This is a genomic window from Anaerotignum faecicola, from assembly GCF_003865035.1.
In the GTDB taxonomy this organism is placed as follows: domain Bacteria; phylum Bacillota; class Clostridia; order Lachnospirales; family Anaerotignaceae; genus Anaerotignum_A; species Anaerotignum_A faecicola.
The window spans coordinates 1-115,343 of record NZ_BHVZ01000014.1; the positions used below are offsets into that span (position 1 = coordinate 1).

The 115,343-nt window shown below is 48.6% G+C and carries 112 protein-coding genes, 5 tRNA genes, 3 rRNA genes, 3 pseudogenes and 2 other annotated features (1 of these 125 running past the window's edge); of the genes and pseudogenes, 83 read left to right on the forward strand and 40 right to left on the reverse strand.

The genetic code is table 11. The annotated features are described in order from the left end of the window. From EJE48_RS09960 to lepB, 12 genes are all read left to right on the forward strand, one after another. Positions 1–1,166: ribosomal RNA gene (locus tag EJE48_RS09960) — 16S ribosomal RNA — on the forward strand; the annotation flags it as partial. Positions 1,167–1,397: 231 nt separating this feature from the next. Then, positions 1,398–1,515 (forward strand): 5S ribosomal RNA (gene rrf / locus EJE48_RS09965). Between the two features lie 6 nt (positions 1,516–1,521). After that, a tRNA-Ile gene (locus tag EJE48_RS09970) sits at positions 1,522–1,595 on the forward strand. Between the two features lie 13 nt (positions 1,596–1,608). After that, positions 1,609–1,681, forward strand: a tRNA-Ala gene (locus EJE48_RS09975). 158 nt (positions 1,682–1,839) lie between these two features. Beyond that, positions 1,840–4,735, forward strand: a 23S ribosomal RNA gene (locus EJE48_RS09980). Between the two features lie 78 nt (positions 4,736–4,813). Then, positions 4,814–4,889, forward strand: a tRNA-Trp gene (locus EJE48_RS09985). 37 nt (positions 4,890–4,926) lie between these two features. Next, a tRNA-Asp gene (locus EJE48_RS09990) sits at positions 4,927–5,000 on the forward strand. A gap of 6 nt (positions 5,001–5,006) precedes the next feature. Continuing rightward, a tRNA-Val gene (locus tag EJE48_RS09995) sits at positions 5,007–5,079 on the forward strand. 101 nt (positions 5,080–5,180) lie between these two features. Further along, positions 5,181–5,360 carry a DUF6472 family protein gene (locus tag EJE48_RS10000; protein WP_016406614.1) on the forward strand — a complete coding sequence of 60 codons (180 nt, stop codon included), beginning with the start codon at positions 5,181–5,183 and terminating at the stop codon, positions 5,358–5,360. Positions 5,361–5,518: 158 nt separating this feature from the next. Next, positions 5,519–6,445 carry a 1-phosphofructokinase gene (gene pfkB, locus EJE48_RS10005; protein ID WP_016406613.1) on the forward strand — a complete coding sequence of 309 codons (927 nt, stop codon included), beginning with the start codon at positions 5,519–5,521 and terminating at the stop codon, positions 6,443–6,445. Positions 6,446–6,462: 17 nt separating this feature from the next. Further along, a complete protein-coding gene (locus EJE48_RS10010) occupies positions 6,463–8,343 on the forward strand; it encodes a PTS fructose transporter subunit IIABC (protein WP_118581194.1) in 1,881 nt (626 codons plus the stop codon). A gap of 165 nt (positions 8,344–8,508) precedes the next feature. Beyond that, positions 8,509–9,006 (forward strand): signal peptidase I, encoded by a 498-nt coding sequence (gene lepB / locus EJE48_RS10015; protein WP_118581191.1) that lies wholly within the window; start codon positions 8,509–8,511, stop codon positions 9,004–9,006. Between the two features lie 63 nt (positions 9,007–9,069). On the opposite strand, the gene EJE48_RS10020 is transcribed toward lepB, so the two are convergent. Beyond that, positions 9,070–9,930 (reverse strand): LysR family transcriptional regulator, encoded by an 861-nt coding sequence (locus tag EJE48_RS10020; RefSeq protein ID WP_118581188.1) that lies wholly within the window; start codon positions 9,928–9,930, stop codon positions 9,070–9,072. A gap of 122 nt (positions 9,931–10,052) precedes the next feature. On the opposite strand from EJE48_RS10020, the gene EJE48_RS10025 reads away from it, so the two are divergent. Then, a complete protein-coding gene (locus EJE48_RS10025) occupies positions 10,053–10,937 on the forward strand; it encodes a DMT family transporter (RefSeq protein ID WP_118581185.1) in 885 nt (294 codons plus the stop codon). A 61-nt stretch (positions 10,938–10,998) separates the two neighbouring features. Here EJE48_RS10025 and EJE48_RS10030 read toward each other — a convergent pair whose 3' ends face one another. The 5 genes from EJE48_RS10030 to EJE48_RS10050 all read right to left on the reverse strand — a co-directional run bounded on the left by EJE48_RS10030 (position 10,999) and on the right by EJE48_RS10050 (position 15,090). Next, positions 10,999–11,781, reverse strand: a complete 783-nt coding sequence (locus tag EJE48_RS10030) for a hypothetical protein (RefSeq protein ID WP_118581182.1) — start codon at positions 11,779–11,781, stop codon at positions 10,999–11,001. Further along, a complete protein-coding gene (locus EJE48_RS10035; protein WP_118581179.1) occupies positions 11,778–12,317 on the reverse strand; it encodes an RNA polymerase sigma factor in 540 nt (179 codons plus the stop codon). The genes EJE48_RS10030 and EJE48_RS10035 overlap by 4 nt, the downstream gene beginning before the upstream one ends. A 190-nt stretch (positions 12,318–12,507) precedes the next feature. Next, on the reverse strand, positions 12,508–14,067 hold the full coding sequence (locus EJE48_RS10040; RefSeq protein ID WP_118581176.1) for a DUF3794 and LysM peptidoglycan-binding domain-containing protein: 1,560 nt from the start codon (positions 14,065–14,067) through the stop codon (positions 12,508–12,510). A gap of 318 nt (positions 14,068–14,385) precedes the next feature. Next, positions 14,386–14,628: a helix-turn-helix domain-containing protein gene (locus EJE48_RS10045; RefSeq protein ID WP_118581173.1), complete on the reverse strand. Its 243-nt coding sequence runs from the start codon at positions 14,626–14,628 to the stop codon at positions 14,386–14,388. 162 nt (positions 14,629–14,790) lie between these two features. Continuing rightward, positions 14,791–15,090, reverse strand: coding sequence for a helix-turn-helix domain-containing protein (locus EJE48_RS10050; protein ID WP_016407014.1), 300 nt, complete (start codon positions 15,088–15,090; stop codon positions 14,791–14,793). Between the two features lie 100 nt (positions 15,091–15,190). On the opposite strand from EJE48_RS10050, the gene EJE48_RS10055 reads away from it, so the two are divergent. The 10 genes from EJE48_RS10055 (at position 15,191) to EJE48_RS10100 (ending at position 26,381) form a co-directional block, all read left to right on the forward strand. After that, positions 15,191–15,346 (forward strand): ribbon-helix-helix domain-containing protein, encoded by a 156-nt coding sequence (locus EJE48_RS10055; protein WP_016407015.1) that lies wholly within the window; start codon positions 15,191–15,193, stop codon positions 15,344–15,346. Positions 15,347–15,555: 209 nt separating this feature from the next. Then, positions 15,556–16,194, forward strand: coding sequence for a dTMP kinase (tmk, locus tag EJE48_RS10060; protein ID WP_124984596.1), 639 nt, complete (start codon positions 15,556–15,558; stop codon positions 16,192–16,194). A 12-nt stretch (positions 16,195–16,206) separates the two neighbouring features. Next, complete coding sequence (locus tag EJE48_RS10065) at positions 16,207–16,533, forward strand: cyclic-di-AMP receptor (protein WP_016407017.1); 327 nt, start codon at positions 16,207–16,209, stop codon at positions 16,531–16,533. A gap of 33 nt (positions 16,534–16,566) precedes the next feature. Further along, a complete protein-coding gene (locus EJE48_RS10070; protein ID WP_124984546.1) occupies positions 16,567–17,553 on the forward strand; it encodes a DNA polymerase III subunit in 987 nt (328 codons plus the stop codon). Next, positions 17,550–18,416 carry a PSP1 domain-containing protein gene (locus EJE48_RS10075; RefSeq protein ID WP_124984547.1) on the forward strand — a complete coding sequence of 289 codons (867 nt, stop codon included), beginning with the start codon at positions 17,550–17,552 and terminating at the stop codon, positions 18,414–18,416. The genes EJE48_RS10070 and EJE48_RS10075 overlap by 4 nt, the downstream gene beginning before the upstream one ends. Beyond that, positions 18,406–19,161: a tRNA1(Val) (adenine(37)-N6)-methyltransferase gene (locus EJE48_RS10080; protein WP_124984548.1), complete on the forward strand. Its 756-nt coding sequence runs from the start codon at positions 18,406–18,408 to the stop codon at positions 19,159–19,161. The genes EJE48_RS10075 and EJE48_RS10080 overlap by 11 nt, the downstream gene beginning before the upstream one ends. A 21-nt stretch (positions 19,162–19,182) precedes the next feature. Further along, the gene (gene rsmI, locus EJE48_RS10085; protein WP_118581158.1) at positions 19,183–20,025 is read left to right on the forward strand and encodes a 16S rRNA (cytidine(1402)-2'-O)-methyltransferase; all 843 of its coding nucleotides are present in this window, start codon (positions 19,183–19,185) and stop codon (positions 20,023–20,025) included. A gap of 45 nt (positions 20,026–20,070) precedes the next feature. Continuing rightward, positions 20,071–20,457 carry a hypothetical protein gene (locus tag EJE48_RS10090; protein WP_016407022.1) on the forward strand — a complete coding sequence of 129 codons (387 nt, stop codon included), beginning with the start codon at positions 20,071–20,073 and terminating at the stop codon, positions 20,455–20,457. Positions 20,458–21,421: 964 nt separating this feature from the next. Then, a complete protein-coding gene (locus EJE48_RS10095; RefSeq protein ID WP_016407024.1) occupies positions 21,422–22,081 on the forward strand; it encodes a TetR/AcrR family transcriptional regulator in 660 nt (219 codons plus the stop codon). A gap of 19 nt (positions 22,082–22,100) precedes the next feature. After that, complete coding sequence (locus EJE48_RS10100) at positions 22,101–26,381, forward strand: 2-hydroxyacyl-CoA dehydratase (RefSeq protein WP_118581253.1); 4,281 nt, start codon at positions 22,101–22,103, stop codon at positions 26,379–26,381. A 213-nt stretch (positions 26,382–26,594) separates the two neighbouring features. On the opposite strand, the gene EJE48_RS10105 is transcribed toward EJE48_RS10100, so the two are convergent. Together EJE48_RS10105 and EJE48_RS10110 are read right to left on the reverse strand one after the other, a co-directional pair. Further along, positions 26,595–27,005: an HIT family protein gene (locus tag EJE48_RS10105; RefSeq protein WP_016407026.1), complete on the reverse strand. Its 411-nt coding sequence runs from the start codon at positions 27,003–27,005 to the stop codon at positions 26,595–26,597. Between the two features lie 68 nt (positions 27,006–27,073). Continuing rightward, the gene (locus tag EJE48_RS10110; RefSeq protein WP_016407027.1) at positions 27,074–27,574 is read right to left on the reverse strand and encodes a hypothetical protein; all 501 of its coding nucleotides are present in this window, start codon (positions 27,572–27,574) and stop codon (positions 27,074–27,076) included. A 148-nt stretch (positions 27,575–27,722) separates the two neighbouring features. Here EJE48_RS10110 and EJE48_RS10115 point away from each other — a divergent pair, with 148 nt between their 5' ends. The 18 genes from EJE48_RS10115 (at position 27,723) to EJE48_RS10200 (ending at position 43,111) form a co-directional block, all read left to right on the forward strand. Then, a complete protein-coding gene (locus EJE48_RS10115) occupies positions 27,723–28,790 on the forward strand; it encodes an undecaprenyldiphospho-muramoylpentapeptide beta-N-acetylglucosaminyltransferase (protein WP_118581155.1) in 1,068 nt (355 codons plus the stop codon). Positions 28,791–28,904: 114 nt separating this feature from the next. Further along, positions 28,905–29,708, forward strand: a complete 804-nt coding sequence (locus EJE48_RS10120; RefSeq protein WP_016407029.1) for a peptidylprolyl isomerase — start codon at positions 28,905–28,907, stop codon at positions 29,706–29,708. A gap of 172 nt (positions 29,709–29,880) precedes the next feature. Next, a complete protein-coding gene (locus tag EJE48_RS10125) occupies positions 29,881–30,381 on the forward strand; it encodes an SEC-C metal-binding domain-containing protein (protein WP_016407030.1) in 501 nt (166 codons plus the stop codon). Between the two features lie 4 nt (positions 30,382–30,385). Further along, entirely contained in the window at positions 30,386–31,444 is a 1,059-nt protein-coding gene (locus tag EJE48_RS10130; RefSeq protein WP_118581152.1) for an L-threonylcarbamoyladenylate synthase, read from the forward strand. Between the two features lie 23 nt (positions 31,445–31,467). Next, positions 31,468–31,896 carry a ribose 5-phosphate isomerase B gene (gene rpiB, locus EJE48_RS10135; RefSeq protein WP_118581149.1) on the forward strand — a complete coding sequence of 143 codons (429 nt, stop codon included), beginning with the start codon at positions 31,468–31,470 and terminating at the stop codon, positions 31,894–31,896. A 12-nt stretch (positions 31,897–31,908) separates the two neighbouring features. Further along, entirely contained in the window at positions 31,909–32,538 is a 630-nt protein-coding gene (gene upp, locus EJE48_RS10140; RefSeq protein ID WP_016407033.1) for a uracil phosphoribosyltransferase, read from the forward strand. Positions 32,539–32,565: 27 nt separating this feature from the next. After that, positions 32,566–33,618: an MraY family glycosyltransferase gene (locus EJE48_RS10145; protein ID WP_016407034.1), complete on the forward strand. Its 1,053-nt coding sequence runs from the start codon at positions 32,566–32,568 to the stop codon at positions 33,616–33,618. A 135-nt stretch (positions 33,619–33,753) separates the two neighbouring features. Further along, on the forward strand, positions 33,754–34,692 hold the full coding sequence (locus tag EJE48_RS10150) for a DnaD domain protein (RefSeq protein ID WP_118581146.1): 939 nt from the start codon (positions 33,754–33,756) through the stop codon (positions 34,690–34,692). A 30-nt stretch (positions 34,693–34,722) separates the two neighbouring features. Next, positions 34,723–35,709 carry an ATP-binding protein gene (locus EJE48_RS10155; protein ID WP_016407036.1) on the forward strand — a complete coding sequence of 329 codons (987 nt, stop codon included), beginning with the start codon at positions 34,723–34,725 and terminating at the stop codon, positions 35,707–35,709. A gap of 269 nt (positions 35,710–35,978) precedes the next feature. Next, positions 35,979–37,892, forward strand: coding sequence for an ATP-dependent zinc metalloprotease FtsH (ftsH, locus tag EJE48_RS10160; protein ID WP_118581140.1), 1,914 nt, complete (start codon positions 35,979–35,981; stop codon positions 37,890–37,892). Positions 37,893–37,897: 5 nt separating this feature from the next. Further along, on the forward strand, positions 37,898–38,299 hold the full coding sequence (locus EJE48_RS10165) for a thioesterase family protein (protein ID WP_118581137.1): 402 nt from the start codon (positions 37,898–37,900) through the stop codon (positions 38,297–38,299). Between the two features lie 76 nt (positions 38,300–38,375). Next, positions 38,376–38,750, forward strand: coding sequence for a DUF6145 family protein (locus EJE48_RS10170; RefSeq protein WP_016407040.1), 375 nt, complete (start codon positions 38,376–38,378; stop codon positions 38,748–38,750). 217 nt (positions 38,751–38,967) lie between these two features. Continuing rightward, the gene (locus tag EJE48_RS10175) at positions 38,968–39,621 is read left to right on the forward strand and encodes an ECF transporter S component (RefSeq protein ID WP_243108021.1); all 654 of its coding nucleotides are present in this window, start codon (positions 38,968–38,970) and stop codon (positions 39,619–39,621) included. Between the two features lie 93 nt (positions 39,622–39,714). Further along, positions 39,715–40,494, forward strand: coding sequence for a type III pantothenate kinase (locus EJE48_RS10180; RefSeq protein ID WP_118581134.1), 780 nt, complete (start codon positions 39,715–39,717; stop codon positions 40,492–40,494). 45 nt (positions 40,495–40,539) lie between these two features. After that, a complete protein-coding gene (locus EJE48_RS10185; RefSeq protein WP_118581131.1) occupies positions 40,540–41,307 on the forward strand; it encodes a type III pantothenate kinase in 768 nt (255 codons plus the stop codon). A gap of 73 nt (positions 41,308–41,380) precedes the next feature. Next, positions 41,381–42,346 carry a tRNA dihydrouridine synthase DusB gene (dusB, locus tag EJE48_RS10190; RefSeq protein WP_118581128.1) on the forward strand — a complete coding sequence of 322 codons (966 nt, stop codon included), beginning with the start codon at positions 41,381–41,383 and terminating at the stop codon, positions 42,344–42,346. A gap of 142 nt (positions 42,347–42,488) precedes the next feature. Beyond that, positions 42,489–42,692: a helix-turn-helix transcriptional regulator gene (locus EJE48_RS10195; RefSeq protein ID WP_118581244.1), complete on the forward strand. Its 204-nt coding sequence runs from the start codon at positions 42,489–42,491 to the stop codon at positions 42,690–42,692. Continuing rightward, positions 42,689–43,111 carry a hypothetical protein gene (locus EJE48_RS10200; RefSeq protein WP_118581125.1) on the forward strand — a complete coding sequence of 141 codons (423 nt, stop codon included), beginning with the start codon at positions 42,689–42,691 and terminating at the stop codon, positions 43,109–43,111. Before EJE48_RS10195 ends, EJE48_RS10200 begins: the two co-directional genes overlap by 4 nt. An 89-nt stretch (positions 43,112–43,200) precedes the next feature. Here the strand turns inward: EJE48_RS10200 and EJE48_RS10205 are convergent, their stop codons facing one another. The 5 genes and pseudogenes from EJE48_RS10205 to metG form a co-directional block, all read right to left on the reverse strand. Beyond that, positions 43,201–45,750 (reverse strand): heavy metal translocating P-type ATPase, encoded by a 2,550-nt coding sequence (locus EJE48_RS10205; RefSeq protein WP_118581122.1) that lies wholly within the window; start codon positions 45,748–45,750, stop codon positions 43,201–43,203. 39 nt (positions 45,751–45,789) lie between these two features. Next, complete coding sequence (locus tag EJE48_RS10210) at positions 45,790–46,053, reverse strand: metal-sensing transcriptional repressor (RefSeq protein ID WP_016407048.1); 264 nt, start codon at positions 46,051–46,053, stop codon at positions 45,790–45,792. Between the two features lie 181 nt (positions 46,054–46,234). Then, a complete protein-coding gene (locus EJE48_RS10215) occupies positions 46,235–47,032 on the reverse strand; it encodes a G5 and 3D domain-containing protein (RefSeq protein WP_016407049.1) in 798 nt (265 codons plus the stop codon). Positions 47,033–47,452: 420 nt separating this feature from the next. Next, positions 47,453–48,217 (reverse strand): TatD family hydrolase, encoded by a 765-nt coding sequence (locus EJE48_RS10220; protein WP_118581119.1) that lies wholly within the window; start codon positions 48,215–48,217, stop codon positions 47,453–47,455. Between the two features lie 2 nt (positions 48,218–48,219). Further along, a pseudogene (gene metG / locus EJE48_RS10225) lies at positions 48,220–50,198 on the reverse strand (methionine--tRNA ligase). A gap of 91 nt (positions 50,199–50,289) precedes the next feature. Further along, positions 50,290–50,533 (reverse strand) — a binding site (T-box leader). Positions 50,534–50,753: 220 nt separating this feature from the next. On the opposite strand from metG, the gene EJE48_RS10230 reads away from it, so the two are divergent. Then, positions 50,754–51,065, forward strand: coding sequence for a barstar family protein (locus tag EJE48_RS10230; RefSeq protein ID WP_118581113.1), 312 nt, complete (start codon positions 50,754–50,756; stop codon positions 51,063–51,065). Between the two features lie 48 nt (positions 51,066–51,113). On the opposite strand, the gene EJE48_RS10235 is transcribed toward EJE48_RS10230, so the two are convergent. Then, a complete protein-coding gene (locus EJE48_RS10235) occupies positions 51,114–52,229 on the reverse strand; it encodes an aminopeptidase (RefSeq protein WP_016407053.1) in 1,116 nt (371 codons plus the stop codon). Positions 52,230–52,370: 141 nt separating this feature from the next. On the opposite strand from EJE48_RS10235, the gene EJE48_RS10240 reads away from it, so the two are divergent. From EJE48_RS10240 to EJE48_RS10260, 5 genes are all read left to right on the forward strand, one after another. After that, positions 52,371–52,715, forward strand: a complete 345-nt coding sequence (locus EJE48_RS10240; RefSeq protein WP_016407054.1) for a NifB/NifX family molybdenum-iron cluster-binding protein — start codon at positions 52,371–52,373, stop codon at positions 52,713–52,715. A gap of 3 nt (positions 52,716–52,718) precedes the next feature. Next, positions 52,719–53,228, forward strand: a complete 510-nt coding sequence (locus tag EJE48_RS10245; RefSeq protein WP_124984549.1) for a YqeG family HAD IIIA-type phosphatase — start codon at positions 52,719–52,721, stop codon at positions 53,226–53,228. 139 nt (positions 53,229–53,367) lie between these two features. Next, complete coding sequence (gene efp / locus EJE48_RS10250) at positions 53,368–53,931, forward strand: elongation factor P (protein WP_118581110.1); 564 nt, start codon at positions 53,368–53,370, stop codon at positions 53,929–53,931. 41 nt (positions 53,932–53,972) lie between these two features. Further along, the gene (locus EJE48_RS10255; protein WP_118581107.1) at positions 53,973–54,320 is read left to right on the forward strand and encodes a CD1247 N-terminal domain-containing protein; all 348 of its coding nucleotides are present in this window, start codon (positions 53,973–53,975) and stop codon (positions 54,318–54,320) included. Between the two features lie 108 nt (positions 54,321–54,428). Then, a complete protein-coding gene (locus tag EJE48_RS10260; protein WP_160117353.1) occupies positions 54,429–55,313 on the forward strand; it encodes a DMT family transporter in 885 nt (294 codons plus the stop codon). Between the two features lie 49 nt (positions 55,314–55,362). Here the strand turns inward: EJE48_RS10260 and asnB are convergent, their stop codons facing one another. Both asnB and malQ read right to left on the reverse strand, forming a co-directional pair. Then, positions 55,363–57,183, reverse strand: coding sequence for an asparagine synthase (glutamine-hydrolyzing) (gene asnB / locus EJE48_RS10265; RefSeq protein ID WP_124984551.1), 1,821 nt, complete (start codon positions 57,181–57,183; stop codon positions 55,363–55,365). 83 nt (positions 57,184–57,266) lie between these two features. Next, a complete protein-coding gene (gene malQ / locus EJE48_RS10270) occupies positions 57,267–58,895 on the reverse strand; it encodes a 4-alpha-glucanotransferase (RefSeq protein ID WP_118581101.1) in 1,629 nt (542 codons plus the stop codon). Positions 58,896–59,149: 254 nt separating this feature from the next. Between malQ and EJE48_RS10275 the strand changes: the two genes are divergently transcribed. From EJE48_RS10275 to spoIIR, 18 genes are all read left to right on the forward strand, one after another. After that, on the forward strand, positions 59,150–59,512 hold the full coding sequence (locus tag EJE48_RS10275; RefSeq protein ID WP_118581098.1) for a hypothetical protein: 363 nt from the start codon (positions 59,150–59,152) through the stop codon (positions 59,510–59,512). A gap of 126 nt (positions 59,513–59,638) precedes the next feature. Then, positions 59,639–59,998, forward strand: a complete 360-nt coding sequence (locus EJE48_RS10280) for a sulfite exporter TauE/SafE family protein (protein ID WP_118581095.1) — start codon at positions 59,639–59,641, stop codon at positions 59,996–59,998. After that, positions 59,995–60,375: a sulfite exporter TauE/SafE family protein gene (locus EJE48_RS10285; RefSeq protein WP_207667388.1), complete on the forward strand. Its 381-nt coding sequence runs from the start codon at positions 59,995–59,997 to the stop codon at positions 60,373–60,375. The genes EJE48_RS10280 and EJE48_RS10285 overlap by 4 nt, the downstream gene beginning before the upstream one ends. Continuing rightward, positions 60,362–60,538, forward strand: a complete 177-nt coding sequence (locus EJE48_RS12375; RefSeq protein WP_170158625.1) for a hypothetical protein — start codon at positions 60,362–60,364, stop codon at positions 60,536–60,538. Before EJE48_RS10285 ends, EJE48_RS12375 begins: the two co-directional genes overlap by 14 nt. Before the next feature lie 314 nt (positions 60,539–60,852). Further along, the gene (locus EJE48_RS10290; RefSeq protein ID WP_118581092.1) at positions 60,853–61,155 is read left to right on the forward strand and encodes a hypothetical protein; all 303 of its coding nucleotides are present in this window, start codon (positions 60,853–60,855) and stop codon (positions 61,153–61,155) included. Positions 61,156–61,158: 3 nt separating this feature from the next. Next, on the forward strand, positions 61,159–61,839 hold the full coding sequence (locus tag EJE48_RS10295) for a TIGR01906 family membrane protein (RefSeq protein ID WP_118581089.1): 681 nt from the start codon (positions 61,159–61,161) through the stop codon (positions 61,837–61,839). Between the two features lie 26 nt (positions 61,840–61,865). Further along, positions 61,866–62,855, forward strand: coding sequence for a hypothetical protein (locus EJE48_RS10300; RefSeq protein WP_118581086.1), 990 nt, complete (start codon positions 61,866–61,868; stop codon positions 62,853–62,855). Beyond that, positions 62,852–63,250: a GerW family sporulation protein gene (locus EJE48_RS10305; protein WP_118581083.1), complete on the forward strand. Its 399-nt coding sequence runs from the start codon at positions 62,852–62,854 to the stop codon at positions 63,248–63,250. Before EJE48_RS10300 ends, EJE48_RS10305 begins: the two co-directional genes overlap by 4 nt. Before the next feature lie 24 nt (positions 63,251–63,274). After that, on the forward strand, positions 63,275–64,474 hold the full coding sequence (locus EJE48_RS10310) for a Card1-like endonuclease domain-containing protein (protein WP_118581080.1): 1,200 nt from the start codon (positions 63,275–63,277) through the stop codon (positions 64,472–64,474). 58 nt (positions 64,475–64,532) lie between these two features. Then, positions 64,533–65,138, forward strand: coding sequence for a TetR/AcrR family transcriptional regulator (locus EJE48_RS10315; RefSeq protein WP_016407070.1), 606 nt, complete (start codon positions 64,533–64,535; stop codon positions 65,136–65,138). A gap of 213 nt (positions 65,139–65,351) precedes the next feature. Beyond that, the gene (locus tag EJE48_RS10320; protein WP_118581077.1) at positions 65,352–66,896 is read left to right on the forward strand and encodes a sodium/proline symporter; all 1,545 of its coding nucleotides are present in this window, start codon (positions 65,352–65,354) and stop codon (positions 66,894–66,896) included. Positions 66,897–67,057: 161 nt separating this feature from the next. Then, positions 67,058–67,807: an SDR family NAD(P)-dependent oxidoreductase gene (locus EJE48_RS10325; protein ID WP_118581074.1), complete on the forward strand. Its 750-nt coding sequence runs from the start codon at positions 67,058–67,060 to the stop codon at positions 67,805–67,807. A gap of 5 nt (positions 67,808–67,812) precedes the next feature. Continuing rightward, on the forward strand, positions 67,813–68,643 hold the full coding sequence (locus EJE48_RS10330) for a YihY/virulence factor BrkB family protein (RefSeq protein ID WP_160117354.1): 831 nt from the start codon (positions 67,813–67,815) through the stop codon (positions 68,641–68,643). A gap of 73 nt (positions 68,644–68,716) precedes the next feature. After that, positions 68,717–69,928 carry a TolC family protein gene (locus tag EJE48_RS10335; RefSeq protein ID WP_118581068.1) on the forward strand — a complete coding sequence of 404 codons (1,212 nt, stop codon included), beginning with the start codon at positions 68,717–68,719 and terminating at the stop codon, positions 69,926–69,928. A 112-nt stretch (positions 69,929–70,040) separates the two neighbouring features. After that, positions 70,041–71,513: a spore germination protein gene (locus EJE48_RS10340; RefSeq protein WP_118581065.1), complete on the forward strand. Its 1,473-nt coding sequence runs from the start codon at positions 70,041–70,043 to the stop codon at positions 71,511–71,513. Continuing rightward, positions 71,513–72,607, forward strand: coding sequence for a GerAB/ArcD/ProY family transporter (locus tag EJE48_RS10345; RefSeq protein WP_160117355.1), 1,095 nt, complete (start codon positions 71,513–71,515; stop codon positions 72,605–72,607). Before EJE48_RS10340 ends, EJE48_RS10345 begins: the two co-directional genes overlap by 1 nt. Next, positions 72,600–73,667 (forward strand): Ger(x)C family spore germination protein, encoded by a 1,068-nt coding sequence (locus EJE48_RS10350; RefSeq protein ID WP_118581059.1) that lies wholly within the window; start codon positions 72,600–72,602, stop codon positions 73,665–73,667. The genes EJE48_RS10345 and EJE48_RS10350 overlap by 8 nt, the downstream gene beginning before the upstream one ends. 60 nt (positions 73,668–73,727) lie before the next feature. Further along, positions 73,728–74,396, forward strand: a complete 669-nt coding sequence (gene spoIIR, locus EJE48_RS10355; protein ID WP_118581056.1) for a stage II sporulation protein R — start codon at positions 73,728–73,730, stop codon at positions 74,394–74,396. 41 nt (positions 74,397–74,437) lie between these two features. On the opposite strand, the gene EJE48_RS10360 is transcribed toward spoIIR, so the two are convergent. The 17 genes and pseudogenes from EJE48_RS10360 to rsxC form a co-directional block, all read right to left on the reverse strand. Continuing rightward, on the reverse strand, positions 74,438–74,746 hold the full coding sequence (locus EJE48_RS10360; RefSeq protein WP_016407079.1) for a DUF1294 domain-containing protein: 309 nt from the start codon (positions 74,744–74,746) through the stop codon (positions 74,438–74,440). 34 nt (positions 74,747–74,780) lie between these two features. Continuing rightward, complete coding sequence (locus EJE48_RS10365; RefSeq protein WP_016407080.1) at positions 74,781–75,176, reverse strand: methylglyoxal synthase; 396 nt, start codon at positions 75,174–75,176, stop codon at positions 74,781–74,783. Continuing rightward, the gene (rodA, locus tag EJE48_RS10370) at positions 75,173–76,321 is read right to left on the reverse strand and encodes a rod shape-determining protein RodA (RefSeq protein ID WP_118581053.1); all 1,149 of its coding nucleotides are present in this window, start codon (positions 76,319–76,321) and stop codon (positions 75,173–75,175) included. The genes EJE48_RS10365 and rodA overlap by 4 nt, the downstream gene beginning before the upstream one ends. A 148-nt stretch (positions 76,322–76,469) precedes the next feature. Continuing rightward, positions 76,470–76,760 (reverse strand): cell division topological specificity factor MinE, encoded by a 291-nt coding sequence (gene minE, locus EJE48_RS10375; RefSeq protein WP_016407082.1) that lies wholly within the window; start codon positions 76,758–76,760, stop codon positions 76,470–76,472. A gap of 27 nt (positions 76,761–76,787) precedes the next feature. Next, the gene (minD, locus tag EJE48_RS10380) at positions 76,788–77,585 is read right to left on the reverse strand and encodes a septum site-determining protein MinD (RefSeq protein WP_016407083.1); all 798 of its coding nucleotides are present in this window, start codon (positions 77,583–77,585) and stop codon (positions 76,788–76,790) included. A gap of 163 nt (positions 77,586–77,748) precedes the next feature. Further along, entirely contained in the window at positions 77,749–78,381 is a 633-nt protein-coding gene (minC, locus tag EJE48_RS10385) for a septum site-determining protein MinC (RefSeq protein WP_124984552.1), read from the reverse strand. A gap of 17 nt (positions 78,382–78,398) precedes the next feature. Then, positions 78,399–81,236 carry a penicillin-binding transpeptidase domain-containing protein gene (locus tag EJE48_RS10390; RefSeq protein WP_124984553.1) on the reverse strand — a complete coding sequence of 946 codons (2,838 nt, stop codon included), beginning with the start codon at positions 81,234–81,236 and terminating at the stop codon, positions 78,399–78,401. A gap of 33 nt (positions 81,237–81,269) precedes the next feature. After that, positions 81,270–81,782 (reverse strand): rod shape-determining protein MreD, encoded by a 513-nt coding sequence (mreD, locus tag EJE48_RS10395; RefSeq protein WP_118581044.1) that lies wholly within the window; start codon positions 81,780–81,782, stop codon positions 81,270–81,272. After that, on the reverse strand, positions 81,779–82,726 hold the full coding sequence (gene mreC / locus EJE48_RS10400; RefSeq protein ID WP_118581041.1) for a rod shape-determining protein MreC: 948 nt from the start codon (positions 82,724–82,726) through the stop codon (positions 81,779–81,781). Before mreC ends, mreD begins: the two co-directional genes overlap by 4 nt. Positions 82,727–82,756: 30 nt before the next feature. Next, positions 82,757–83,788, reverse strand: a complete 1,032-nt coding sequence (locus EJE48_RS10405) for a rod shape-determining protein (RefSeq protein ID WP_174707779.1) — start codon at positions 83,786–83,788, stop codon at positions 82,757–82,759. A gap of 198 nt (positions 83,789–83,986) precedes the next feature. Beyond that, positions 83,987–84,247, reverse strand: coding sequence for a DUF4321 domain-containing protein (locus EJE48_RS10410; RefSeq protein WP_016407089.1), 261 nt, complete (start codon positions 84,245–84,247; stop codon positions 83,987–83,989). A gap of 155 nt (positions 84,248–84,402) precedes the next feature. Beyond that, positions 84,403–85,317, reverse strand: a complete 915-nt coding sequence (gene rnfB / locus EJE48_RS10415; RefSeq protein WP_118581035.1) for an RnfABCDGE type electron transport complex subunit B — start codon at positions 85,315–85,317, stop codon at positions 84,403–84,405. A 19-nt stretch (positions 85,318–85,336) separates the two neighbouring features. Continuing rightward, entirely contained in the window at positions 85,337–85,915 is a 579-nt protein-coding gene (rsxA, locus tag EJE48_RS10420; protein ID WP_016407091.1) for an electron transport complex subunit RsxA, read from the reverse strand. Positions 85,916–85,935: 20 nt separating this feature from the next. Further along, positions 85,936–86,529 (reverse strand): annotated as a pseudogene (gene rsxE / locus EJE48_RS10425) (electron transport complex subunit RsxE); the annotation flags it as partial. Next, entirely contained in the window at positions 86,529–87,065 is a 537-nt protein-coding gene (locus EJE48_RS10430) for an RnfABCDGE type electron transport complex subunit G (protein WP_016407093.1), read from the reverse strand. The pseudogene rsxE and the gene EJE48_RS10430, both read right to left, overlap by 1 nt. Positions 87,066–87,067: 2 nt before the next feature. Then, complete coding sequence (locus tag EJE48_RS10435) at positions 87,068–88,021, reverse strand: RnfABCDGE type electron transport complex subunit D (RefSeq protein WP_118581029.1); 954 nt, start codon at positions 88,019–88,021, stop codon at positions 87,068–87,070. Positions 88,022–88,039: 18 nt separating this feature from the next. Then, positions 88,040–89,431 (reverse strand): electron transport complex subunit RsxC, encoded by a 1,392-nt coding sequence (rsxC, locus tag EJE48_RS10440; RefSeq protein WP_118581026.1) that lies wholly within the window; start codon positions 89,429–89,431, stop codon positions 88,040–88,042. A 459-nt stretch (positions 89,432–89,890) separates the two neighbouring features. Here rsxC and rpoN point away from each other — a divergent pair, with 459 nt between their 5' ends. The 12 genes from rpoN (at position 89,891) to EJE48_RS10505 (ending at position 104,092) form a co-directional block, all read left to right on the forward strand. After that, on the forward strand, positions 89,891–91,288 hold the full coding sequence (gene rpoN / locus EJE48_RS10445; RefSeq protein ID WP_160117356.1) for an RNA polymerase factor sigma-54: 1,398 nt from the start codon (positions 89,891–89,893) through the stop codon (positions 91,286–91,288). A 33-nt stretch (positions 91,289–91,321) separates the two neighbouring features. Further along, entirely contained in the window at positions 91,322–92,764 is a 1,443-nt protein-coding gene (gene pdxR, locus EJE48_RS10450; protein ID WP_160117357.1) for a MocR-like pyridoxine biosynthesis transcription factor PdxR, read from the forward strand. A gap of 47 nt (positions 92,765–92,811) precedes the next feature. Then, positions 92,812–93,052: a binding site (T-box leader), on the forward strand. Between the two features lie 86 nt (positions 93,053–93,138). Then, positions 93,139–95,781 (forward strand): alanine--tRNA ligase, encoded by a 2,643-nt coding sequence (alaS, locus tag EJE48_RS10460; protein WP_118581016.1) that lies wholly within the window; start codon positions 93,139–93,141, stop codon positions 95,779–95,781. A gap of 192 nt (positions 95,782–95,973) precedes the next feature. Next, positions 95,974–98,367 carry a stage II sporulation protein E gene (gene spoIIE, locus EJE48_RS10465; RefSeq protein ID WP_160117358.1) on the forward strand — a complete coding sequence of 798 codons (2,394 nt, stop codon included), beginning with the start codon at positions 95,974–95,976 and terminating at the stop codon, positions 98,365–98,367. A gap of 99 nt (positions 98,368–98,466) precedes the next feature. Beyond that, positions 98,467–99,825: a tRNA lysidine(34) synthetase TilS gene (gene tilS / locus EJE48_RS10470; protein WP_124984555.1), complete on the forward strand. Its 1,359-nt coding sequence runs from the start codon at positions 98,467–98,469 to the stop codon at positions 99,823–99,825. Then, positions 99,822–100,349 (forward strand): hypoxanthine phosphoribosyltransferase, encoded by a 528-nt coding sequence (gene hpt, locus EJE48_RS10475; RefSeq protein ID WP_124984556.1) that lies wholly within the window; start codon positions 99,822–99,824, stop codon positions 100,347–100,349. Before tilS ends, hpt begins: the two co-directional genes overlap by 4 nt. A gap of 97 nt (positions 100,350–100,446) precedes the next feature. Further along, on the forward strand, positions 100,447–100,686 hold the full coding sequence (locus EJE48_RS10480) for a hypothetical protein (RefSeq protein ID WP_124984557.1): 240 nt from the start codon (positions 100,447–100,449) through the stop codon (positions 100,684–100,686). Positions 100,687–101,084: 398 nt separating this feature from the next. Next, positions 101,085–101,687, forward strand: coding sequence for a Type 1 glutamine amidotransferase-like domain-containing protein (locus EJE48_RS10485; protein WP_007888235.1), 603 nt, complete (start codon positions 101,085–101,087; stop codon positions 101,685–101,687). Between the two features lie 32 nt (positions 101,688–101,719). Further along, positions 101,720–102,163, forward strand: a complete 444-nt coding sequence (locus tag EJE48_RS10490; RefSeq protein ID WP_118143222.1) for a GNAT family N-acetyltransferase — start codon at positions 101,720–101,722, stop codon at positions 102,161–102,163. 52 nt (positions 102,164–102,215) lie between these two features. Next, positions 102,216–102,827, forward strand: a complete 612-nt coding sequence (locus EJE48_RS10495) for a class I SAM-dependent methyltransferase (protein ID WP_124984558.1) — start codon at positions 102,216–102,218, stop codon at positions 102,825–102,827. Positions 102,828–102,855: 28 nt separating this feature from the next. Then, a complete protein-coding gene (locus EJE48_RS10500) occupies positions 102,856–103,251 on the forward strand; it encodes a hypothetical protein (RefSeq protein WP_124984559.1) in 396 nt (131 codons plus the stop codon). 43 nt (positions 103,252–103,294) lie between these two features. Further along, positions 103,295–104,092, forward strand: coding sequence for a carbon-nitrogen hydrolase family protein (locus tag EJE48_RS10505; RefSeq protein WP_118580995.1), 798 nt, complete (start codon positions 103,295–103,297; stop codon positions 104,090–104,092). A 56-nt stretch (positions 104,093–104,148) separates the two neighbouring features. Here the strand turns inward: EJE48_RS10505 and EJE48_RS10510 are convergent, their stop codons facing one another. From EJE48_RS10510 to brnQ, 3 genes are all read right to left on the reverse strand, one after another. Next, the gene (locus tag EJE48_RS10510; RefSeq protein ID WP_118580992.1) at positions 104,149–105,075 is read right to left on the reverse strand and encodes a DUF3298 and DUF4163 domain-containing protein; all 927 of its coding nucleotides are present in this window, start codon (positions 105,073–105,075) and stop codon (positions 104,149–104,151) included. Continuing rightward, positions 105,072–105,560: a sigma-70 family RNA polymerase sigma factor gene (locus EJE48_RS10515; protein ID WP_118580989.1), complete on the reverse strand. Its 489-nt coding sequence runs from the start codon at positions 105,558–105,560 to the stop codon at positions 105,072–105,074. Before EJE48_RS10515 ends, EJE48_RS10510 begins: the two co-directional genes overlap by 4 nt. A gap of 200 nt (positions 105,561–105,760) precedes the next feature. Further along, entirely contained in the window at positions 105,761–107,074 is a 1,314-nt protein-coding gene (gene brnQ, locus EJE48_RS10520) for a branched-chain amino acid transport system II carrier protein (protein WP_118580986.1), read from the reverse strand. A gap of 713 nt (positions 107,075–107,787) precedes the next feature. Here brnQ and EJE48_RS10525 point away from each other — a divergent pair. Further along, positions 107,788–108,507, forward strand: a complete 720-nt coding sequence (locus EJE48_RS10525) for a helix-turn-helix domain-containing protein (RefSeq protein ID WP_016408068.1) — start codon at positions 107,788–107,790, stop codon at positions 108,505–108,507. A gap of 55 nt (positions 108,508–108,562) precedes the next feature. On the opposite strand, the gene EJE48_RS10530 is transcribed toward EJE48_RS10525, so the two are convergent. Next, positions 108,563–108,733 carry a ribbon-helix-helix protein, CopG family gene (locus EJE48_RS10530; protein ID WP_016408069.1) on the reverse strand — a complete coding sequence of 57 codons (171 nt, stop codon included), beginning with the start codon at positions 108,731–108,733 and terminating at the stop codon, positions 108,563–108,565. Between the two features lie 202 nt (positions 108,734–108,935). On the opposite strand from EJE48_RS10530, the gene EJE48_RS10535 reads away from it, so the two are divergent. Continuing rightward, a complete protein-coding gene (locus tag EJE48_RS10535) occupies positions 108,936–109,490 on the forward strand; it encodes a DUF4064 domain-containing protein (protein WP_016408070.1) in 555 nt (184 codons plus the stop codon). A gap of 499 nt (positions 109,491–109,989) precedes the next feature. Here the strand turns inward: EJE48_RS10535 and EJE48_RS10545 are convergent, their stop codons facing one another. Together EJE48_RS10545 and EJE48_RS10550 are read right to left on the reverse strand one after the other, a co-directional pair. After that, positions 109,990–110,418, reverse strand: coding sequence for a hypothetical protein (locus EJE48_RS10545; RefSeq protein WP_016408072.1), 429 nt, complete (start codon positions 110,416–110,418; stop codon positions 109,990–109,992). Between the two features lie 18 nt (positions 110,419–110,436). After that, positions 110,437–111,123 (reverse strand): annotated as a pseudogene (locus EJE48_RS10550) (S8 family serine peptidase); the annotation flags it as partial. 129 nt (positions 111,124–111,252) lie between these two features. On the opposite strand from EJE48_RS10550, the gene EJE48_RS10555 reads away from it, so the two are divergent. The 3 genes from EJE48_RS10555 (at position 111,253) to EJE48_RS10565 (ending at position 113,152) form a co-directional block, all read left to right on the forward strand. After that, a complete protein-coding gene (locus EJE48_RS10555) occupies positions 111,253–111,522 on the forward strand; it encodes an FmdB family zinc ribbon protein (protein WP_016408074.1) in 270 nt (89 codons plus the stop codon). A gap of 92 nt (positions 111,523–111,614) precedes the next feature. Next, the gene (locus tag EJE48_RS10560) at positions 111,615–112,559 is read left to right on the forward strand and encodes a recombinase family protein (protein ID WP_016408075.1); all 945 of its coding nucleotides are present in this window, start codon (positions 111,615–111,617) and stop codon (positions 112,557–112,559) included. After that, on the forward strand, positions 112,556–113,152 hold the full coding sequence (locus EJE48_RS10565; protein WP_016408076.1) for a hypothetical protein: 597 nt from the start codon (positions 112,556–112,558) through the stop codon (positions 113,150–113,152). Before EJE48_RS10560 ends, EJE48_RS10565 begins: the two co-directional genes overlap by 4 nt. Positions 113,153–113,377: 225 nt before the next feature. On the opposite strand, the gene EJE48_RS10570 is transcribed toward EJE48_RS10565, so the two are convergent. Then, a complete protein-coding gene (locus EJE48_RS10570; RefSeq protein ID WP_016408077.1) occupies positions 113,378–114,094 on the reverse strand; it encodes a GntR family transcriptional regulator in 717 nt (238 codons plus the stop codon). A gap of 600 nt (positions 114,095–114,694) precedes the next feature. On the opposite strand from EJE48_RS10570, the gene EJE48_RS10575 reads away from it, so the two are divergent. Next, positions 114,695–115,343, forward strand: the 5' portion of a protein-coding gene (locus tag EJE48_RS10575; protein ID WP_124984560.1) for a TRAP transporter substrate-binding protein. 470 nt of this gene lie beyond the right edge of the window; only the first 649 of its 1,119 coding nucleotides appear in the window; it begins with the start codon at positions 114,695–114,697; the stop codon falls past the right edge of the window.

Here is a 115,343-nt window from a genome sequence, read left to right on the forward strand (position 1 = left end):
GGCAGTGGGGAATATTGCACAATGGGGGAAACCCTGATGCAGCAACGCCGCGTGAAGGATGAAGGTTTTCGGATCGTAAACTTCTATCAATAGGGACGAAGAAAGTGACGGTACCTAAATAAGAAGCCCCGGCTAACTACGTGCCAGCAGCCGCGGTAATACGTAGGGGGCAAGCGTTATCCGGAATTACTGGGTGTAAAGGGAGCGTAGGCGGCACGCCGAGCCAGATGTGAAAGCCCGAGGCTTAACCTCGTGGATTGCATTTGGAACTGGCGAGCTAGAGTACAGGAGAGGAAAGCGGAATTCCTAGTGTAGCGGTGAAATGCGTAGATATTAGGAAGAACACCAGTGGCGAAGGCGGCTTTCTGGACTGAAACTGACGCTGAGGCTCGAAAGCGTGGGGAGCAAACAGGATTAGATACCCTGGTAGTCCACGCCGTAAACGATGAGTGCTAGGTGTCGGGGAGGAATCCTCGGTGCCGCAGCTAACGCAATAAGCACTCCACCTGGGGAGTACGACCGCAAGGTTGAAACTCAAAGGAATTGACGGGGGCCCGCACAAGCGGTGGAGCATGTGGTTTAATTCGAAGCAACGCGAAGAACCTTACCAAGGCTTGACATCCCGATGACCGCTCTAGAGATAGAGCTTCTCTTCGGAGCATCGGTGACAGGTGGTGCATGGTTGTCGTCAGCTCGTGTCGTGAGATGTTGGGTTAAGTCCCGCAACGAGCGCAACCCTTATCCTTAGTAGCCATCATTGAGTTGGGCACTCTAGGGAGACTGCCGTGGATAACACGGAGGAAGGTGGGGATGACGTCAAATCATCATGCCCCTTATGTCTTGGGCTACACACGTGCTACAATGGCTGGTAACAGAGTGAAGCGAGACGGCGACGTTAAGCAAATCACAAAAACCCAGTCCCAGTTCGGATTGTAGTCTGCAACTCGACTACATGAAGCTGGAATCGCTAGTAATCGCGAATCAGAATGTCGCGGTGAATACGTTCCCGGGCCTTGTACACACCGCCCGTCACACCATGGGAGTTGGAAGCACCCGAAGTCGGTGACCTAACCGTAAGGAAGGAGCCGCCGAAGGTGAAGCCAGTGACTGGGGTGAAGTCGTAACAAGGTAGCCGTATCGGAAGGTGCGGCTGGATCACCTCCTTTCTATGGAGAAAAGCGGAGAAAAGCTGCATAAAAGCTTTTGTCAGAATGGATTGCTTGCAAGACAGGCTGACAAAGAGGTTTTAGGTAGGTTTGCGGAGCAAATACATGAGTAATGCGAAGCATTACGAATGGTTTTCGTAAACATTTTTCAACGCAAGGTTGTGAAAGATATTCATTGTTCGGTTTTGAAGGATCAAACCTTCAAACAAAATAGGAAACACACAAAACATCTTCGGTGATGATGCGCTTGGGGGACACACCCGTTCCCATTCCGAACACGACGGTTAAGACCCAAGCGGTCGATGGTACTTGGTGGGCAGCTGCCTGGGAGAGTAGATGGTCGCCGAAGTCCTATGGGCTCATAGCTCAGCTGGTTAGAGCGCACGCCTGATAAGCGTGAGGTCGGTGGTTCGAGTCCACTTGAGCCCATTTTGTGTGGTCTGGGGATATAGCTCAGCTGGGAGAGCACCTGCCTTGCAAGCAGGGGGTCACGAGTTCGAATCTCGTTATCTCCACTTACCGGCTTAAAGAAGTCGGGATGCACCTTGAAAACTGAATACAAGTAAAGCAAAAATAGAGTCAATCGAGAAAACAAAATTTTCTATTTTCAAATGTAACAAAAGTTGTATCGCTACAACGAAACATTCCAGAGAAATAGCTATTATATTAAACTGGTCAAGCAAGAAAGAGCACAAGGAGAATGCCTTGGCACTAGGAGCCGATGAAAGACGTGGTAAGCTGCGAAAAGCTTCGGGGAGGCGCAAACAGCCATCGATCCGGAGATATCTGAATGGGGAAACCTACTTGAGCAAACCTCAAGTATCCATGCGTGAATCCATAGCGTATGGAAGGGAACGCTGTGAACTGAAACATCTAAGTAGCAGTAGGAGGAGAAAGAAAACTCGATTTCCTAAGTAGCGGCGAGCGAACGGGAAAGAGGCCAAACCGAAGGACCTGGTTCTTCGGGGTTGCGGACTGCAATTAGCATTGCTGAGAGATAGACGAATGGTTTTGGGAAAGCCAGCCGTAGACGGTGAAAGCCCGGTAGACGAAATCTTGAAGCAGCGAGCAGGATCCAGAGTACCACGAGACACGAGAAACCTTGTGGGAAGCCGGGGGGACCACCCCCCAAGCCTAAATACTCCCTAGTGACCGATAGTGAAGCAGTACTGTGAAGGAAAGGTGAAAAGGACCCCGGGAGGGGAGTGAAAGAGAACCTGAAACCTTGTGCTTACAAACAGTCAAAGGACGCAAGTCTGATGGCGTACTTTTTGTAGAACGGTCCGGCGAGTTACTAATGCCAGCGAGGTTAAGTGGTCAGAAGCCACGGAGCCGAAGGGAAACCAAGTCTGAATAGGGCGTAGAGTTGGTATTAGTAGACCCGAAACCGGGTGACCTATCCATGTCCAGGTTGAAGGAACCGTAAAAGGTTTTGGAGGACCGAACACACATGTGTTGAAAAACGTGGTGATGAGGTGTGGATAGCGGAGAAATTCCAATCGAACTCGGAGATAGCTGGTTCTCCTCGAAATAGCTTTAGGGCTAGCCTCGAGCTGGAGTCTAACGGAGGTAAAGCACTGAACTGACGCGGGGCCCAAAAAGGTTACCAACTCATATCAAACTAAGAATGCCGTCAAGATACCCTCGGGAGTCAGTCTGCGTGAGATAAGTCGCGTGGACAAAAGGGAAAGAGCCCAGACCGACAGCTAAGGTCCCAAAGTACGTGTTAAGTGGAAAAGGATGTGGGATTTCATAGACAACTAGGATGTTGGCTTAGAAGCAGCCATACATTTAAAGAGTGCGTAATAGCTCACTAGTCGAGAAAACCTGCGCCGAAAATGTAACGGGGCTAAAACACGACACCGAAGCTACGGATTCCTTACAAAGTAAGGAGTGGTAGAGGAGCATCCTGCAAGGACGAAGCCAAAGTGAGAGCGATGGTGGACGAAACAGGAGAGAGAATGCCGGAATGAGTAGCGAGATACATGTGAGAAACATGTAGGCCGAATATCTAAGGATTCCTGGGTAAAGCTAATCTTCCCAGGGTTAGTCGGGGCCTAAGGCGAGGACGAAAGTCGTAGTCGATGGATAACAGGTTGATATTCCTGTACTACACATAATCAGAACTGTGGGGACGCAGGAGGATAGGGAAACCGGGGAATGGAAAGACCCGGTCAAGCGTAAAGCTGTGGGAGATAGGCAAATCCGTCTCCTGTAAGTGAAACGTGATGAGGACTGAAAAAAAGTAAGGAAGTTTCCGAATCCACACTGCCGAGAAAAGCCGCTATTGCGTTATGTGTACCCGTACCGTAAACCGACACAGGTAGATGAGGAGAAAATCCACAGGCCGACGGGAGAAGTGTTGTTAAGGAACTCGGCAAAATGACCCCGTAACTTCGGGATAAGGGGAGCCTCGCAAGAGGCCGCAGAAAAGAGGCACAAGCAACTGTTTAGCAAAAACATAGGTCTATGCGAAACCGTAAGGTGAAGTATATGGGCTGACGCCTGCCCGGTGCTGGAAGGTTAAAAGGAGAGGTCAGCGCAAGCGAAGCTTTGAATTCAAGCCCCAGTAAACGGCGGCCGTAACTATAACGGTCCTAAGGTAGCGAAATTCCTTGTCAGGTAAGTTCTGACCCGCACGAAAGGCGTAATGATTTGTGCACTGTCTCGACAACACGCCCGGTGAAATTGAAGAACCAGTGAAGATACTGGTTACCCGCAACAGGACGGAAAGACCCCATGGAGCTTTACTGCAGCCTGATACTGGGATTCGATGATATATGTACAGGATAGGTGGGAGGCTAAGAAGCGAGAACGCTAGTTTTCGTGGAGCCGCCGGTGGGATACCACTCTTATGTCATTGAATTTCTAACCTGCATCCGTAATCCGGGTGAGGGACAATGTCAGGCGGGCAGTTTGACTGGGGCGGTCGCCTCCTAAAAGGTAACGGAGGCGCTCGAAGGTCACCTCAGAATGATTGGAAACCATTCAAAGAGTGTAAAGGCAAAAGGTGGCTTGACTGCGAGAGCGACGGCTCGAGCAGGTACGAAAGTAGGACTTAGTGATCCGGTGGTAATAAGTGGGAATGCCATCGCTCAACGGATAAAAGCTACCCTGGGGATAACAGGCTTATCTCCCCCAAGAGTTCACATCGACGGGGAGGTTTGGCACCTCGATGTCGGCTCATCGCATCCTGGGGCTGAAGTAGGTCCCAAGGGTTGGGCTGTTCGCCCATTAAAGCGGTACGCGAGCTGGGTTCAGAACGTCGTGAGACAGTTCGGTCCCTATCCGTTGTGGGCGCAGGAAATTTGAGAGGAGCTGTCCTTAGTACGAGAGGACCGGGATGGACGTACCTCTGGTGTACCGGTTGCAGACCAACTGCACAGCCGGGTAGCTATGTATGGAACGGATAAACGCTGAAGGCATCTAAGCGTGAAGCCGCCCTCAAGATAAGATTTCCCATTCTTCGGAAGTAAGATCCCTTAAAGATAATGAGGTTGATAGGTTGGAGGTGTAAGCATGGTAACATGTTCAGCTGACCAATACTAATAGATCGAGGGCTTGACCAAAAAAAGATTACTCAAGGATTGCTAAGTTTGTATTCAGTTTTGAAGGTGTAATCCCACCCAAGTGGGAGGCCGTTATACAGGGGTATAGTTCAGCTGGTAGAGCGTTGGTCTCCAAAACCAAATGTCGAGGGTTCGAATCCTTCTGCCCCTGCCATTTTTTTAAAAGAAAAACGATTCGCTATTTTTAATATGGCTCAGTAGCTCAGTTGGTTAGAGCGCCGGCCTGTCACGCCGGAGGTCGTGGGTTCGAGCCCCATCTGAGTCGTTTTGTGGAAGTTTAGCTCAGCTGGGAGAGCATCTGCCTTACAAGCAGAGGGTCACAGGTTCGAGCCCTGTAACTTCCACTTTTTTTATGCAAAAAAGTATCCCTCCTGCGAAATGCGGTGAGGGTCTTTTTATTGCGAACAGCGAGGAAAAATACAGAAAGAGGAACGGGGGAAATTCTATGCAGTCAAATTGCGAAACCTGTATGTATTTTGGATATGACGAGGAATTTGAGGAATATTTCTGCGAAGTGAATCTGGATGAGGATGAAATGGAAAAATTTCTCACGGACAGCTTTCAAGGCGGCTGTCCCTATTACCGTTTGGAGGATGAATACCGGACGGTGCGTAAGCAGATGTAAAGAAAGGGTCGAAACAATCAAAATTGTTTCGACCCTTTTTCGGTATAACGTGAAAAAGTAGGGAAATGCAGCTACGAATCAGCGGATGGATTGATAATTCTGTAAAATCCGGATATACTAACAACAATTTACGAAGCTTACGAAACGGAGGGATGACTTTGATTTATACGGTAACGGTGAATCCTTCGGTGGATTATGTGGTGCAACTGGGCGAATTTCACCTAGGGATGGTAAACCGTGCGCTGAATGAGGCGGTTTTTTCGGGCGGCAAGGGTATCAACGTCGCTATGATTTTGCAGAATCTAGGTGTAAGTAATCGTGCGCTGGGATTTCTGGCAGGCTTTACGGGTGATTTTATTGAGAAGGATTTGCGACGGCGCGGCTGTCGGACGGATTTTGTCCGTTTGGAAAAGGGTTTCAGCCGTATCAATGTGAAGCTGAAGGGGCAGGAAGGCAGCGAAATCAACGGCAGTGGCCCTGCGGTAGATCAGGCGGCGGTGCAGGCGCTTTTTGAGAAGATAAGCACCCTGCAGAAAGGAGATATTCTGATTATTTCGGGCAGCGTACCGCTCTCGCTGCCACAGGATTTTTATGAAAGAATCCTGGATTTATTGAAGGGGCGTGAGATTGATACGGTTGTGGATGCGACGGGGGAGGCGCTGCTGAAAACTCTGCGGTATGAGCCGTTTCTTATTAAGCCGAACCTTCAGGAATTGGAGGAGCTGGCGGAAAGACGTTTATTCACGCGCGAGGAAATCATTGCACAGGGAAAACGCCTGCAGGAGATGGGGGCGAAAAATGTGCTGATTTCTCTGGCGGCGGAGGGGGCAATCCTTCTGACGGCGGAGGGGGAGATTTTATTCGGCGAAGCCCCGAGAGGAAAGCTAGTCAATGCTGTTGGAGCGGGGGACTCTATGGTGGGCGGCTTTGTGGCAGGATGGGTGAAAACGGGCAACTACTGTGAGGCGCTACAATGGGGTGTTGCGGCAGGCAGTGCGAGTGCATTCTGTGAAACCTTGGCAACGGGGGAAGAAATTCGGAGATTATATGACGAAACCATCAATATCATTCGTGAGGAATGTTAAGAAAGGATGTATTTTCGATGAGAATTTCGGAGTTGTTGCAAAAAGAAAGCATTGCTCTTGGCAGAAAGCCACAGGATAAGGCGGATGCCATCGGGCAGATGGTGGAGCTGCTGGCGAAAAGCGGCAGTTTAGAGGATAAAAAGAAATTCAAGCAGGCAATTTTAGAGAGAGAACGCCTTTCTACCACAGGCATCGGTGAGGGCATTGCCATTCCACATGGCAAAAGCAGTGCGGTGAAACGGGCGGCGTTGGCGGCGATGGTTGTGCCACAGGGCGTGGATTTCGCGAGTGCGGACGGTGCGCCGGTGCATTTATTATTTATGATTGCGGTGCCTGAGGAGGGGGCGGAGCTGCATCTGGAGGTATTGGAACGGCTTGCCGCCATGCTGATGGATGAGGATTTTCGCAAAAGGCTGACTGCGGCAAAGGATGCGGCAGAATTTCTGCATATTTTAAGCATAGAGGAGGAAAAACGCTTTGCGGAGACTGCGGAAAAGCAGGAATATGATTATGACGTTCTGGCGGTGACTGCCTGCCCGACGGGGATTGCGCATACCTTCATGGCGGCGGAAAGTCTGGAAAACAAGGCGCGCGAGATGGGCATTACCATTAAGGTGGAAACCAACGGGAGCGGCGGTGCGAAAAATGTGCTGACGGCGAAGGAAATCCGAGCGGCGAAGGGAATTATTGTTGCGGCGGATAAAAATGTGGAGATGCAGCGGTTTTATGGAAAAAGGGTCTTGCAGGTGCCTGTTGCGGACGGGATTCGCAAGCCGGAGGTGCTGCTTGGGAAGATTTTGCAGGGCGAAGCACCTGTTTACGGCGAGGGTAAGGATGTGGAAATGGCGGACGGCAGAGAGGAAGTCCGCGGCAGAGGGAAGAAGGTCTATCGTGATCTGATGAACGGCGTTTCGCACATGCTTCCGTTTGTCATCGGCGGCGGTATTCTGATTGCGGTTGCGTTCCTTTTGGATGATTACAGCCTGAATCCTGCCAATTTCGGCTCCAACCTGCCGCAGGCTGCCTTTTTCAAGGCAATCGGGGATGCGGCGTTTGGCTTTATGCTCCCGATTCTGGCAGGCTATATCGCGATGGGGATTGCAGACCGACCTGCGCTTGCACCCGGCTTTGTGGGCGGCTTTCTGGCGAAGGAGGGCGGCAGTGGCTTTCTGGGGGCGCTTCTGGCAGGCTTTGCGGCAGGGTATCTGATTCTGCTGCTGAAGAAGCTCTTTGATAAGCTGCCGCGTTCTCTGGAGGGAATCAAGTCCATTCTGCTCTACCCTGTTTTCGGGATTCTCCTGATGGGGTTATTGATTCAGCTGATTATCAATCCGCCTGTGGCATGGCTGAATGAAGCGCTTTACGGGCTTCTGGCGCGGCTTGGCACCGGTAGCCGTGTACTGCTTGGGGTTCTTCTGGGCGGCATGATGAGCGTGGATATGGGGGGCCCAATCAATAAGGCGGCGTATGTATTCGGTACGGCATCCCTTGCGAGTAATGAATTTCAGATTATGGCGGCGGTCATGGCAGGTGGTATGGTGCCGCCGTTGGCGTTGGCGCTGGCAGTATTCGCCTTCCGGGATAAATTCAGCGAAAAGGAACGGCAGTCCGGCGTGGCAAATCTGATTATGGGGGCGTGCTTTATTACGGAGGGGGCGATTCCCTTTGCGGCAGCTGACCCTCTGCGCGTTCTGCCTGCCTGCATTATCGGCTCTGCGGTGGCAGGGGGATTGAGCATGTTTTTTGGCTGCGGACTGCGCGCACCGCATGGCGGCATTTTCGTTCTGCCCGTCATCAGTCATCCCTTCGGCTTTCTGGCAGCGGTTATTCTGGGGGCGTTGGTCGGGATGCTCCTGCTTGGCGTTTTGAGAAAAAGAATTGAGCCGCGCGAGTCATAACCGTAATTTTCCATCGGAAAGTCCCTTGCGTCTTTCGGCTGAATCTTTTATACTAATATAGAGAATTTTGGCGAATTTGTTTCAATCTGGGGAAAGCCCCAATCGTTTCCCTGCCCTTGGGCAGGGGTTACATAAAACAGCTTCGCCGCCGAAGGTTGTGAAGGAATGAACGTGCATTTACAAGAATGGGGAAAAGCCATCCTGCAGGCGGCTGTGATTATTGTGATTCTGTTTTTCTTCTGCTGGCCTATGCGGATTTCGGGCAGCTCCATGGAATCGACCATGAAGGATGGGGAAATCGTGCTGATGAGCCGCTTTGCGACGATGCAGGAAAAATATGAAACGGGCGATATTGTGATGTTCCATTATTATGATGCGGACGGGGGAAAAACGGTGGTAAAACGCATCATTGCCACAGAGGGCGACCACATCCGGATTCTGGCGGATGGCGGTGTGGAGGTGAACGGAGCAAGATTGCAGGAGGAATATATCCACGGCAGAACGGACGGTCTGGTGGATATGACTGTGCCGAGGGGAACGGTATTTGTGATGGGGGATAACCGTGGGGAAAGCTTTGACAGCCGCAACATGGGTGCAATTCCCTGTGAGGACTTGAAGGGGAAGGTGTTTTTCCGCCTGTTCCCTTTGGGAAGGATTCGGTAAACATAACATAAAAAGCATTGTCGGAGAAATGCTCCGGCAATGCTTTTTTGCACAGAAAAATTTTTAGCGATGGGGGAGATATTCCAGAAACCGTCTGACGGCAAGCGGAGCAGTTTTTCTGTCGCGCAGGGCAAGGACGATATCCCGATGGAAGGAGGGAACGGTTTCCTTTGCCGCCACCTGATAGGGAATCCGCTTCAAAATCAGACGGGGCAAAAGGCTGACCCCAAGACCGCTTTCCACAATGGAGAGAATGGCGTAATCATCCCAAGTAGTAAAACGGACATTGGGCGAAAGACCTTCTCTGCGGAAAAAATCGGCAATTTCGGCATTTTTGTCCTTCTCCAGCATCAGAAACGGCTCTTTGCAGAGGGCATCAAGAAAGATGCACTCCGCCTGTGCTAAGGGGTGTGTTGCAGGGAGGATAGCAAGAAAATCATCCCGTTCCAGAAAAATCGTATCCAAATCGGGACGGACGGGCAGGCAGAGAAAGCCGCAGTCTACTCGCCCTTCCCGAATCCATGCTTCAATTTCGCGATAATCCCCCAGAAGAAATTCATATTCGATATTGGGATAATCCTTCTGAAATTCCCTGATGATACTGGGGAGCCAATGCGTTGCAACACTGGAAAAGGTTCCGATGCGAATCAGCCCTGCGGTAAGCTCCTTTACATCCCCTGCCTGCTGCAAAAGGGATTGATAGGCATTGCAGAGCGTTTTCATCTGCGGCAGAAGCTTCGTACCCTCTGCCGTCAGGCGCACACCGCCGCGTCCGCGCTCCAGCAGGGAAAGAGAAAGCTCCTTTTCCACCTCCTGAATCATGCGGCTGATGCCCGATTGCGAATAGCACAGTGCTTCGGCTGCCTTGGTGATACTGCCAAGCTCTATGGTTTTTAGAAATGCCTCGTATTTTTGAATATCCAAGAAAGCTTCCCTCCCTTCTTTCTGTGCGAATTTATCATGCAAATTATGAAAAACATGCGCTTTTTCGTTGCTTTTTCTTATAGTATACTGAAACAAAAGAGAATTGCAAGGGGGAATCAGTTGTGCCACAGGAAAGAAAATCTTATTGGAACTACATCGCAGGATTGTTGTTATTCGGTTCAAATGGTATTGTGGCAAGCGGCATTGCGCTGGACAGCTATAAAATTGTATATCTGCGCTGTATCATCGGCATTACAGTGTTGCTCCTGCTGTTTTTGCTGACAAGGCAGAAGCGAAACGTCAAGGGATACGAGAGAGATTTATGCTTTCTGGCAATTTCGGGGGCGGCAATGGGCGGCAACTGGCTGTTTTTATATGAAGCGTATCAGCAGATTGGCGTGAGGACGGCATCGCTTTTGTGCTACTGCGGCCCTGTCATTGTGATGGCTTTGGCACCGATACTGTTCCATGAGAAATTGACACTGCATAAATGTCTTGGCTTTTTGGTGGTGCTTGTCGGTGTATTCCTTATTAACGGGCAGGCGGCGCAGGAGGGAAAAACCCTCTGGGGACTGTTTTGTGGCGGTATGTCGGCAGTGATGTATGCGGTGCTTGTGATTGCGAATAAGAAGGTGACGCATATCGTCGGAATGGAAAATGTGCTGTATCAGCTGCTGTTCAGCACGGTGACGGTGGCGATTTTTCTGCTTTTCCGAGAGGGGCTGTTCTTCTCGATTCCGGCAGACGCTTGGCGATTCGTACTTCTGCTTGGCGTTGTGAATACAGGTCTTGGGTGCTATCTTTATTTTTCATCTATCGGGCGGCTGTCTGTGCAGAGTGTTGCGGTTTTGGGCTATCTGGAGCCGTTTTCGGCTGTGGTGCTTTCGGCAGTGCTGCTGCGGGAGGGTATGAGTCTCCTGCGGCTTCTGGGCGTGGGATGCATCTTAGGTGGCGCGATGCTTGCGGAGATGAGTGGGAAAAAGACAAGGTCCTCCTTTTCAGAATAAAAGAAGCGGTGAAACACTCCCTCGTTTCACCGCTTCTCTCTGTATAAGCCCCATTTTCGACTTAAGCGACAAGTTCCTCCGCCATTTTTACAAGTTCATCTCCGCTCAGTTTGCCGTTAATCTGCAATAGCTGATACTGCGTGCCATCCTTTACGAAGGTAGCACTTTGCACCTCGCTGATTTCTACCTCTGCCGCGCCATAGCTGAATACAAGGTCGCCGTTTGCCTCGGCTCTTTTGTCTGCGTCAGTCAGCGTATAATCAGCGGGAACGAACTTATTCGTGTAGCTGTAGTAGTAAATATCGGTATCCCCGACAGTTTTTGCGACACTGCCCTGCAATTCCGCCTGAGAATTGTATTTATCCTGCGAAAAAATAACGATATCATCGTCCTTTTCATAGTCGAAGGATACAGATTTGAATTTTTCGATGGAATTGTTGTTTTCATCCTTCAAATTGTTGTTGATGATATTCCCGTCTTTGAAGGTATAGCCATTTGCAAAGCTGTCAATCAGAATGGGGGTATAGCCGATGTCATTCTTTACCTGCTGTGCCGTCGGCAGGGTTTTATAATCCGCAATGGCAGAGGAGGAGCTGAACCAGTTGGAGACTATTCCGTTTGCGGCAAACGCCGTCACACTCAGTGCCAGAGTTGCGGCAAGGGCGATACATGCTGTTTTCTTTTTGGATTTCATAATGACAGTCTTCCTTTCTGTATATGCGGAATCGAGTGTCCGGTTGACGTTCCGTTTGATTGCCTGTATATCAACGGCAAACGGACTGCAAACATCCCTGTTCTTTGGATTGATATTTAATTCTTCAAACAAGTCATTTTTTTGCTTCATAACAGTCCCTCCGCATGTAATAAAATTTCTTTCAGTTTTCGTTTTCCTCTGGAAAGCTTGGTTTTTACGGTAGATGGGTTTACGCCGGTCGCCTTTGCGATTTCTCGGATTTTTTCACCGAATATATAATAACGCACAAAGATTTCATTATCCGGTTCCCCTAAGCTCATAACGGCATCCCAGACAACACTTTCCGCCGTGTTCTCCTCCGGAATTGGGGCTTCATCGGGAAGCTCAATTTCGTCAAGGCTGGTGTAGTCTCTCTGCTTATTTAATTTCTTTAATGCGAAGTTTCGGGCAACCGCGGCGAGGTAGGCACGCAGCGTGCCCTTTTCCAAATCAATGGTATCTGCGTTCCTCCAGAGCGTTACAAACACATCGGATAGGATTTCCTCGATATCCTCCTTCGGCAGTCGGTTCCCGAGCATATTATAAAGAACCGTGCTGAGATAGGGGGTATAGACCGCGATTGCTTCGTCGATTGCATTTCTTTTTCCATTTTTGAGCCGCATGAGCAGCTTTTCTTCCTCTGCCATTTCAAACCTACTTTCTTTTGTAAGTGTAAAAGGATTTGTAAAGCGCCTTACACTCTTATATATCCTAAAAAATTGAAAAAGGTTTCATTTTTGAAAAAATAGTTTTTTTATACCATAAAGTATAGCCTTGCAGAAATGCAAGAAAAAAGAGCCTGCTGTCTGTATTATATAGACAATAGGCTCTTTTCGGTCAATGCACCATTTTGATGATGAGCAGCTTCTGCCCGGGGTAAATGAGGTCGGGGTTTTCAATCTCATTGATGGAAAGAATATCCTCCACCGTTGTGCGGTAGCGCTTGGCAATTTTCCAAAGCGTATCCTGCGGCTGTACCATATAAATGATTGCGCCTGCCATGGGGGAGGGGGCTGCTTCCTCCTCCGGCGTGATATCCTTCACGATTTCCGCCGTTTCGTCTCGCAGGACAACGGCTTCCATGGTGACGGCAGCACGCAGCTCGCCCTCCTGCTCGGAAAGCATTTGAAAATCCAAATCATCCAGACGCAACTGCACCGCGGCGGCATCGCCCTCCTCCACACCACGCAGCTCCATCATTTGCCCGAAGGGAATCCCGCGTTCCAGCATACAGAGCGGTGTTTCGTCATTCTCGCAGTGATACAGCAGGCTGACGGTCAGAACGCCATCGGCTTCTACGGCATCTGTGGTGGTGCGTGCTTCGGAAAGGCGCACCTCGCCCCAAACCTCCTCTGCGCGGAGCAGAGGCTTTTCGCTTTCCGCTAAGTGAATCCGTTCCTTCAGAGAGAATTGGTTTTTCCCGCTGCCGACGGTGACGGGGTAGGTGATGGTTTCCTTTTCGAGTGTGACCGTACCTGTCGGGGCATAGGCATCCTGCAGGATTTCTCGTTCAACGGTTTCTCTGCCCTGCAAGGCGGCGCTGACAGCGACATCGACCGCAAGCTGCCTTGCCTCGCCGTCTTCATCTACGGTAGGGGTCAGCTTTGCATCCTCAATCTGTAAAGTGCCGGTCAATTCGGTTTTCGGCTCGATGCCTTCCCCTTCCAGATAGCCGCTAAAAGGGATTTTTTCGCAGAAGCTGCCGAGATTGCCCTCGGTATCGCAATACAGCATACAAATGCGCAGATTGCCGCGCACCATTACCTTACCATCCATGGCGCGAATATCCTGCTCTGTGAGGTCGATGGTCTGCCAGAGGACATCTGCAATTTCGGGCTTGGCGGAGGGAAGGGTGATTTCCTCCTTGACGGTGAAGCGGTCTTTTAGGGGAGCGGTGTTCTGCTCCATCCGCAGTATGCCTTGCAGACATTCAATGCCCTCACCGCTGATACCGCTCAAAATTTCTGTATGATTTTGACGTTCGCCTGTTGCGGTCACGCCAAGGACGGCCTTCACGCCGATTTTTCTATCATTGATAATCTGGCAGTCCAGATGCTCCGGGACAGCATCAAGGGAGGTTTCCATATCCTTTTCCAGACCGTCGATATGTAAAAAATCCTCAAGGGGCAGGCTTGCCTGCATGGCATACAGCGGACGCTCGCCGTTTTTTGCCCGATAGAGCACAGAGATTTCCAGATCGCCCGAAAAGGAAATGCGGTCATCGGTGACGCGTTTTTCTCTGATTTTCACGTTTCCCTGACAGCGCAGGATTTCCTGCAGATCCGGCTTACTGTCGGGGACGATCATATCTCCTTCCAGAAGAATTTGAGAGGAACCGCTTGCGGCAGCGTCCTTCCAGTTCATATCCATTGTTTCCTTTGCCAATGTCAACGGCATAAAAACCCTCCTATTCTGAATCAAGTATCCTTCTTTTGCAAAAATGCCAAACAAATCTACACTTTGTCTCTATGCAAATATATGAAGGGGAGGGAATTTTATGAATGATATTTGAGGGGAAGGGATAAAACGTCCGCTATTCTTGAGAAATCTTTTTCAAAAAAGGCAAACGCTACGCATTTTAAATATTTTGAAAAAGAATTCCCTGCGAGCGGGTGAAAGGTTTAAAACGTCCGCGACTTTTGGGAAATCTTCTCTGAAATAGGAAATGCGTTGCATTTAAAATATTTCATCGAAGAATTCCCTGTGGGCGGACGATTATTTAATTTCCTGTTCCAGTGTATTAAACTCTGGGGTATCGAAAAATTCTGCAAGGGTAATATCCAGACCATCGCAGAGCATTTTCAGTGTGAGGATTTTTGGGTTATTGCTATTTCCGTAGAGGATACTTTTCAGAGAAGAAGGGGAAACGGCAGAAATCGTTGCCAGTTTATTGATGGTAAGGTTACGTTCCTCGCAAAGCTGCAAGATGCGGTTTCTGATTGCGGTAATGGTATTCATGTGGGTATCCTCCTATTTGTTTTTTTTCAGAATACCCAGAATTTATGGGTCTGTCAACGTCCGCAACCTTCGGGAAATCTTCTCTGAAATAGGAAAATGCGTTGCATTTAAAATATTTCATCGAAGAATTCCCTGTGGGCGGACAAAAAAAGACCTTTTATCTTATGGAGACAGAAGGGCATCAACGAGGCACAACACGGTTTGTTTTTTACGGTTATCCAATTTTTTAAAAGCGGAAAGCAGATGCAGTTCATCTGATTTTTGTTTTATGCCGACCAATTCATCAATGGTTACATCTAAAGCTTCTGCCAATTTAATCAGAGAATCAATAGAAGGTTCGTTTCTGCCGGATTCATAATTTGCGATGGCAGTACAGCCATAGTGCAGAGTCTTTGCTAGTTTGCATTGTGATAAATTTTTCCGTTTTCGATATTTTTTCAAATTGAAAGAGAAATCCGACATAAAATCACCTCTGTTTTATTATACTACTTTATCCTACTTTAGGCGAATAGTCAATACTAAGGGCGAGGATGTAGTATTGTTTGGTTAGAGGTGAGGAAAGATGAGACCACTGAAACAGAAGGTCAGCGTTACGCTGGATGAAGACATTGTAAAAAGAGTGAAGGAATTATCGGAGGAGCAACAGCGTTCTTTTTCGCAATATATCAATTTAGTTTTAACAGAGCATTTGAAGCATTTAGAGCAAACGGAAAAATAGAATATCGTATTTTTTACAAGCCCTTCAACTTGATTGAAGGGCTGATTTTTCGTCGTAAATTTTGCCGCCGCAGCAGGAATTTCCATGCAATTTCTTTGCGTCCTTATGATGGATATGCTATAATATACAATTAGCAAGCGTATACCCATTTTTCGGGTTCGCGCCTGCGGCGGGCAAGGTTTTTTATGATTTTTACGCAGAGGTGTATGATGAAAGGCTATTTTATTTCCGTGGAGGGCGGCGATGGCAGCGGCAAATCCACACAGATGCAGAGAATAGAGGCATATCTGACAGAGATGGGGCAGGAAGTCCTTCTGACCAGAGAGCCGGGTGGTACGCCGATGGCAGAAAAAATCCGAGAGATGATTCTTGACCCTGCCAACAGGGACTTGACGGGGCGTGCGGAAATGCTGCTGTATGCGGCGGCGCGCGCACAGCACGTTGAGGAAAAAATTCTTCCTGCACTCAGGGCAGGAAAGACGGTGCTTTCTGACCGTTTCACCGATTCCAGCATTGCCTATCAGGGCTTCGGCAGAGGTCTTGGGGATATGGTGGCAGAGGTAAACCGTATTGCAACAGGCGGTCTGGAGCCGGATCTGACGATTTTTCTGAACATTACCCCTGCGGCGGGGATGGCGCGGAAAAACCGACAGGACGGGCATGTGCTTGACCGTTTGGAGCAGGAAAAGGCGGCATTTCATGAAGCGGTGTATGCAGGCTATTTGCAGCTTGCGAAGGAAAACAGCACAAGAATTGCGGATATTGATGCGGACAGACCTGCCGAGGCCGTCTTTGCGGATATCCGAAAAGCGTTAGACAGAGTATTTGGCTTTGTGCCACAAAAATAAGGAGGGGTTTTTATGAAACTCATCATTGCGATTATTCAGGACGAGGATGCGAGCGAAGTAATCTCTCATCTGAACGAAGCAAAATTTCAGGTAACGAGACTTTCCACAAAGGGTGGCTTCCTGCGCGCAGGCAACACCACCATTATGACAGGTGTGGAGGATGAAAAGGTAGAAGGCGCGCTGAAAATCATCGAGGAAAACAGCAAGGCGCGTACCCAGTATGCGACACTGCCCTCCTCCTGCGGTGCCATGCACGGCTTGATTCTGGCACCCATTGAGGTAAAGGTTGGCGGTGCAACGGTATTTGTACTGGATGTGGAGCAGTTCCACAAATATTGATTCCGGAAAAATCCAAGGAAAGGAGCGGCGGATTTGTATACATTTGAGGAAATCCGAGGGAATACCCCTTTGGTGGAGCAGCTTAGGCGTTCTGCCGCGAGCGGAAGAAGCTCCCATGCCTATCTTTTCCTGGGCGGCGCAGGGGCAGGCAAGCGGCTGATTGCAAATACCTTTGCGAAGGCACTGCAATGTGAAGGCGAAAAACGCCCCTGTGACAGCTGCAAAAGCTGCCATGCCTTCAATCATGGCAACCACCCCGACGTGATTTATTTTCAGCCGTTGAAAAACGGGAAAACCTACACGATTGAGGATGTGCGCGAGCAGCTTCTGGAAACGGTGGATTTAAAGCCGTTTCGGTATGAAAAGAAAATTTATATCATCGAAAAGGCGGATACCTTGAATATCCAGAGCCAGAATGCGCTTCTGAAAACGCTGGAGGAGCCGCCTGCGCATGCGGTATTTCTGCTTCTGGCGGAGCGTGCCGAGGCATTTCTGCCGACGATTCTTTCCCGTGTGGTGGTGATGAAAATTCGTCCGCTTTCGGCGGAAACGATTGCGGATTACCTCATGCAGGCAGGTCATTTGGCAGAGGAAAGCCACATCCTTTCGGCGTATGCCCAAGGGCGAATCGGGCAGGCGTTGGAGCTTGTCGAGGATGAAGGCTTTCGGAAAATGCGGCAGGATATTTTGGGCAAATTAGAAGCCCTGCCCTCCATGAGCGAGGGGGATGCCTATCTGCTTGCGAAGGATTTTGAGGTCTATAAAAATGACCTGCGTTTTTTGGATATTATGGAATTATGGTATCGCGACCTGCTGACGGCAAAAAGCCTGCGGGAGGAAGGATACCTCATACAAAGAGATAAAAAGGATGCCATCTTTCGGGCGGCGAAGGAGCCTGCGGCACTTCTGGCGAAGAAGGCAGCCGCAGTCAGAACCGCACGAATGCGTCTGGCACAGAATGCAAATTTTCGGCTGACGATGGAAGTCATGCTGATGGATTTAAAGGAGACTGGTAAATGATAGAAGTAGTTGGAATTCGGTTCAAGAAGGCAGGGAAGATGTATTATTTTGACCCTGCCGGCATCAAACTGGAAAAGGAAGACGGCGCTATCGTGGAAACGGCGAGAGGAATTGAATACGGCACAGTCATCAAGGGCAACAGCTTTGTGCCGGAGGAGGCCATTGTTCCGCCGCTGAAGCAGGTGATGCGCAGGGCAACAGAGGAGGATACAAAATCCGTAGAGCAAAACCATAAGAAGGAAACAGAGGCTTTTGGGATTTGTCTGGAGAAAATCTCCCGTTTGGGGTTGGATATGAAGCTGGTGGATGTGGAGATGACGTTTGACAGAAATAAGCTGATTTTCTATTTCACCTCTGACGGGCGTGTGGATTTCCGTGAGCTGGTAAAGGAGCTGGCGGCGGTGTTCCGCATGCGTATCGAGCTGCGCCAGATTGGCGTGAGGGATGAAGCAAAAATGCTCAACGGCATCGGCATTTGCGGCAGACCGCTTTGCTGTGCAACCTTTCTGGGCGATTTTCAGCCTGTATCCATTAAGATGGCGAAGGAGCAGAATCTTTCCCTCAATCCTACAAAAATCAGCGGTATCTGCGGCAGATTGATGTGTTGTCTGAAATATGAAGAGGATGTTTATGAGGAACTCAATAAAAAGCTGCCCCGCGTGGGGGATATTATTTCCACGCCCGACGGTACAGGTGAAATTCTCACCACAAATGTGCTGATGCAGCAGGTAAAGGCGGCAGTCAGAAAGGTGGAGAACGATCCCCCGACTATTGGGTTCTATCATGTGGATGAAATCAAGCTGATTCGCTCTAAGAAGAAGCGCAAGCAGAATTCGGAGGGCGAAAAGCATCATGAGGAATGATATTACCATCCATCCCCATGAGAGAGTGGATGATCTGCATCGGGACGGGCATCTGATTATTCAGGATCCAAAGCGCTTCTGCTTTGGCGTGGATGCAGTCATTCTCAGCGGCTTTGCGAAGATAAAAAAAGGCGAGAACGTATTGGATTTAGGCACAGGCACAGGCATTATCCCGATTCTTTTGGCGGCAAAAACAGAAGGAAAGCATTTCACCGGATTGGAAATCCAGACGGAGAGTGCGGAAATGGCAAACCGCAGTGTGCTTTTAAATGAGCTGGAGGAACGGGTTTCCATCCAAGAGGGGGATATCAAGGAAGCGGTGCAGCTGTTCGGGGCATCCTCGTTTGATGTGGTGACTTCCAATCCGCCCTATATGAACGAGGGCGGCGGTCTGGTGAACCCCTTTGCGGCAAAGGCAATCGCAAGGCATGAGATTTTATGCTCTCTGGAGGATGTGGTTGCGGCGGCGGCACGGCTGCTCCGACCCTTGGGGCGGTTTTATATGATTCACAGACCGCACCGCCTGACGGATATCATGGTGCTTCTGCGACAGTATAAGCTGGAGCCGAAGCGGATTCGTTTCGTGCAGCCCTACGCCGATAAGGAGCCGACCATGGTTCTGGTGGAGGCGGCAAGGGGCGGCAAGCCCATGGTGAAGGTGGATGCACCTCTGGTGATTTATCAGGCACCGCAGGAATATACCGAGGAAATTGTAGAGATTTATTACGGAAAGGGACAGGCGTAAGGCGTTTGTTTATGGCAGGCTATGGCAGGAACATTGTATCTTTGTGCCACGCCCATCGGCAATCTGGAGGATATTACCCTGCGGGTGCTCAAGCTGATGGAACGCGTGGATGTGATTGCGGCGGAGGATACGCGCAATACCTTAAAATTACTGAATCATTTCGAGATTAAAACACCCATGACAAGTTACCATGAGCATAATAAGGTCACAAAGGGGCCTGTTCTGGTGGAGCGGCTTCTGGCAGGGGAAAGCATCGCACTGGTGACGGATGCGGGCATGCCCGGCATTTCCGATCCGGGGGCGGATTTGGTCAAGCTTTGCTATGCGGCAGGTGTGCCTGTGACGGTTGCGCCCGGTGCATCGGCGGCTGTGGTGGCATTGGTGCTTTCCGGTCTGGATACCAGACGCTTTGTGTTCGAGGGCTTTTTGCCGCCTGATAAAAAGGAGCGGAGAGCCATTCTGAAAACGCTGGAGCGGGAGCATCGCACGATGATTTTCTATGAGGCACCGCATCGCCTGACGGATACACTTGCGGAATTGGCGGAGCTGTTCGGCGAAAGCAGAGAAGTGGCGGCTGTCCGAGAACTGACGAAGAAATTTGAGGAGGTACGCAGGGCAACGATTGGCGAGCATCTGCGGTATTTTTCCGAAAATCCTCCGAAGGGCGAATTCGTTCTGGTTTGTGAGGGCTTTTCTTTAGAGGCACAGCGGCAGGCGGAGCGGGAAGGCTGGGAAAGCATTTCTGTAGAAGAACATGTCGCAAAATACGTTGCCGAGGGCATGAGCGAGAAGGATGCCATGAAGCAGGCGGCGAAGGACAGAGGGGTGTCTAAACGAGAGATTTATCAGATTCTGAAAAAATAAACGATTGCTGCCGCTTTGGCGGACAACGGAAAGGAGGTTTTTCAGATGGAAAGATTGCTGGCAGGCTTTTCTGCTTTAGGCTGGAGAGAGTATTTATTTGCGGCAGGGATGGCATATGTCCTGACCTATATTTACCGCGTTTTTCAGCGCCGCAAGGAAAGCGGGAAAAACAAAGAAAAAACCTATGTGATTCAGACCTTTGATAAGCGCGCGATTGACCGTTGTAAGGAGCTGTTTCCGATCGATGTGCTTTCGTTCAAGGGCAAGGAATTCAAAAGAGGGATGCAGATTCGGATTACAACAATACAGCAGAATGTGATTGTTGGGGAATTTATCGGGCTGAATCGTGTGAATTTGGTTTGCATTAAGACAGGCAATAAGATTATCGCACATCAGCTGGAAAAAATCGCAGAGGTCACAAAAGCAGAATAAAGGAATAAAAAGAAAGGGTAGTTGCAGAGGATTCTGTGACTGCCCTTTTTGGGTTGGCGGCGATGGGGCGCAGCCGCGCCAAGATGTTAGCAGTGCTTTGCACTGAATGGGCTCATTCGAGCCAAGAATCCGTTTGGTGAAGATAAGAGGTTCACCCGTTTGGAACTCTTTTGGCGAAATAAAGAATTTCGTTCTTACTTTTTATGCTAAAAAGTAACAAAAAACCCGGGACCCCTCCTCAATGGGCCCCGGACCCCCACAGGAGGTCCAAGAGGAACAATGTTCCCCTTGGATATCCCCTCCCCACAAGTCCCTTCGGGCAGTATAAAGTGCCTTTTCGGCATGGCTTGCTGTTTCATCCTTCGGGCAGGCTATCTTGAATTTTTCCGAAAAACGCAATATAGTTGCATAAAATAGTTGCAGGCGCATCTGCGCCGCTTTTATCTATGTCGTTTCCGACCTACGGGGAAGGGTTTGGAAAGGGAAACCTTGTGTCCCTTTCCTCGGTTGCGGAGGTTTGGAACCCATTGCGAAACGGGTTCCAAGTTTTTGTTACTTTTTAGCATAAAAAGTAAGGGTGGAATGCTTTGTTTTGCCGAGAAGGTTCCAAACGGGCGAACCGCTAATGTTGGCGAACCATTCTATTTTTGCGCATCTGCGCCCAATCAGTGCGGAGCACTGTTGCTTTTTCTTGCCCGCACCTATGCCAACATTTTGCCTTGGCAAATCGGCATTTGTACTGCCGCATTTCCATTCCGCGAGTGTCTATTTTGCCTGTTTGTATACAACTTTAACGGGATTTTAACGGGCAAAAATATTGAATTTTTTGGGCAGAGTCATATAATAAAATAGTACAGACCGACTGGTCTGATTTTTTCGTGAAAGGAAGACGGCGGCAGTTTTTGTTAAGCCGCAGGCATAAAAATCTGAGAAAAAGAAAGAGAACAGAAAGGAGGAATCCTATTTGAAAACAGAAAATGAGATTTTGGAAATTGCTTTTTTGTTGTTTTTGGAAAAGGGTTTTTCCGAGGTCTCCACAAATGAGCTGATTCGTGCGGCAGGGCTGACGAAGGGCGGTTTTTACTATTCCTTCAAAAGCCGAGACGATCTGGATCAGCAGGTGGTGGAAAAATATATCAGACCCTTTTTCTCTCGTCAGACAGAGGAAATGCAGCAGGCATGGGAAAAAAGCAGAGCGGAAACGCCGACGGCGGAGCTGCTGTGGAAGGGGTTTTTCCTGCCCCAGCGCTTTGCGAATTATCAGAAAAAAATCGGCAAAAAGATTGCCTTTCGGAATTTCTATTTCCTGCTTTATGAAGGGATGAAGAAATTTCCGGAGGTGGAGGAATATTTTAAGGAATTCAACAAAAAGAAGAGCAGACTGCTCTATGGAATTCTGGAAAGAGGACAGAAAAGAGGAGAAATCCTCAAAAGCATAGATCTGGAAAACTATGTAACCATGATTTTAGCCATGCAGGATGGCATTTTAGCCCTCCGCGTGCTGGATGAAACGATTGATGAGGAAGAAAAATATACAAAAATTCAATATCAGATGTGGAAGGAAATTTCCACTGCAAAGATGCAGAATTATGAAGACGGAGGTGTGACAAGTGCAGTCTCATAAAAACGATACTACATATAAAATGGGAATCGATATCGGCTCTACGACCGTTAAAGTTGTACTTGCCGATGAGGAAAACAAAATTGCCTTCAGCAGATACAGAAGACATTTTTCGGAAATCAAAAAAACAGTAAAGGATATCCTGAAGGAAGCGAAGGAGGAAATCGGCAATGCCATTTTCTCTGCCATGATTACCGGCAGCGGTGGCGTTGCTCTGGCAAAGGCGATTGGTGTGGAATTCATTCAGGAGGTGGTTGCGACAGCAAATGCCGTAGAAGCAACTGCACCCCAGACGGATGTTGCCATTGAGCTTGGCGGCGAGGATGCCAAGATTATCTATTTTGAAGGCGGCAACATAGAGCAGAGAATGAACGGTGTTTGTGCCGGTGGTACAGGCTCCTTTATCGACCAGATGGCAAGTCTTTTGCAGACAGATGCAACAGGACTGAATGAGCTGGCAAAGGGATATAAGGTGATTTATCCTATTGCATCCCGTTGCGGTGTATTCGCAAAGACGGATATTCAGCCCTTGATTAACGAGGGTGCCAAAAAAGAGGATTTGGCGGCTTCTATTTTTCAGGCGGTTGTCAATCAGACTATCGCAGGGCTGGCATGCGGCAAGCCTATCCGCGGACATGTTGCCTTCCTAGGCGGCCCGCTGCATTTCCTTTCCGAGCTGCGCCTGCGTTTCATTGAAACACTGAAGCTGACGGATGAAACAACGATTATTCCTGAAAATTCCCATCTGTTCGCCGCTTACGGCACAGCCGTTTCCAATAAGGGCGAAGCAGAGCTGGATTTTGATACATTGCTGCATAAGCTGGATAACGGCGTGGAGCTGACGGCAGAGGTTTCACGTATGGAGCCGTTGTTTAAGGATGAAGCGGATTATGCCGCTTTCAAGGAACGTCATGACAGAGATAAGGTAAGACGCGTGCCCCTGTCGAATTATCATGGGGATGCCTTCCTTGGTGTGGATGCAGGCTCTACTACAACAAAGGTGGCTCTGGTTTCCAAGGATGGTGATTTGCTCTATTCCTTCTATGCAGGCAATGAGGGCAATCCGCTGAACGTGGTTATGAAGAGCCTGAATGAAATGTATGATATGATGCCTGAGGATGTTGTGATTCGCAATTCCTGCGTGACGGGCTATGGCGAAGGGCTGATTAAGGAAGCCCTGATGATTGACCTTGGCTATATTGAAACCGTTGCACATTATAAGGCGGCGCAGTTCTTCAAGCCAGATGTGGACTTTATTCTGGACATCGGCGGACAGGATATGAAATGTATCCGCATTAAGGATAATGTCATCGACAGCGTTCTGCTGAATGAGGCATGCTCCTCCGGCTGCGGCTCCTTCATCGAAACCTTCGCAAAATCTCTGAATTATACCGTTGTGGATTTCGCAAAGGCTGCGCTGTTCGCAAAGCAGCCCATCGACCTTGGCTCCAGATGTACGGTATTTATGAATTCCCGCGTGAAGCAGGCACAGAAGGAGGGCGCAGAGGTTGCGGATATCTCCGCAGGTCTGGCGTATTCCGTTATCAAAAACGCACTGCTTAAGGTAATCAAGATTTCCGACCCGAAGGCAATGGGGAAATCCATGGTTGTACAGGGCGGTACCTTCTACAATGATGCGGTGCTGAAAAGCTTTGAAATGATCAGCGGCAGAGAGGCAGTCCGTCCCGATATCGCAGGCATCATGGGGGCCTTCGGCGCAGGGCTGATTGCCAGAGATAAATACACCGCAGGCTATCAGACCACGCTCATCAGCCGCGATGAAATGAACGCATTGGAAGTACATTCCAATATGGCAAGATGTCAAGGCTGCACCAACCACTGCCTGCTGACGGTCAATCTGTTCAGCGGCGGCAGACGCTTCATCACAGGCAACCGCTGTGAAAGAGGTCTGGGCAAGGAAAAAATTGAGAACCCTGCACCTAACCTGTATGATTATAAACGCCATAGACTGTTCGATTATGAACCCTTGACGGCAGAACAGGCAACGAAGGGAACAGTCGGTATCCCTCGCGTGCTGAATATGTTTGAGGATTATCCCTTCTGGTATACCTTCTTTACCAAGCTGGGATACAGGGTGGTGCTTTCTCCCTTCTCCTCCAAGGCAGTGTTTGAGATGGGCATGGAATCCATCCCCAGTGAATCTGTCTGCTACCCTGCAAAGCTGGTGCATGGGCATATCATGTGGCTGATTAACGCAGGCGTTGATTTTATCTTCTATCCCGGTGTGGTTTACGAAAGACGGGACAGCGCCGCGGCGGATAATAACTATAACTGCCCTATTGTGGCATCCTATAATGAAAATATCAAAAACAACGTGGAGGATTTGCGAGAAAAGAATATCAAATTCATGAATCCCTTCCTTGCGCTGGATAAAATTGAAACCGTCATTAAGCGTATGCAGGAGGAATTTGTACCCATGGGCTGTGATGCCAAGGAGATTAAGGCGGCAGTGGAAGCCGGCTGGAAGGAATGGGGCAATTTCCGCAGAGATATGCGCAAAAAAGGCGAGGAAACGCTGAAATATATCCGTGAGAATAACATGACGGGTATTGTTCTGGCAGGCAGACCCTACCATGCAGACCCTGAAATCAACCACGGGATTCCCGAACTGATTGCAGGCTACCGCATTGCCGTTCTGACGGAGGACAGCGTGGCGCATCTGGGACATGTGGAACGTCCCACCGTTGTGCGTGACCAGTGGACGTATCATTCCAGATTGTATGAAGCGGCGGCATTTGTAAAGAAGCTGAAGGATATCGAATTTGTACAGCTGAACTCCTTTGGCTGCGGTCTGGATGCCGTAACAACCGATGAGGTGAAATCGATTCTGACAGCCGCCGGCAAGATTTATACTGCCTTGAAGATTGATGAGGTAAATAACCTTGGTGCGGCGCGTATTCGTATCCGCTCCCTGATTGCGGCGATTGAGGACAGAAAGGAAAAGCATGTGCAGATTAAGGAAGGGGATGCTTCCCTGCACCGCGTGCTTTTCACAAAGGAAATGAAGAAGGAATATACCATCATTTGTCCGCAGATGTCGCCCATTCATTTTGAGCTTCTGGAGCCTGCATTCCGTCAGGCAGGGTATAAAATCGAAGTAATGGCGGCAATGGATAAGCATGCCATTGAAACAGGGTTGAAATATGTCAATAATGATGCCTGCTATCCTGCACTCATTTCCATCGGGCAGCTGCTGAATGCACTGCTTTCCGGTAAATATGACCTGAACCGTACGGCGCTTCTCATCACCCAGACGGGCGGCGGCTGTCGTGCAACAAACTATATTGCCTTTATCCGTAAGGCACTGGAAAATATGGGTATGCCCAATATTCCCGTTATCTCCATCAACCCTGCGGGGCTGGAAAAGAACCCCGGCTTTAAATATGAGCCCGCCCTGTTGCATCGCGCATTGCAGGCGATTGTATACGGCGATTTGTTCATGCGTGTGCTGTACCGCACCAGACCCTATGAAAAGGTAAAGGGCTCTGCAAATGCCCTGCATGAAAAATGGGTAGAAAAGCTGAAAAAAGACCTGCTCAAGGCAGACAGAAGAACGTACTCTGAAAATATCCGCAACATTATCAGGGAATTTGAGGAGCTGCCTTTGTTGGATATCAAGAAGCCCAGAGTCGGCGTGGTTGGGGAAATTTTGGTAAAATTCCACCCTACTGCAAATAACGATCTGGTCAACCTTCTGGAACGCGAAGGCGCAGAAGCGGTTGTACCCGATTTGCTGACCTTTGCGCTGTATTGCTGTCATAATCAGGTGCAGAAGGAAAAATATCTGGGCGGCAGCAGAAAGGCGCGCATTGTCGGGAATCTGGTGGCGAAGGTTATCGAATGGTATCAGAAGCCTATGATGGATGCTCTGGAAAAGAGCAAACGCTTTGATAAGCCCGAAAACATCAGAAGCCTTGGCAAGGAGGCGGAAAAGATTGTTTCCCTCTGCAACCAGACGGGCGAGGGTTGGTTCCTGACAGCGGAAATGATTGAACTGATTCATAGCGGTGTGCCGAATATCGTCTGCACACAGCCCTTCGGTTGTCTGCCGAACCATGTTGTTGGCAAGGGTGTCATCAAGGAGCTGCGCAAGCAGTACCCCATGTCCAACGTGGTTGCGATTGACTATGATCCCGGTGCAAGTGAGGTCAACCAGCTGAACCGTATCAAGCTGATGTTGGCAAGCGCAAATAAAAATCTGGAAAAGGCAAATGAACATAATACAAAGAAGCTGAAAAAGCCCCATTCTGCGGAACGGGTTGCTTTCAAGATTGAAGATTAAAGCGCTGAGCGCTAAGTTGAAAACAGGTTTTCAACTTGTTTGGACAGAAGAATAAACTGATGCGTTCCATCGGTAAACCTTGAAACGCACAGTTTTCCTCGAGTGGGCAAAGCCCCCTCTGCGGATTCCGGTCGGGAAACGCTTCGTTTCCCAAACCCTTCCGTGCAAAGCAAAAGGACATCGGATTTTCCGATGTCCTTTTTGTTTGTCAGCTTAGATAAGATTTGTCAGCTTTGCCTGTACTGCCGCAATCTGTTCATCTGTCGGCTCTGTGGGTGTCCATGTCACATTGATGCCGTCGCCCTCGCGTCTGGGAATCAGGTGGATATGGAAATGGAACACTGTCTGTCCGGCAATGGGGCCGTTATTCTGCAGGATATTCATATCGGTGAAGCCAAGCACTTCCTTCATGGCTCTTGCCAGCTTTGCCGCCAATGCGTATGCTCTGCCTGCCTGTGCAGGGTCGATTTCAAAGACATTTGGCACATGGTTTTTGGGCAGAATCAGTGCATGCCCCTCGCCGGAAGGGAATCTGTCCAGAATTACCTTAAATTCATCATTTTCGTATATGGTTGCAGAAGGAATTTCTCCTGCAATGATTTTGCAAAAAATACAGTCGCTCATAGGTATCTTCCTTTCTTTGGTGTAATTTTCCTCTATCATAACACGAAAAAATGAGAATTTACAGGGGTTTAGCCAAAGTATTTTGCATACAGATGGGAAAGGGCGACGGTATGATTCTGCTTATCCGTCAGGATTTCAAAAAAGGCGTTCCGGAGGTCTGCTTCCGTCATGGCAAAGAGCAGAGCGCGATAGAATGAAATATCATCCATTTCAGCAAGCAGCAGTTCCTCCAGAAGGGCGCAGGTATCGGTGGCTTCTGTGGCTTCTTCTGTTTCGCAGGCTTCGTTTTCCTGTGGCGTTGTGCCGAAAATGAGAAAGCCGACCTCCTGCAAAAGCCGCAGATGCTTCTTTCCGTCCAGATACATGGTGCGGAGAATCTGTCCCGCCTCTGAAAGCTCTGCACGGTCAAGAAGGGTCTCAAATTTTCGGGTGGTTTCCGTTGCTTCTGTACGGGCGAGGGAAAGCAGTTCCTCTAGACGCTTATCCTGCGCAAGCAGCGAGGGCTTCTCTGCCTGCGTTTCCTTCGCACGGGAATGATATAGCTGTGTATTTCGGTTGTATGGATACATATTTGTCTCCTTTTGCTTTTTCTATCATCCTATGCAAAAGGGCTGTCCTTCTTGCCTTTTGGCAGGGAAATAAGGATGGTATGCGGCAGGGTTTTGTGTTAGAATGAGGAAAAGGAATTGAGAAACTCTGAAAAGGTGGGTATAAAAAATGAGCAAGAAAATCGTATTGACGGGCGGCGGCACAGCCGGGCATGTGACCCCGAATTTGGCATTGCTGCCATATCTGAAGCAGGAAGGCTATGAGGTTATTTATATCGGCTCTCAGAATGGCATTGAGCGCACGCTGATTGAGGCGGAGGGCATCCCTTATTATGGCATTTCCACAGGGAAGTTGCGCCGTTATCTTTCCAAGGAGAACCTCAAGGATGTATTCAAGGTGCTGAAGGGCATCAGCGAAGCAAAGCGTCTGTTAAAGAAATTAAAGCCGGATTTGGTATTTTCCAAGGGTGGCTTTGTGGCGGTTCCCGTTGTGCTGGGTGCAAAGAAGAACCACATTCCCGTTATTATCCATGAATCGGACATCACCCCCGGTCTGGCGAATAAGATTGCTATGCCCTCCGCAAGGGTGATTTGTGCCACCTTCCCTGAAACCCTGCAGTATGTGCCGAAGGGTAAGGGTGTGCATACGGGGACACCCATCCGTAAGGAATTATTCGAGGGGGAGAGAGAAAAAGGTCTGTCCGCCTGTGGCTTCAGCGGCGAAAAGCCTGTTCTGCTGATGATGGGCGGCTCTCTGGGGGCGGTCAAGCTGAATGACTGCCTGCGTGAAATCCTGCCTGAACTGACAAAGACGTTTGATATCATCCATCTTTGCGGCAAGGGAAATCTGGATGAAGCTCTGCAAAACAGAACAGACTATAAGCAGTTTGAATATGTTTCCGAGGGGCTGAATGATTTATTCGCGGCGGCGGATTTTGTGGTTTCCCGCGCAGGGAGCAACTCCATTTCGGAATTTCTGGCACTGAAAAAGCCGAGCCTGCTCATCCCTCTGAGCGCAAGGGCGAGCCGCGGCGATCAGATTCTCAATGCGGCCTCCTTTGAAAAGCAGGGCTTTGCGCGCGTGCTGGATGAGGATGAAATGACGGCAGAAACGATGAAAAAAGAGATTTTTGCTTTGTATGAAAATAAGGAAAAATATGTTGTGGCTATGGAAAAAAGCCCTGCGGGGGACGGCGTTGCAGCTGTGATGACGCAGATTAAAGCCTTGATGCGCTGATTTTGGCAAGAAACAGCGAAAATGTTAATGCAATCTTAAGAATTTCTGAATTGACACTCCAAAGACGGATGGACTAAAATGGACGTTAGGAAAAAGAAAACGGAGGAAATGAAAATGAAGAAAAGATACCTTGCGTTGGCGTTGGCGGCAGTTCTGGCAGTTTGTGCGGCAGGCTGCGGCAAAGAGGAAGCGAAGGACGATAGCAATAAAACGGCAGAAAAGGGAACGGTAGATACCACGGAAATTTTACAGGCGCAGATGCCTGAGGAGGGCGAGGAAATCGCCGTGATTACTACATCCAAGGGGGTTGTGAAGATGCGCTTTTTCCCCGAAGAAGCACCTAAGGCAGTGGAAAACTTCAAAACACTGGCAAAGAAGGGCTATTATAACGGGCTGCTTTTTCATCGTGTGATTGAGGACTTCATGGTGCAGACGGGCGACCCGAAGGGTGACGGCACAGGCGGCGAAAGCTGCTGGGGCGAAGCCTTCGAGGATGAAATTTCCCCGAAGCTGCATTATTACAGAGGTGCGGTTGCCATGGCAAATTCCGGTGCGAATACAAACGGCAGTCAGTTCTTTATCGTACAGGCAAAAGACGTTGTAGAGGAAGCGCTGACCGCACTGCGGGATGCCCGTGATAATAACGAAGGCGAGGAGCTGGGCGTAACCCTGACAGACGGGAAGTATTATACCTTCAGTCAGCTGTTCCCCGATTCTGTTCTGGAGCACTACAAAGAGGTCGGCGGCGCGGCACATCTGGAATATGTTTTCGGCAATCCCTATACCATTTTCGGGCAGGTCTTTGAGGGTCTGGATGTGGTGGATGCCATCGCGGCGGCAGAAACAAATGAAAACGATAAGCCTGTGGAGGATATTACCATCGAAAGCATTACCTTTGAAAATTATCATGCACAATAACAAAAACATAACAGAAAAATTCAGGGGCGTTTGGTTGTGCAAACGCCCTTCTGCATGGGAAAAACGCGGGCAAATCTGCATTTTCTGTTGCAAATAGGGGTAAATCATAGTATTATTTGAAAGAATGGAGTAATTTGTACAAAAATAAGAAGAACAAAAGGAGAGACAATAAATGAGCTTGTATGAAGATTGGATGAAGAAGGCATTTTCTCAGGAAGGCCGCAGCATTGAAGCGGTTTGGGAGGAATATCTGCCCAAGGAACAGAAAATCTATGAATATATCCTCGGCGAAAAGGTAACAAAGCTGGAAGGCACGATTGCAGAGCTGGCTGCACGTTTCGATATGACAGCAGAAATGATTGTTGCATTTATCGACGGTCTGAACGCATCTCTGGAAGAACCCTTTGATATGGAGACTCTGGCAGAGGACACAAAGGTTTGCATCAATATTGATTTTGAGAAGCTGTATAAGCTGATGATTGAATATAAGGCAGAGCATCTGTCCAACCTGCCCCAGTGGGACGGTATTTATGACGCAGAAACCAGAAAGCATTTTGCACTGGAACAGAAGAAATCCAAAACCATCGTAAAGGGCGAAAAAATCGGTCGTAACGATCCCTGCCCCTGCGGTTCCGGTAAAAAATATAAAAAATGCTGCGGCAGAAACGCGTAAGGCTATGAAGACGATTGTGGCAAAGGTTGACCTGCGCCAAGCGTCATCCGCAGAAGTCATTCAGACGGCTGCAAAAATTTTGCAGGAGGGCGGTCTGGTGGCTTTTCCTACAGAAACCGTTTACGGTCTGGGCGGAAATGGCTTGGACAGCGCAGCCTGTGAAAAAATATATCTTGCGAAGGGGCGGCCTTCGGACAACCCCTTAATCCTGCATATTTCCGAAATAGAAGAATTAGACCGCATTGTTGCGGAGGTTTCCCCGCAGGCAAGGGCGTTGATGGATGCCTTCTGGCCCGGTCCGCTGACGATGATTTTCAAGAAGAAGGATATTGTCCCTGCGAAGGCAACCGGCGGTCTGGATACCGTAGCGGTGCGTTTTCCGAATCACCCCGTTGCAAGGGCGATTATCCGCGCGGCAGGTCTGCCCATTGCGGCACCGAGCGCCAATTCCTCAGGCAAGCCAAGCCCCACCAGAGCCTCCCATGTGGAGTATGATCTGAATGGGAAGATAGACATGATTGTGGACGGCGGAGCGGCAGAATGGGGACTGGAATCCACGATTGTGGATGTTTCGGACGAAATCCCCATGATTCTGCGTCCCGGTGCGGTGACAAAGGAAATGATAGAGGCGGTTGTCGGGCAGGTAGAAATTGATCCGGCAATCCTGCACAAGCCCACGGCGGATTTTAAACCAAAAGCACCGGGGATGAAATATACGCATTATTCTCCCAAGGCAGAGGTTTTTCTGGTGAAGGGGGAACAGACAGCTGTTGCAGAAAGGATTAACGCGCTTGCGGCGGCGGAGCGTGCGGCAGGCAAAAAGGTCGGCGTGATGGCAACGGAGGAAACAAAGACGCTGTATCATGCGGATATCATTCTTTCTCTGGGCAGCAGAGCAAAACCCGAAGAAATCGGCGCAAACCTCTTCAAAACCCTGCGGAAATTTGATTTTCTGGGGGTGGATGTGGTTTATTCCGAGGTCTTTTCCGAAAAAGGCGAGGGGATGGCGATTATGAACCGTCTGAACAAGGCGGCGGGCTATCGGGTATTAGAAGCGGAATAAAGAAGAAAAAAGGAGTGTTTGATATGTTGGCATTGGGCTGTGATCATGGCGGTTACCCCCTGATGAAGGAAGTCATCAAATATCTGGAGGATAATAAAATTGCATTTAAGAACTTCGGCACCTACTCCGAAGCTTCTGTAGATTATCCCGAATATGCAAAAAAGGTTGCACACGCAGTCGCTGACGGCGAATGTGAAAAGGGCATCCTGATTTGCGGCACGGGCATCGGTATTTCCATTGCGGCAAATAAGGTAAAGGGCATCCGCTGTGCATTGTGCGGCGATGTGTTCTCCGCAAAGGCAACCAGAGAGCATAATGATGCAAATATTCTGGCAATGGGCGCACGAGTAACAGGACCGGGTCTGGCACTGGAGATTGTAAAGGCGTTCCTGGAAACACCGTTTTCCAATGACGAGCGTCACATCAGAAGAATTAAACAAATCGAAGATTGAGAGGGAAGAAGCATGAGTAAATTATTTGTATCCGAGCATCCTCTGATTCATACCAAAATGGCAATGCTCAGAGATGAACAGACCGGCACAAAGGAATTTCGTGAGATTATCGGCGAGGTAGCCTCTCTGCTTCTGTATGAAGCAACCAGAGATCTGCCCTTGAAGGAAGTACAGGTAAAAACACCCATCGCGACCGCAACCTGCAAAACCATTGATACCAAGCTTGCGATGGTTCCTATTCTGCGCGCAGGGCTTGGCATGACAGATGGGCTTTTGAACCTGCTGCCTGCGGCAAAAATCGGGCATATCGGTTTGTATCGTGATGAAACCACACTGGAGCCTGTGGAATATTACTGCAAGCTGCCTCTGGATATTGAAGAACGTACCGTATTTCTGACAGACCCTATGCTGGCAACGGGCGGTTCCGCAGATGCGGCAATCGGCTTTCTGAAGGCAAGAGGGGTAAAAAATATTATTTTCCTGTGTATTCTGGCAGCAACAGAGGGCGTGGAGCGTTTGCAGAAGAATCATCCCGATGTGGATATTTATGCAGCGGCGTATGATGACGGCAGTCTGAATGAGCATGGATATATCGTACCCGGTCTGGGGGACGCAGGCGACCGTATCTTCGGTACGAAGTAAAACCACTCCCGGGAGGAGAGATTGATTTTGGTAGAACATAACTGGTTATTATATATTGCTGCCTTTGCTTGTGCCTTCGCCATCACTCTGGTGACGACACCCTTCGCAAAATGGCTTTCCGTCAAATGCGGCGCAATCGATTATCCGAAGGACAGAGGTGTGCATAAAAAACCAATGCCCCGTATGGGCGGGGTAGCCATCGTGCTTGGCTTTACAATTACGGTGCTGATGGTGAATTATTTTGATAAAAGCATGGACAGCAGACAATTTGCAGGCTTTTTGGTTGGCGCACTGCTGATTGCAGGCTTGGGCGTAGTGGATGATATGAAAAATCTGCCGGCAAAGCTGAAATTCTGCGTGCAGATTCTGGCGGCGCTGATTGTCATTTTTTCCGGCACACGGATTCAGGTGGTGCTTTGGCCCGTAACGGCATATTTGCAGAAATTTAGTATCCCCATCACGCTTGTCTGGATTGTCGGCGTGACGAACGCGGTAAATCTGATTGACGGTTTGGATGGTCTGGCGGCAGGGGTTACCTCCATTGCGGCAATGAGCCTGATGGTGCTCTGCATTATGACAGGCAGCACAACGGCGGTTGGCTTAACGGCGGCACTGGCAGGGGCTTGTCTGGGCTTCCTTCCCAGAAACTTCAACCCTGCGGAAATCTTTATGGGCGATACAGGCTCTACGTTCCTTGGCTTTGTGCTTGCGGTAACGAGTATCCTCGGCGTATTCAAGGGCTATGCCTTGCTTGCGCTGATTGTGAGCGTGCTTTGTGTTGGACTGCCTGTGTTTGATACGATTTGTGCAATGCTGCGCCGTATGGCGAAAAATCAGCCCATCATGCAGGCGGACAGAGGACATCTGCATCATAAGCTGATTGACCATGGCTTCAGCCAGAGACAGGCGGTATTGATTATGTATACCATCAGCCTGCTGTTGGGGCTTCTGGCAATCTTTATCAGCTTTAAAGATTCCGGTACGATTGTGGTTATGGCGCTGACGGTGATTGTGCTGTGCTTCATCATTTATTATTTCAATGCCCATATCAGAAATAAGCAAGACCATGATGATAAATAATGGCTCAGACGATTTTCTCCCTGTTTCCAAAACAGGGAGATTTTTTCTGCCCGCGTATCTGTTTTTTTAAAAGGAAATATAGTATAATAAAGGTTCAGAAAATAACAGATTCCGATAGGAAAGGAGGAAAGCCGCATGGCGGAAGAAATTCGTTTAAGTAAAAGCTTCATAGAAACCGAGCTGCCGCAGGCACCTCCCTTATATGTGTCGGTTTATCTGATGACATTAGCCGTTGGGCAGGATGCGAAGAAGGTGGCTGAACGGCTGAAAGCCACAGAAACAGATGTCCTCTATGCCTGGGGCTATTGGAAGGGCAAGGGCTATTTGCAGGAGGAGAAAAAGCAGGAAACAGAAAGACCTGCATTGGTTTCCTCTGTACGCCCCGATTATTCTCCGAGAGAATTGGCACTTTACATAAAAATTGATAAGGTCAGAAAATTATTTGATTCCGCGCAGAAAAAGCTGGGAAAAATGCTTTCGCAGCAGGATATGAGCCTGCTGTTCAGCTTTTATGATTGGCTTGGTCTGCCGATGGAGGTCATCGAACTGCTGCTCTCCTATTGCACCGCAAGCGGGCATACCGGTATGCGCTATATCGAAAAGGTCGCTATCGGCTGGGCAGAGGAAGGCGTGAATACTGTGGAAAAGGCAGCGGAATATATTGAGCTGCGGAAAACCGGCTACCGCTCTATTTTGCAGGCGTTTGGGCAGAATCGTATGCCTGTGGCGGCAGAGGAAGCCTATATGAAAAAATGGCTGCAGGAATATAAGCTGCCGTTGGATGTGGTGAAGCTTGCCTGTGAAAGAACGGTCATGCAGACGGGAAAGGCATCCTTTGCATACGCCGACCGTATTCTGGAAAATTGGAAAAAGGCAGGCGTGTCCGCTGTCGCGGATGTGCAGGCGCAGGATGCCGCCTTTGCGGCGAAAAAGGCGCAGAATACACCGACCACACAGACCGCAGAAAAGCCGCAGCGCGCACAGAAGCAGAATCGTTTCATCAATTATACGCAGAGCGAATGGGATTTTGCGGAGCTGGAGAGACTGGAACGGGAACAGAGAGAAAAATGGTAAAAACAGATAAAATAGATTGGGGGGAGAAAATTGGCAACGAAAACACAGATTTACAAGGAAGTCCTGCGGGAATATGATGCCCTGCGGACGCGTAAGGCGGCGGAGCTGCGAGAACGGAAGGAAAGCCTGTATGCGCGCTTTCCGCGTCTGGCAGAAATAGAGGAGACGCTTTCCATGGTTGGTGTTTCTACGGCAAAGCTGGTGTTGCTGCATCCGGAGGAACGGGAAAAAGCAATGACGGAAATGAAACAGAAGCAGCAGGTCTTACAGGACGAGCGGATGGCACTTCTGGCGAAAAACTGCCTTTCTCCCTCTTTGCTGAAGCTGGAATACGCATGTGAGAAATGCAGGGATACAGGCTATATCGAAGGTACGCCCTGCACCTGCATGCGGCGCAGGCTGATGGACAGGCTGTATGACCAGTCCAATGTACGCGATGTGATTAAGCTGGAAAATTTCGATACCTTCGATTTGCGTCTCTTTGATACAGAGGTTGTGCCTGCGGAGGGCATTTCGCCCAAGGAAAATGCACAGCGCAATCTGAAAAAGGCGATGGAATTTGCGGAGCATCCGGAGGGGGAAAATCTCTTGCTTTACGGCGGCGCAGGCAGAGGGAAAACCTTCCTGTGCAACTGTATTGCGAAGGAGGTTCTGGAGCATGGGAAAACGGTGCTTTACCTCACGGCAGGGCAGCTTTTCAAGCAGCTGGAGGATATGCGCTTTCGCAACAAGGAGGAGGAAGAGCCCTTCGATTGGGACAGTGAAATTCTGGATGCGGATCTGCTGATTATCGATGACCTTGGGACGGAATTTGCAACGATGTTTACCGCCTCGGAGCTGTTCCGCATTGTCAATGACAGAAAGCTGAGAAAACGCCCTGTTGTGATTTCCACCAATCTGGATTATCGTGCGCTGATGGAGCAGTATTCCGATCGCGTGATGAGCCGTCTGATTGGGGAATATACCACACTGAAATTCTTCGGGGATGATATTCGGATGAAGAAAAAATACAGATAAGACAAAACAGAGTTTTGCTTTATATTCAGACAGAGGAATAAAAAGAGGAGCTTCGACGATGGCAAGTGCCTTGAAGCCCTCTGTTTTTCTTTTTCCCTGTAAATAGTAAGAACTTTTTTGCAAAAAAGACGATTTTTTTCAGCCTGTCCGTTGAAATCCTGCGTTGCGTTTCTCCGGAAAGTATGCTAGAATTATATCTTGATATGGTCTCTGTATTTGGAACAGAAAAACGGAGATGGAGAAAGAAACGAGAATAAGGAGGAACGCTCTTGAACAAATATCTTAAACCAATCGGAATTTATGTGCTGATTTTTGTGGTTATTTTAGCGGCACTGGCGTATACAGGCCCACAGATTCTTCCGCAGCGCAATGATGCGGCGCAGGAGGAATATGTCTACAGTGACCTGTTGAAGGAACTGGACGAAAATAACGTGGCTTCTGTGGAGGTTTCCAGAAGAACAGAGGTCGGAGACTACGGTACGGCGGAGGCAACGCTGAAGGACGGCAGTGTCATTCGTGTGGATGTGCCGAGTATATCCGTATTGCAGCAGGTGCTGGATGAAAAAGCCCTGACAAATGGCGTAAAGATTGACGTTGGGGATTTGCAGAGAGAAAGCATGCTTTCTCAGGTGGTACCCTCTCTCATCATGATGATTGTGATGATTATTATCTTTATTCTGCTGTTCAACCGTATGCAGGGCGGCGGCGGAAAGATGAACAACTTCGGCAAGAGCAAGGCAAAAATGAGCGTTGACGGGGAAAGCAATGTTACCTTTGACAACGTAGCAGGCTGTGACGAGGAAAAGGGTGAGCTGGAGGAATTGGTAGAATTTCTGAAGGCACCCAAGAAATTTACGGAGTTAGGTGCGCGCATCCCGAAGGGTGTGCTGCTGGTGGGCCCTCCGGGTACCGGTAAAACATTGCTGGCAAAGGCAGTTGCCGGCGAGGCAGGCGTACCCTTTTTCAGCATTTCCGGTTCCGACTTCGTGGAAATGTTTGTCGGTGTCGGTGCATCCCGTGTAAGGGATTTGTTTGAACAGGCGAAGAAAAACGCCCCCAGTATTGTATTTATCGACGAAATCGATGCTGTCGGCAGACGCAGAGGCGCAGGTCTTGGCGGCGGACACGATGAACGCGAGCAGACATTGAACCAGCTGTTGGTTGAGATGGACGGCTTCGGCATCAACGAAAGCGTTATTATTATTGCGGCAACCAACCGCGCGGATATCCTTGACCCGGCGCTGCTCAGACCCGGTCGTTTTGACAGACAGGTTTATGTCGGCAGACCCGATGTAAAGGGCAGAGAGGCCATCCTGCGCGTGCATGCAAAGGGCAAGCCTATGGCATCTGAGGTGGATTTGAAGGTGGTTGCGCAGACAACTGCAGGCTTCACCGGTGCGGATCTGGCAAACCTTTTGAATGAAGCGGCGCTGCTGACCGCCAGAGACGGCAAGAAGAAAATTGATATGGAAGAAATCCAGAAGGCACTGATTAAAATCGGTGTCGGGACGGAAAAGAAAACAAGAGTCATTTCCGAAAAGGAAAAATACATCACAGCATACCATGAGGGCGGTCATGCCATCCTCTTTGAGGTGCTGAGCGAGCTTGACCCTGTCCACAGCATTTCCATCATTCCTACGGGGATGGCAGGTGGCTATACCATGCCACTGCCCGGCGAGGACAGAATGTATATGACAAAAATGATGATGGAACAGGAAATCATCAGCCTTCTGGGCGGTCGTGCGGCAGAAGAACTTGTAATCAAGGATATCACCACCGGTGCATCCAATGATATTGAACGTGCGACATCCATGGCAAGAGATATGGTAACAAAATACGGCATGAGCGAGCTGCTTGGGCCCATCCAGTTCGGCGGCGATAATGATGAGGTCTTTATCGGCAGAGACTGGGGACATGCAAGAAATTACGGCGAAGGCGTAGCGGCAACCATCGATCAGGAGGTTAACCGTATTGTGACAGACGCTTATCGGGAGGCAAAGCGCCTCTTGCAGGAGAATATGGAAATGCTCCATGCAACCGCAAAGCTCTTAGTAGAAAAGGAAAAGGTAACAGGGGACGAATTCCGCTCTTTGTTTGACCAGAAGGTACGCAACGAGGTTCTGGGCATTGCAAATGAGGCGGAGCAGCCCACAGAAACAGCGGAAAACAGAGAGGAGAACTAAGGATTATGGAATTCAAAAACATCGTACCCGGTATGACATTTGAAAAGGAATTTATCGTAGAGGAAGGCGATACCGCATCTCATTTCGGCAATGATAAGGTGCCTGTATTCGCATCCCCCAGACTGATTTCCTGGATTGAAGGCACAGCAATCGGCACAGTTGCTCCTTTCCTGCCGGAAGGCTGGGAAACCGTAGGCACAACCTTCGATCTTGCACACCTTGCCGCAACACCCGTTGGCATGAAGGTGCGCGTGGTAACAGAGGTGACAGAGGTGAAGGGCAAGATGCTGACCTACTCTGTAAAGGCGTATGACGAAGTGGATAAAATCTGCGAAGGCACACATGGCCGTGCCATCATCGAACTGGGTAAATTCCTGAGCCGTGTAAACAAAAAAGGCACAAAATAAGAAGCAAGGCAAACGAAGGTCTGGAGTGCGTCCCGTACTGCAGGCCTTTTTCTTCGAGAGAAAAAGGAGAGGCATTATGGCAAAGAAAATTCTGGCGGCGGCCAATAATAAAGAGCAGAAATATTTTATGGAGGAGGAATTTAAATTCCTGCCCGATACGATTAAAGAGGATTTGAAGCGCATCTGCGTTTATATGGCAGAAAAGCTGAACTGCACTTTTCTGGTAGGCTTTGATGACAACGGCGATGTGTATTTTGAGACTATAAAGCATGAGGGTGATTTTGATTTTGACGAAATCGGTGCAGAACTGGAAATCAAACGCCTGCAAAAGGAAGAGTTGGAGTTGTTCCGTGCGATGGAGCTGTGGTATGTGCTTTTTTGCACAAAAGAGGGCGCACCTGCGAAGGAGGAATTGATGCGCAGAGCGGCAGCAGAGGGGAAAACCTTATAAGATTGTGTAAAAAATAACAAGAAAATCAAAAAAAATATTGTAAAATCCGCAGTTGCTGTTATAATGGATTTGGTTGTGTATCAACGGCGGAGAAAAGGGGAAATAGCATGACCCGTTTCGGGCAGGCATAGAAACACTCCTTGCCGTAAGGCACAGAAAAATATGATTCCAAATCATCTTGTATCCTGCGAGAATGAGAATGAAAGGAGCTTTTCAAATGAGCGAAACAGCAAACACACAGGCAGAAACAGGCAAAAAGGGAAAAATGTCGGCAAGAGAGCTGACCACATTGGGCCTTCTGACAGGGGTACTGCTTCTGATGAGCGTAACCCCCTTGGGATATTTCCATACCTTCGGGTTAGATATTTCTCTGATGATGGTTCCCGTTGCAATCGGCGCGATGCTGATGGGCCCCAAGGCAGGGGCATGGCTGGGGCTGATTTTCGGCGCAACCAGCTTTTATCAGGCGGTGACAGGCTCCTCTGCGTTCAGCACGATGCTGTTTAACATTAACCCGATCTATGCGTTCCTGCTTTGCATCCCTACCCGCGTGCTGATGGGCTTTCTGACAGGTGTGATTTTTAAAGCGGCGCAGAAGGTGGATAAAAAGAAAACAGTCTGCTATTTTGTCGGCGGCTTTTTTGCGGCATTTCTGAATACATTGTTCTTCATGGGCGTGCTGCTTATTTGCTACTGGAATACAGAATTTATTCAGGGTATCAATGAAACATTGGGCGGTCTGAATCCTCTGATGTTCGTGGTTGCGTTTGTCGGCGTGAACGGCGCATTGGAAATGCCCTCCAGCTGTATTGTCGGCGGGATTGTTTCCAAGGCAGTCAACAGAGCATTGTATACGAAAAAGGAAGCATAAGTTTTACATAAATAAGAAAATGTAAATGCATACGGCGCAGGATGGATTTCCTGCGCTGTTCTTCATATAAAATTCCGAATAGGAGAAGGTTTTATGTTATTGGTAATTGATGTGAGCAATACAAATATGGTTTTGGGCGTATTTAATGGGGAGAACCTTGTGGCGAACTGGCGGCTCTCTACGAAAAGCGGACGCACTGCGGATGAAACAGGGCTTCTGATTTGCAGCCTGTTTGCATATTCTGATGTTTCTGTAGGTGATATTGAGGCAATCATTGTTTCCTCTGTTGTGCCGGATGTGATGTATTCCACACTCAATGGCATTAAAAAATTCTTGAAAAAAGACCCGATTGTGGTGCGTGCCGGTCTGAAAACAGGTATCAACCTGCGGATGGAAAACCCGAAGGAAATGGGGACAGACCGTATTGTCAACCTTGTGGCGGCGTATGAGCTGTATGGCGGCCCTGCCATTGTGGTGGATTATGAAACCGCAACCACATTTGATGTTGTCAGTGAGAAGGGCGAATTTTTGACAGGCATAACGGCACCCGGACTGCAAACCTGCGCAGACGCGCTGTATCAAAGGGCGGCAAATCTGCCGAAGTTTGAAATTGTGAACCCCGAAAGCGTGATTACGAAAAACACCGTAGAGAGTATGCAGGCAGGTTTGGTGGTCGGGCATATCGGCGAGGCAAAGTATATCATTCAGAGAATCAAGGAGCATTTCAACTGCCCCAATATGAAGGTCATTGCCACAGGCGGCTTGGGCAAGGTGATTTATGAAGAGGAAAATGGCATTTTTGATGTCTATGACCCTGTTCTTTCCCTGCATGGACTGCGGCTGATTTACGGGAAGAATAGGAACAAACGATAATGAAAAAGCATTACCGGCTTTTTCGGTCAATTAGGAGGAAAGCAGATGCTTTTGGTAATCGATGTTGGAAACACCAACTTTGTTTTGGGCTTATATAAAAAAGAAAAATTGGTAAAGTGTTGGAGAATGACAACCGGCGGCAATCGCACAGCAGATGAAACCGGCATTTTTATTCATGGTCTCTTTGATGCGGCAGGGATAGATGCAGGGAAGGTCGAGGCGGTTATCATTTCCTCTGTTGTCCCCGATATTATGTATTCTCTCACGCAGGGGATTCGCAAATATTTCAATATCGAACCGATGATTGTCGGCGTTGGGATGAAAACGGGGATTGTGATTAAACGGGATGACCCGAAATCCGTCGGCTCTGACCGTATCGTTGACCTTGTGGCGGCAAATGAGATTTACGGCGGCCCTGCTATTGTCATTGATTACGGCACAGCAAACACCTTTGATGTCATCAATGAAAAAAGCGAATTTATCACAGGCTTTATCACGCCCGGCATTTCCTCCTGCGCAGAGGCTTTGTATCAGAAGGCGGCACAGCTGCCGAAAATCGAAATTAAGGCACCGAAGTCCATCATTGCGAAAAACACTGTGGACAGCTTTCAGGCAGGGCTTGTGCTGGGGCATATCGGGCAGACGAAATATATCATCGAGCAGCTGAAGGAAAAGCTGAATCTGCCGAATATGAAGGTCATTGCGACAGGCGGTCTGGCAAGGGTGATTGACCCGAAGGGCGAAATTTTTGATGTACTTGACCCCGTATTGACGCTGAAGGGTCTGCGCATCCTGTACGAAAAGAATAAATAAGAAAATCGCAGGCAGCTTTGCCTGTTTTTTCTTTCATGGAGAGAAAGCTTGAAAAAGAAGGAAGGTGACGGTTATGAAAATCGGAAATGTAGCGCTGGAAAATAATGTATTCCTTGCGCCCATGGCAGGTGTGACGGATTTGCCCTTCCGCATCCTCTGCAAGGAGATGGGCTGCGGTCTGGTGTATTCCGAAATGGTGAGCGCAAAAGGGATTTTATATGATAACAAAAACACAACGGAGCTGCTTGAGGTGGATGCGAAGGAACGCCCGGTTGCGGTGCAGCTGTTCGGCTCCGACCCCGAAATTCTGGGGGCAATGGCGAAGAAAATCGAGGAGTATCCCATTGATATCATTGATGTGAACATGGGATGCCCTGCGCCGAAAATCGTGAAAAACGGGGAAGGCTCGTGTCTGATGAAAACGCCCGAATTGGTCGGAAAAATCGTGCGTTCTCTGGTGGAAAGCCAGAAAAAGCCTGTGACGATTAAGTTCCGTAAGGGCTTTGATGAGGAACACATCAACGCGGTGGAGATTGCGAAGATTGCCGAGGCAAACGGCGCGTCCGCGGTGGCAGTGCATGGCAGAACCAGAGAGCAGTATTACAGCGGCAAGGCGGATTGGGATATCATCAAGGAAGTGAAGGCGGCGGTGCAGATTCCCGTCATTGGCAACGGCGATATCTTCACACCACAGGATGCGAAAAATCTGTTGGAGCATACAGGCTGCGATGCCATCATGGTTGGGCGAGGTGCGCAGGGCAACCCTTGGATTTTCAAGAGGATTCTGCATTATCTCAAAACGGGGGAGCTTCTGCCCGAACCGACCGCACAGGAGCGCGTAGAGAAGGCGCTGCGCCATTCTCAGATGCTGATTGCCTATAAGGGCGAGTATATCGGGATTCGGGAAATGCGCAAGCACATGGCATGGTATATGAAGGGACTGCCCGGTGCGGCGGAGCTGCGCGGTAAGCTGAATTATGCGGAAACCATGGCGGAAATGAAAGCATTATTACATGAATATTTAAAGGATCATCAGTAAATTTAGGCTCTCTGTGGGAGATTTTGTTACGAAATTTCCTGCGGAGAGTTTTTTAATGCAAAAATGGAAAGTTTACTTGACATTTGAAAGCGAAGGGAATATACTGATGGAAAGTAAGCTTTACATTTTGGAGGAAAACGAAATGAAAAACAGATTGGAGGAAATCCGAAAGGAGCGCGGCATCCGACAGGAGGAACTGGCGCGGGCATTGGAGGTTTCGCGTCAGACCATCGGCTCTCTGGAAAACGGGAGATATAACCCGTCTATCCTGTTGGCATTTAAGATTGCGCGCTATTTCGGCATGGCGATTGAGGATATTTTTATTTATGAGGAGGGAACGGAATGAGAGACAGAAAAAAAGGCGGTTTTCTGTTGGCGGCAGGGGTCATATTTGTTGCGGTATCCGTATTCGTGAAGGACAGCTATTATGCGAATATTCTGCGTTCGTGGGGAATAGCATGGGTAGTAATCGGTCTTTTGCGGCTGAGAGAATATTTTTATTATAAAAAGCCGGAGCATCAGGCGGAATATGAAGAAAAAGAAACGGCGGCGCGCATCAATCGGACGGATGAGCGGAAGGTGCTTCTGCGGCAGATGGCAGGGCATAAGGCATATCAGGTGATGTTTTTCGTACTGATTGCGGTCAGCTTTCTGTTTGCCCTCCTGCGTGTGGAATGGTGGGTGACAGGGGTGCTGTGCCTGCTGTGGGTATTGCAGTATCTTCTGGGGATTGCCTTTATGAGATATTATGAAAAGCGGTTGTAAGAAAGAGAGAAAAAGAAAAAGCAGTAACTGCATTGCAAATAAAAAATGGCTGTCTCTATCCGTTTGGGAATAGAAACAGCCATATTTTTTTACTGAATATCTACAACCTCATAGCCTGCATCAGTGACAGCCTTTACCAGTGCTTCATCGCTGATATCCTTCGTCAGCTCTACCTCTGCGGATTTGCCCTCCAGAGAAACGGTTGCCTTTACGCCGTCCATATCGTTCAGCGCCTTGTCTACTCTGCCTGTGCAGTGGCTGCACATCATACCTTCGATTTTCAATACCTTTTTCATTTTTACGTCCTCCTCATTTGGAATGTTTTTCTCGTCTTTTTGTTCTATCACCTGCGCCGTTTTTTCGGCGGAATGTGCCTGATGGGTGGGGGTAAACAGCCTTAATCTGAGGGCATTGCCGACAACGAAGGCAGAGCTGAAGCTCATTGCCGCCGCGGCGAACATCGGGTTCAGCTTCCATCCCAGAACGGAATAGAACACACCTGCCGCAAGTGGAATCCCACAGCAGTTATAGAAGAATGCCCAGAACAAATTCTGCTTGATATTTTTAATGGTTGCGTGGCTCAGCTGAACGGCTGTGACCGCATCCAGAAGGTCGCTTTTCATCAGCACGATATCTGCCGATTCCATGGCAACATCTGTACCTGCGCCGATGGCAATGCCGACATCCGCGCGGGTCAGTGCGGGCGCATCGTTAATGCCGTCGCCGATCATGGCAACCTTTTTGCCGCTTTCCTGCAAACGGCGCACTTCCATTTCCTTATCCTGCGGCAGAACCTCCGCAATCGCCTGAATCCCAAGCTGGCTTGCAATGGTGTTTGCCGTACGTTTATTATCCCCTGTCAGCATGACAACGTCAATCCCCATCTGATGAAAGCTGTCCACGGCTTCCTTACTTGTGGGCTTCAGCGGATCAGCCAGACCGAGGATGCCGAGGAGCTTTTCTCCCTCCGCAAAGAACAGCGGTGTTTTGCCCTGTTCCGCAAGCTCTGCCGCTTTTTCGGCGAAATCTCCGAGGTCGATTTTTCTTTCCTGCATCATTTTCAGATTGCCGCCTAGGATATGCTTGCCATTCACATCCGCTTCAATGCCCTGTCCTGCGGTCGCTGAGAGGTTTTCTGCCTTCTGTGGCACAATTTCCTTCTCCTTGGCATAATTCATCACAGCTTCGGCGAGAGGGTGTTCAGAGAGTGCCTCAATGGAAGCTGCCGCACGCAGGAAGGGATTTTTCAGCACACCGGGCGCAGGCAGAACATCCGTCACAACGGGATGACCCTCTGTCAGCGTGCCTGTTTTATCCAGAACAACGGTATCAATTTTATGTGCAATTTCCAGACTTTCTGCGGATTTTACCAGAATCCCGTATTCCGCACCCTTGCCTGTGCCGACCATGATTGCCGTAGGCGTTGCCAGACCCAATGCGCAGGGGCAGGAGATCACCAGAACTGCAATACCAATCGAAAGGGCAAAGGAGAAGGGCTGACCGACAAGCATCCACACGACCGTTGCGATAATGGCAATCGTGATGACGGTCGGGACGAAAATGCCGCTGACCTGATCTGCCAGCTTGGCAATGGGGGCCTTAGAGGCACTCGCTTCCTCAACTAAGGTGATGATATGGGAAAGGGTAGTATCACTGCCGATATGGGTTGCTTCCATACGGAAGAAACCGCTTTTATTGACGGTTGCGCCAATGACGCTGTCGCCAACCTGTTTATCCACGGGGATGGATTCGCCTGTAATCGCGCTTTCATCCACGGCGGAGGAGCCTTCGACGATTTTGCCGTCTACGGGGATACTCTGCCCGGGGCGCACCACGATGATATCCCCAACGGCAACCTGCTCCACGGGAATTTCAACTTCCTTGCCATCCTTCATGACGGTTGCCATCTTGGGTGCCAGATCCATCAGCTTGCTGATTGCTTCGGAGGTTTTGCCCTTGGAGCGTGTCTCCATATATTTCCCGACCGTAATCAGCGTCAGAATCATTGCTGCGCCCTCCAGATACAGCTCCATGGCGTAATGATGCGCCGTCATAAGGTCGCCATGCCCCATATAATACGCCATGGCGTAAATCGCAAAGATGCTGTAGATATAGGATGCGGCAGAGCCGAGCGCTACCAGAGAGTCCATGTTGGGAGCTCTGTTCCAAAGCGCCTGAAAGCCGACAACGAAAAATTTCTTATTGATGATTAAAACGGGCGTTGCCAGCAAAAGCTGTGTCAATGCAAAAATCATCATATTTTCATGCCCCAGAAGAATCGAGGGCAGGGGCGCACCGACCATGTGCCCCATGGAAACATAGAACAGAGGAATCAGAAAGCAGAAGGAAGAAACCAGACGCTTCTTCATAACCTTCATTTCCTCTAATGCTACGTTTTTGGGCGGCTCCTGTGTGGCGCTGTTGGTTGCGCCCTGCACGCTTGCACCATAGCCGCCGCTTTTTACGGCATTGATAATGTCATCTGTTGAGAGGGCGGTATCGTCATATTCCACGACCATGCTGTTCTGCAGCAGATTTACGTTTACAGTCTGAATCCCCTCCAGCTTGCCGACTGCCTTTTCCACATGAGCAGAGCAGGCGGAGCAGGTCATCCCGGTTACGTCAAATTTTTGTTTCAAAGGGGAGCACCTCCTTTTTCTTTTGAATATAAAAAATTCTTATTTGATTACTTTACCCATAATTTCAATTAACTCATCAATTTTTTCATCCCGTTCCGCAGCCGTTTCGGCATTGCGGACGCAGGTTTTCAGATGTGCGGAAAGCACTTCCTTATTGGCTTTATTGAGAATCGCCATGGTTGCCATCAGCTGATGGGAAATATCAATGCAGTAGCGATCCTCCTCGATCATGTTGAGGATGCCGTCAATCTGCCCTCTGGCGGTTTTCAGCAGCGTGCCTACCTTTTTTTTATCTGCCTGCATGTGTCTCTCTCCTCTCTCTTAAGCACCCCCACCCCCTGGGGGAGGGTACGGATGTATTATAGTATTCCTTTCGGAAAAAGACAAGACTCTATTTGATAAAAAATTCTCTTTTTTATTTTGAAAAATATACGGACAAATAAAAAAGAGTAAATCCGGTTGGATTTACTCTTTGCGCTCTCTTTTATTTCAGAACATAAACGGTTGCGTTTCTGACACCCCATCCATAAGCCTCGGATTTGGAGCCGTAGCAAACGTCTACACGGTTGCCCTTAATTGCACCGCCGGTATCTGCGGCAATCGCTGTGCCGTAGCCGGGGATATAAACCTTGGATCCAAGGGGAATCACACGAGGGTCAACAGCAACAGTGCCGTAGCCTGCCTTTGTGCCGGTAGCTGTGATGCCTGTGCAGCCTGCGTCATAGGGGGTATAAGCAGTTACCTTTGCACTGATGGCTTTGGAGTAGCTCATGCCGTTTACGACGTTCTTGGGGCCAACCTCAACGATTTTATCCTGTGCTGCTGTGACTACCTTTTTCTCAACAAACTGTGTATCCACCAGCTCGCTGCCGTGGTAGATTTCTTTTTTGATGACAGATGCAACGCCTTCCTTGCCCTCCTGCACCACGCGGCTTTCGCCGGCTTTCAGGGAGCTGTTTGTGCGTTCTACTGTTTTGTAAGCAATCGCTTCTGTGGTTGCGACTGTTTTTTCTGTGACGGATGTCAGAGAAAGTGTCATCATTGCTTCGATGGGGTCGCTTTCCTTTGCGTCCTCCAGATAGAATTCGGTGTCAATGGTGTCCGCCAGATCCTCCAGCAGCTCACCTACGGTTTCCTTATCGGTGGAAACCATTCGGGGTGCGCCATCCATATTGATGACTACAGATTGCATAGATTCGGATTTGCTGTAAGCAGATGCTGTTCCGCAGCCGATTACCAATATAAATACTACGATAGCAAATACTCTAAGATGTGTTTTCATTTTTACCTCCTTGAACGAGCCGTACTGCCGTTTTTGTGGGATGGCAGGGGATTTCGTTTCCTGTAGTTATTCGATGATAGACATTAGATTATGCCTTGACCTGTCCGTGAATGGGGGACAGTCGCAGTCTATTTACACGGGGAGTCGTCACTTCCGCATAATGTTTACGCTTTTTGATTGACTGCAAAAAATAAAAGACATATCGTTCTTCTGATATATCTTATTCTTTCTACGTTGCATATATTAACACATTTGTAACAATTACGCAACCTTTTTTAAAAAATATTGCAATTATTATTAAAAGAAATAGCGAAAATCTGCAATCATTTTGCAAAGAAAAACTCTCGGAAACCTTGATTTTACAGGGTTTCTGAGAGTTTCGGATTTTTAAGGATTCTGTCGAAAATTTTTTTCGAAAAATTATTTAAAAAATAAAGATTTCGCGTTTTTTTCGGAAATTTCTGCGACCGTTTCGGGGGGCAGATTTTTGATTTCCGCAATTTTTTCGACCACATATTTCAGGTTTGTGGAGTCGTTTCTTTTGCCGCGGTTCGGATTGGGTGCGAGGTACGGACAATCTGTTTCAATGAGGATGCTTTCCATAGGGATTGCCGCAACGGTTTCCACCAGCTTTTTTGCATTGGAGAACGTCACCACGCCGCCAACGCCGATGGAAAAGCCCATTTTCACATAATCCAGTGCCATCTGGGCAGAGCCGGAATAGCAGTGGATAGAGCCGCGGCGCACAGAGGATGCCTTGATGATATCAAAGGTTTCCTGTGACGCATCTCTGGAATGAATGATAACAGGCAGATTGGTTTCCTCCGCCAGTCTGAGCTGCTGACGAAACCAGAAGCGCTGTAATTCCTTCGGGTGGGTATCATAATAATAATCCAGACCGATTTCCCCGATGGCAACGACCTTTTTATGTTCACTCAGCTTTTTCAGCTTCGCAATCGTCTGTGAGGACATATCATAGAGCTCATGGGGGTGTACGCCGACGGCAGCGTAGATGTAGTCATATTTTTCAGCCAGATGGATGCTCATTTCGGAGCTTTTCACATCACAGCCGACATTGATGACATTGCTTACCCCGCAAGAAGGAAGAAGCTCCCGCAGGAGCTCCTCTCTGTCTTGCTTGAATCTCTTGTCGTCATAATGTGCGTGAGAATCAAAATAATTCATAATTAGCTGATGCTGCTGCCGCTTTCAAAGTCCTTATCATCTGTAGTGAGGATAGACAGCTTGCCGTCCTTGTCTTCCGCACACAGAATCATGCCGTAGCTCATTTCGCCCATCATTTTTCTGGGCTTGAGGTTGTAGGCAACCACAACGCGCTTGCCAACCAGCTCACCGGGGCATAGGTGTCCTTAATGCCGGAGAAGATGACTCTTTCCTCCTCGCCGAATTTTACCACGTTGCGCAGCAGCTTTTTGGATTTGGGTACTTCCTTGCTTTCGATGACCTCGCCGACCTTCAGCTGTACCTTGCAGAAATCGTCAATCGTGATTTCGGCAGGATATTCCTCCTCGGGAGCCTCTTTCTTGGGCTCCTCCTTCTTTGCCTGATTTGCAAGGGAGGTAGCCTGTGCCGCCTTGATGGCAGCCTCCAGAGATTCCAGCTCCTTCTTCATATCAATACGAGGGAAAAGGGTTTCGCCCTTTGTAACAGTCAGCTCCGCAGGCAGCAGACCCCATGTCTTTGTGCTTTCCCAATCGGTCAGCGCGCCCTCTGTAATGTTCAGCTGTGTCCAGATTTTTGCAGGGGTCAGGGGCATGAAGGGCTGAATCAAAATGGAGATGATACGGATGCTTTCCGCAACATTGTAGAGCGCATTTGCCAGCTCTGCCTTCTTTGCTTCATCCTTGCACAGTACCCAAGGCTGTGTTTCGTCGATATATTTATTGGTGCGGCGAATCAGGTTCCAGATTTCAATTAAAGCATCGGAGAAAAGCATGTTGTCCATCTTTTCCTCTACCTTGGGAACGGTTGCCGCAGCCATTGCCTTGAGGTCTGCATCAAAAGCAGTTTCGGTTCTGTCTGCGGGCAGCTTGCCGCCGAAGTATTTTTCAATCATGCCAACGGTTCTGGAAACGAGGTTGCCCAGATCGTTTGCCAAATCGGAATTGATGCGCTGAATCAGTGCTTCGTTTGTGAAGTTGCCGTCTTGCCCGAAAGCGATTTCTCTCAGCAGGAAGTAACGGATGGCATCCACGCCATATTTTTCCACCAGAACAACGGGATCAACCACGTTGCCGACGGATTTGGACATTTTGCCGCCGTTGATAACCAGCCAGCCGTGGCCGAATACCTTCTTGGGCAGAGGAATATTCAGTGCCATCAGCATGGCGGGCCAGATAATTGCATGGAAACGCACGATTTCCTTGCCGACAACATGCACATCCGCAGGCCAGTATTTTTTGTAGTCCGCATCGTTGTCGCTGCCATAGCCAAGAGCGGTAATATAGTTGGAAAGTGCATCAACCCAAACATATACAATATGCTTGGGGTCAAAGTCTACGGGTACGCCCCATTTAAAGGAGGTACGGGAAACCGCTAAGTCCTCCAGACCGGGCTTCAGGAAGTTTGCAATCATTTCATTCTGGCGTGTGTTGGGCTGCAGGAATTCGGGATTTTCTTCATAATATTTGATGATTCTGTCGCCGTATTTGGAAAGACGGAAGAAATAGCTTTCTTCCTTCAGAAGTTCTACGTCACGTCCGCAGTCGGGGCATTTGCCGTCCTTCAGCTGTGTTTCTGTGAAGAAGGATTCGCAGGGGGTACAGTACCAGCCCTCATAAGCGGATTTGTAGATATCTCCCTGATCATACAGCTGCTTGAAGATTTTCTGTACGGCTTTCACATGGTAATCGTCTGTGGTGCGGATGAATCTGTCATAGGAAATTTCCATCAGCTTCCACAGCTCCTTAATACCCGCAACCACCTTATCGGTGTACTGCTTGGGGGTCATGTTCTGTGCGGTTGCGATTCTTTCGATTTTCTGCCCGTGCTCGTCCGTCCCTGTCAGGAACATTACGTCATACCCACGCAGTCTTTTGTAGCGTGCCATGGTGTCTGTCGCTACTGTGCAGTAGGAATGACCGATGTGCAGCTTATCACTGGGGTAGTAAATGGGAGTGGTGATATAAAATTTTTCTTTAGCCACAAGTATCTCTCCTTTTTATTGTTTTCATTATAATAAGTAAAAACCAAACCATCCGTAAGGCTTTTTGCCAATAAAAAACCCGTCCTTCTTTTGAAAGGACGGGCGTTTTGCCGTGTTACCACCTTACTTCGCTTTTTCCTCGCGGAAAAAACCTCATGAAGTCCAAAGGACTCCTGCGCAATAACGGGCGCGCCCGTCGCAGCCTTATAATCCGGGGGATATTCGGTGCGAAGCTCCAAGGCCATCTTCAGCGGTTGCTCCTGCGCCTCTTTTCAGCTTGCCGAGGCTCTCTGTGGCATAGCGTTGTCGCCTACTCTCCTTTTCATTGCTCTTGTTCTAATAAATTTCATTCTACTATATTTCCCTCTTTTCTGTCAATGGATACAGTGAGAAGGAATTTAAAAATTTCCTTTTCTACGGAAAAAGCTGAAACGCTTTGTTTCCTGTGTGCTTCTTTTTGAAAGGAGAGGATTGTTTTTATCGTATGAAAAGTGTAAACTGGAAAACATGAAAAGCAATCGGAGCAGAAAATAAAAGTCGAGTGAGAGGAATAAAATGGAAGAAAGACAGATTGTTTTGGATTTTACAGGCTGTAAATATATTACGGAAGTACATTGGAGGATTAGAGATACATTTCATTTTCCCGGCTTTTATGGAGAAAATCTGGATGCACTCTGGGATATGGGGTGTGATTATATCGGTTCCTGGAAGCCGGAAACGACGACTGCTATTATCATTCGAGGGGTATATCAGCTGCCAAAGGACATAAGAGAATATTTTCTTGATAAAATCATGGGAGTATTTTATGATATTGAGAATTTTTATAAGGATTTTAAAATAAAAGTCAGATTTAAAATCAAAGATTAAAAAAGGATACCTGAAGCATGGTGTTTCGGGTATCCTTTTTCATTTGCCTTATTTCAGATTTTCGGGGTTCAGGCATTCCAGCTCGGGCAGAAGAAATCTGCCGTCCTTGCGAATCAGCACATCATCAAACCAGATTTCGCCGCCGCCGTATTCGGGTGTCATAATCAGCACCAGATCCCAATGGATGGCGGATTTATTGCCGTTGGGGGCATCCTCGTAGCAGTTGCCGGGGGTGAAATGGATAGAGCCCGCAATCTTTTCATCGAAAAGAATGTTGTTCATGGGCTTTGTGATATAGGGGTTTACGCCAATGGCAAATTCGCCCACATATCTTGCACCCTCGTCTGTGTTGAATACCTTTTCCAGACGCTCCTTGTCATTCCCGTCGCAGTCCACGATTTTCCCGTCCTTGAAGGTCAGGCGTACATTTTCAAAGGTAAAGCCGTTGTATTCGGAGGGGGTATTATAGGTAATCACACCGTTGATGGAATCACGCACCGGTGCGGTATAAACCTCGCCGTCGGGGATATTGCAGCCGCCGGCACACTTGATGGCAGGAATATCCTTGATGGAGAAGGAAATATCCGTATCCCTTGCCACCAGACGCACGCGGTCTGTTTTGTTCATCAATTCCACCAGATGCTCCATGGCATCGCCCATTTTGCCGTAATCCAGATTGCATACATTAAAATAGAAATCCTCGAAATCCTCCAAGGAGGTCTTGGCGGACTGCGCCATGGCGTTTGTGGGGTAGCGCAGCACCACCCATTTTGTATGTGGCACACGAATCTGATGATGCACAGGGTCATCATACAAACGGTTCTGGATATCGATTTTTTCTGTCGGCACATCATACTGCTCCGTCAGGTTGTCCTCGCCACGCACACCGATGAAGGCATCCATCTGCTCCATCAGGCGGCAGTCCACCTCTGCCATGATTTTCTGCTGCTCCTCGGTTGCACCCAGAAGCAGCTCCCGTTCCAGAGAGTTTGTCATCATTTTTACAAAGGGGATTGCACCCACCCTGTAGGTCTCCTTGATAATCTGCTTTACCAGCGGCAGCGGATGCACGCCGTTGCAGGAAATCCAGACCTTTTCGCCCTTTTCCAGTTTGCAGGAAAAATGCACGAGGTTATATGCTAATGTTTTGATTCTTTCATCCATTTGAACAAGCTCCTTTCGTGCCGTAAAAACGGCTTTCTTCCATAGTATTGTACAATGTTTTACGAAAATACGCAAAGAAATTGACAAACATAGGCGAAAAAAGATAAAATAATAAAATATGGCAAGAAAGGGGGATTTTTGATGCGTGTTGCAATTCCCACAAAAAACAACAGAATCGATCCGCAGTACAGCCGTGCGGCGGAATTTACGATTTATGAAATAGAAATCGAGCTGGTGAAGAAAAAGGAGGTTGTTCCGCTTGGGAAAACCGCCATTGCGGATTTTCTGACAGAGCAGGATATCAACGCCGTTATCTGTGGCAACATCCGTTCCTCCGCCCGCAATATCCTGCGGGCAAAGCGAATTGAGCTGACCTATGGGGTGCTTGGCGAGGTGGATGATGTGATGATTCGCTATCTCAGCGGCGAGCGTTTGGGGGATATTGATGAAAACGCCTACTGGAAAGCAGGCAGAGAAGGAGAGTAATCTATGGCACTACTGGAACGTTTTTTTCCGGATATTTATGTGAAATCTGTATTTGAGCTGCCCTTGGAGGATTTGAAAAAGCTGGGCATCCGCGGTCTGGTGTTCGATATTGACAACACCGTTACGCCCTTCGATGTGGCAGAGCCGGATGAGGAAATTGTGGAGCTGTTTGCTTTTTTGCGAAAAGAGGGATTTAAGCTTTGCATTTTGTCCAATAATACCAAGGAGCGTGTGCAGCTGTTTAACCGCAGGCTTGGTGCGCTGGCAATCCATAAGGCAGGCAAGCCCGGCATCAAGAAGCTGAATCGGGCAATGGAAATCATGGGAACAACACCCAAAACCACTGCCATGGTCGGCGATCAGGTCTTTACGGACATGTGGTGTGGACATCGGGGCGGACTGCTCTGCATCATGACTGCGCCCATCTGCAACCGGGATCAGCTCATTACAAAGGTAAAACGCGGTGCAGAGCGTCAGGTGATGAAGGTTTATTTCAAGAAATACGGGAAATAAGCATTGTTTTTTTAATTTTTTATTGAAAAATGCAGCTTCATCTATTAGAATATAAAAGGATATGTTTATTTTTGGAACGATAGAATAAACATCGATTTTGGATTTATAAAAATGATAAATAATTTGAGGAGGAAATATCATGATTTCTGCAGGTGAATTTAGAAAAGGCATTACTTTTGAAATGAACGGTGAGCCCCATGTAATTCTGGACTTCCAGCACGTTAAGCCCGGGAAAGGCTCTCCCTTCGTAAGAACAAAATACAAAAATATTCTGACAGGTGCTACAAGAGAAGAAGCGTTCAACCCCAACGATAAATTCCCCAAGGCGCACATTGAAACAAAGAAGATGCAGTATCTGTATAATGACGGTGAGTTGTACTACTTCATGGACAACGATACCTTCGACCAGATTCCTCTGCACCATGATCAGGTAGAAGAAGCACTGAAATATCTGAGAGAAAATGATGAAGCAACCATTAAGTTCTACAAAGGCGCTCCCTTCCTGGTAGAAGCACCTCAGTTCGTAGATTTGGTTATCACAGATACAGAGCCCGGCTTCGCAGGCAACACAGCACAGGGTGCGCTGAAGCCCGCTACTGTTGAAACAGGTCTGGTAATTCAGGTTCCTCTGTTCATCGAATCCGGTGAAAGGGTTCAGATTGACACAAGAACAGGCGAATATCTGGGCAGATCCAAAGAATAATTCTGAACAGACACTTGCATTTGATTTGGAGGCTATGACAAATGGAATATTTTGAAAAGAAGATTACCTATCTGAGAGGTCTTTGTGATGGGAGTGATTTTCCTGCCGAGAGCAAGGAAGGAAAGATTTTCCATGGGATTCTGGATGTTCTGGATGACATGGCTTTCATGTTGGAAACCTTCATGGATGATGAGGACCTCGTGATGGAGGATGAGGATTTGGACGAAACAGATGAGCCCATTTTCTTCTATTCCTTTAACTGCCCTTCATGTGGACAGGAGCTCGATGTAGACGAACAGACCATGGAGATGCAGACGGAAATTCCCTGTCCCGGCTGTGGCGCAACAGTGCCGATTGGTTCCGCGGATATGGATGATTTGCAGTTCTAAAAAATAACACTGCGCCTTCGCCGCAGGCGAGAAGGCAGTATGAAGAAGCTAAGGTGTAATCCCAATGATAGGGTTACACCTTTTTTCCTATTAGAAAGAGGCAAAGAGATGGACGAGAAGAAAAAAATGCTGCTGGCGGATTTTGCGCTTTTGCTGGCGGCGACCTTCTGGGGGATGGGCTTTGTCGCAGGGGATATGGCGGCAAAGGCGTTCCCGACCTTTTGGATTATGGCGGTGCGGTTTCTGGGAGCGGCGTTCTGGATGGGACTTCTGTTTCGCCGCGCAGTAAAGAGCAGTATGAAAGAGGATATCAAGGCGGGAATGATTCTGGGCGGACTGCTCTTTTTGGCACAGCCGCTGCAGATTATTGCGCTGCGCTACACAACGCCCTCGAAGCAGGCGTTTCTGGTGACAACGTATGTGGTAATTGTGCCGTTTATTTCGTGGCTTGTGCTGCGCAAGCGTCCACAGAATAAGGCTTTTGCCGCAGGGGCAATGGCGCTTTTCGGAATTGGGCTGATTTCTCTGAGTGGTTCTCTGCGTGTGGAATTGGGGGATGCACTTTCGCTGCTGTTTGCACTGGTGTATTCGTTTCTGATTGTGGCAACGGGGATTTGTGCGAAGAAGGTGAGCCCTCTGGCGATGTCCTTTTATCAATATCTGACAGCAGGAGGACTTTCCCTTATCACAATGCTGATTCTGGGAGAAATGCCGCAGGCGTATCCGCTTGTCGGTGTGGGTGCGATGGCATATCTGATGATTGTGAATACGGTTGGGGCGTATACCTTACAGAATATCGCGCAGAGATATACCTCCGATACCCATTCGGCGGTGCTGCTTTCCATGGAATCGGTGATTGGGTATTTCTGCGGCGTGGTGCTGTATGGTGATCCCTTTACCACGCGCGTGCTGATTGGGGGATTGATTGTGTTTGGCGCGGTGCTACTTTCGGTGCTGAACTGGAAGGAGATTTTGAAAAGAAAACAGGCATAAAAAGAAAGACCGAAATCTCATTGAGAAATCGGTCTTTTTTGTTTTTGCCTTAATTAAAAAACTGCTTATGCCAAACGAGGAACATATAGATTGTCCAGATTTTACGGCTGTTATCCGCCTTCCCTGCCTTATGCTCGTCCAGATACTTCATGATTTCGTCTACCTTGAAGAATTCCTCTGCCGCGGGGCTATGGAAGGCTTCCTTTACCATGTTATAGTAATTTTCCTCTCTCAGCCAGATGCGGATGGGAACGGGGAACCCGAGCTTTTTCTTTTCTGCGACCATATCGGGCAGATAGCGGTGTGCCGCCTGCCGCATGGCAAATTTCGTATTTTCCTTATTGACCTTGTATTCTGTCGGAACCTTACGCGCTACATCGAACACAACTCTGTCCAGAAAAGGCACACGCACCTCAAGGGAGTTCGCCATGCTCATTTTATCGGCTTTCAGAAGAATATCCCCAATCAGCCAGAAATGAATGTCGATATACTGCATTTTGGTGACATCATCCAGGTCCTTCGCCTTATCGTAGAAGGGCTTTGTCAGCGCGGTATGGGGGTATTTGCCCGTAGGGTGCTTGAGGATGCGCTCGCGTTCTGCCTCATTGAGCATGAAGGCGTTGCCGATAAAGCGTTCCTGCAAATCCTTGCTGCCGCGGATGAGGTAGTTTTTGCCCTTCATTTTCGGCAGCTTCTGCGCCATGGCACCCAGACCCTTACGGATGGGACGGGGCAGGCGTGTCAGGGGAAGCAGGTCATGCGGCTCGCGGTAGATATTATAGCCGCCGAACAGCTCATCTGCGCCCTCGCCGCTCATGCAGGTCTTTACCTGCTCCGATGCGGTTTTTGTGACGAAATAAAGTGCAATGGCAGAGGCATCCGCCAAAGGCTCGTCCATGTGATACTGCACGGTGGGGATGGAATCCCAGTATTCCTTTTTGGAAATCAGCTTGCTGTAGTTATCAATTTTGATTTTTTCGGACAATGCTTTCGCATAGTCGATTTCGTTATATTTTTCGTAATCAAAGCCGACGGTAAAGGTCTTGTCTCCATGGAAGCAGGCAGCAACATAGGAGCTGTCCACGCCGCTGGAAAGGAAGGAGCCGACCTCGACATCCGCAACCTTATGCGCCTTGATGGAATCCTGCATAGCTGCATCGATTTCATCCACATATTCCTCCAGAGATTTGCTGTGGTCTGCCTCAAACACAGGCTCCCAATAGCGTTTGATATCCATTTTGCCGTCCTTGAAGGTGAAGCAATGCGCAGGCATCAGCTTGAAAATGCCTTTGAAGAAGGTTTCCTCCAGAACGCTGTACTGGAAGGTCAGATAATTTTCCAGTGCAATGGGATTGACCTCTTTTTTGACATCGGGGTGCGCCAGAATTGCCTTGATTTCGGAGCCGTAAATCAGATTGCCGTTGGCAATGGTGTAATAAAAGGGCTTGATGCCGAAAAAGTCTCTTGCGCCGAAGATGGATTTGTTTTTCTTGTCCCAGATAACGAAGGCAAACATCCCGCGCAGCTTTTGCAGAAGTTCCTCGCCCCATTCCTCGTAGCCGTGAATCAGCACCTCGGTATCGGCGCGGCTGCCCATGACGTGCCCCTTGGCTTCTAGCTCCTCTCTTAATTCTCTATGGTTATAAATCTCGCCGTTGAAGGTGATAACCATATCTCTTGTTTCGTTATAAATGGGCTGACTGCCGCCCTCCAGATCCACAAAGCTGAGACGGCGAAAGCCCATGGCAATGCCGTCATCCAGATGGGAACCGTCACTGTCAGGCCCTCTGTGGATGATTTTATTTTTCATTGATTCCAGAATTTCCTCGGGCGAAGCAATTTGCCCGGTAAAGCCGCAAAAGCCACACATATATTTTTCCTCCCTTTCAGAAAAGGTTTTTGCACATATTTTTACATCTTATTACTGTAGCACAAAGGAAGGGGAAAAGCAACTTAACGGAGAAATTCGTCGGTTTCCTCCGCTGCTTTTTCTGCCTGCTCATTTCTGCCGAAAAGGGCGGAAAGATAGCGCAGCCCTTCGGAAAAGCCCTCCTGCCACCAATCGAAGGAGAAGGTGAAGCTCCAGTTGCCCTTTGTTGTGCCGGGAATATTCATGCGGTGCTCTGTGCCGAGGGAAAGCACATCCTGTAGGGGCAAAATGGCAGTATCCGCAGGAGAGGAAAGTGCAAGGCGGATAAAATCCCATGCCGCATTGGAGCCGTCCACGTTCAGATAGCGGCGGTAGTGATCCTTTTCCTGCTCTGTTGCCGCTTGATACCAGCCGTTTGTGGTGTCATTATCATGCGTGCCGGTATAGACAATGGTATTTTTATCGTAGCAATGGGGCAGATAGGGGTTGTTTTTTTCCTGCCCGAAGGCAAACTGCAAAATCCGCATGCCGGGGAGTCCTGCAAAGTCGCGCAAGGCGGCAACCTCATCTGTAATGATGCCCAAATCCTCCGCGATGAGGGGGAGAGGAGAGCCGAGCTTTTCTTTCAGCAGGGTAAAAAATGCTTCGCCGGGGGCAGAAGCCCATTTGCCGCCGCGTGCATCCTCTGCCCCAAATGCGACCTCCCAGCAGGCGGAAAAGCCGCGGAAATGGTCAATGCGAAGGATATCGACATCCTGCAAATTCTTTTGGATACGGGAAAGCCACCACGCAAAGCCTGTTTTTTCGTGCTCCCGCCAAGCATAGTGCGGATTGCCCCAAAGCTGTCCCGTCTCACTGAAATAATCGGGCGGCACGCCGGTGACACAGGTCGGGAAGCCCTTGCTGTCCAGACGAAAGAGCTTCTGATGCGCCCAGACATCTGCGCTGTCATAGGAGACGAAAATGGGCGCGTCCCCGATGACGGAAATGCCTTTTTCGTTGGCGTAGGCCTTCACTGCCTGCCACTGCTTTTGGAAGATATATTGCAGGAAAATTTCCTTTTCGATGGCAGGTGCAAGCTGCCTTCTCCATTTTTTCAGAGAAAGAGCGTTTCGCCTTTTCAATCCGCGTGGGAAGGAGACCCAGGAAACATTGTCATAATATTCATGCAGCTTTTCCTCGGAAAGGGAAAGCCCTGCACATTCCTCGCAGAACAGGTCGAAGCCCTCAGCGGCTTCTTCTGTGGCGCGGACGGAAAGAAAATGCTGCTTCAGTGCGGTATAGAGGGCGTAATCTGCAAGCCAGTAGGCATTCTCAGCCTGAAAGGCGGCATAATCCGCAGGGGCTTCCTTTTGCTGAAAGGCTTGAAAGGCCTTTTCGAGCAGGGGTAGCTTGACCGCCGCCGCTTTTTCGTAATCAACCCTTGCGGCAGGGGGAACGGAAGCGTTCTGCAAATCCGCTTCGCTCAGCAGACCTTCTTCCAGAAGCAGCTCCGGGCTGATGAGCAGGGGATTGCCGGCAAAGGCGGAGGCGCTGGAATAGGGTGAGCCGCCTGCATCGGTGGGGACGAGAGGCAGAATCTGCCAGAGGGTCTGCTTGGCTTCTGCGAGCCTATCAAGAAAGGTATATGCCGCCTGCCCGAAATCACCCACGCCGAATGCCGACGGCAGGGAGGACGGGTGCAGGAGGATACCGCTTTTTCTGTTTGCCATAGAGGATCACTCCTTTTTCAAAATCAAATTTCAAACAATATTTTTATTATTATACCATGTTTGCAGGGGAAGAAAGCAATTGCGAAGCAGATATTTTCTTCCGCAAGGCATGATATGAGCAGGCACGTTTTTTTGTTAAAATTTGCAGGCTCTGCCAGAAAAAGACGGGGTTTTTCGTGCAGGGAACGGAAACAATAACAAGGCAATCAAAACGCATTGCAACAAAAATATCAAAAATATCTGGGAGGGATTTTATGTTTGGCAGAAGGGCAGGACTTTTTTCCGCATTGGCGGCAGTGATGCTGCTGCTCGGCGGCTGCGGCAACGCAGGAGCGAATTTGGGCGGCACGATGGATGACTATAACAACGGAAGATATGCAAACGGCGGCGCAGCCTACTGGGACGGCTACGGCATCAACAGCGGCAGGAGCATGGACGGCTATAATGGTGCGAATTATACCACCTATGGCACACGAAATGACAGCACCGGTACTACTCTTGGGCAGGATTTAGAGGACACCTGGGATGATCTGACGGGGCAGGACAGAAAAACAAAGGATAAGGACAGCAAGGCCGGCAGCAAAACAGAAAACAACACCAACAAAGTGGTCGATTAAGAAAGAGAGCGTGGCGGAGAATCTCCGTTTACGCTTTTTTCTTTTTGAAAATGGAAAACGGAACGGAAAAGACATACATAAAAAAAGGTTGATTTTCCATACTAAGGGCGAAAGGGGGCGGCGGTTTTGACAAAAAAATGCAAACGGACGGCAATCGGTCTTGTGACAGGCTTTGCAAATGGCTTATTCGGCAGTGGCGGCGGCACAATCGTGGTGCCGGCGATGGAGCGGTTTTTAGGGGAGGAGGAGCATAAGGCGCATGCGACCGCCATTGCGGTGATTCTGCCCTTATCCCTGCTCTCACTGGGAGTTTATCTCTGGAAAGCGGATTTGGGCGCAGTCTGGAGGATTGCGCTCTGGGCATCGGCAGGGGGACTGGTCGGCGGCTTTGTCGGGGCGAAGCTGCTGCAGCGTGTCAGCGGTGTATGGCTGCACCGCATTTTCGGGGCATTCATGCTTGCGGCGGCAGTGAGGTTAATCTTATGATGTGGGGCGTTGCGGCGATTGGATTTTTTTCGGGCATCATCAGCGGCATGGGAATTGGCGGCGGCACCATTCTGATTCCGGCGCTGCTTTTTCTGACAGAGGTGAACCAACAGCAGGCACAGGGCGTGAATCTGATTTATTTTATCCCAACGGCAGTTGTGGCGCTCATTACGCACCATAAAAACGGAACGCTAGATCTGAAAACCGCAAAGCCGCTTGCACTTCTGGGTCTGGCAGGGGCGGCGGCAGGGGCATTTTTGGCGGTTTCGCTGGAATCGGAGATACTGAAAAAGCTGTTTGGGGGCTTTCTGCTGTTGATGGGGCTCAGTGAAATTTTCAAGAAGAAAAAAGGAGAGGATACACATGCAAAGGGATGATTTTATGAAACTCAAGCTGAAATTTGCACAGACGGATGTGGCAGGCAAGATTGCGATTTATACGGAAACGCCGGGGCTGAGTACAGCGCAGTACAAGGAGCTGCTGCGGATGTATCCGATAGAAAAGTTGGAGGAGCTGGAAGCAGTATTAGCGAAGCTGTGAGCTTAAGTCGAAATCAGGATTTCGACTTGTTGAGACAGAAGAATAAACAGATGAGTTCCGGCGGTGACAAGCACCTTGAAACTCCCTATTTTCCTCAAGTGGGCAAAGCCCCCTCTGCGGATTCCAGTTGGGGAACGCTTCGTTCCCCAAGCCCTTCCGCGGCATCAAAATAGCTTTATCTACAATCTGAGAGCCGTAAGGAAACGGCTCTTTTTTTGAAAAGAAAGAAAATGCCTGTTCCCGTTTTGAAATTTATGGTATACTAAACGAAGCTATAGGTGTTTTTCAAAACGGACGAAAGGGGCTGTGGGACTATGGAATTGATTGAAAATTTATTTGTCGGCGGCAATGTGACGGATTTGGAAACCATTGTTTACAGTCTGCGTCGTGAGGTTCCTGTCCTGCGGCTGTACTGCATCGTCTATTTTGAGGACAAAAACAGATTGGAGCTGCTTTCCTCCCATGAGCTGCTTCATGCCAGAAACAAAAACCGCCCTGCGAAAATTGCAGGCATTGCCATGGGCAGAGAGGAAACAGTGGATTTACTTCTTTTTATGGCGGAAAAAGCGCAGGAGGAGGGGCGAAATCCTGCCAATCCAAGGGAGCTGATGTTATAAAAAATGCTTACGAAGATTTTTTATCATATTCTGGGGCTTCTGGTTGCCTTCTGCCTGCTGTTTGCAGTGCTGATTACCGTAACGGAAACACTGCTGTATCGGGTGGATGGCTACTTTGCGAAGGAATATCAGAAATATGCGGTCACAGAGCGCGTGGATATGAGGCTGTCTGATTTGCTTTCTGTGACGGATGAAATGATGGACTATCTGAAGGGCGACAGGGAAAATCTGAATGTGGAAGCCGTCATCGGCGGCGTGCAGAGGGAATTTTTCAATGCCAAGGAAAAACGCCACATGCAGGATGTACGGGAGCTGTTTTTGCAGGGGCTGGCACTGCGCAGAGGGGCGGTATTTGTCGGCGTTTTGGCGGCGGCGTTTCTTTGTTTGAAAAAAAGACAGGCGGTACTTCTTAGGATGCTGCAGTGGGGCATTGCGGGAGTGCTTTGCACCATGCTAGGGCTTGGAGCTTTGATTTCGATGGATTTCACAAAATACTTCACCTATTTCCATCTGATTTTTTTCGATAACATGGACTGGTATTTGAATCCGAAAACGGATTTGTTAATCAACATTGTGCCCGAAGGGTTTTTTCGGGATACTGCCTTGCGGATTGCAGGAATGTTTCTGGCGGTCAGCCTTCTGTTCTGGCTGATGGCAGGCGCACTGCGGCGAAGGCTGAAATAAAGAAGGCTGAAATAAAAAGGATTGCTATGATAAAGTTGATTTTATTCGGAATTTTAAAGGGAATCGGCATTTTGCTGCTGGTGCTGCTGCTTCTCCTTCTGCTTATGGTGCTTGTGGTGCTGCTTTCGCCCATCAGGTATCATCTGGAGGGAGAGAAAAGGGCGGCGGTCAGCGGTTCTTTTGGTGTGTCATGGCTTTTTGGGGCAATCCGTGCCGATGGCGGCTATACACCTGAGGGGGGCAGCCGGCTCAAGCTGAGGGTGCTTTGGTTTACACCTGTCGGCGGCGAGGAGAAGCCCAAAAAGAAGAAAAAGAAGAAGAAAAGGAAAGAGCCGGAGCCGATAGAAATACATGCGGCGGAAAGGGAGCCGGAAAAGGAGAAACCAAAACAGGCACTAAAGCAAGAACCGAAGCAGCCAAAGCAGGCACCGAAGCAGTCGGAGCCGAAAAATCAGGCGAAGCCGCAGAGAATGGCGGAAAAGCAGCCGAAAACCATGCGGCGTGTAAAGCTTTCGGAGATTGCGGAGAAGCCGCCTGAGCCGGAGGAAATCGAGGACGATGCCTTCTTTACGGGAGAGGAGCAGGAAAAAGCAGAGGAACCGGAGAAGAAGGAGAAAATTCCCCCGATTCTAAAGGAGCTTTGGAGCATTGAGGATAAAAAGCAGATTTTCAAGGCATTTGGGAAGCTGTTGAAGCGGCTGTTGAAGGGAATTTTGCCGGGGAATTTCTTCCTCAAGGCAACCATCGGGACGGGAGACCCGCCGACAACAGGCTATCTGCTCGGTCTGGCAGGGATTTTGGTTGCGAAATTCGGTAATGACATACAGATAAAAGGAGACTTCACGAAAGCAACCGTGGAGGATATTGAAATACGGGTAAAAGGAAAAATTGTACTCGGCAGGCTGCTTTGGGCAGTGCTTGCCTTTGGGCTGACAAAGCCCGTCAGAAGGGCAATCCGAAAGGAAATCAGATATTTCAGAGGGAAAAAGGCGGATGCGAAAGGAGAAACAGCATGAGCAAGGATTTTAATGAGGCGGTAGATGTATTATTTCATAAAGTAGATGATCTGGTATCTACAAAAACGGTTGTGGGGGATGCTATTGTAGTTGGCGATATGACGCTTTTGCCCCTGATTGATGTGGCAGTGGGCGCAGGAGTCGGCGCAAAGGAAAGTGCCAATGCGGCAGGCGGCATGGGAGCAAGAATTACCCCCTCCGCCATTCTGATGATTCGCCCCGACGGAGTGCAGCTTATCAATGTGAAGAATCAGGATGCGCTTTCCAAGCTGATAGATATGGCACCCGGAGTGGTCAATAAGCTGAATTTCGGTGCTGTGTTCAGTGGCAGAAACAAAAAAGACAGGGCACAGGAGGAAGTGAAATTTGAGGAGGAAACCATTATAGAGGAATAAATTGCCGAAAGGAGAGAGTCCTGTATGAAGGTTTTGATTGAATTATATGATAAGGATACGCTGAAAAATATCGTTGCACCGCTGACCCTGCGGCCCGATAGGGTGGTGTATCTCTATGATAAGGGAATGGACGATAGGGATGCGTTTCGTTCTCTGGTGACCTGCTTTCAGAAAAACATGCCCAATATCGTTGTGGAGGATATCCCTGTAGACATCAGCTCTGTGAAAACCCTGCGTGCGGCGGTCTGCCGTGTGGCAGAGCGGTACGAGGCGGCAAACTGCACGCTGGAGCTGACGGGCGGCAGTGAGCTGATGATGATTGGCGCATATCAGGCAGGGCTTGAAATGGGAATTCGCATGGTACATACGGATTTGGTGAAGGGCTGCATTACGGATATTGAAACGGATGAAAAGCTGACGGATATTGCAACGCTGACGCTGGAGAACTTCATTGATGCCAAGGGCGCGTGCTTTATGGGGGAATCCCATCAGCCGCCGAAACCGGAACGCTATGATGCCATCAACAATATGGCACGGTTTTTGTTCCGTCATCTGCGGGATTGGAAGGTAACCTGCAGCTGGCTGCAGACGGTAGCGGCGAGAGGCTTTTCGCATGATTTGCAGATGGAAAGCCGCAGAAATATCCATACCAAAAGCGGAAAGCCTGTTTCCCCGAAGGATGAAATTCTTCTGGAATTTGAGAAAAACGGCTTTTTCAAGAAGCTGAGTCTGGATAAGAATGGGATTTGGATACGGTTCAACTCCTTGCAGGATAAGCAATACTGCATCAACTACGGCGTATGGCTGGAATTATATGTCTATGTGGCGGCGGCAAGCAGCGGTGCGTTTGAGGATGTAAAGCTTGGAACGATGATTGACTGGAATGTGTATGACGGGCTGAAAATCGGCGGAAACGAAATTGACGTTATGCTGATGGAGGATTCCCTGCCTGTTTTCATTTCCTGCAAGCTCAAGGATGCGGATACTGCGGCACTGAATGAGCTGCTGATTGCGAAAAAGCGGTTGGGCGGCTGGTTCTCCAAGGGGATTATTGTAACCTTCAGCAGAGAAAAGCAGGAGGGCACGGGGACGTATCAGCGATGTAAGATGCTTGGGCTGGAAATGCTCGATGAAAGGGATATTCTGGCGGTGGATTTTCGGGAGCGGCTGGTGCGGACGATTCGTGAGCATGATCTTATCAGTCTGAAATGGAAGAAGGTATAAGGGGGAAGCCCCGGGTCGAAACAGGGTTTCGGCTTTGATATAAAAGGAGGCGGATGCCTTGGCAAAAAAGAATACCAGAAACACCAAGAGCCGTATCGTTTCGGCGGCATGGAAGCTATTCTATGAAAACGGCTATGATGATACAACGGTGGAGGAAATCGTAGAGGAGTCTGGAACCTCCAAGGGCTCCTTCTATCATTATTTCAGCGGCAAGGATGCCCTTTTAAGCTCCCTTTCCGATTTATTTGATGATAAATATCAGGAGCTGATTCCGACGCTTGACCCCGAAATGGACAGCTTTGAGCAGTTGATGTATCTGAATCGGGAGATGTTTCTGATGATTGATGACAGCATTTCCCTTGATTTGACGGCAAGGCTTTATGCCTCTCAGCTGATTACCACGGGAGAAAAGCACCTGCTCGACCATAACAGAATCTATTACAAGCTGCTGCGGCAGATTGTGACGGAGGGACAGAAGAAGGGCGAGCTCAGAGAGGATGTTTCCGTGAACGAAATTGTAAAGGCGTATGCGCTCTGTGAGCGTGCGCTGATTTATGACTGGTGCATCAGCAACGGGGATTATTCCCTTTGCCAATACGCAAAAAGCATGATGCCTGTTTTTTTGAACAGTTTTCGTGTGAAAAAAGCGAAAAACGGCGAATAATAAAAAAGATTTTTTTTCGGATAGAAATAAGTTCTGGAAATCGTATAGTCAGAAAAGATTGAAATTGCAGTCTTTCTGGCTATTCTTTGTTTTGTCGTTCTGTTTTTTGTTCGGACTTTGTTCTGTATTTTGTTCTGGTAAAAAGTATGATAGAATAGCCGCAAAAGCAAGACGAAACAGAAAAAACAAGAAACGAAGGAAGGGTAAAGTAACATGATTTCAGCAAAGGTTTTAATCATGCTCACAATTCTGGTCTATCTGGGCGGCATGATTATCATTGGGATTTATTGTTCCAAGAAAAATGAAAATGTAGGCGATTTCTATCTGGGCGGCAGAAAGCTTGGCCCATTTGTTACGGCAATGTCCGCAGAGGCATCGGATATGAGCAGCTACTTATTGATGGGGCTGCCCGGTCTGGCATATTTAAGCGGTGTGGCGGATGTTGGCTGGACGGCAATCGGGCTTGCCATCGGTACATATCTGAACTGGTTGGTTGTCGCAAAGAAAATCCGTATTTATACACACAGACTGGATGCCATTACAATTCCGGATTTCTTCTCCCGTCGATATCATGATGAGAAGAATATTCTGATGTGCATTGCGGCTGTGGTTATCATTATTTTCTTCATCCCCTATACAGCAAGCGGCTTCGCTGCATGCGGCAAGCTGTTCAGCACCCTGTTTGGTGTGAATTATATTCCTGCCATGGTCATCAGTGCGATTGTTATTGTGCTGTATACCGCGATGGGCGGCTTCCTTGCAGCAAGCACCACAGACCTGATTCAGGGGATTGTGATGAGTATTGCGCTGCTGATTATCGTATTCTTCGGGATTCATATTGCAGGCGGCTTTGATGCCGTAATGGATAACGCAAGAAGCATGACAGGCTATCTGAGCCTGACCATGACACACGATCCCGTCAGCAAGACCGCATCTCCCTACGGCTTCCTGACCATCTGCTCCACATTGGCGTGGGCATTGGGCTATTTCGGTATGCCCCATATTCTGCTGCGCTTCATGGCGATTGAGGATCATAATAAGCTGAAATTATCCAGAAGAATTGCGGTTATCTGGGTTGTCATTGCGATGGGTGTTGCCATTCTGATTGGTATCATCGGGAATGCGATGACAAAGGTTGGCGCGGTTCCCCTTCTGGAGGGCAGTGCATCCGAAACGATTATCGTATGCATTTCCGACCTGCTGAGCAAGCATGGCTGCCTTGCGGCAATCGTTGCAGGTATTGTGCTTTCCGGTATTCTGGCGGCAACCATGTCCACGGCGGATTCTCAGCTTCTGGCGGCATCCTCCAGTATTTCCCATAACCTTTTGGGCGGCTTCTTCCGTGTGAATATTTCCGAAAAGGCGGCAATGCAGGCGGCAAGAGTTTCCGTTCTGGTAATTTCCGTGATTGCAGCCTTCATTGCGAGAGACCCCAACAGCTCCGTTTTCGGTATCGTATCCTTCGCATGGGCAGGCTTCGGTGCGGCATTCGGCCCCGTTGTGCTGACAGCGCTGTTCTGGAGACGCTCCAATAAGCAGGGCGCACTGGCAGGCATGATTGTCGGCGGTGTGATGGTATTCGTATGGAAATATCTGATTCGTCCCATGGGCGGTATCTGGGGCATTTATGAGCTGCTGCCCGCATTCCTGCTGGCTCTGGCGGCAATCATTATTGTCAGCCTTGCAACACAGGCACCCGAACAGGCTGTTCTGGAAGAATATGACGCAGTGACAAAGGAACTGAAAAACGAAAAATAAAAAATAAGCATTGAAAATCCCTCTGCTGAATGAATGCGGCACAGGGATTTTTTGTTTGCAGAAAAAATTTCTCTGCTTGTTCTTCTTTAAAAAATTGAAAAAGAGAGAAGGTATCTGTATAATGGATACAGATAAAGAAAATGACAAAGGGAGGAACTGTTGTGAAAGCATTGATTACGGGCGCAACGAGCGGCATCGGGCGTGAAATGGCGAAAATATTGGCTGTACGGGGCGTGGATTTAATCATTGCCAGCAGGGACGAAAAAAAGATGAAAAGCCTTGCCAAGCGGCTGCCTGTGGCAGTGCGGACGATAGCCGTGGATTTATCCAAAGCAGAGGACTGCTATCGGCTGTATGACGCGGTAAAGGCGGAAGAAATTGATATCCTCATCAATAACGCAGGCTTCGGGGCGTATGGCGCAACATGGGATGTTCCGCTGGAAACGGAGCTGAATATGCTGGATTTGAACGTGCGCGCGGTGCAGATTCTGACAAAGCTGTTTCTGGCAGATTTCCGTAAGCGTGGCAGTGGGCGTATCCTCAATGTGGCATCCTCTGCGGGCTTTCTGGCAGGGCCGCTGATGTCCGGCTATTATGCGACAAAGGGCTATGTGCTGCGGCTGAGCGAGGCCATTTCCGAGGAGCTGCGGCAGGAGGGAAGTCGGGTGACAGTGACGGCTCTCTGCCCCGGACATGTGGAGACGAATTTTGATGCGCGCGCAAAGGTACGCCGTTCCATTGGCGGCGTTTCCGCGAAAAGAGTCGCGCAGGCAGGGATAGAGGGGATGCTCCGCGGCAAGGTGGTTGTCCTGCCTGGGGCATTGATGAAAATGACCTATGTCGGAGAAAAGCTTTTACCTGAGTCATGGATGCTGAAAATTGCCTATCGGGCACAGGCAAGGAAGGGTTGAACCGTATGCAAAGAGTAAGGCGAGTTTTGAAAAATACCGTCCGCGGTTATATCACGAAGGATGTCGGCAAGCGAGCAGCTTCACTGACGTATTATCTCCTGTTTGCGATTTTCCCCTTTCTGGTTGCGCTGATTTCCATTTTGGGGTTGCTGCATCTGCCGATGATTTCGCTTGAGGGCGAGGCGGCGGCGTTTCTGCCTGCGGATGTAATCACGCTGCTGAACCGGACGATTACCCACATGACGGAGGCATCCAATGGGGCAATTTTCACCTTTGGTGTGGTGTTTGCGCTGTGGTTTCCGTTTCGGGCGGTAAGAAATATGACAGAGGAGGTTTCGGATATCTATGGCGGCGAAAAGCCGACGCATCATACGCTGCGGGTGCTGCTGCTGGCAATATTCATTCTGTTTCTGATTCCTGCAATGCTGTTTCTGATGATTATCGGGGACTCTGTTTTGAACTATGTGGCGCAGTTTCTGCCGATTACGGTGGAATTTATCTCCTTCTGGACAAAGGCGCGTTTCCTTTCCATGGGCTTTGCGCTGATTCTGTTGACCTCGGCAGTGTATTATCTTTCGCCGAGTCAGCCGCCGAAGTGGCGATATATCTTCCCCGGGGCGCTGCTTTCTACATCCTTCTGGATGCTGTATTCCGTATTTTTCTCGTATTATGTAGACCACATGGGGAACTATTCCGTGATTTACGGCTCTATCGGGGCAATTATCGCCTTCCTCATCTGGCTGAATCTTTCGCTGACGGCACTGCTTCTGGGGGCAGTGTTTAATCAGGCGTTGCGCGAAACCGCCGCTCATGAAAAACTTTCTTCCGAAATCTGAGGATTTTACTGGATTTTTTCAGATTATATGGTATAATTAGTTTTAGTTTAAAACGAAAAATGGAGGTTGAGCAATGAAAAATATGTTATATAAGGCAAAAGGCGCACTGGCGCTGACCCTTGCGGTGAGCATCTGCGGGGCGCAGTGTGTGCCTGTGTTTGCGGCTGAGGCTCTTTCCGCGGCGCAGCAGGGCGTGCAGGTGACACCTGTGAAGGAGCTGACAGAGGAGGAGAAGGCGGCATTGCAGCTGCCGAAGCTGACCGCAGAGGAAGCATTGGCGAAGGCGAAAAAGCATAGCCCCGACCTGAGAGAAATTCAGGATACCTTGGATTATCTGGATGATACGCTGGATGACATCGACAGAAGCGCAGGCGGCACGGTTACTGTGCCAAATGTGGAATATAAAAAATGGGTGAATGACGGCTGGCAGAAGGTTGTTTCTGCTGTTTATCAGGCAGAGCAGGGCAAAAAGCAGGCAAGAATCGGCGAGGATCTGCAAAACCTTGGTCTGGAGGTTTCCGTAAAATCCTATTTTACCTCCATCAAGAGTAATGAGGATACCTTGTCTCTGACGAAGAAAAACGCTGAAATCCAGAAAAAGCTGTATGAACAGGGGCAGGAAAAGAACCGTCTGGGCCTTCTGAGCAAGTATAACCTGAATCAGCTGGAGATTGCGGCAAAGCAGGCGCAGGATAATGTGGCACTGCTGGAGGCAAGCATGGAGCAGCTTTACATCAAGCTGAATGATCTGATGGGTGAAAAGGCAGATGCCCGTTTTGAATATGTCTATGACGTTACCTATACGCCTTATAAGCTGAGTCTGCCGATGGAGCAGTATCTCAACGCGGCACTGAAAAAGGATCTGACCATTCAGCTGAAGGAGCTTGCATTGGATTCTGCGAAGTTTACGAAAAACTATGTTGGTGAATCGAATACGCGTCTGGATTCCAATACACAGGAATATAATTATGACACCGCAAAGCGTAATCTGAAAACGGCAAAAACCGATAAGGAAATGGCAATCCGCAATGCGTATCTGCAGCTGCAGCAGATGGAAACACAGATTACCTCTGCACAGTCCTCTCTGACAAAGGCACAGGCAGATTACCGTGCGGCGCAGATTAACCTGCGGGCAGGCAATGTGACAAAAACAGCTGTAGAGCAGGCAGAAATGGGCGTTGTTTCCGCACAGAACAGCCTGAATCAGTTGATTTATAATTACGATATGCTGGTATTTACCTTTGAAAACCCCAGTCTTCTGGGCAACACTGCACAGGCGCAGTAAAATAGAAATAAAATTCAAAGAAGTCTTGAACAGAACTGTTCGGGGCTTCTTTTTTTGCATAGATTTCCTTTTCCTTCACAAACTAGGAAAAATGGTTGGGCGGTGAAAAGGGATGCAGATAAAGAAGGAGTTGCAGAAAAATAAACAGGTGATGCAGGAAGCCTTTCGCGACTGCGGTGATATCATTATGCGTGAGTTTCGCATCCGTGGCGGCGAGGGGACGCTTTTTCTTGCATATACGGATAATATCGTGAATGGGGATGCCATTCAGAATTTTATCATGACAAATGTGATGGCGCGCTGTGAAATGCAGGGAACGGAGGGACTGCTGCAGAGCTTGATGGAGGAGGTCATTGCCATCGGGGAGTTGACAAAAATCACCACGATGGAGGAGGTTTTTGATGCCGTTCTTCTGGGGGATACGGTGCTTCTGATGGATGGGGATGATTTCGCCTTGCAGGCTTCAACGAAGCATTTCCCCACGCGGGGCGTGAATCAGGCGGAAACCGAGGTGGTTGTGCAGGGGCCGAAGGATGCCTTTACGGAGCTGATGTCTGTAAATGTGGTGCTGACGAGAAGGCGAATTCGGGATACACGGCTGAAGGTGAAGCGGAAGAAGGTGGGCAGACGGAGCAAAACGGATGTGGCACTGCTGTATATGGAGGATTTGGTGCGTCCTGAGCTGCTGCAAAAGATAGAAAGGCAGGTGGATTGTCTGGATTTAGACCATCTGCCGGACAGCGGCTATGCGGAGCAGCTGTTGGAGAAGCGGCAGTATTCGCCCTTTCCTCAGCTGCAGATGACGGAGCGCCCCGATAAGACCTCCTCCGCCCTTCTGGAGGGGCGCGTGGCACTTCTGCCCGATAATACACCCTATGCCATCCTTCTGCCGGCAACACTGAATACCTTCTTTCAGGCGGCAGAGGATTATTATGACCGCTGGGAGATTATGAGCTTTATTCGGCTGATTCGCTTTGTGGCGGCGTTTCTGACGGTTACGCTTCCGGGGCTGTATATTGCGTTTGCGGTCTATCATCCGGAGCTTTTGCCAACCGCGCTTGCCCTTAAGGTTGCGGCAACGAGAGAAACCATTCCGTTTTCTGTCATTGGTGAGGTGCTGATTATGGAAATCGCCTTTGAGCTTCTGCGTGAGGGCGGAATTCGCCTGCCATCCCCCGTCAGCTCTACCATTGGCATTGTCGGCGGTATTATCATCGGTTCGGCGGCAGTGGATGCAGGGATTGTCAGTCCGACGGTTGTAATTGTTTCCGCGCTGACGGGCATCTGCTCCTTTGTGATTCCGAATGTTTCGATTGTTTCGGGTCTGCGCATCAGTAAATATGTTGTAATTTTCTTCGCGGCTGTATTCGGACTGTTCGGGGTCTGGGCGGCGTTGCTGCTGCTTCTGGCGCATCTGGCAAGTCTCACCTCCTATGGCATCCCGTATCTGTATCCCTTCTGTTCCTCCTCCGTCAATGATGACATGGATTGGGAGGACAGCATTTTTCGTCTGCCGCTTTCCGAAATGAAGCGCAGACCGATTTTTACACGTCCCGATGTACGGCGGCGGAAGGAGGAGGAATGATGTTTGCGGAGAATCGGAAAATTTCTATCAGACAGCTGCAAATGCTGTTATTACTGGATTGCTTTGGCACTGCTGTCCTTTTTCTTCCGGCGGAGTTGGCCGAGATAAGCGGCAGAGGGTGCTTTTTTGCGGCTTTGCTTGGCGGCTTGGGGGTGTCGGCTGCTTCCCTTCTGCTGACGGCAGTAGGAAGGCGCATGCCCAATGGCACGGTGGTCGATTGGTGCCGGAGCGTCTGCGGCAATGGTATCGGGACAATCCTTTTGCTTGGCTTGGCAGGAAAGCTTTTGCTTGACGGGATGCTTGAGCTGCGGATTTTCAGCGAAATCATCTGCCGTTTTATGCTCCCTGCAACGCCTGTCTGGGTGCTTTCCCTGGTGCTGCTTCTGGTCGCAGGTGCGCTTGCGGCGCAGGGAACGGAATGTCGGGGCAGAACGGCGGAAATCCTCTTTTTTCTGGTAGCAATTCCCTTGCTTCTGGTGCTTCTGGCGGTGGCGGCTTCTACGCGGTATGCGCGTGTTCTGCCGCTTGCCTTGCCTTCTCCTTCGGGCATCGGGGCAGGGCTTGCAGAGATGAGCATTGTATTTAGGGGGCTCGTTTTTCTTTATTTTATCTATCCGGATTTGAAAAAGCCTGTCGGCTTCGCAGTCTGGAAAGGCTGTCTTTTGATAACGGCAGTGGTGACGGTCATCGTGCTTCTCTGTCTGGCGAATTACGGCGAGGGGATGCTTGCCGCAAAGCTTTTGCCGACATTGCAGATGTTGGAGCGTGTCAGCTTTACGGGCGTTTTTCTGACCAGACAGGATTTGCTTCTGCTTTGGTTCTGGATGGCATCGGCGGTGCTGTTTCTTTCGGGTGTGGTGTTTTTCGGCTCCCTTCTGGGGACGCAGCTATGCAGACAGGCGGAAAAAAAGCGAAAGCTTTGGCTCTGGGTGGTGCTTGCGGCTTTGTTCGCGTTGTCATTTCTGCCCGAAAGCCTTATGGAGGCACAGCGTCTGCGGCTTGCCGTTTCGCCTTGGCTGAATCTGGCGTATCTGGTGGGACTGCCGGTTTTATTGCTCTTGCTTGGCAGGAAGGGAGAGAAAAAGGATGTATAAAAAATTTGTTTTGCTGGCGTTGGCAGTCCCCTTTTTTCTGACCGGTTGCTGGGATAAAAAGGACCCGGAGGATAGGGCATTTATTATCACCCTTGGGGTAGACACGGCGGCAGAAAACGGCTGTCACTTCACCTTTGCGCCTGCGAATATCGAAACGGGCGAGGCAGAAACTTATGCCGCGGAGAGTGAAACCCTTTCGGGGGCGGTCGCGCAGGTGGATACCTACACCTCTCGTAAGACGGATTTGGGGCAGCTGAAAACCGTTATCTTGGGGGAAGGTCTTTTGCAGGACAGCGCAAGACTGGATGCCCTTCTGGGGGAGCTGGAGCGCAGTCAGGCGGTTTCGGAGAAGGTGATGCTTCTGGCGGCGGATTCCGCGGCGGCTTGCGTAGAAAAGGCCATGAAGGAGGACAGCAAGACAGGGCTGTTCCTCTGGGATTTTTATAAAAATACCGCCGAGGAGGTGGCGGTCACGAAGGGGATTGATTTGGATACCTTTCTGACGGAGCGCACGGAGCGGGGCGGCAGTGGCGTGCTTCCGCGGATTCGCGCAGAGGGGGAAAGGCTGCGGCTTGGCGGCGGTATGGCGGTGTCCGCAAGGGGTGCTTCTATTCTGAATGAGGAAGAGGAACGCGGTTATCTTTTCCTGTTGGGAGATGCCGAGGGGGCGGTTCTGGAAGGAAGGTATAAAGCGGCGGTTTTGCCTTTGGCGGTTACAAAAACAAAGGCGGACTACGATTTTCAGGCGGCAGGGGACACTGTTCTCTGCACCGTGACGCTTCCTGTAGAGGGAACCCTGCAAGGCGGCAGGGGCGAATTGCTTTCCGCAGAGCAGAAAACGGAGTTGGAGAGTATTTTTTCCGCAAGCATAAAAGAGGAAGTCGAGCATACGATAAAAACAGCGTTGTCCGAAGGGGTGGATTTCCTCGGTATTTTGCCGAGGGCAGAGCGCGCCCTGCCGCAGCTAGCAAAAGCCTGCACACGAGAGCAGCTTTGGGAGCGGATGGCGTTTTGTGTTGTCCCAAAGGTGCAGATTACAGATATGGGGCGCAAGCGTTGATTAAAATTTGAAAAACTTGGAAATCCTGTATCTGAACAAATCAGAAAAGGGGAGAACGGGATGGCTTGGAAACAGACGCTCAAGGAGCTTTGGCAAAAGGAAAAATGGTATTGGCTTGCGGCGGTGGTGCTTGGGGTACTGCTGAGTCTGCTGTTCGCCGCCCATTGGACAGAGGGCTATGCGGATATGATTCAGAAGGGGATTGGCGGCAAGGTGGTGCGCTTTCATGTGCTGGCAAATAGCGACAGCGAGGCAGACCAGACCCTCAAGCTTGCAGTGCGCGATAGGGTTTTGCAGGAATATGGCGATTTACTGGAAACCTGTACCTCAAAGGAGGAAACGCTTGCGGCACTCAAAAACGCACAGCAGGAAATTTCGGAAACGGCGGAGGCGGAGGTGCTGGCGCAGGGGTATGCTTATCCCGTCCGCGTGTCTCTGGTACGGGAGGAATTTCCCTTTAAGAAATATGGAGATTTGATTTTTCCGGCAGGGGTGTATGATGCCCTGCGAATTGAGATTGGCGAAGCCAAGGGGAAGAATTGGTGGTGCGTGCTCTATCCGCAGATGTGCTATGTGGATGCGGCGTGGGGCTATTCCACAGAGGAAAGCCATGTGCGGCTTCAGAATACGCTGACGAAGGAGGAATTTCTCGTGGTTTCTGCCATGGAGCAGAAGAAGGTTACGCCGAAAATCAAATGCAGACTTGTGGAATTGTGGAGCGAACGATAAAATAAAAAGGATAAATCCAATACGGATTTATCCTTCATTTTTTATTTTGTAACAAATGCAAATTTCCCAATCAGCAAGAATGCCACAACCATGTGCAGAATTGCTGTAACGGTAAAGGTCAGAATGAAATCAATATGCTTGTTTTTATGGCGCTTGAAGACCATCGCAATCAGACCGCCGATACCGCCGCCCAGAACAGCCAGAAGGAAAAGATTCTTTTCGGGAATCCGCCACCCATCCTTTATGGCTCTTTTTTTATCAATTACCATTGTAAAATACAGAATCAGGTTGATAATCAGGTAATACCCGACGATAATCAATAGGTTTCTGCCGTTAAAGTAAAGCTCCATTTTCGCATTCCTTTCTCATCTTTTCAAACAGGGGTCAGCGCATTACGTTTCTCCAGTCCAAGTCGCCTCTGTCCAGTGCAAGCAGAAGAACCTCTGCCGTTGCAAGGTTGGTTGCCAGAGGAATATTGTGCATATCGCACAGGTGCAGAATGGAATTTACCTCGGATTCATACGCATGCGGAGAAACGGGATCTCGCAGGAAAATCATCAGGTCAATATCATTATTGATAATCTGTGCGCCCATCTGCTGTTCGCCGCCCAGGTGCGCGGAAAGATATTTATGCACCACCAGATTGGCAGCCTCCTCCACCAGACGACCGGTTGTGCCTGTGGCGTAGATATCATGCTTACACAGAATATGTCTGTAAGCGATGCAAAGGTTTTCCATCAGTTTTTTCTTATTATCATGTGCAATCAGACCAATATTCATAACAAACCTCCCTCAAATAGCGATTTTGTTTCTTTTTTTCTTATGTTCAGCATCAGCCCAAGGGCGACCATGTTTGTCCACATGGAGCTGCCGCCGTAGCTGATAAAGGGTAATGACATGCCGGTATTCGGCAGGATGCCTGTCGCAACGCCCATATTTACGAAGGTTTGGAACGCAAACATGCCGGCGATGCCCGCAGCAACCAGCTGGCTGAAGGTATCCCTGGCCGATATTGCTATTACTATACACCGAAAAACGATAAAAAGCAATATGGCGAGGACAAATATACATCCAAGAAATCCAAATTCTTCCCCGATTACGGAGAAAATGAAATCATTATGTGGCTCCGGCAGATAGCTTAACTGGTTCAGTGTGCCATGGAACAGACCCTTGCCCAGAAATTTCCCCGAGCCGATGGCGGAAATGGATTTTTCTGTCTGATAATACAGGCTGGCATCGCGGCTGGGGTCCACAAAGGAAAGGATACGGTTGAACTGATGCTCCGCAAGAATTTTATCTGTAAAGAGAGGGTGCTCTCTGCTTACGTCAAAGAGAATCAATGCGACAATCGGCACCGTAACCACTAAGACATTGCGGATGATGCGCCAATCCAGACCTGCAATGAAGATTTCAATACAGAAGATGGCAACCAGAACCAGGCTGGCAGAAAGCGCAGGCTGCTTCTGAATCAGAAGCAACGGAATCCCTGTATAAATACAGAGAAACCCGATGGTTTTCAGGTCGCTGATTTGCTTCTGCCGCTCGGTTATGACCTTCGCTAAGCAGAATATCATAATCACTTTGGCGAATTCCGAGGGCTGAATGGTCAGAGGCCCAAGGGCAATCCAACGGGTCGCGCCTTTACTCTCGGAGCCGACCAGAAGAACCGTCACCAGAAGCAAAATATTCACGATATAAAGCGGAATGGTAAATTGTGAGATGTATTCATAATCCGCATTGGCTGCAATCACCATCAGCGCAATGCCGATGAGGAAGAATACGCCTTGCTTGATGACATTGGCAGGGCTTTCCCCCAGATTGATACGCGTTGCGCTCGCAATGCAGATTAAGCCGAACAGGGAAAGCAGGCAAACCGCCCCCACAAGCCACCAATCCAGATTTTGAAGATATTTTTTGATGTCCATATATAAAAACTCCTGGTATTTTTTATGATTTTTCGGATTTTGTCTATCATACCGGCGAAGGGCTTGGTGTGATAGAGAAAACCCGAAAAGACCTTCAAAGGTTTCCCTGCATTTGAAGGTCTTTTGTGTTGGTCTTTTTAATAGGGCTTTAATCCTCGTGATTCATCTTACGCATGCTCTTGATGGGGATATTCGCATACAGCACAGGAACGGTGCCGTTGTTATCCTCGGACTGCGTCTGCGTAATCTGGATATCCAGCTCATCGGTATCAATCTCCATGTAATTGGAAATGACCTTGATGATATCCGTTTTCAGCATTTCCAGTACCTGAGAGGAGCAGTTCACCCTGTCATGCACCAGAACCAGCTTTAATCTATCCTTCGCAACACTGCCGGAGGGCGGTGTCTGTTTTTTGCGGAAAAAGCTAAAGAAATCCATCGTTACACTTCCTTTCTTCGCACAGGCTTATTTACGGAAGAGCTTTTTCAGCTTGTCCATAAAGGTTTCGGGTTCGGGTTCAAAGCTCATCAGGGGCACATCATTGCCCAGAAGGCGCTGAACGATATTTCTGTAAGCCTGTCCTGCCTTGGAATTTTCGTTCATAACGGCAGGCTCACCCTTGTTGGTTGCGATAACAATGCTTTCATCATCGGGAACGACACCCAGAATATCAATCGCAAGAATTTCCTCTACGTCCTCAATATTCATCATTTCGCCGCGCTGCACCAGATCGATGCGCAGTCTGTTCAGAATAAGGGTAGGGTTTCTCAGCTCATTTGCCTCCAGAAGCCCGATGATACGGTCAGCATCGCGCACAGCGGAAACCTCAGGGGTTGTGACAACAATGGCTCTGTCTGCGCCGGCGATGGCGTTTTTGAAGCCCTGTTCAATCCCTGCGGGGCAGTCCAGTACGATAAAATCAAAGCCTTCCTCTTTTAAATCGTCACAGAGCTTCTGCATCTGTTCGGGAGAAACAGCGTCCTTATCTCTTGTCTGTGCGGCAGGCAGCAGGAACAGCCCATCATAGCGCTTATCCTTAATCAAAGCCTGTTTCAGGCGGCAGTTGCCCTCCACAACGTCTACCAAGTCATATACAATACGGTTTTCCAAACCCATAACAACGTCCAGATTTCTCAGCCCGATATCTGCATCTACCAATGCAACCTTTTTGCCTAATGCTGCCAGACCGCAGCCAAGGTTTGCGCTGGTTGTGGTTTTGCCGACACCACCCTTGCCGCTGGTGATTACGATTACTTCACTCATTGATGTTCCTCCTAATCTCAGAAGTTTATTTTACGCGTTTGCACATTTTTTTCGGTAATATCTGATTCCTATTACTATATTAACAAAAATGTGCTGATTTTGCACTCCTTTTTTTTAGCAAAACAGGAGAACTTTTCCCATGATTCGACAGCGTTTCCAATTCTTAGGAAAGCGCCATAACAAAAATTTGCCCATCCTGCACAAAGGCATATTCAGGGGGCTTGGGGCCCTTTTTGTTTTCTTCGGGAAAACGGGTGATGATATCCGCAATGCGCAGCTGTACGGGTGCCATATAAATGGCGGAAACAAAGGCATCCGTCATGCCCTTGCAGCCTGCGTGCGCCATGCCCTTGAGCTGCCCCAAAATGATGATATTGCCGCCTGCCTTGATTTCTGCACCGGGGTTGACATCCCCAACCACGATGACGCTGCCTTCAAATTCAATCTTCTGCCCGTTGCGCAGAGAGCCCTTGTGGAACTTCGCCAGATTAAAGGGAGCAAGCTCCTTCTCCAGAAGGTCGCTCAGACGCTTGATTTCGTTGTTTTCTGTTTTCACGAAGGTAATTTCCATCGTGGTATGCTTTGCGATAATCTTTAAGAGGGTTTCCTCCTCCTCCTCCGTAAATATACGCCCCTTGAAGGCAAGGGAGGTCTTTACGTTATCGAAGAATTTGCCTGCCTCCGCCACCTTTTTTTCCAGCTGTGTGCAAAGGGTTTCAAAGGATACCTCCGGGTCAAAGATAACGGTGACACCGTCCTTTGTGCCCTTAAAGATCACATAGTTTTCATTATACATACTTTCCCCTCCTGTTGTTATTCTGCCAGAACTGTTTGCATTGTGGTGTTTGTGGGGGTGTAATCCAGCCCCAGATATTCGCGGATAATTGCCTTCGCAACCGCAGGCGCAGGTGTACCGCTGCCTTCGCCGAAGGGAATCATAACAGTAATGGCAATCTGCGGATCATCAAAGGGTGCGAAGCAGACGAACCAGGTATGGGAGCTGCGGTTCTTGTCCTCTTCGGCAGTACCCGTCTTCGCTGCCACCTTTACGGGCAGGTCATTGAAGGCGGTACGGAGCGTACCGTGGGAACCGTTTGTTACCAGATACATCCCCTGATAAACAGCCTGCAGATTTTCCTCCTTGAATTTTGTTACATTTTCGACCGTTTCCTCCACCTCGGAATGGAGTGTGCCGTCAGCATTCTGTATGTGATCCACCATGTGCAGCTTATACAGCGTGCCGCCGTTTGCAAGGGTGGAAACATATTTCGTAATCTGTGCCGGTGTGTAGCTGTTGATGGACTGCCCGATGGCAGTACGGATGGTATCACCGTCCGTCCAGCGGGTCTGGCTTGTGGTGGCATCGGGGTTAAAGGTTTTCACTGCCTTTTCCTTATTGGCAGGAGATGCCATAGTCGGGCCGTATTCGTCCAGCTCTACGCCGGTATAGTCATTCAGACCAAACGCTGCCATGTATTCATTCAGCGTGGTAATTGCCTTATTGCTGTCGCTGCCGTTTGCGGTGCTGCCTAAGCGGTAGCCCAGCTCATAGAAGAAATAGTTACAGGAAACCTCCAGCGCGTGAGAAACGTTCACAGGCCCATGGGTGCCGCCTGTGTTGGAATAAATCCAGCAGCGCGCATAGGGTACACCTGCATCCTTGAACAGCCCCTTATCCACGATGGTTGTGCTTGGCGTAATCGTGCCTGTTTCCAGACCTGCCAGCGCAGTAATCATCTTGAAGGTGGAGCCGGATGCCTTTTTCTGCTTCAGCGGACGGTTGACCAGTGGGGTGTTGCCGTCCTGCAATAAGTCATTATAGTAAGCATTATTAAACGTATTGACCAACTCGTTGTTGTCATAGGAAGGGTAGGTGACGCTCGCAAGCACCTCACCTGTGCCAACCTGTGTCACGAAAACAGAGCCGGTGCAGGGGTCAAGCCCCGTATCCGCAGGGGACATTTCCCCGTTGCTGAGCTTTTTGATGATGAAAGCGGTAGGGGATGCGCCATTTTCGATGGAGGCCTTTTCCTCCTCTGTTACGCTCAGATTTCCCTGCTCAATCATCATCAGCATGAGCTCTTTCAGGCTGATAGAGCCCTTTTCCAGACCGTCAATCAGGAATTCCTTTGCAACCGCAACCGCATCATCCTGCGTGGGGTTGAAGGTCGGGTTTGCCTGCTTCAGCTTCTGATAAACCTGCTTCTGCACGCCGTCTTCCGCCTGTATCATTTTCTGGGCGGAAATGTGGTTTATGTTAATCATGGAAGTGAATAGCTCCGTACTGGAGGCGTAGGTCTTGCCGCCGCCGGTCAGCTTTCTGAGAACTGCCGTGCGCAATTCGCTTTCCAGTGTATCATACGCAACCTTTTGCAGCTTGCTGTCCAGTGTCAGGAAAACATCCTTTCCGGCAACAGGCTCCGTGGAATCGATTACACTCATACGTCTGCCTTGGTTATCGACCTCAATCATAACCTTCCCGTCCACGCCGTTCAGCTCTTTTTCGTAAAGCTTTTCCATGCCGTCCTGCCCGACAACATCTGTCTGGCTGTAAAGCGGATTGCCGTCTGCATCCACCTCATCCTTATAGAGGGCATAGTCGCTTTCCGTCATCTGGCGGATATATCCGAGGATATGAGAGAAATATTCCCCTTCGGGGTAATCCCGCAGAGATACCGTATCAATGACAACATTGGGGAAGGTATCCTGATTTTCCTCGACGTAGGCAAGGGTTTTATCGGAAATATCCGTTGCAATCGTCACCGTCTGATACTGCTGATAGCGTTTCAGATAGAGGGAATAGCGAATCCCCAGTGTATCACGCACCAGCTGTTCGGGCAGACCCTCTGGCAGCCCGAAGAAATCCCGCAGATAATCCAGAGTTTTTCTGGAATTATAGTTTAATTCCTTGCCCTTCATCAGCATGCTCTGCTTCCAGCTTTTTTCACGGTTGGTGTTGCCGTTAAATTGGAAAGCATAGGGTGCCTCGGTGTCTAGGGGCAGCTCATCATCAATCGTTTCGCCGAATTCGGAAAGCTTTCTTGCCAAGGTCAGCGCCATCAGATTGCGGTCATCGCTCATGGCAAGGGAAAGATAGGTGCGCTTCTGCGCCGCAGTGTAGCCTTCGGGTACGTCATATTTTTCGTACAGATATTTCAGACATTCCGTTGCGCTCAGCTTATATTGCTTTTTCTCCAGACCAATGGAGGCCTTCCAGCTTTTTTCCTGCTTTTCCTTTTCCTCATCCGTTCCTTTAAAGGTAAAGGAATAGGGCGAGGATGTGGTGATGGGCAGGGAATCTACCTTATGGTGTCCGTCTGCCCAGAGCCAGTCGGTCAGGTCTGTAGCAAGCGTCTTGCGTTCCTCCCTGTTCAACTCTAAGGTAACACTGCCGTCCACCTGTACGCAGTATGCAACCGTATTGACAGCAAGCGGTCTGCCGTAGCGGTCATAAATATTCCCGCGGGAGGCCGCCACAGGCAGTGTTTTGGAAACGCTCGCCGTAATGGATTCGTCATAATATTCCCCGTGAATAATTTGCAGGGAAAACAGACGCAGCACGATAATCGCGAAAAGCACAATCACGCCGCACAGCATTACAAATATTCTGTTTTTACATAAATCTAAAAAATGCTCAAGATATCTTCTCATCGCTTCCTCCTGATGGGAAACAGATTTCAGCCTTTAAAAAAGGCGGTATTTATACTTTTCTTTCAGCTCCAGCCATTCATTGATGCCAAACAGCACCCGATACAGCGGAACGGTTACAATCGTCATATAGACTAGCTCCGGCAGCAGTACGCGGAAGAGGAAATAGAGAATATTTCCTTCTCCTTGGAACACAAAGCTTGAAACATACAGCACTGCCTGATAAAAAATTGTGGCAATCGCGCAGAAAATAATCGGCAGAATATAATTTTCGCGGAAAAAGCTGCGTTGGCTTCGTCCGAAAATCAATCCAATCAAAAGATACAGCGCGGTATAAAAGCCGATGTAGGTGTGGAAAAACACATCCATCAGAAACCCTGTGCCTGCGCCCACCAGTGCGCCCTCCTTACTGCCGCGCAGCAGGGAATAGGAGGTTACAATAATCAAGGCGGTATTCGGGAATACCCCTTGGATGGCAAGGTAGGGGAAGAGCGTGGTCTGCAAAATAAAATTCAGTACCACAATCAGAGTGGTGATGATGATTCTCATTCCGCCACCCCCGTTGTGTCAGGCTCTGCCGTGTCAGGGTCGGTCGGGTCTGTCGGCTCCGCCACGTCGGGATTTGCCTGTGTATTTGTCTTTGCTGTGCTTTTGCCACTCTGCTTTGCGCCCTTATCCAGAACCAGAACCGTATCCAGATGCTTTAGGTCTACATAAGGCTCAATCACAGCGTATTTCGTCAGCCCGTTGGTGTCGGTCTCGATTTCCAGTACCTTGCCGATGGCAAGCCCCTCCGGGTAAATATCGGAAAGCTGAGAGGTTACGATTTCGTCGCCTACCATGATTTCCGCGTCCCCGTCGATATATTCCATTTTGCACAGACCGTGGTTCGCAAGGCTGTAATTGCCCTTGACAACGCCCAAATCGCCCGTCCGCACGCTCATCGCAGGCACAGAGGAACGGCTGTCCAGAATGGACTGCGCCTTGGAGAAGGTCGCGCCGCTTTCCAGTACCTTACCAACTAAGCCCTCCGGCGCAATCAGAACCATGTTTGCGCTGATGCTGCTTGTTGTGCCCTTGTTGATGGTAAAGCCGTCATACCAGATGCCGGGGTCCTTTGCAATCACGCGTGCCCCGACACTGTCATAGGCAGGGTATTTCTGCGCAATTTTCAGCAGAGCGGTCAGACGCTCGTTTTCCGTTTCATACATGGAAAGCTTTCTGTTTTTATTTGTCAGCTCTGCAATCTGCTGCTTCAGCTCCTCGTTTTCATCCTTCAGCTTTGTTTTGTTGCGGGCGGATGTCACCGTATCGTCTATCCAACTGCTGATGCCGGTTGTCAAATCCTGAAACGGGGTGACAACAACACCGATGGCGCTTTCCAGCAGAGTGGCATTCAGCTTTATACCGCTGGCAATCACGGTAACCAGAACCAGAATGGCGATGCCCGCACCAATGATGCGTTTTTTATGTTTTAAGAAAAACTCCTGCAACGTGAAATGCTCCTTTCGGTGTGTTTAAAATCAGAATAATGCTTTTCTGGGAGAAATCAGAACAGATTTCAGCTTATCTACCTGTTCCAGAACCATCCCTGTGCCCAGAGCAACACAGTTCAGGGGTTCGTTCGCAATATTAACGGGCATGCCTGTTTCCGCGGTAATCAGCTTATCCAGTCCGCGCAGATGCGCGCCGCCGCCTGTCAGTGTAATGCCGTATTCCATGATATCCGCAGCCAGTTCGGGAGGGGTTGCCTCCAGGGTCTGCTTAATGCTGTTGATGATAGAGCCAACGGGCTCCGCCAGTGCTTCGCGAATGTGAATGGAATTGATTTCGATGGTCATGGGCAGACCGCTGACTAAATCGCGTCCGCGGATTTCCATTTTTTCCTCTCTGTCCAGAGGATACGCAGAGCCGATGGTAATCTTGATTTCCTCTGCGGTACGGTCACCGACTGCCAGAGAAAATTCCTTACGGATATAGTTTACAATCGCGCTGTCCAGTGCGTCACCTGCCACACGCAGAGAGGTGCTTGTAACAATGCCGCCAAGGGAAATGATAGCAACCTCGCTTGTGCCGCCGCCGATATCAACAACCATGCTGCCGGTGGGCTCTGCAACGGGCAGACCTGCACCAATCGCCGCTGCCATGGGTTCTTCAATCAGATAGGTGTCCTTTTCCTTGGAGCCTGCGGCAATGGCAGCCTCCAGAACGGCGCGCTTTTCTACCTCTGTTACGCCGGAAGGCACACAGATTACAATGCGAGGCTTGGGCCCAAAGAGAGAGCGTACATACGCCTTATTGATGAAATAACGCAGCATAGCCTGTGTTACGTCGAAGTCTGCGATAACGCCGTCCTTCATGGGGCGGATGGCAACGATATTGCCGGGGGTACGCCCGATCATATCCTTCGCTTCGTTGCCGACAGCCAGAACCTCTCTGGTGTCCGTGTTGATGGCAACAACGGAAGGCTCATTCACGATGATTCCTTTTTCTCTCATATAGACAAGGGTATTGGCAGTACCCAAGTCAATTCCCATATCTTTGGCATTGAACATCATATTCTTTTTACCCCTTTCATTATTGGAAACGCCGCCGTGTGTGCGGCAGCTATGGTATCTCTTAAATTTTGTCTTACATTTTATCATACCGCTTTTTTGTATTCTTTTCAAGAAAAGAGCCGTATTTTTCATAAAAAAAGAATGGTTTTTCCTGAAAAAAAGGAAAGGGCAAAATCGTTTGCCCCCTGAAAATCATTATAGCTTTCTGTAAATGAAAAACGCCAGAATAATGCCGATGATACCCGCAATGGTAAAGCGGATGGTCAGCCCAAATTGCAATGTCAGCACGCCTAAATCCAGCATAAGCGGAGAGGAAAGCCCGAAGCTGTTACCGTATGCAAGCCAGCTGAGTGCAGAAACACCGCCGACCAGTTTTGCGATAAAGCCGCCCAGAACCACGCCTGCAAGCATAAGCAGCACCAGTATCCAGATATTTTGTGAGGAACGTCCTCTCATAGCAAATCCTCCTTTACAGAAAAAATTCATTTATTTATAACTGATTTAGTATAGCATACTTTTCCAGAGGGGTAAAGCGAACAGAATCATAAAAGATTTTTTTAGCAACAAAAAAAGACTCCCTGATTTCTCAGAGAGTCTTTGAAAAGTCTGAATTATTCAGCCTTGGGAGCTTCTTCTGCCTTAGGTGCTTCAGCCTTGGGAGCTTCAGCAGCAGGAGCAGCCTTGGGCGCTGCGGGTGCAGCAGCGGCGGGAGCCGCAGGCTGTGCAGGTCTCTTGCCTGTCAGCACGCCCTTAGGGCATTTGTTTGCACAGATGCCGCAAGCCTTACATTTGGTGTAATCAATAACAGCAAGGTTATCAATTACATGAATAGCGTCGAAAGGACAGTTCTTTTCGCAAATCTTACAAGCGATACAACCAACGGAGCAGTTGGGGATTACATTCTTACCCATATCCTTGGAGGAGCACTGTACTTTAACTTTCTTCTTAGCGGGCAGCAGCTCGATGATGTGTTTGGGGCAAGTGGAAACGCATTTGCCGCAGGCAACACATTTATCTTTATCAATTACTGCAACACCGTCAACGATTTCGATTGCGCCGAAGGCACAAGCCTTCTTGCAGCTGCCCAGACCCAGACAGCCATAGGAGCAGGATTTTGCACCCTGACCTGCAAGCTGAACAGCCATGTTACAATCGTCAATGCCGAAATAATCGTATTTATTTTTTGCTTTATCGCAAGTACCACCGCACTTTACGAAAGCGGCAACGGGTTCAGCAGAGGAAGCTGCAACACCCATGATAGCGCCAACCTTTTCAGCAACTGCTGCGCCACCAACGGGGCAGGCATTTACAGGAGCTGTACCGGCAACGATTGCAGATGCACAACCACCACAACCGGGGAAACCACAACCACCGCAGTTAGCGCCGGGCAGACATTCCAAAACCTGACCGATACGAGGGTCTTCTTCAACCTTGAAAACTTCACTCGCAACACCCAAGCAAGCGCCGAAAACAACGCCCATACCGCCGACACTCAGAACGGGAAATAAAATACTCATTGGATCCATATTCTTTTACCCTCCTCTATTACAGTTTGATCAGACCGGAGAAGCCCAGGAATGCGATAGACATCAGACCAGCTGTGATCAGAGCCATAGGGAAACCATCGAAGGCCTTCGGTGTTTCATTGTCAGCGATTCTTTCACGAATACCGGCAAACAGAATGATTGCCAGAGCAAAACCGGCAGCACCACCAACTGCGTTCAGAACGGATTCGATGAAGTTGTAGCCCTTCTGCATATTTGTAACGGCTACACCCAATACTGCGCAGTTTGTTGTAATCAGGGGCAGGAATACACCCAGAGCCTGATACAGAGCAGGTGCAGATTTTTTCAGGAACATTTCTACGAACTGTACCAAAGATGCGATCAGCAGAATGAACGCAATGTTATACAGGAATGTAATGTTCAGAGGCACCAGAATCAGGTTGTATACCAACCATGCTGCTGCTGCTGCCAGAGCCATTACGAAGATTACAGCCATGCCCATGCCGGCTGCTGTATCTACCTTCTTGGAAACACCGAGGAAGGGGCAGATACCTAAGAACTGGGACATAACGTAGTTGTTTACGAAAATGCCAGCCAATACTAACAAAATCAGATTCATTTATTTTCCCCTCCTTCTTATGCTTTTTTGTTTCTGAAATGGTTCAGAATAGCCATCAGAATAGCCAGTGTGAAGAAACCACCGGGAGCCATAACGAACAGCAGTGTTCTAGGGAATGCTTCGGGCAGAACTGTTACGTCGAACAGTGTGCCGCTGCCGATGAATTCACGCACCAGACCCAGACAGCCCAGAGCGATGGTGAAACCAAGACCCATACCGATACCATCGAATGCGGAAGCAACGGGACCATTTTTGGAAGCGAATGCTTCGGCACGCGCCAGAATCAGACAGTTTACTACGATCAGTGGAATGTACAGACCCAGGGATGCGTTCAGTGCAGGCAGATAAGCCTTCAGCAGGAACTCGATGATTGTTACGAATGTAGCAATAACAACGATAAAGCAAGGGATACGTACTGTATCGGGGATTACCTTTCTCAGCAGAGAGATAAACAGGTTCGCAAAAATCAGTACTGCTGTTGTGGAAAGGCCCATGCCGATACCATTGATAGCGGAAGATGTAACCGCCAGAGTAGGACACATACCAATAACCTGAACGAATGTAGGGTTTTCATTGATAATGCCGTTTTTGATAATTTTAATAGGGTTAGCCATCAATAAGCACCTCCATTCGCTGCGACCCAATCAAGAGCTTCCTGCGCACCGACACAAACTGCTCTGGAAGTAATTGTTGCACTTGTGATGGGAACAATTTCGCCGCCATCCTTTGTTACGGAAACAGAACCGGATTTGCCTGTGAACTGTTCGTAGAAGGAAGGATCGGTTGCCTTTGCACCCAGACCTGCTGTTTCGGAATGACCTGTTACACGCAGACCTGTGATTGTACCGTCAGCATCAATGCCAACCATTGTTTTTACAGCGCCGCCGAAACCGCCGGGCTCTGTTGTGATAACGAAACCGCCGTTATCGCCTTTGTATACTGCTGTGATTGTGCCTGTCAGATCAGCATCCAGCAGCTCGAAGGAGGATGCGTCGGGCATAACTGCCTGCATACCTTCATTCAGAGATTTTTCGTTCTGTGCAGCAATAGGAGCAGCGGTTACTTCGGATACAACACCCAGAATACCGGCTGCGATAGCGGAGATAAGCAACAGAACGATCGCGGGTTTAACTACTGCTTTAGAGTCCATGCTTATTTCGCCTCCTTTGTTTTAGGCAGTGCACCGAAGATTGTAGGTTCTGTGAATCTTTCAATCAGAGGTACACAGCAGTTCATAATCAGAATAGAATAGGATACGCCTTCCGGATAACCGCCGAAGGTACGAATCAGGTAAGTCAAAAGACCTGCGCCGACAGCGAAGATAACCTGACCCTTAGGGGTTACGGGAGAAGAAGCGTAGTCAGTTGCCATGAAGATACCACCCAGCATAACGCCGCCGGCGAAGATTTCCTGCAAAGGCATACGCATGCCGTGTCTGCCGATTACTGCGAACAGAATGAATACGGTTGCGATGTAGATTACGGGAATCTTCCAGCTGATTACGTGCTTGTACAGCAGGTAGATACCGCCGATAATCAGAGCGATTGCACAGGTTTCACCGATGGTACCGCCAACCTGACCCATTACCAGCTGCTTCAGGGAAGCATCCAGTGCGCCGTTTTTCAGCTGTGCCAGGGGTGTTGCGTATGTAGCAGCATCTGCTGCAAGACCGTTGGGAACAACCCATGTGGTCATTTCTGTGGGGTAGGAAGCCAGCAGGAATGCACGACCTGCCAGTGCAGGGTTGATGAAGTTCTGGCCCAGACCGCCAAACAGTTGTTTTGCAAAGATGATGGCAAATGCACTACCTACGATTGCAACCCAAACGGGAGCGGATGCAGGAAGGTTCATTGCCAGTAACAGACCGGTTACAACTGCGGACAAATCGTTGATTGTAACAGGTTTTTTTGTGATTTTTTCATACAGCCATTCAAAGAAAACAGCAGAAATGATTGCAGCTACAATCAGAATCAGTGCTCTCAGGCCGAAATAATAGATACCCGCTGCTGTTGCAGGAACCAGAGCGATGATAACATCACGCATAATGCTCTGGATGGATTCTTTGGAACGCACGTGAGGGGTACCGGATACTACAAAATTAGCCATGTTTTATTCTCCCCCTTCTTATTTCTTTTCCTCAGCGGCCTTTTTCTCAGCCTCTGCTTTTGCTCTTGCTGCTGCAGCGGCTGCTGCCTTCTTGCCTGCTTCGATTTTCTTTGTCGCTCTGATGGACTGCGCCAGCTGACGCTTTGCAGGACATTCGTAGGAACAAGAACCACATTCGATACAATCCAGACCGTGATGCTTTACAAAGCCTTCGCCGTCGCCCTTGATTGCAAAGGCATTCAGCATGAAGGGCATCAGGCCCATAGGGCAATGCTCTACGCATTTACCGCAACGGATGCAGTTTCTTTCTTCGGGAATGTATGCTTCGTCCTTTGTGAAGCAAAGCAGACCGGAGGTTGTCTTAACAGACGCAACATCCAAAGTATACAGTGTGGGACCCATCATAGGACCACCTGCAATCAGCTTTACGGGAGGGTTTGCTTCATTGAAACCGCCAATGGCATCTACCAGATCTCTCAGCGTCATGCCGATTCTGATTTTGTAGTTGCCGGGGTTTTTGATACCCTTACCGGAAACAGTAACGATTCTTCTCATCAGAGGTCTGCCCTTGCAGATTGCTCTTTCGATTGCAACAACAGTATCTACGTTGTCTACGATACAGCCTGCGGATGCGGGCAGTGCGCCGGATTTTACTTCTCTCTTTGTGATAGCATAAATCAGGTGTTTTTCGGAGCCCTGAGGGAATTTTGTTACCAGAGGCTGAACAGTGATATTATCAATGCCCTCGCATGCTTTCTGCATGGAAGCGATTGCTTCGGGCTTGTTCATTTCGATACCGATTACGCCCTTTGCATTGGGATGCAGCTTCAGCATAATCTGCAGACCTCTTACGATTCTTTCGGGTTCTTCCAGCATCAGGCGGTAGTCACATGTGAGGTAGGGCTCACATTCAGCCGCATTGATGAGGATGTGATCGATGGGTGTGTCCTTGGGAGGGTTCAGTTTTACGTGTGTAGGGAAACCTGCACCACCCAGACCAACAACGCCGGCATTTTTGATTGCTGCCAGAATTTCGTCATTTGTCATGGTTGTGTAATCCTTACCTTCGTTGAGACCTTCGATCTCTTCCATTTTGCCGTCGTTCTTTACAACGATAGCCTTTACCATTGCACCACCGGGTACGAGCATAGGTCTGATGTCTACAACTTCGCCGGAAACGGAGGCGAAGATAGGAGAAGACATGAATGCGCCGGACTCAGCGATTTTCTGTCCTACCTTTACATGATCGCCAACGGCAACCAGTGGATCACAAGGAGCACCGATGTGCTGGCTCATAGGGTAGAACAACTCAGAGTTTTCTTTGGGCATAATCACCTTGATGGGCTGGTCTTTTGCCAGTTCTTTCCCATCAGGAGGATGTACACCACGTTTGAACGTTAAAGCTTGCATATTATCCCCCTCTGTTCAAATTTGTCGTGCGCCAGGGATGGCGCTGGTTTAAAGTTATACTTTTGTAAGAAAATAACTATAATATAACAGCAATATTTTAATACAAAAATAAGAATTTCTCAATAATTTTGCAGAAAAAAGGCGAAAAAACTTTTTTTCAAAAGAAATTTTCACCTGATTATTCCAGAAAAGAACCCTTCTTCCACAAAATAATGTCGAAATCTGATCTTTGCGTTATAATATTGCTAAGACATCCGCAAAACAAAAAAATAATTTGTATGCGAATGAATCATCTCATATAGTTTACACTTATTATCTATAAAAGTAAATGTTAATTTATTACCATAATCTTGGCATATTTTCTCTGCTTTTTTAGGGATATTTAAACAAAATGGTGGGATTATATTAGATTTTATGATAAAATAAATGCAATCAAGCATCAAGAAAGGGGGATTTTTTATGGAGCTGTCGCTTCAGGTGCAGCAAAAACAGATTTTATCACAGAAAATGCAGCAGTCTGTGGAGATTTTGCAGATGAATGCCGTGACCCTTTCCGAATATATCCGAGAATTTGCGGAGGAGAACCCCCTTGTGGAATGGAATGAGGAAAAGGAGCCCGTGCAGCAGGAAAATACGGAGCTGCTGCAAAAGCTGGAATGGCTTGAGGAGGCGGATGAGCAGAACCGCAGCCTTTACCGCATGGAGCATGAGCAGGAGGAAAAGGAGCGCGAAACGAATGCCTTCGGCAGAAAAGAAGGGCAGAGTCTGCGCGAATTTCTCCTTTTTCAGATAAATATACAAAAAATTCCGGCAGGACATAAGGCAGTCCTGCGGTTTCTGGCGGAGAGTACTGCCGAAAGCGGCTATCTGGAAAAGGATGCCATCGAAATGATGATGGAAAAATATCCGATGAAAAAATCCACTGCCGCAAGAATTCTGGCACAGTTTCAAGCCTTGGAGCCCTCCGGTGTGGGGGCAAGAAATTTGCAGGAGTGTCTGCTCATTCAGCTGAAGCAGAAAAACGCCTCTGCCCTTTCCATGAAGGTCACAAGAAATTATCTGGATGAGCTGGCGAAAAACCGCCTTTCCTATATCGCGAAGGCAGAAAAGATTTCCATGGAGCGGCTCATGCGTGCCCTGCAGGAAATTCGCTCCTGTCAGCCCAAGCCTGGCAGTGGCTTTGCAGGGGAGGACAATGTGCAATATGTCGTGCCGGATGTTCTGGTGGAGCGCAGGGGCGAGGAATTTATCGTCACCACAAACACAACCGTGATGCCCCGTCTTACCGTCAGCCATAGCTATGTGAAGCTGCTGCGCGAAAAAGCGGATGCACAGACGGAGGAATATATTGCAGAGCAGCTGAAGCGTGCCGAGTGGGCATTGCAGTGCATCAGCCGCAGAGAAAGCACCTTACAGCAGGTGGTGGAAGCCATCGTGGGAAAGCAGAGGGATTTTTTCTCGGAGCCGCAGGGGCAGCTTGTGCCTTTGCGTCTGGTGGATATTGCAGAGCAGCTCAATATCCATGAATCCACCGTCAGCCGTGCGGTCAAGGAAAAATATTTGCAGTGTGAACGCGGTGTGTTCCCGTTGCATACCTTCTTTTCCAAGGCAATGGCAAAGTCCAAGGCAATGGCAAAGACGGAAGCGGCGGAAAATGTTTCTGCGGACAGCATCAAGAACCGCCTGCGTGCCATCATTGATGCGGAGGAAAAAACAAAACCCCTCAGTGATCGGGAGCTGACGGAGCGCCTGACCGCGGAGGGTGTGCAGATTTGTCGCCGCACCGTTGCAAAGTACAGAGAAGCCATGGGCATTGCAGGGGCATCTGGCAGAAAGCGATACGACGCAGAAAAGTAAAATGAGATTTTAATGATTTGGAGTATACTTAATATGGTAGAAATTTTTCAGCTACAGCTGCATAAATCAAGTGCCGTTCCTCTTTATCAGCAGCTGGCAGAGGGCATTGAGGGGATGATTACGGATGGTGTTCTGCTTGCCAACAGCAAGCTGCCGCCCATCCGCAAAACGGCGGAGCATTTCGGAGTGAATACTGTTACGATTGTCAATGCGTATAAGCTGCTTGAGAAAAAGCAGCTGGTCTATTCGCGCGTGGGCAGTGGCACCTTTGTTTCGCCCCTGCCTGTGGAGCATATTCCGGAGCCTGTGGCAAGCCGCAATCTCCGTTCCTTTGAAAGCGGTCTTTCCATGGAAAATGCCATCAATTTTACAAGCACCTCTCTGCCGAATGAAATGTTCCCTGTGGATGCGTTTAAGGAGGCGTTCAATGCGGTGCTGGATAGGGAAAAGGGCGGAGCCTTCCGCTATATGGACAGCATGGGCTATGCCCCCCTGCGCGAGCAGCTTTGCCGTTATCTTATGAATTATGGCATCAAAACCTCTCCGGAAAACGTGCAGATCATCTCCGGCGCACAGCAGGGCATTGATATCATTTCAAAGGCGATGCTGCGCTATGGGGATGTTGTTTTTGTGGAAAAGCCCACGTTTTACGGTGCAGCGGGTGCATTTCTGTCCCGTGGGGGCAAGCTGATAGAGATTCCTCTGGAGGAGGATGGCATGGATATGGTCATTCTGGAAAATTTCCTCAAGCTGTATCATCCGCGTTTTATTTATATGATGGCATATTATCAGACCCCGACAGGCATCTCCTATTCCATGGAGAAAAAACGCCGCCTGCTTGAGCTGGCAGAAAAATACGATACCTATATCATCGAGGAGGACGATTTTTACGATTTCCATTATGATAAGGAGCCGATTGTTCCCCTGAAGGCGTTAGATTATAAAAATCGTGTCATTTATATCAAAAGCTTTTCCAAAATCCTCATGCCCGGTCTGCGCATGGGGCTGATTGTGTTGCCGAAGAAAATCCATCAGGCAGTCATGGAAGCAAAATATACGACAGATATTTCCACCTCCGGCTTTATCCAGAGAGCCTTGGAATATTATCTGCGCGAATTTGGCTGGGGGGAGCATGCCGCACAGGCAAGGCGCTACGGCGGCGAGAAATACCGCAAAATGCTTTCCGCCGCAAGAAAATATCTCTCCGATGTGGCGAAATACGGACAGCCAAACGGCGGTGTCAGCCTTTGGGTGGAGCTGCCCGTGGGCGTGGGCGCAGAAGCGCTTTGCAGCCGTATGCTGGAAAAGAACGTCATTCTCACCCCCGGCAGTCAGTATGATATCAGCGGCGAGGAAAATCGCCATATCCGTCTCAGCTTCCTGAACCTCAGTGATGATAAGATAGAGGTTGGGCTGAAGCGCATCGGGGATATGATTCGCGCCATGCTGGAGGAAAAATTTCTTACACTGCCTTGACAAACGGATTTCAAGTGCCTATAATCAAATCATTATTAGAAAAACAGAAAAAAGTCAGGAAAAGAAGGAGTACATTTTGGTTCGGACTTTCAGAGAGAGGCAGCTTGGTGGGAAAGCCTCAGCAGCACAGAATGGAAGCAGTCTTTTCGGTTTCTCTTGTTTCTTCAAAGGAAACAGGCTCCGCAGTGGAATAAAAAAGTATATTGCGGCGTAAATCGGCGTTAACGATTTCGAGTGACGGCAGCAAAGCCGTAACTAGGGTGGTACCACGGTAAATTCGTCCCTGTTCTTCGGAACAGGGATTTTTTTCATTACCCAAAAAACAGGATTTTATTGTGGGAATTATATTTTTATCTTTTTAAGGAGGAAAAGCTATGAAAAATCTCGGTGTAAACGAAATCAGAGAGCTGTTTCTGCAGTTCTTTGAATCCAAAGACCATCTGCGTCTGAAATCCTTTTCCGTCGTTCCCCGTAACGACAAGAGCCTGCTGTTGATTAACTCCGGTATGGCACCCATGAAGGCATACTTCACAGGGCAGGAAACACCCCCCAGTAAGCGTGTCACAACCTGTCAGAAATGTATCCGTACAGGGGATATTGATAATGTCGGCAAAACCGCGCGCCACGGCACATTTTTTGAAATGCTGGGCGATTTCTCCTTTGGCGATTATTTTAAGAACGAAATCATCCCTTGGTCTTGGGAGTTTGTTACCAAATGGCTGGAAATCCCTGAGGATAAGCTGTATGTCACCATCTATGAGGAGGATGACGAAACAGGCGAAATCTGGCATGAAAAGGTTGGTCTGCCTTGGGACAGAATCAAGAAGCTTGGCAAGGAGGATAACTTCTGGCAGCATGGTACAGGTCCCTGTGGCCCCTGTACGGAAATCTATTATGACCGCGGTCCCGAATATGGCTGCAACAGCCCTACCTGTGGCGTTGGCTGTGACTGCGACAGATACATGGAATTCTGGAATCTGGTTTTGACACAGTTCGATGCGCATGAGGATGGCACCTATACCGAGCTGGATCATAAAAACGTAGATACCGGCATGGGTCTGGAACGTATGGCAACCATCATGCAGGGCGTAGATTCCATTTTCGATGTGGATACCGTAAAATATATCCGCGATGCGGTTTGTCAGAAGGCAGGCGTGGAATATGGCAAGGAGCATAAGATTGACGTTTCCGTTCGTATCATCACAGACCATATCCGTTCCGTTACAATCATGACCGCAGACGGCGTTCTGCCCTCCAACGAAGGGCGCGGCTATGTATTGAGAAGACTGCTGCGTCGTGCGGCGCGCCATGGCAAGCTTTTGGGTATTCAGGGTGAATTCCTTGCAGAGCTTTCCAAGGCTGTTATCACCTGCAGCGGCGAAGCATATCCTGAGCTGGTGGATAAGCAGGATTATATCTTTAAGATTCTTTCCATCGAGGAGAACAGCTTCTATAAGACTATCGATAAGGGTATGGAAATCCTCAAGGAGGATATGGAGGAAATGAAAGCCGCAGGCGAAACCGTGATGAGCGGCGAAAAATCCTTCCGCCTGTATGATACCTATGGCTTCCCTGTTGATTTGACAAAGGAAATTCTGGAAGAAGCAGGCATGCGCGTGGATGAGGAGGCTTTTGCGAAGGAAATGCAGGCACAGAAGGATCGTGCGCGTAAGGCAAGAGGCGGCGAGGGCTACATGGGCGCAGCCGTAACCGTATACGATGAGCTGCCTACCGATCTGGAAACAAAATTTGCAGGCTATGATGTGGATACCGTAGCGGATGCAAAAATCGTTGCTCTGGTTGCAAACGATGCCGTTGCAGATGGCGCACAGGCAGAGGATTCCGTTGTGGTATTCCTCGACAGAACTCCCTTCTACGCAGAAAGCGGCGGTCAGGTTGGCGATCATGGTATCATCAAAACCGCAAACGGCGTAGTTAAGGTAACAAACTGCATGAAGGTAATCGGCGGCAAAATCGCGCATCAGGGCGTGGTAGAGGAAGGCTCCGTTACCGTTGGCGATATTGCCTGTGCAGAAATCGACAAAAAACACAGAATGGCTTCCGCAAGAAACCACTCCGCAACCCATCTGCTGCAGAAGGCATTGAGAACTGTTCTGGGGACACACGTTGAGCAGTCCGGCTCCTATGTCAGCGCAGACAGACTGCGTTTCGACTTCACCCATTTCACCGCTATGACACCGGATGAAATCAAAGAGGTGGAAAGACTGGTCAATGAAGCTATCTTCGCAAGCTATCCCATTGTTGCGGAGGAAATGAGCATTGATGCGGCAAGAGAGAAGGGCGCAATGGCGCTCTTTGGCGAGAAATACGGCGATATCGTGCGCGTGGTTGATATGGGCGGCTACAGCGTTGAGCTTTGCGGCGGCGCACATCTGAAAAATACGGCACAGGTTGGTTCCTTTAAAATTGTTTCCGAAAACGGCGTTGCCGCAGGTGTCAGACGTATTGAAGCGCTGACAGGCGAAGGCGCACTCCTGCATTATCAGGCGCAGGAGGATGAGGTGCGTACACTGGCACAGATGGTGAAAACCTCTCCCGATAAGCTGGTGGCAAGAGTGGAACAGCTCTTGGCAGAGCAGAAGGAACTTTCCAAGGAGCTGGAAAAGCTGAAAGCAAAAATGGCAGGCGGCGCTGCGGATGAAATGCTGAGCAAGAAGGTTGATATCAATGGCGTGGCAGTGCTTGCGGCAGAGGTCAAGGATATGGATGCCAACGCAATGCGTACCCTTGGCGATCAGCTGAAAAACAAGCTTGGCAGCGGCGTAATCGTTCTGGCAGGCGCGGCAGGCGGCAAAGTAAGCCTGATGGCAATGGCAACCGATGATGCTGTGAAAAAGGGCGCACATGCAGGCAATATCATCAAGGCGGCAGCAGCAGTCTGCGGCGGTGGCGGCGGCGGTCGTCCCAATATGGCGCAGGCAGGCGGCAAGGACGCATCCAAGATTGCCGATGCACTGGAAAAAGCAAAGGAAATCGTTGCAGAACAGATGAAGTAAGTTAAAAATAGAACGTATATAAAGAAAGGGTATCTCCGAGAGGAGATACCCTTTTTTGCGTCTGCACAGAAGGCTTTATGCGCTGCGGATGAAGCGTAGCGGCTTTTGTCGAAACTTTCTTTCTGCCCTCGCCCCGTTTTGACAAAAAAAGCGGTTCTGTTTGTTTAGAATGGGCGTATGGAGGGAAGCAGTATGGAAAAGACAGAAATCAAATTGGAATATACGGAACAAACACCGCGCTTCGGCAAAATGCTCCTGCCGAAAAAGGAACCGAAAAAGCCGTTTCCATGGAAGACCCTGCTGCAGGGCGGCGGCTTCTGCCTGATGGGGCTGTTCTGGGGCAGGATTGAGCTGATGGGACTGCTGCGCCCGATGGGGCTTGCCTATCTTTCTGCCTTTTTCGGGGAGGGGTGGCTCTTTGGGGCGGTCTGGCTTGCGGTCGGACTGGGGGCATTTGCCCATGCACCGCTCAAGACTGGCGCAGGGCTTGCGGCGGCGCTCGCCATTCAGCTGACACTGGGGCGTTTTCTGGAACGGCAGGAAATGGGAAAGAAGGCCCTTCTCGGCACCCTTGCTTCGGTGCTGGCAGGTATCTTTTTTGCTGTCAGCCGACAGGGTCTGGGGTTCTATTTTGCCATTGCCGCTGTGGAGGGCGCGCTGACGCTTGGCATCAGTTATCTGGTGCAGAAGGGCGTGGTGCTTCTGCTGGAGCATGGGAAGGCTGTGATTCCCTCCAGAGAGGAAATGCTTTCGCTCCTGCTTCTGGCAGGGGGCGTTCTGGCAGGGCTTGCGTCCCTGCAAAACCGCCCGATCGGCGCATTTCTGCTGCCGATGGCATCTGCGTTTTTTCTGCTTCTTGCCGCAAGGCAGGAGGGGATCGGCGGCGGTGCGGCTGCCGGTGTGTTTCTGGGGTTGCTGCTGCTGCTTTCCGGCGGTGCCAAGCTGCCTCTTTTCGCTGCCCTCGCTTTAGGGGGAATGTTGGCGGGCTGCATGAGAGATCTGGGCAGGTTGGCCTCTGCCCTTGCAATGCTGCTAGCCCCCTGCATTTTTCTGTTTTACATAGATATGACGTTGCTGAACCCGATTTGGATAGGAGGATTGATAAGCGGGGCGCTGCTGTTTTCCCTGTTCCCCAAGGCTTTGCTGGAAAAATACGGCGGTCTGCGGGAAACGGAAGGCCCCCAAGACAGGTATACAAAAATGAAGGAGCTGACGGAGGAGAAGCTTCTGGGCGTATCCGCGGCATTTGATGCTTTGGCGAAAACCTTTGTTCGGGAGGGGGAACGAAAGGACAGAGGCGAGATTGCAAGGCTGGTTGATACCATTGCGGGAAAGGCTTGTCAGGACTGCGGTTTGGCGCATTTCTGCTGGGAGGAGGATTTATACAAAACCTATGGCATGACCTTTGCCGCACTTTCTCACTGCGACAGTCTGGGGCGGTTTCGGGCATCCGATTTGCCGCAGGAATTTGCGGACACCTGTCCAAGAGTGGACACCCTTGTGGACACCATAAATGAGGTGTATGGACTGTACAGAAGGGACTGCTTATGGACAAGCCGCCTGAGGGAGTGCCGCGAGCTGGTCGGACAACAGCTTCTGGCGGTGGGAGAAATTATGGAATCCCTTTCGGGGCAGATGGAGCTGAACTGTATTTTTCTGGAAGGTGCAGAAAAGGAGCTGCGCCATGCGCTGAAAAAGCAGGGGCTTTCCCCGAAGGAGGTCATCATTACAGAGGAAAAGGCTCATCGGCGCAAGCAGGTGAGGGTGGTTTTGCCTGCCTGCGGCGGAAAGGGCAGCTGCAAGGATAAGGTTCTGCCGCTAGTCAGAAAAACGATGGGCTGCCCCATGGTTTTGCTGGAGGAGGGCACCTGCTCGGTGGATGCGAAGGGGAGGGAATGCAGCCTGCTGTTTCGGGAGGCACCTGCCTTTTCCCTCACGACGGCGGCGGTTTATGCCCCTGCGGAGGAAGGAAGGCCGACAGGAGATGCGGCGGCATTTCTGGAAACGGAACGGGGCAACGCCCTGCTTGCTCTTTCCGACGGCATGGGAACGGGAGAGCAGGCGGCGAAGGAAAGCCGCATTGCCATTGAGCTTCTGGAGCAATTCACGGAGGCAGGCTTTGACCGCGCGCTTGCGGTGCGGATGATCAATTCTGCGCTTCTGCTGCGCAGGGGAGAGGAGGCCTATGCGACCCTCGATATCTGCCATGTGAACCTTTTTGACGGGCATGCCGAATTCATCAAGCTGGGCGCGGTGGCATCGTTTATCTGGCGGAGAGACCGCATCATCTCTCTGCGTGCGGTGACGCTGCCTGCGGGCATCCTCAAGCAGGTAGAGCCGGAGAAAAATGAAATGCGCCTCAAGGATGGGGACATGATTCTGATGGTGACGGACGGGATTACCGATGCCCTCGGCGGCGAGGAGCAGACGGGCGCATGGCTCAAGGCGAAGCTGACCGCCTTCCCGATGTCAAACCCGCAGGACGCGGCGGAATATATTTTGCAGGAGGCAAAAAAGGAGCGCAGGGACGGCAGACGGGACGATATGACCGTTCTTGCCGGACGATTCTGGCAGAAGCAGGTATAAATTGAGACTAAGTGGGGTTGTCTTTTTTTTCGCAATCGTGTAGAGTAATGGACAAGAGGAATTTTCGGGGAAAAAGAGGATTCCGAGAAGGAGACGAACATGCGGAAAAAGGTACGAAACACACTGCGACAATTTCAGATGGTGCCGAAGGGCGCAAGGCTTGTGATTGGGCTTTCGGGTGGAGCGGATTCCGTTGCACTGCTCCACGTTCTGCATAGCCTGCAAAAGGAATTTGCATGGGATTCCCTCACCGCGGTACATATCCACCATGGTCTGCGCGGAGCAGCGGCAGACGAGGACGCTCGTTTTGCGGAAGGCTTCTGCGCCGATTTGGGGATTCCCTGTATCGTAAAGCACTATGATGTGCGTGCGGAGGCGAAGGCGCGTGGGCTTGGCGAGGAAGAAACGGGGCGGCTTCTGCGCTATGCCGCCTTTCGGCAGACGGCAGGCGAGGATGGCTTCATTGCCGTGGCGCACCACCGAAGGGATCAGGCGGAAACCGTTCTGATGCGGCTTTGCAGAGGGACAGGACTGAAGGGGCTTGCAGGCATGGCACCCGTCAGAGAGAATATCTGCCGCCCTCTGCTGTTCTGCGACCGAGAGGAAATCGAGGACTATTGCAGGGAAAACGGACTGGGGTGGCGAGAGGATGCCACAAACCGAGAGGAAGCCTATACCCGAAATAAGCTGCGGCTGCGCGTTCTGCCGATTCTGGAGGAAATCAATCCGCAGGCGGTGGGGCATATTGCAAAAACGGCCTCTCTTTTGGCAGAGGAGGAGGATTTTCTGGAGCAGCAGACGGCACTTTTTTGGAAGGAGGTACAGCTGCCCTCCTTGCCTGAGGAGGTTTCTCTTTCCATAGAAGGGCTAAATGCGCTCCATCCTGCCATGCGGCGGCGCATCCTGCGGCAGGCGGTGGGGCAGTTTCAGAAAAAGGATATTTCCGCAAAGCAGCTTGCGGCGTTAGAGGATTTGCTTCGGAAGGAAAGCGGGAAACAGCTTGATTTTCCCGAAGGACTGCGCGCAGAAAACCGATACGGCACACTGGTGCTTTCCCGAAGGGCAGCAGATGCGCCAAGAGGGTTCTGCTATGCCCTGCCTATGGAGGAGGAAATCTTCATTCCCGAAGCAGGCATTGCCGTTCTGGTCTCTCTGGATGAAAAAAAAGTTGAAATTTCTGCCGAAACCTGTACGAATGTATTTGATTATGATAAAATAGGGCATACACTTTTCTGCCGCACGCGCAGGCAGGGGGATGTGATTCCCCTGCGAAAGGGCAGGAAAAAAATCAAGGAGCTGTTCATTGATGCAAAGATTCCCAGAGCCGAACGGGAGAGATATCCCTTATTTGTGGCAGGGGATACGGTGATTTGGGTACCGAGGCTGAAGGAAGCCTTTGGCGTGGATGAACAGACCGACCGAAAAGTATGGATTCAAATACGGAGGATACAGGAATGAAAGAGAGAATCGAGGTATTGCTTTCTGCGGAACAGATTGACCGGAGAATGGCAGAGCTGGCAGATGAATTATATCAGGAGTTTGGAGATGAGCAGGTGGAGCTGGTTTGTGCGCTGAAGGGCGCAGTTGTGACCATCGTGGATCTGGCAAAGAAAATGAAGATGCCTGTTACCATGAATTTCATGAGCGTTTCCAGCTACGGCAACAGCACGGAAAGCTCCGGCAATATCAATATCAAGATGGATCTGGATGCGGATATTACAGGCAAGAACGTGCTGATTGTAGAGGATATCATTGACACCGGCAGAACACTGAAAAAGCTGAAGGAGCTTCTTATCAGCAGAAACCCCAAAAAGCTGAAGCTGGTGACACTGCTGGATAAGCCTGACCGCCGCGTGGTGGATATCAAGGCGGACTATACAGGCTTTACGATTCCCGATGCCTTCGTGGTGGGGTATGGTCTGGATTATGCCCAGAAATATAGAAATCTGCCTTATGTAGGCGTACTGCATTTTGAGGAATAAGTAAAAAAAGCCATTTTCTATCGAAACGGTGGAAAATGGCTTTTTCTTTTGGAGGGGGATATGATAAAATGAAAAAAAGCGAAAGGGGCTGGGGAAAATGCTGACGATTTTCAACAGGAGAGAATTGCTGCTTACACAGAGCATGGAACGGCAGGCGGAGGTTCGCAATATTCTGGCTGCAAATGGGATTGCTTATACAGTGAGAACAACAAATCGACAGGGCGGTATCCAGAGAGCGAATATGTGGAGTGCAGGATTTAACCAGAGCTTTGCATGGGAGTATAAAATTTATGTGCATAAGAAGGATCTGGAATATGCACTGCATCTGATTCGATGAAGTGCGGAGAAAAAATGTTGATTCGATTGGAAGTTGCAGACAAGTATAGGTGCGCCTGAAAGGAACAATAAATCGGGATTTCAGAACCAATGGTTAGCAGTGCTTCGCACTGATTGGGCGCAGTCGCGCCCAAATAGAATGGTTAGCCAACATTAGCGGTTCGCCAGTTTAGAGCTTTTACGGCAAAACAAAGCATTCCATCCTTACTTTTTATGCTAAAAAGTAACAAAAACTTGGAACCCGTTTCGTAATGGGTTCCAAACCTCCGCAGACGAGGAAAGGGACACAAGGTTTCCCTTTCCAAACCCTTTCCCACAGTGCCGGAAACGGCAGGAAGAAAGGCGGCGCAGATGCGCCTGAAAGGAACAACAAATCGGAATTTATAAAGGAGAATATTGATGAAATTATTTTTATGTTCGCACTTTTCAAGTGTAGGAAGTCTGATAAAGGAAGAAATTGAAAATAAGAAAGTCGCATTTATTCCAACAGCTTCACTGCGTGAAGGCTACACCGGTTATGTCGGCTCGGCTCGAAAATTATTCAAAAAGTTGGGAGCGATCGTAACTGAAATTGATATTTCAACGGAGGCTTATTCAACGATACAGTCTGTTTTTGAAGAAGCAGATGTGATATATTTTACCGGCGGAAATTCTTTCTTTCTTATGGACCAGCTCCGTAAAACGGGAACTGATGGACTGCTGAAAAAGGAATTGGCAAATGGAAAATTGATGATCGGCGAGTCGGCAGGCGCAATTATATGCGCTCCAAGCATCCAATATATCGAGCAAATGGATGAAAAGCCGGAGGACTACTCACAAGAAGATGATGCAGGGATTGATTTGATTGATTTCTATGTTCTTCCGCATTATCTTACAGCACCATTTAAGAAAGTTACCGAGAAAATAATGACTGAGTTCTCGGATTTGAATCTATGCCCAATTAACAACCGTCAGGGAATTGTAATTGATGGTGAAGATTCAAAGGTTATTTGCAAAGACTAATTTGAAAATTCCAGTTTGTCGGAGTAATAGATATGAAAATCCGAGAAGTGAATGAGAATAAAAAGCAATTTATAGCATTATTGTTATTAGCTGATGAGCAGGAAAATATGATTGATCACTATCTTGAAAAAAGTACTATGTATGTACTTGAAGATGGTAATGTAAAAGCTGAATGTGTTGTTACCGATGAAGGTAATGGAATACTTGAAATCAAGAATATTGCAGTCGATCCGGAAAATCAGGGAAAGGGCTATGGCAAAGCACTAATTGATTTTCTTGCCAGTAAATATGCAGATGAATATTCTGTTTTGCAAGTTGGAACAGGTGACAGTCCATTGACGATACCATTTTATGAAAAATGTGGATTTGTCCGTTCTCACAAGATTCCCAATTTCTTTACTGACAATTATGACCACCCAATTTATGAGGGCGGTGTACAGTTGATAGATATGATATATTTGCAAAGATGTTTATAACTTCCAGTTTTTGAAACTGAAAAATCGGGATTTAAAGAGGAGGAATAATGCAATGAACTTCTTTGAAAATACTCGTAAGCCACAAGGCTTCGGCGGAAAATTGATGACGAAGATGATGAACATCGGTCACGCCAAGTTATCACAATGGGGATTCTCAAATATCTCAGTGAATCCGGACGCTGCGGTACTGGATGTTGGTTGCGGAGGCGGTGCAAATATTGTAGCCTGGTTGGGCAAATGCGGAAATGGACATGTGGCAGGAATGGATTATTCGGAGGTCAGTGTGGCAGAATCTCAAAAACTGAACGCCGCCGCCATTAAACAAGGGAAATGTTGCGTGGTTCAAGGTGATGCATTTGCTATCCCTTTTCCTGATGCGGTTTTTGATTATGTTTCTGCTTTTGAGACAGTTTACTTCTGGCCGGGATTGGAAAAATGTTTTTTTGAGGTAAATCGAGTTCTGAAAAACGGAGGGACATTCCTGATTTGTAACGAATCTGACGGAACGAATGCCGCAGATGAAAAATGGACAAAGTTGATTGATGGTATGAAGATTTACACCTCTGATCAACTCATTGCTGCTTTGAAAGAAGCAGGTTTTACAGAGATAAAAACGTATTCAAATACAAAAAATCATTGGATAAGTATTGTTGCAACGAAATAGCAAACGTCCTATTTGCGGAGGTGGTTTTATGAAGAAGAAAATGGTGATTGGGATTATTGTGGCAGTGGTGCTTTGCGGCGGTTATTTTATCGGTTCGGGGTTTTTGAGAAACGGTTCTGTCTATATGGATGGATATTCCGTTTCGGGGGACGGCAGAGAAATCACGCTGGATATTGACGTTGCGGCATCAAGGGGGTATATCAGAAAAATGGAGATATCCCAACAGATGGGTGGAAAGCTTTATATTGACTGCTATTCTGCCTTTGGGGGCATCAATGGCAGGATTGGGGCGAAAAACAGCTTTACCCTGCCGCTAGACGAGGATACGACAATGATTGGGATTTATCGAAATAAAAACGCTTATCAGGAAGTTCTGCATAAGGACGAGGATGGTATCTGGCGGCGGACGCAGGCAAACGGATAAAAATAATTTATGAAAAAACAAAAGAGAAGGGAGCGGATGCAACATGAAAATCGCACTTTGCCAGATGGCAAACGCAGGAAAGCCTGCTGCGAACCTAGAAAAAAGCATACGGGCAATCAAGGAGGCAGCAGAAAATGGGGCGGATTTGATTCTGTTTCCAGAAGTGCAGCTGACGGAATTTTTTCCGCAGTACCCCGGACAGGATGTGACGCAATATCGGATTTCGCTTGATTCTGAGGTTGTGACGGCATTTTGCAGGGCGGCGCAGGAAAACGGGATTCTGGTTGTGCCGAATATTTTGCTTTACGAAAACGGGAAGACATACGATGCCAGTCTGCTGATTCAGAAGGGCGGCACGATTGCGGGCGTGCAGAAGATGGTGCATATTGCGCAGGCGGAGCAGTTTTATGAGCAGGATTACTATACACCCTCCGATGACGGGTTTCATGTATTCGATACGGAATATGGGAAAATCGGGATTGTGGTCTGCTTCGACCGGCATTACCCCGAAAGCATCCGCACGGAAAGTCTGATGGGGGCGGAGCTGATTCTGATTCCGACGGTGAATACGAAAACAGAGCCTTCCGAAATGTTTGAATGGGAGCTGCGTGTACAGGCATTCCATAACAGTACGGCAGTTGCGATGTGCAACCGCGTCGGCAAGGAGGGCGAGATGGACTTCTCGGGGGAATCTATTGTAGTAGATGCCAACGGCGATGTGATTGCCAAGGCGGATGATACGGAGGGGATTCTTTATGCAGAGGTGGATTTGGCAAAATCGAGTGAAATCAGAAGCCGCAGAACGTATACGGGGCTGAGACGGACGGAATTGTATAAATGAAAACGCAAGAAGGCTATCCCGAAAGGATAGCCTTCTTGCGTTTTGCTATTTTTGTGTTAGTCGATTACAAATTCCTGAATGCCCATATATCCGGGGGCGATGGAATATTCGGGGAAGGAGATGACAACCTTGCCCTCTGCGTTCAGATAGAAGGAGGTATTTGCGTCAACGGTTTCAAACTTCCCAAGGGAATCGGTTTCATCTGTGCTGTCACCATAGCCGAAGAAGGAAGCGTTTGCATCTGCCGCCATGCGTTCTTCAATCTGAGATACGATGCTCTTATTGCAGATGGCAGCATAATCATCGCCAAGCACGTCTTGCAGGGTCAGCTCCTTATCATTCTTCAAATCAATGTTGTAGTAGGTATGCTCCTCATCCGCGGAAACCCAGCTCTTTGCGGTTGTTACGCCCAGAGAGAGAACATCATTGCTGAGATATTTTACATCGTAATCGATATACAAATCCATGGTGCGATCTGCCCATTCTTCCTTTGTGCCGCCTGTTTGGAAGAAGGATTCCTTATATTCTGCCATTTCCTTTTCTGCCTGCGCTTCATAATCGGCGGTCAGCTGCTGGATGCGTGCATTTACCTTTGCGGGCAGCTCCTTACCATCGGGGCCCTTCACAACGGGGACGTTTACATTCAGCTCCACATCGCCCTCTGTGCCTTCAAAGGAACGGAAGGTCAGCACCTGCGCCAGCTGCCCCACAACGGGAACCTTGCTCATGTTTTCCGCAAAAACGGGGCTTGCGTTCAGCCCGATGGTGCCTGCGACCAGAACGGCTGCTGCCGCCGCAACACAGCCTCTCCAGACGGGGCGATAGGATTTCTTTGCTTCGGATGCTTTCTTATTTTCATTGCTTTCGTATTTCATTTTCAGTTCCTCCTTATTTTTGGATGCAATCGTCTGCATGACCGTTTCATTTAAATTTTTAGGAATTTCGATGGATTCGTAGGTTTTTTTGCCATTTTCGGGATTCATTTTTCTTCCTCCTTCAAAATCAGTTTCAGCTTTTTCAGGGCACTGTAGAGTCGTGTCTTTACGGTGCTGAGTGGGGTATCGGTGATTTCTGCAATCTGCTTGAGCGTCAGATCCTCATAATAATGAAGGATAATGACGGTTTTCATAGGCTCTGACAGCTGCATCACAGCCTCATAGGCTTGCTTATCTTCATCAAATGCCGGCTCTTCGTAGGTCATGGCTTCGGTATGCTCCTCGCCGAGAGGAACTTCGCGCTTTTGCTTTCTGAGATACTGCAAAGCCTCATTGACAAGAATCCGATAAAACCATGTGCGGAGTGCCAGAGGATTTTTCAGCCCAAAGCAGCCCTCCAAGGCGCGGCAGATAGCGTTCTGTATCACATCCAGAGCTGCCTGCTCCTCCTTTACATAGCTGTATGCCAGACGATAAAATTTATTTTGATTTTCTATGATGTATTGTACGGTGCAGTCGTAAATATCCTGCATAGGTGTTACCTCCTTGTTGCTTCCCGGTCAGCGTGAAAACCATTTTTTCGTTTTCTGTCTTATAGATGTATTGTAACGGAAAAAAGTTTGAACTGTCTGAAAAATTTTTGAAAAAAAATAAAAATAATAAAAAAAGCACCGTATCCTATTCGATACGGTGCGAGAATTTCTATAGAGATTTCGACAGAATGCCGCAGGCATTAGCCTAATTCGTTGTCGCTCTTGCTCAGAGAGGCTGCTTTCTGAGAAGCGGGTACGAATTTACCGATGATACCGCCTACGATGGCAGGAACTACCCAGCCGCACTGGAAGGAGCCCAGAGGCAGATTTTCTACGAAATGCAGGGGCAGACCGAAGCCGCAAAGCACTTCTGCCGCACTTGCAACCAGTGCAAAGGCTGCTGCGAAGATATAAATGTTGTTGTTTTTGATATGCTTACCAAAGAAGTTCAGCACAATCATAACCAGAACAACAGGGTACAGCAGGTTCAGAATAGGTGCTGCAATGCTGATGATTGTAGAGATACCGAAGTTGGATACGATGTAGCTGAATGCAACAGTCAGGATAACTACCTTTGTATAGGAGACCTTGTTGTTTGTCAGCTCTGCGAAATAGGATGCGCAGGAGGAGGTCAGACCGATTGCTGTGGTCAGGCAGGCAAAGAATACGATGATTGCCAGAACCAGTACGCCGTAGCTGCCGATCAGAGACTGTGTGATTGCAACAACCAGACCTGTCTGGTTATAGCCTTCAAAGCCGCCTGCGGATGTGGTTGCACCCAGAAATGCCAGACCGCCATAGATGACGAACAGTGCAACTGCTGCGAAAACGCTGGATTTGATAACAACGCTCATGGTGTCCTTTGTTTCTGTGTAGCCTTTATCCCTTGCTGCGGAGATGATGATGATGACGAATACGATAGAAGCCAGAACGTCCATGGTCTGATAGCCTGCCATAACGCCTTCTCTGATTGTTTCAAATTTTGCAACATTGCTGATATCGCCAATGGGGTGAACAATACCCAGAATAATCATTGCCATCAGACAGATTACCAGAATAGGTGTCAGGTATTTGCCGATTACGTCAACAACGCCGGAGGGGCGAACGGTAAACAGCAGAACCAGACCGAAGAAGACTGCACCGAAAATCCAGCTGTTGATTTTGGGGAAAATCGGCATAACGCCCATTTCAAATGTTGTTGCTGCGGTACGGGGGATTGCCAAGAAGGGCCCGATACACAGAACGACTAATGTATTGATAATGACAGAGGGGACTGCACCAAGCTTTTTGGTAACGCCCTGAATGGAAACATCGCCGCCTTTAATCATGGAGAGGATGGCAACCAGAGCCAAACCAACGTCCGCGATAAAGAAGCACATAAACCCGATGAACCACTCGCTCCCTGCATTTGTACCAAGGTAGGGGGGGAAGATTAAATTGCCGGCACCGAAGAACATTGCAAACAGTGCCAGCCCGATTACGGCAATGTCCTTTAAACTCGTTTTCTTTCTCATAATTTGTAAACGCCTCCTAAACAAAACTTTCTTTTACATCCGACACCAAGAAAATCTCTCTTAGTTGTCCTACAAACGATATTATGCACGAAAAATCTGATTTGGGCAAATGAATGAAATATAGTTTAGTGAAACGAATTTATTGATTTCTTATACTCAGAGTGGAAAAAATGTAAAAAAAGCATATATTTTCGTAGAAAAGACTGAAAAATCACAAAATTTCATAAATTATCTTATTTTTATGAAATTGACATAATGCGAATATAGACAGGGAGGAGCCTTGGTTTAAAAATGAATACAATGGACAAAAACGATAGATTTTACCAAAAATAATAAATAGATTTTGGATATTTCGGTGATAAAAACGTAGATTTTTCTCTTTTTATCTGGTATAATGATGAACAATAAATAATATCCCGTTTTGCATAAAACTGGAAATAATATATTCTAAAGAAACTTTTTCGGAAAAATGGCGCGAAAATCACGAAAAACCTATTGTGTTTTTTTCAGAACATCTGCGGTTTTGCGAAACCGGTTTCAGAAAAAGCGAGCGCTTGCTTTCAAAAAAGAAACAGATTCGTTAAGTTTCCATAAAAAAGCGAAAAGATTTGTGCGGAACACTTTTTTTATTGGATACTTTATACTATAATGGAACGCGTGGTTTAATAGAGTGAGATTATTTTTTTACAGTATAGATGAGTAGGTGAAAAGAGATGAAAGAAGTTAGTATCCATGTGGGGCAGAGAATTCGCCTGTATCGAAAGACGAAAAACCTGACCATTGAAACCTTCGCAGGCATGATTCATAAAAGCAAGGCAACGGTTTCCAAATACGAAAACGGGGATATTTCCATTGATATTGAAACCCTGTTTACGATTGCGCAGGCGTTAGGGGTGCCCGTCAACCAGCTGATTGATTATGAAGAAATCGGGGAGGAAAAGGGCGAGAAGGGCGAAATCATCAAGCACAACCTCAGCAAAAGCAAATATTATATGTACTTTTACGATGGCAGACGCAGCCGCATTGCGCGCAATGTTATTGAGGTGCAGGATGGCGGAGAGGACAGCGGTGTATTCAGCGCGAATATGTATGCTTCGCTTGAGGACTTATCCAATTATTATCAGTGTAAGCTCCTTTATCACGGCACGATGCGCAAGGGTGATACCTTCATCAATTTCAATTTTGAAAACCAGAATAATAAGGTGGAGCGAATGTTTATGTACGCCATCAATTCCTTTAATAATGGCGGCAGAATGGAAGGACTTTGCTGCTGCTTATCCACGCAGCCGATTTTGCCTGCCTGCTTCAAATTTCTGATGGTATCGGATATTCTGGAGGAAACGGACGATTTGAAGGAAAAGCTCAAGGTTTCTAAGGAGGATATCCGCCTTCTGAAAAAAATGAATATGTTTGTTGTCAGCGACCACGCTTAAGCGAAGTCAAAAAAATTGCCCAGACCGTAAGGTCTGGGCTTTTTTGCTGTGGTTTTTATGCTTCGTTTTCCATGTGGGCAAGGGCAAACAAAATACACTGATTGATAAATTCGTTTCTGCTGATGTTAGCCTGTGCAGATTTCTGATCCAGAATTTCCAGAACATCCTTTGGAATCCGCATGGAGATTACTTCCTTTTCCGGCTTTTTCGGATGAAATACAGTCATTTGTTTACACCTCCCTCTTGCTAAATTGTATCGGGTTTGTTATATTTATTCTATATTCCAAAATAGATATCGAAAATAGAATACGATTTTAAAAAGGAGGTTATATCAGGGCTGTAGATATGCTGACATAGCAATGTTAAGTTAGGTTGTAAAAAATGTGATGTTTGATAATGAACGAAATTTGTGAAAAGGGTGTGGGAAAATGTATTGCTCAAAGTGTGGAGCCGAGAATAAGGATGATAGCTTATTTTGTACAAAATGCGGCGAGAAGATTTTAGACGTAAATGTAAAGGACGATAAAGGTGCAGAAATTAAAGGTGTGGAAAAAGATAAGACCAATTTGTTTTCGGCACATTTGTTGAATATTATTGCCTTTTGTCTGCCTGTATTGATGACATTAGGGATGTTTTTAGTGATACCGCAGATGTCCAAAAATGATTCAGATTCTGCTGCCGATTTGTCTGTTACGGTTGAACCTCCTGATATTTCCGGGAATCTTTTGCTAGTTTGTTTTCTGGTTGGGTTAATTATCTTTGTGATTGGGATCATCATATATTTGAAACCAGAGAGAAAGAAAATGAAATGGGCTTACATTTATTTATTTTTGGCGATTTCTGATTTGATATTAGCATTTTTCTTATTTATGCTGTATGTATTGGCAAGTTGCGGCTTTGGAGTTGTTTTGTTTATTCCGGGGATTCTTCAGATTATCGCAGGATTTAAATTTGTAAAAGCAATAAAAATGTATGAAGATTAAGAATTATAAACAAATTGCTTTTGAGAATGTAAGGATGATATTATATGCGGTTGTTATAATCAATGGACTGTTTATCCAATATATAGCACCGTTTCATTACCTGTGTGATTATGATAATTATTCCTGCATAATGTGTGGTATGCGATATGCCGTAGATGAAATGATGAAAGGGCATATTTTCGATGCGTATCAAAGTAATCATTTTATTATTGTGCTGTTAGGATTTTTATTTTTCTTTTTGTGTGATACGATACATATTTTATATACGAGAAAAAGGGGCTGAAATGCCCCTTAAATTGTATACAAAATGTTTACAAGCAGCGGAAGGGTTTGGGAAACGAAGCGTTTCCTAAGTAAAACCCGCAGAGGGGGCTTTGCCCACTCGAGGAAAACAGCGAGTTTCAAGGCTTTCTAGCCGATGGAACTCGTCTGTTTATTCCTCTGCTTAAACAAGTTGAAATCTTGATTTCAACTTAGGGGGCGACTTTGTCGACACCCTCTAAAACTGCTCTGCCAATGCCAATGTCAGCAGCAGACCTGCCATTCTTGCGGATTGGGCGGAGGGCAAATCTTCCGGTGCGCCGCCCTCGGCACTGCGCGCCGCCAGAAGATTGCCTTCGGAGAAATCCGCTACACCTCTTTGCACATGCTGCAGGGTGTGCAGAAACATCAGACCCTTTGTCATGCGGTCCAGCTGTGCCCGTCCGCCCTCATCCATAAAGGCGGAAAGCGCGCGCAGCAGTGTGACCTCCTTCGGGGGATGCTCCTTGGCAAATGCCGTTTCGGCATTGGCGGCAGAGCGGATTTTCAGAAGATATTCTTTTTCGACCGTATCTCGCAAAGCAGAAAGCATTTGTGCAAAATCCTTTTCCAGTCCGTCCGTTTTCTGTAGGGTTTTTGCAAGGGTATAGACCGTGTTTTCGGACATAAGAGAACCACCTTTCTTTTAAATGGTACGGCAGACCTCCGCTGTCAGAAGACCGCCGAAGGGCTTGGCTTTTTGCAGCAGCAGCCGTTTGATTTCCGCAGGACGCGTGTGTGGGTTTTCTGTGAGCAGCAGGGCAGCCGCGCCGCTGATGAGCGGTGTTGCCATGGATGCGCCGCTCATGGTGATATAATTTCCGTCCACGATGTTTTTACGGCTGCGGTTGGGCAGGGTGAAATCAAAATCGGGCGAAAGCACCGAAATGATATCATCTCCCGGTGCCCAAAGATCGGGCAATGTATCCCGTTCCCTTGAAAAAAGCGGAAACGCAGGCGCGAGGAAATAGCTTCTATCCTCCCATGCGCCGACGGAAATCACACCGCCGCTTACCGCAGGCGGTGGACGGTAGCCATTGCGTCCATCCGGATTTCCTGCCGCCGCCACCACCACAATTCCCATCTGCCAGAGCCGTTCGACTGCCTCTTTTAGCGGCAGGTTGACCTTTCTGTCATTCGTGCCGATGGAAAGATTTACTACTTTAATATTATATTTGCGTGCATTGTCCATTATCCATCTCAGCCCCAGTACGGCGTGGGTGGAATTTCCCTGCCCGTATCGGTCAAGAATTTTGACGGAAACAATCCCTGCCTCTGGTGCAACGCCTGCATAACGCCCGTCGGCATTGTGACCGTTGCCGCAGGCGATACCCGTGACATGGGTGACGGGTGCGTTTTATATGGACGCATGCTTTTGGATACCTTTCTTCTTTTTTATTGCATTTGCAGGATATTTGTTGTACAATAAGAACAAATCAGATGAAAAAAGGGGGTCAAAATTATGCAGGCTTTATCAGAAAAAGGCACCGCATTATTGGCAAAGTTCAAAAAGTTCCAGAAGCTCAGCTTGGTTCTTTATGCTCTGGCGGCAATGGCATTTGTATTTGCCGGAAATATTCTGTTGACGATTATTATTGTGGCGCTGGATATCTTCCTGGAAATAAAGTTGTATAGATGCCCTCATTGCGGCAAGGGGCTGGACTGTCGCCGCAGAGTGAACGAGGACACGGTTTGTCCGAAGTGCGAGAAATATATTTTCCGCGGATTATAAGAAATATTATAAAAGCCTACAGTCAAAGCTGTAGGTTTTTTCTTGCCCGAAACGCCGTATAATTTTTTAAGGAAGAAAAAGGAGCGGCGGCAATGAAAAAAGAAATTGCGGCGATTTATTGCAGGCTTTCTGTGGAGGATGCGGAAAAGAGAGCGGCGGAAAGTGAGAGTATACGCAATCAGCGCGCACTTTTGCTGGGATATGCCAAAAAACAGGGGTGGGCGGTCTATGACATTTATGCGGATGAGGACTATTCGGGGCTGAGAGAGGACAGACCTGCCTTTCAACGCCTTCTTGCGGACGCGGAAGAAAGAAAATTTTCAATCATTCTATGCAAAACGCAGTCCCGCTTTACCCGAAACGCAGGCACGGCGGAAAAATATCTGCATGCGCTGTTTCCCCTCTGGGGGATTCGCTTTGTGACGGTGGTGGATGGGGTGGATACTGCTTCGCATGCCAACAAAAAAGCCCGTCAAATCAACAGTCTGGTCAATGAATGGTATTCCGAGGAGCTTTCGGAAAACATTCGTGCCGTCTTTCGCAGGAAGATGGAGGCAGGGCAGTTTCTGGGCAATTATGCGCCATACGGCTACCGCAAGGATCCCTGTTGCAGGCATCACCTCATTCCTGATGCGGAAACGGCACCCGTTGTGGAAAAAATCTATGACTTGTACTTATCGGGTCTTTCCTGTAAAATGATTGGAGAACGGCTGACGGCACAGGGTATCCCCACCCCTTCCGAGATGAAGCGGGCGCGAGGGGAGGATCTCGGCAGGCGTTCTTCTGCGGCATGGTCGAAGGGGACAATCCGAAAAATCCTGCAAAACCCCGTTTATCTGGGGCATATGGTGCAGGGAAAAGAGGAAAAAATCAGCTTTAAGGAGAAAAAGACCAGAGAGCTGCCGCGAAATCAATGGATTGTGGTGGAGCATACCCACGAAGCAATCATAAAAGAAGAAATTTTCGGGGACGTAAAAAAACGAATGGCAGAGCGCAGGCTCGCCCGAACAAGGATATCGAAGGAGGAAAACACATGAAAAAGAAACTTTTGGCAATGCTGCTGGCTGTTGTGATGGTATGCGGCGTGTCAGGCTGCGGAAAGGATAAGACGGACGCTACGGACGGACAGCAGGTGACAGCTGAGCTGGACGGTGAAATGAAGAAGGAGGCGGACACCCTGCAAAAGGCCTTGGAGGGCTATGCGGCAGACCTGACTGCGGAGGATGCAGCGGCGGCGGGGATGTATACCATTCATAACGGCGCGGTTGTGGGCGGTCAGGAAAACTGGGATGCTTTTGCCGCAGGCAAAACGGATGAAATTATCATTTGCCAGTTCTCCAAAAATGACGGCGCAATGCTGGATTCCGTAAAGCGGCTGGCAGGCGGCGGCTATCTGGTTGTGACGGATGTGACCAGAGACGGCTACGAATATACCGAAAAAGAGGATTACACCCGCAATATTTATGAATGTATGACGATACTGGATGATTTTTCTCTGGAGGAGGGCGGCACAGCGTATACCGTTTGTGTGCTTTCCAATGAAAAGGATATGAACGCTGATACCTTCCGCACCTACTGGAACGAAATGACAATGGATGCACATCAGGTTTATCCGTTGTTTATACTGTAAATTGTAAATAGCGGAGAAAACCATAGAAAATTAAAAACACCATGTAAATCATTTATGAGTTTACATGGTGTTTTTTTGGTTTTCGTAGGCTTGCGGAGCAAGCACATGAATCAGGCGAAGCCTGATGAATGATGGTTTTCAACATGGTGTTTTTTGGTTTTCGTAGGCTTGCGGAGCAAACACATGAATCAGGCGAAGCCTGATGAATGATGGTTTTCGTTATTTTTAATTTTCGGGGTAAATCATCTGATTTACCTTGAAGATGAGCTGCAATGCCTTTCTGGAGTTATTCAGATGCGCGGTAACGGCTGCCTTCAGCGCGTCTAAATCGGACGCAAGCGCCGCATCCAGAATTGCCTGATGCTCCTCGACACATTCGCAGTCCCTGTAGTGAGGCTGGCTTACATAGGTGCCGGACGCATAGGTGAAGGGCTGCATATCCCGGAATACATTGACCGCCTTCTGATTGCCGGAGGCTGCCAGATACAGGGTATGAAATTCTAAATCCAATTCAAAAAATTCATCGGGCTTATGATTGGAATCATTTGATTCGATGAATTTTTTCTGTGCTTCCAGACAGTCAATCAGCTGCTGACGCAGGCCGTGGTTATAATTCAGCGTGGTTACGATATCCTTTACAAAAAATGTATCCATCATCAGACGCATATCGAAAATATCCTGCAATTCATGCGGTGTCAGCGCTCTGACGCTCATGCCCTTATTGGGGGTGTTCACAACCAGCTTTTCCTCTGCCAATCTTTGCAGTGCCTGCTTGACAGGGGTATCGCTGACCTGATATTCGCGAGCAAGCTCCTTGATGTTCAGCTTTTCTCCGGGCTGGAATACCTTCGTGAGAATATCATCTTTAATATCCTGATAAATCTTATCAGTCAGGGTAGTTTTTTTACCCGTTGTTTCGTGGTTCTTTTCTTCTTCTTTCACAGGTCTCTCCTTCTTTCGATTTCTCAAATTAGATTTTGCCGCAAAAAGACAGCACAAAAATGTTCTTCTGTATGCCTGTTTGCTCTATTATACAACAGGAGGCGCAAAAAGTCTATCAATTTTTCGGAATCAACTTTTTTTTAATAATATGAGATATAAAACGGATTGAAAAAGAATTTTAAGTGGCGTTTTTTAACTGGAAAAAACTAGAAATTAAATAAAAAATAGTTTTATGTGGGACGAAAAGTGTCTTATAAAAGTTTCAAAATGCAGTAAAATTAGTTTATATTGGATATTTTACACAAAAAATAGGATTTTTTTACACGAAAAGACACTTGTTTTTCGTCTTTTTTATCTCTTGACGCACAAGAAAGACAAATATATAATCATAAAAAAGATGTTTTATATCTCAAATAAAACTTTTTTCGCGAAAAAGAAGATTTGTTTTGCGATATTTGTGATACAAATGAAAAACGAGAGAGAAACAAAGAAACAAAGAAACAAAAGAGGAGTCCTTCCCTTCGGTGGGGTCCAACCGAAGAAAAGGAAATCCAAATGCAACACACCGGACTTTAGAGTTCAATATGAGGAGGGAATATTATGTTCTTAAAGAGAGGCCTTGCTGCTGCTCTGGCAGCGGTCACAGTGATTGGTCTGGCGGGCTGCGGTGGTTCCGATGATGCAGCAGAGGCAGACACAGCAACAGTTAAAAAGGGTTTCGTAGAAAAGAAGGTCGAACCCGTAAATTTTGATTCCGGCGTAAAATTGAAGGATGACTGCTATCACTTCATTTATGCACTGGGGAATGCGCCTGCGACAATTGACGCTGCAAAGTTTTTCAAAATGCGTCTGGAGCAGGAATCCGACGGCGCATTGAGCTGTGATATTTACACCGACAACGTGCTTGGTTCTGAACGTGAGCTGCTGGAGGGCTGTCAGTTTGGTAACTATGACATCGTTCTGGCAACAAACGCAACGGTAGCATCCTTTGAAAATGACATTTTCTGTCTGGATATTCCTTGGCTGTTTGATAACAAGCAGCAGGTTTATGAGGTTCTGGACGGGCCTCTGGGCGACAGACTGGCAGATGGTCTGGAGGAATCCGGCTTTAAGCTGCTGCAATGGCAGGAAAATTCGTTCCGTACACTGTCTACCAACAAGCCTATCAACGATATGTCCGATTTGAAGGGCGTTAAGATTCGTATTATGGAAAACGAGCTGCAGCTGCAGCAGTGGAAAAACTACGGCG

Coding starts and splice junctions, on each gene's coding strand:
- EJE48_RS10310 (WP_118581080.1), top strand. CDS start 63,275: ATGAAGGTTTTGATTGAATTATATGATAAGGATACGCTGAAAAATATC.
- EJE48_RS10195 (WP_118581244.1), top strand. CDS start 42,489: ATGAAAAACAGATTGGAGGAAATCCGAAAGGAGCGCGGCATCCGACAG.
- EJE48_RS10525 (WP_016408068.1), top strand. CDS start 107,788: ATGAAAGAAGTTAGTATCCATGTGGGGCAGAGAATTCGCCTGTATCGA.
- EJE48_RS10330 (WP_160117354.1), top strand. CDS start 67,813: ATGCAAAGAGTAAGGCGAGTTTTGAAAAATACCGTCCGCGGTTATATC.
- EJE48_RS10035 (WP_118581179.1), bottom strand. CDS start 12,317: ATGGCAGAGGAAGAAAAGCTGCTCATGCGGCTCAAAAATGGAAAAAGA.
- EJE48_RS10120 (WP_016407029.1), top strand. CDS start 28,905: ATGAAGAAAAGATACCTTGCGTTGGCGTTGGCGGCAGTTCTGGCAGTT.
- EJE48_RS10410 (WP_016407089.1), bottom strand. CDS start 84,247: ATGAGAGGACGTTCCTCACAAAATATCTGGATACTGGTGCTGCTTATG.
- EJE48_RS10500 (WP_124984559.1), top strand. CDS start 102,856: ATGAAGAAGAAAATGGTGATTGGGATTATTGTGGCAGTGGTGCTTTGC.
- EJE48_RS10055 (WP_016407015.1), top strand. CDS start 15,191: ATGAGACCACTGAAACAGAAGGTCAGCGTTACGCTGGATGAAGACATT.
- brnQ (WP_118580986.1), bottom strand. CDS start 107,074: ATGAGAAAGAAAACGAGTTTAAAGGACATTGCCGTAATCGGGCTGGCA.
- EJE48_RS10435 (WP_118581029.1), bottom strand. CDS start 88,021: ATGGCTAATTTTGTAGTATCCGGTACCCCTCACGTGCGTTCCAAAGAA.
- EJE48_RS10100 (WP_118581253.1), top strand. CDS start 22,101: ATGGGAATCGATATCGGCTCTACGACCGTTAAAGTTGTACTTGCCGAT.
- EJE48_RS10000 (WP_016406614.1), top strand. CDS start 5,181: ATGCAGTCAAATTGCGAAACCTGTATGTATTTTGGATATGACGAGGAA.
- tilS (WP_124984555.1), top strand. CDS start 98,467: ATGCGGAAAAAGGTACGAAACACACTGCGACAATTTCAGATGGTGCCG.
- EJE48_RS10295 (WP_118581089.1), top strand. CDS start 61,159: ATGCTTACGAAGATTTTTTATCATATTCTGGGGCTTCTGGTTGCCTTC.
- EJE48_RS10130 (WP_118581152.1), top strand. CDS start 30,386: ATGAAGACGATTGTGGCAAAGGTTGACCTGCGCCAAGCGTCATCCGCA.
- EJE48_RS10390 (WP_124984553.1), bottom strand. CDS start 81,236: ATGAGAAGATATCTTGAGCATTTTTTAGATTTATGTAAAAACAGAATA.
- hpt (WP_124984556.1), top strand. CDS start 99,822: ATGAAAGAGAGAATCGAGGTATTGCTTTCTGCGGAACAGATTGACCGG.
- rpiB (WP_118581149.1), top strand. CDS start 31,468: ATGTTGGCATTGGGCTGTGATCATGGCGGTTACCCCCTGATGAAGGAA.
- EJE48_RS10430 (WP_016407093.1), bottom strand. CDS start 87,065: ATGGACTCTAAAGCAGTAGTTAAACCCGCGATCGTTCTGTTGCTTATC.
- EJE48_RS10275 (WP_118581098.1), top strand. CDS start 59,150: ATGTTTGGCAGAAGGGCAGGACTTTTTTCCGCATTGGCGGCAGTGATG.
- lepB (WP_118581191.1), top strand. CDS start 8,509: ATGAACGTGCATTTACAAGAATGGGGAAAAGCCATCCTGCAGGCGGCT.
- rsxA (WP_016407091.1), bottom strand. CDS start 85,915: ATGAATCTGATTTTGTTAGTATTGGCTGGCATTTTCGTAAACAACTAC.
- EJE48_RS10235 (WP_016407053.1), bottom strand. CDS start 52,229: ATGGATGAAAGAATCAAAACATTAGCATATAACCTCGTGCATTTTTCC.
- EJE48_RS10075 (WP_124984547.1), top strand. CDS start 17,550: ATGATAGAAGTAGTTGGAATTCGGTTCAAGAAGGCAGGGAAGATGTAT.
- EJE48_RS10110 (WP_016407027.1), bottom strand. CDS start 27,574: ATGTATCCATACAACCGAAATACACAGCTATATCATTCCCGTGCGAAG.
- EJE48_RS10165 (WP_118581137.1), top strand. CDS start 37,898: ATGGAATTCAAAAACATCGTACCCGGTATGACATTTGAAAAGGAATTT.
- EJE48_RS10185 (WP_118581131.1), top strand. CDS start 40,540: ATGCTTTTGGTAATCGATGTTGGAAACACCAACTTTGTTTTGGGCTTA.
- EJE48_RS10480 (WP_124984557.1), top strand. CDS start 100,447: ATGCTGACGATTTTCAACAGGAGAGAATTGCTGCTTACACAGAGCATG.
- EJE48_RS10045 (WP_118581173.1), bottom strand. CDS start 14,628: ATGAATACCATTACCGCAATCAGAAACCGCATCTTGCAGCTTTGCGAG.
- EJE48_RS10555 (WP_016408074.1), top strand. CDS start 111,253: ATGCAGGCTTTATCAGAAAAAGGCACCGCATTATTGGCAAAGTTCAAA.
- EJE48_RS10405 (WP_174707779.1), bottom strand. CDS start 83,788: ATGTTCAATGCCAAAGATATGGGAATTGACTTGGGTACTGCCAATACC.
- EJE48_RS10125 (WP_016407030.1), top strand. CDS start 29,881: ATGAGCTTGTATGAAGATTGGATGAAGAAGGCATTTTCTCAGGAAGGC.
- EJE48_RS10200 (WP_118581125.1), top strand. CDS start 42,689: ATGAGAGACAGAAAAAAAGGCGGTTTTCTGTTGGCGGCAGGGGTCATA.
- EJE48_RS10345 (WP_160117355.1), top strand. CDS start 71,513: ATGTTTGCGGAGAATCGGAAAATTTCTATCAGACAGCTGCAAATGCTG.
- EJE48_RS10350 (WP_118581059.1), top strand. CDS start 72,600: ATGTATAAAAAATTTGTTTTGCTGGCGTTGGCAGTCCCCTTTTTTCTG.
- EJE48_RS10565 (WP_016408076.1), top strand. CDS start 112,556: ATGAAAAAGAAACTTTTGGCAATGCTGCTGGCTGTTGTGATGGTATGC.
- rnfB (WP_118581035.1), bottom strand. CDS start 85,317: ATGGATCCAATGAGTATTTTATTTCCCGTTCTGAGTGTCGGCGGTATG.
- EJE48_RS10230 (WP_118581113.1), top strand. CDS start 50,754: ATGGAAGAAAGACAGATTGTTTTGGATTTTACAGGCTGTAAATATATT.
- minC (WP_124984552.1), bottom strand. CDS start 78,381: ATGTATAATGAAAACTATGTGATCTTTAAGGGCACAAAGGACGGTGTC.
- EJE48_RS10010 (WP_118581194.1), top strand. CDS start 6,463: ATGAGAATTTCGGAGTTGTTGCAAAAAGAAAGCATTGCTCTTGGCAGA.
- EJE48_RS10285 (WP_207667388.1), top strand. CDS start 59,995: ATGATGTGGGGCGTTGCGGCGATTGGATTTTTTTCGGGCATCATCAGC.
- EJE48_RS10180 (WP_118581134.1), top strand. CDS start 39,715: ATGTTATTGGTAATTGATGTGAGCAATACAAATATGGTTTTGGGCGTA.
- rsmI (WP_118581158.1), top strand. CDS start 19,183: ATGGCAGGAACATTGTATCTTTGTGCCACGCCCATCGGCAATCTGGAG.
- EJE48_RS10240 (WP_016407054.1), top strand. CDS start 52,371: ATGCGTGTTGCAATTCCCACAAAAAACAACAGAATCGATCCGCAGTAC.
- EJE48_RS10260 (WP_160117353.1), top strand. CDS start 54,429: ATGGACGAGAAGAAAAAAATGCTGCTGGCGGATTTTGCGCTTTTGCTG.
- spoIIR (WP_118581056.1), top strand. CDS start 73,728: ATGGCTTGGAAACAGACGCTCAAGGAGCTTTGGCAAAAGGAAAAATGG.
- EJE48_RS10115 (WP_118581155.1), top strand. CDS start 27,723: ATGAGCAAGAAAATCGTATTGACGGGCGGCGGCACAGCCGGGCATGTG.
- EJE48_RS10545 (WP_016408072.1), bottom strand. CDS start 110,418: ATGTCCGAAAACACGGTCTATACCCTTGCAAAAACCCTACAGAAAACG.
- EJE48_RS10105 (WP_016407026.1), bottom strand. CDS start 27,005: ATGAGCGACTGTATTTTTTGCAAAATCATTGCAGGAGAAATTCCTTCT.
- tmk (WP_124984596.1), top strand. CDS start 15,556: ATGAAAGGCTATTTTATTTCCGTGGAGGGCGGCGATGGCAGCGGCAAA.
- EJE48_RS10510 (WP_118580992.1), bottom strand. CDS start 105,075: ATGAATCCCGAAAATGGCAAAAAAACCTACGAATCCATCGAAATTCCT.
- EJE48_RS10365 (WP_016407080.1), bottom strand. CDS start 75,176: ATGAATATTGGTCTGATTGCACATGATAATAAGAAAAAACTGATGGAA.
- EJE48_RS10560 (WP_016408075.1), top strand. CDS start 111,615: ATGAAAAAAGAAATTGCGGCGATTTATTGCAGGCTTTCTGTGGAGGAT.
- rodA (WP_118581053.1), bottom strand. CDS start 76,321: ATGGACATCAAAAAATATCTTCAAAATCTGGATTGGTGGCTTGTGGGG.
- mreD (WP_118581044.1), bottom strand. CDS start 81,782: ATGAGAATCATCATCACCACTCTGATTGTGGTACTGAATTTTATTTTG.
- EJE48_RS10050 (WP_016407014.1), bottom strand. CDS start 15,090: ATGTCGGATTTCTCTTTCAATTTGAAAAAATATCGAAAACGGAAAAAT.
- upp (WP_016407033.1), top strand. CDS start 31,909: ATGAGTAAATTATTTGTATCCGAGCATCCTCTGATTCATACCAAAATG.
- EJE48_RS10305 (WP_118581083.1), top strand. CDS start 62,852: ATGAGCAAGGATTTTAATGAGGCGGTAGATGTATTATTTCATAAAGTA.
- EJE48_RS10245 (WP_124984549.1), top strand. CDS start 52,719: ATGGCACTACTGGAACGTTTTTTTCCGGATATTTATGTGAAATCTGTA.
- efp (WP_118581110.1), top strand. CDS start 53,368: ATGATTTCTGCAGGTGAATTTAGAAAAGGCATTACTTTTGAAATGAAC.
- pdxR (WP_160117357.1), top strand. CDS start 91,322: ATGGTAGAAATTTTTCAGCTACAGCTGCATAAATCAAGTGCCGTTCCT.
- minE (WP_016407082.1), bottom strand. CDS start 76,760: ATGGATTTCTTTAGCTTTTTCCGCAAAAAACAGACACCGCCCTCCGGC.
- EJE48_RS10335 (WP_118581068.1), top strand. CDS start 68,717: ATGAAAAATATGTTATATAAGGCAAAAGGCGCACTGGCGCTGACCCTT.
- EJE48_RS10300 (WP_118581086.1), top strand. CDS start 61,866: ATGATAAAGTTGATTTTATTCGGAATTTTAAAGGGAATCGGCATTTTG.
- EJE48_RS10215 (WP_016407049.1), bottom strand. CDS start 47,032: ATGAAAACACATCTTAGAGTATTTGCTATCGTAGTATTTATATTGGTA.
- EJE48_RS10490 (WP_118143222.1), top strand. CDS start 101,720: ATGAAAATCCGAGAAGTGAATGAGAATAAAAAGCAATTTATAGCATTA.
- EJE48_RS10150 (WP_118581146.1), top strand. CDS start 33,754: ATGGCGGAAGAAATTCGTTTAAGTAAAAGCTTCATAGAAACCGAGCTG.
- EJE48_RS10535 (WP_016408070.1), top strand. CDS start 108,936: ATGTATTGCTCAAAGTGTGGAGCCGAGAATAAGGATGATAGCTTATTT.
- EJE48_RS10065 (WP_016407017.1), top strand. CDS start 16,207: ATGAAACTCATCATTGCGATTATTCAGGACGAGGATGCGAGCGAAGTA.
- EJE48_RS10485 (WP_007888235.1), top strand. CDS start 101,085: ATGAAATTATTTTTATGTTCGCACTTTTCAAGTGTAGGAAGTCTGATA.
- EJE48_RS10040 (WP_118581176.1), bottom strand. CDS start 14,067: ATGCCGTTGACATTGGCAAAGGAAACAATGGATATGAACTGGAAGGAC.
- EJE48_RS10320 (WP_118581077.1), top strand. CDS start 65,352: ATGATTTCAGCAAAGGTTTTAATCATGCTCACAATTCTGGTCTATCTG.
- EJE48_RS10030 (WP_118581182.1), bottom strand. CDS start 11,781: ATGAAGCAAAAAAATGACTTGTTTGAAGAATTAAATATCAATCCAAAG.
- EJE48_RS10220 (WP_118581119.1), bottom strand. CDS start 48,217: ATGAATTATTTTGATTCTCACGCACATTATGACGACAAGAGATTCAAG.
- EJE48_RS10170 (WP_016407040.1), top strand. CDS start 38,376: ATGGCAAAGAAAATTCTGGCGGCGGCCAATAATAAAGAGCAGAAATAT.
- EJE48_RS10290 (WP_118581092.1), top strand. CDS start 60,853: ATGGAATTGATTGAAAATTTATTTGTCGGCGGCAATGTGACGGATTTG.
- EJE48_RS10505 (WP_118580995.1), top strand. CDS start 103,295: ATGAAAATCGCACTTTGCCAGATGGCAAACGCAGGAAAGCCTGCTGCG.
- EJE48_RS10255 (WP_118581107.1), top strand. CDS start 53,973: ATGGAATATTTTGAAAAGAAGATTACCTATCTGAGAGGTCTTTGTGAT.
- spoIIE (WP_160117358.1), top strand. CDS start 95,974: ATGGAAAAGACAGAAATCAAATTGGAATATACGGAACAAACACCGCGC.
- minD (WP_016407083.1), bottom strand. CDS start 77,585: ATGAGTGAAGTAATCGTAATCACCAGCGGCAAGGGTGGTGTCGGCAAA.
- EJE48_RS12375 (WP_170158625.1), top strand. CDS start 60,362: ATGCAAAGGGATGATTTTATGAAACTCAAGCTGAAATTTGCACAGACG.
- EJE48_RS10340 (WP_118581065.1), top strand. CDS start 70,041: ATGCAGATAAAGAAGGAGTTGCAGAAAAATAAACAGGTGATGCAGGAA.
- EJE48_RS10495 (WP_124984558.1), top strand. CDS start 102,216: ATGAACTTCTTTGAAAATACTCGTAAGCCACAAGGCTTCGGCGGAAAA.
- EJE48_RS10210 (WP_016407048.1), bottom strand. CDS start 46,053: ATGCAGGCAGATAAAAAAAAGGTAGGCACGCTGCTGAAAACCGCCAGA.
- rpoN (WP_160117356.1), top strand. CDS start 89,891: ATGGAGCTGTCGCTTCAGGTGCAGCAAAAACAGATTTTATCACAGAAA.
- EJE48_RS10175 (WP_243108021.1), top strand. CDS start 38,968: ATGAGCGAAACAGCAAACACACAGGCAGAAACAGGCAAAAAGGGAAAA.
- EJE48_RS10530 (WP_016408069.1), bottom strand. CDS start 108,733: ATGACTGTATTTCATCCGAAAAAGCCGGAAAAGGAAGTAATCTCCATG.
- EJE48_RS10360 (WP_016407079.1), bottom strand. CDS start 74,746: ATGGAGCTTTACTTTAACGGCAGAAACCTATTGATTATCGTCGGGTAT.
- EJE48_RS10515 (WP_118580989.1), bottom strand. CDS start 105,560: ATGCAGGATATTTACGACTGCACCGTACAATACATCATAGAAAATCAA.
- alaS (WP_118581016.1), top strand. CDS start 93,139: ATGAAAAATCTCGGTGTAAACGAAATCAGAGAGCTGTTTCTGCAGTTC.
- EJE48_RS10080 (WP_124984548.1), top strand. CDS start 18,406: ATGAGGAATGATATTACCATCCATCCCCATGAGAGAGTGGATGATCTG.
- malQ (WP_118581101.1), bottom strand. CDS start 58,895: ATGGCAAACAGAAAAAGCGGTATCCTCCTGCACCCGTCCTCCCTGCCG.
- EJE48_RS10090 (WP_016407022.1), top strand. CDS start 20,071: ATGGAAAGATTGCTGGCAGGCTTTTCTGCTTTAGGCTGGAGAGAGTAT.
- dusB (WP_118581128.1), top strand. CDS start 41,381: ATGAAAATCGGAAATGTAGCGCTGGAAAATAATGTATTCCTTGCGCCC.
- asnB (WP_124984551.1), bottom strand. CDS start 57,183: ATGTGTGGCTTTTGCGGCTTTACCGGGCAAATTGCTTCGCCCGAGGAA.
- rsxC (WP_118581026.1), bottom strand. CDS start 89,431: ATGCAAGCTTTAACGTTCAAACGTGGTGTACATCCTCCTGATGGGAAA.